General features: G+C 44.4%; 101 protein-coding genes, 2 tRNA genes and 2 pseudogenes (1 of these 105 running past the window's edge). 62 read left to right on the forward strand and 43 right to left on the reverse strand.

Annotated elements, in window-relative coordinates; genetic code table 11:
• The 9 genes and pseudogenes from RWY97_RS09945 to RWY97_RS02295 all read left to right on the forward strand — a co-directional run.
• Positions 1–351 (forward strand): annotated as a pseudogene (locus tag RWY97_RS09945) (transposase); the annotation flags it as partial.
• Positions 352–481: 130 nt separating this feature from the next.
• On the forward strand, positions 482–1909 hold the full coding sequence (locus RWY97_RS02260; RefSeq protein ID WP_315565287.1) for a glycosyltransferase family 2 protein: 1428 nt from the start codon (positions 482–484) through the stop codon (positions 1907–1909).
• Positions 1909–3234 (forward strand): MFS transporter, encoded by a 1326-nt coding sequence (locus tag RWY97_RS02265; protein ID WP_315565437.1) that lies wholly within the window; start codon positions 1909–1911, stop codon positions 3232–3234. The genes RWY97_RS02260 and RWY97_RS02265 overlap by 1 nt, the downstream gene beginning before the upstream one ends.
• A 7-nt stretch (positions 3235–3241) precedes the next feature.
• A complete protein-coding gene (locus RWY97_RS02270) occupies positions 3242–4102 on the forward strand; it encodes an ATPase (RefSeq protein WP_315565289.1) in 861 nt (286 codons plus the stop codon).
• 31 nt (positions 4103–4133) lie between these two features.
• Entirely contained in the window at positions 4134–4946 is an 813-nt protein-coding gene (locus RWY97_RS02275) for an N-acetylmuramic acid 6-phosphate etherase (protein ID WP_315565290.1), read from the forward strand.
• Positions 4947–5424: 478 nt separating this feature from the next.
• The gene (locus RWY97_RS02280; protein WP_021584567.1) at positions 5425–5832 is read left to right on the forward strand and encodes an HU family DNA-binding protein; all 408 of its coding nucleotides are present in this window, start codon (positions 5425–5427) and stop codon (positions 5830–5832) included.
• A 299-nt stretch (positions 5833–6131) separates the two neighbouring features.
• Positions 6132–7685, forward strand: a complete 1554-nt coding sequence (locus RWY97_RS02285) for a thiol-activated cytolysin family protein (protein ID WP_024992032.1) — start codon at positions 6132–6134, stop codon at positions 7683–7685.
• A 448-nt stretch (positions 7686–8133) separates the two neighbouring features.
• The gene (locus RWY97_RS02290) at positions 8134–9291 is read left to right on the forward strand and encodes a hypothetical protein (RefSeq protein ID WP_315565294.1); all 1158 of its coding nucleotides are present in this window, start codon (positions 8134–8136) and stop codon (positions 9289–9291) included.
• A gap of 1 nt (position 9292) precedes the next feature.
• Entirely contained in the window at positions 9293–10372 is a 1080-nt protein-coding gene (locus RWY97_RS02295; protein ID WP_315565296.1) for a DNA adenine methylase, read from the forward strand.
• Between the two features lie 123 nt (positions 10373–10495).
• Here the strand turns inward: RWY97_RS02295 and RWY97_RS02300 are convergent, their stop codons facing one another.
• The 3 genes from RWY97_RS02300 to RWY97_RS02310 form a co-directional block, all read right to left on the reverse strand.
• Positions 10496–12001: a glutamine synthetase family protein gene (locus tag RWY97_RS02300; RefSeq protein ID WP_314079706.1), complete on the reverse strand. Its 1506-nt coding sequence runs from the start codon at positions 11999–12001 to the stop codon at positions 10496–10498.
• A gap of 249 nt (positions 12002–12250) precedes the next feature.
• Positions 12251–13300 carry a DUF4831 family protein gene (locus RWY97_RS02305; protein WP_024992029.1) on the reverse strand — a complete coding sequence of 350 codons (1050 nt, stop codon included), beginning with the start codon at positions 13298–13300 and terminating at the stop codon, positions 12251–12253.
• A 13-nt stretch (positions 13301–13313) separates the two neighbouring features.
• The gene (locus RWY97_RS02310) at positions 13314–14831 is read right to left on the reverse strand and encodes an NAD(P)H-hydrate dehydratase (protein ID WP_315565299.1); all 1518 of its coding nucleotides are present in this window, start codon (positions 14829–14831) and stop codon (positions 13314–13316) included.
• Between the two features lie 91 nt (positions 14832–14922).
• On the opposite strand from RWY97_RS02310, the gene hpt reads away from it, so the two are divergent.
• From hpt to RWY97_RS02335, 5 genes are all read left to right on the forward strand, one after another.
• The gene (gene hpt, locus RWY97_RS02315; RefSeq protein ID WP_021584503.1) at positions 14923–15456 is read left to right on the forward strand and encodes a hypoxanthine phosphoribosyltransferase; all 534 of its coding nucleotides are present in this window, start codon (positions 14923–14925) and stop codon (positions 15454–15456) included.
• 75 nt (positions 15457–15531) lie between these two features.
• Positions 15532–16104, forward strand: coding sequence for an adenylate kinase (locus tag RWY97_RS02320; RefSeq protein WP_024992027.1), 573 nt, complete (start codon positions 15532–15534; stop codon positions 16102–16104).
• A gap of 105 nt (positions 16105–16209) precedes the next feature.
• Positions 16210–17391 (forward strand): GTPase ObgE, encoded by a 1182-nt coding sequence (gene obgE, locus RWY97_RS02325; RefSeq protein WP_315565301.1) that lies wholly within the window; start codon positions 16210–16212, stop codon positions 17389–17391.
• A 15-nt stretch (positions 17392–17406) separates the two neighbouring features.
• A complete protein-coding gene (gene pgeF, locus RWY97_RS02330; protein ID WP_021584574.1) occupies positions 17407–18186 on the forward strand; it encodes a peptidoglycan editing factor PgeF in 780 nt (259 codons plus the stop codon).
• A gap of 26 nt (positions 18187–18212) precedes the next feature.
• Positions 18213–19367, forward strand: coding sequence for a M23 family metallopeptidase (locus tag RWY97_RS02335; protein ID WP_315565303.1), 1155 nt, complete (start codon positions 18213–18215; stop codon positions 19365–19367).
• Between the two features lie 113 nt (positions 19368–19480).
• Here the strand turns inward: RWY97_RS02335 and RWY97_RS02340 are convergent, their stop codons facing one another.
• Both RWY97_RS02340 and RWY97_RS02345 read right to left on the reverse strand, forming a co-directional pair.
• Positions 19481–19678, reverse strand: coding sequence for a hypothetical protein (locus RWY97_RS02340; protein ID WP_021584587.1), 198 nt, complete (start codon positions 19676–19678; stop codon positions 19481–19483).
• Between the two features lie 160 nt (positions 19679–19838).
• Complete coding sequence (locus RWY97_RS02345) at positions 19839–21107, reverse strand: phosphoribosylaminoimidazolecarboxamide formyltransferase (RefSeq protein WP_315565305.1); 1269 nt, start codon at positions 21105–21107, stop codon at positions 19839–19841.
• 298 nt (positions 21108–21405) lie between these two features.
• Between RWY97_RS02345 and RWY97_RS02350 the strand changes: the two genes are divergently transcribed.
• Entirely contained in the window at positions 21406–22269 is an 864-nt protein-coding gene (locus RWY97_RS02350) for a DUF3737 family protein (protein ID WP_021584528.1), read from the forward strand.
• A gap of 32 nt (positions 22270–22301) precedes the next feature.
• A complete protein-coding gene (locus tag RWY97_RS02355; RefSeq protein ID WP_315565307.1) occupies positions 22302–23459 on the forward strand; it encodes a MalY/PatB family protein in 1158 nt (385 codons plus the stop codon).
• Positions 23460–23563: 104 nt separating this feature from the next.
• Here the strand turns inward: RWY97_RS02355 and RWY97_RS02360 are convergent, their stop codons facing one another.
• A complete protein-coding gene (locus RWY97_RS02360; RefSeq protein WP_081691721.1) occupies positions 23564–23731 on the reverse strand; it encodes a 4Fe-4S ferredoxin in 168 nt (55 codons plus the stop codon).
• Positions 23732–23920: 189 nt separating this feature from the next.
• On the opposite strand from RWY97_RS02360, the gene porT reads away from it, so the two are divergent.
• Positions 23921–24667: a type IX secretion/gliding motility protein PorT/SprT gene (gene porT / locus RWY97_RS02365; protein ID WP_315565310.1), complete on the forward strand. Its 747-nt coding sequence runs from the start codon at positions 23921–23923 to the stop codon at positions 24665–24667.
• A 171-nt stretch (positions 24668–24838) separates the two neighbouring features.
• On the opposite strand, the gene RWY97_RS02370 is transcribed toward porT, so the two are convergent.
• Positions 24839–25678 (reverse strand): bifunctional metallophosphatase/5'-nucleotidase, encoded by an 840-nt coding sequence (locus tag RWY97_RS02370; RefSeq protein ID WP_021584556.1) that lies wholly within the window; start codon positions 25676–25678, stop codon positions 24839–24841.
• A gap of 3 nt (positions 25679–25681) precedes the next feature.
• On the reverse strand, positions 25682–26446 hold the full coding sequence (locus RWY97_RS02375) for a 5'-nucleotidase C-terminal domain-containing protein (protein WP_315565313.1): 765 nt from the start codon (positions 26444–26446) through the stop codon (positions 25682–25684).
• Between the two features lie 274 nt (positions 26447–26720).
• Between RWY97_RS02375 and rplS the strand changes: the two genes are divergently transcribed.
• Positions 26721–27083: a 50S ribosomal protein L19 gene (rplS, locus tag RWY97_RS02380; RefSeq protein ID WP_021584559.1), complete on the forward strand. Its 363-nt coding sequence runs from the start codon at positions 26721–26723 to the stop codon at positions 27081–27083.
• 113 nt (positions 27084–27196) lie between these two features.
• Here the strand turns inward: rplS and RWY97_RS02385 are convergent, their stop codons facing one another.
• From RWY97_RS02385 to RWY97_RS02430, 10 genes are all read right to left on the reverse strand, one after another.
• A complete protein-coding gene (locus RWY97_RS02385) occupies positions 27197–27490 on the reverse strand; it encodes a hypothetical protein (protein WP_314079727.1) in 294 nt (97 codons plus the stop codon).
• Between the two features lie 437 nt (positions 27491–27927).
• A complete protein-coding gene (locus RWY97_RS02390) occupies positions 27928–29349 on the reverse strand; it encodes a tetratricopeptide repeat protein (protein ID WP_315565316.1) in 1422 nt (473 codons plus the stop codon).
• Between the two features lie 66 nt (positions 29350–29415).
• Positions 29416–30375 carry a PstS family phosphate ABC transporter substrate-binding protein gene (locus RWY97_RS02395; protein ID WP_315565317.1) on the reverse strand — a complete coding sequence of 320 codons (960 nt, stop codon included), beginning with the start codon at positions 30373–30375 and terminating at the stop codon, positions 29416–29418.
• 1 nt (position 30376) lies between these two features.
• Positions 30377–31210, reverse strand: coding sequence for an energy transducer TonB (locus tag RWY97_RS02400; protein ID WP_315565319.1), 834 nt, complete (start codon positions 31208–31210; stop codon positions 30377–30379).
• A 28-nt stretch (positions 31211–31238) separates the two neighbouring features.
• Complete coding sequence (locus RWY97_RS02405) at positions 31239–31883, reverse strand: ExbD/TolR family protein (protein WP_024992015.1); 645 nt, start codon at positions 31881–31883, stop codon at positions 31239–31241.
• Positions 31884–31886: 3 nt separating this feature from the next.
• Positions 31887–32498, reverse strand: a complete 612-nt coding sequence (locus tag RWY97_RS02410; protein WP_021584514.1) for an ExbD/TolR family protein — start codon at positions 32496–32498, stop codon at positions 31887–31889.
• A gap of 30 nt (positions 32499–32528) precedes the next feature.
• Positions 32529–33368 carry a MotA/TolQ/ExbB proton channel family protein gene (locus RWY97_RS02415; RefSeq protein ID WP_021584580.1) on the reverse strand — a complete coding sequence of 280 codons (840 nt, stop codon included), beginning with the start codon at positions 33366–33368 and terminating at the stop codon, positions 32529–32531.
• A gap of 430 nt (positions 33369–33798) precedes the next feature.
• Positions 33799–35010, reverse strand: coding sequence for a bifunctional 3,4-dihydroxy-2-butanone-4-phosphate synthase/GTP cyclohydrolase II (locus RWY97_RS02420; RefSeq protein WP_315565320.1), 1212 nt, complete (start codon positions 35008–35010; stop codon positions 33799–33801).
• A 31-nt stretch (positions 35011–35041) separates the two neighbouring features.
• Entirely contained in the window at positions 35042–36964 is a 1923-nt protein-coding gene (locus RWY97_RS02425; RefSeq protein WP_315565322.1) for an LptF/LptG family permease, read from the reverse strand.
• Between the two features lie 141 nt (positions 36965–37105).
• Entirely contained in the window at positions 37106–37504 is a 399-nt protein-coding gene (locus tag RWY97_RS02430; RefSeq protein ID WP_021584530.1) for an START-like domain-containing protein, read from the reverse strand.
• A gap of 139 nt (positions 37505–37643) precedes the next feature.
• Here RWY97_RS02430 and RWY97_RS02435 point away from each other — a divergent pair.
• Together RWY97_RS02435 and RWY97_RS02440 are read left to right on the forward strand one after the other, a co-directional pair.
• Positions 37644–37717 (forward strand) — tRNA-Met (locus tag RWY97_RS02435).
• Positions 37718–38292: 575 nt separating this feature from the next.
• A complete protein-coding gene (locus RWY97_RS02440; protein ID WP_315565325.1) occupies positions 38293–38619 on the forward strand; it encodes a cupin domain-containing protein in 327 nt (108 codons plus the stop codon).
• Between the two features lie 200 nt (positions 38620–38819).
• Here RWY97_RS02440 and RWY97_RS02445 read toward each other — a convergent pair whose 3' ends face one another.
• On the reverse strand, positions 38820–39236 hold the full coding sequence (locus RWY97_RS02445) for a Fur family transcriptional regulator (RefSeq protein ID WP_021584497.1): 417 nt from the start codon (positions 39234–39236) through the stop codon (positions 38820–38822).
• Positions 39237–39424: 188 nt separating this feature from the next.
• On the opposite strand from RWY97_RS02445, the gene RWY97_RS02450 reads away from it, so the two are divergent.
• The 5 genes from RWY97_RS02450 to RWY97_RS02470 all read left to right on the forward strand — a co-directional run bounded on the left by RWY97_RS02450 (position 39425) and on the right by RWY97_RS02470 (position 44023).
• Positions 39425–39619, forward strand: coding sequence for a DUF6722 family protein (locus RWY97_RS02450; RefSeq protein ID WP_315565326.1), 195 nt, complete (start codon positions 39425–39427; stop codon positions 39617–39619).
• A 134-nt stretch (positions 39620–39753) separates the two neighbouring features.
• A complete protein-coding gene (locus tag RWY97_RS02455) occupies positions 39754–40542 on the forward strand; it encodes a LytTR family DNA-binding domain-containing protein (RefSeq protein WP_231371350.1) in 789 nt (262 codons plus the stop codon).
• A gap of 136 nt (positions 40543–40678) precedes the next feature.
• On the forward strand, positions 40679–42796 hold the full coding sequence (locus tag RWY97_RS02460) for a TonB-dependent receptor (protein WP_315565328.1): 2118 nt from the start codon (positions 40679–40681) through the stop codon (positions 42794–42796).
• A complete protein-coding gene (locus RWY97_RS02465; RefSeq protein ID WP_315565330.1) occupies positions 42777–43406 on the forward strand; it encodes a hypothetical protein in 630 nt (209 codons plus the stop codon). The genes RWY97_RS02460 and RWY97_RS02465 overlap by 20 nt, the downstream gene beginning before the upstream one ends.
• A gap of 173 nt (positions 43407–43579) precedes the next feature.
• Positions 43580–44023, forward strand: a complete 444-nt coding sequence (locus tag RWY97_RS02470; RefSeq protein ID WP_021584551.1) for a T9SS type A sorting domain-containing protein — start codon at positions 43580–43582, stop codon at positions 44021–44023.
• Positions 44024–44078: 55 nt separating this feature from the next.
• Here the strand turns inward: RWY97_RS02470 and RWY97_RS02475 are convergent, their stop codons facing one another.
• The 3 genes from RWY97_RS02475 to RWY97_RS02485 are packed head-to-tail and all read right to left on the reverse strand — an operon-like array spanning position 44079 to position 45785.
• On the reverse strand, positions 44079–44357 hold the full coding sequence (locus tag RWY97_RS02475; protein WP_315565439.1) for a DUF4834 family protein: 279 nt from the start codon (positions 44355–44357) through the stop codon (positions 44079–44081).
• Positions 44358–44367: 10 nt separating this feature from the next.
• Positions 44368–45096 carry a CDP-diacylglycerol--serine O-phosphatidyltransferase gene (gene pssA / locus RWY97_RS02480; RefSeq protein WP_036931590.1) on the reverse strand — a complete coding sequence of 243 codons (729 nt, stop codon included), beginning with the start codon at positions 45094–45096 and terminating at the stop codon, positions 44368–44370.
• Positions 45093–45785 carry a phosphatidylserine decarboxylase family protein gene (locus RWY97_RS02485; RefSeq protein WP_024992007.1) on the reverse strand — a complete coding sequence of 231 codons (693 nt, stop codon included), beginning with the start codon at positions 45783–45785 and terminating at the stop codon, positions 45093–45095. Before RWY97_RS02485 ends, pssA begins: the two co-directional genes overlap by 4 nt.
• A gap of 136 nt (positions 45786–45921) precedes the next feature.
• On the opposite strand from RWY97_RS02485, the gene dnaE reads away from it, so the two are divergent.
• Both dnaE and trxA read left to right on the forward strand, forming a co-directional pair.
• Positions 45922–49629 (forward strand): DNA polymerase III subunit alpha, encoded by a 3708-nt coding sequence (gene dnaE / locus RWY97_RS02490; protein WP_315565334.1) that lies wholly within the window; start codon positions 45922–45924, stop codon positions 49627–49629.
• A gap of 103 nt (positions 49630–49732) precedes the next feature.
• On the forward strand, positions 49733–50047 hold the full coding sequence (gene trxA, locus RWY97_RS02495) for a thioredoxin (protein WP_039876849.1): 315 nt from the start codon (positions 49733–49735) through the stop codon (positions 50045–50047).
• A gap of 586 nt (positions 50048–50633) precedes the next feature.
• Here the strand turns inward: trxA and RWY97_RS02500 are convergent.
• Both RWY97_RS02500 and RWY97_RS02505 read right to left on the reverse strand, forming a co-directional pair.
• Positions 50634–51764, reverse strand: coding sequence for a sensor histidine kinase (locus RWY97_RS02500; RefSeq protein ID WP_315565336.1), 1131 nt, complete (start codon positions 51762–51764; stop codon positions 50634–50636).
• A gap of 10 nt (positions 51765–51774) precedes the next feature.
• The gene (locus RWY97_RS02505) at positions 51775–53106 is read right to left on the reverse strand and encodes a sigma-54-dependent transcriptional regulator (RefSeq protein WP_315565338.1); all 1332 of its coding nucleotides are present in this window, start codon (positions 53104–53106) and stop codon (positions 51775–51777) included.
• Between the two features lie 444 nt (positions 53107–53550).
• On the opposite strand from RWY97_RS02505, the gene RWY97_RS02510 reads away from it, so the two are divergent.
• The 9 genes from RWY97_RS02510 to RWY97_RS02550 all read left to right on the forward strand — a co-directional run bounded on the left by RWY97_RS02510 (position 53551) and on the right by RWY97_RS02550 (position 69262).
• Positions 53551–54876 carry a TolC family protein gene (locus RWY97_RS02510; RefSeq protein WP_315565339.1) on the forward strand — a complete coding sequence of 442 codons (1326 nt, stop codon included), beginning with the start codon at positions 53551–53553 and terminating at the stop codon, positions 54874–54876.
• Positions 54861–56114: an efflux RND transporter periplasmic adaptor subunit gene (locus tag RWY97_RS02515; RefSeq protein WP_024992005.1), complete on the forward strand. Its 1254-nt coding sequence runs from the start codon at positions 54861–54863 to the stop codon at positions 56112–56114. The genes RWY97_RS02510 and RWY97_RS02515 overlap by 16 nt, the downstream gene beginning before the upstream one ends.
• An 11-nt stretch (positions 56115–56125) precedes the next feature.
• Positions 56126–58477: an ABC transporter permease gene (locus tag RWY97_RS02520; RefSeq protein WP_315565342.1), complete on the forward strand. Its 2352-nt coding sequence runs from the start codon at positions 56126–56128 to the stop codon at positions 58475–58477.
• On the forward strand, positions 58477–60867 hold the full coding sequence (locus RWY97_RS02525) for an ABC transporter permease (protein WP_315565343.1): 2391 nt from the start codon (positions 58477–58479) through the stop codon (positions 60865–60867). Before RWY97_RS02520 ends, RWY97_RS02525 begins: the two co-directional genes overlap by 1 nt.
• A 42-nt stretch (positions 60868–60909) precedes the next feature.
• Positions 60910–63297: an ABC transporter permease gene (locus tag RWY97_RS02530; protein WP_315565344.1), complete on the forward strand. Its 2388-nt coding sequence runs from the start codon at positions 60910–60912 to the stop codon at positions 63295–63297.
• 31 nt (positions 63298–63328) lie between these two features.
• Positions 63329–63991 carry an ABC transporter ATP-binding protein gene (locus tag RWY97_RS02535; protein WP_021584584.1) on the forward strand — a complete coding sequence of 221 codons (663 nt, stop codon included), beginning with the start codon at positions 63329–63331 and terminating at the stop codon, positions 63989–63991.
• Between the two features lie 526 nt (positions 63992–64517).
• On the forward strand, positions 64518–65855 hold the full coding sequence (gene gdhA, locus RWY97_RS02540; RefSeq protein WP_315565347.1) for an NADP-specific glutamate dehydrogenase: 1338 nt from the start codon (positions 64518–64520) through the stop codon (positions 65853–65855).
• A gap of 170 nt (positions 65856–66025) precedes the next feature.
• Positions 66026–66607 (forward strand): septal ring lytic transglycosylase RlpA family protein, encoded by a 582-nt coding sequence (locus RWY97_RS02545; protein WP_390883252.1) that lies wholly within the window; start codon positions 66026–66028, stop codon positions 66605–66607.
• Positions 66608–67285: 678 nt separating this feature from the next.
• A complete protein-coding gene (locus RWY97_RS02550) occupies positions 67286–69262 on the forward strand; it encodes a CotH kinase family protein (protein ID WP_315565349.1) in 1977 nt (658 codons plus the stop codon).
• Positions 69263–69645: 383 nt separating this feature from the next.
• Here RWY97_RS02550 and RWY97_RS02555 read toward each other — a convergent pair.
• The 4 genes from RWY97_RS02555 to RWY97_RS02570 form a co-directional block, all read right to left on the reverse strand.
• Positions 69646–69718: transfer RNA gene (locus RWY97_RS02555), tRNA-Lys, on the reverse strand.
• A gap of 662 nt (positions 69719–70380) precedes the next feature.
• Positions 70381–71091, reverse strand: a complete 711-nt coding sequence (gene pyrH / locus RWY97_RS02560; RefSeq protein WP_315565351.1) for a UMP kinase — start codon at positions 71089–71091, stop codon at positions 70381–70383.
• 11 nt (positions 71092–71102) lie between these two features.
• Positions 71103–71834, reverse strand: coding sequence for a biotin--[acetyl-CoA-carboxylase] ligase (locus RWY97_RS02565; protein WP_315565353.1), 732 nt, complete (start codon positions 71832–71834; stop codon positions 71103–71105).
• Positions 71835–71838: 4 nt separating this feature from the next.
• On the reverse strand, positions 71839–72213 hold the full coding sequence (locus RWY97_RS02570) for a YraN family protein (RefSeq protein ID WP_021584602.1): 375 nt from the start codon (positions 72211–72213) through the stop codon (positions 71839–71841).
• Between the two features lie 88 nt (positions 72214–72301).
• On the opposite strand from RWY97_RS02570, the gene RWY97_RS02575 reads away from it, so the two are divergent.
• Positions 72302–72757, forward strand: coding sequence for a nucleoside deaminase (locus tag RWY97_RS02575; RefSeq protein ID WP_021584535.1), 456 nt, complete (start codon positions 72302–72304; stop codon positions 72755–72757).
• Between the two features lie 84 nt (positions 72758–72841).
• Here RWY97_RS02575 and RWY97_RS02580 read toward each other — a convergent pair whose 3' ends face one another.
• The gene (locus RWY97_RS02580) at positions 72842–73693 is read right to left on the reverse strand and encodes a Cbp1 family collagen-binding glycoprotein adhesin (RefSeq protein WP_021584512.1); all 852 of its coding nucleotides are present in this window, start codon (positions 73691–73693) and stop codon (positions 72842–72844) included.
• A gap of 6 nt (positions 73694–73699) precedes the next feature.
• Entirely contained in the window at positions 73700–74392 is a 693-nt protein-coding gene (gene rsmI / locus RWY97_RS02585) for a 16S rRNA (cytidine(1402)-2'-O)-methyltransferase (RefSeq protein WP_039876844.1), read from the reverse strand.
• 140 nt (positions 74393–74532) lie between these two features.
• Here rsmI and RWY97_RS02590 point away from each other — a divergent pair, with 140 nt between their 5' ends.
• From RWY97_RS02590 to RWY97_RS02620, 7 genes are all read left to right on the forward strand, one after another.
• On the forward strand, positions 74533–75156 hold the full coding sequence (locus tag RWY97_RS02590) for a thymidine kinase (protein ID WP_314080215.1): 624 nt from the start codon (positions 74533–74535) through the stop codon (positions 75154–75156).
• Positions 75156–76238 carry an AI-2E family transporter gene (locus RWY97_RS02595; RefSeq protein WP_024991996.1) on the forward strand — a complete coding sequence of 361 codons (1083 nt, stop codon included), beginning with the start codon at positions 75156–75158 and terminating at the stop codon, positions 76236–76238. Before RWY97_RS02590 ends, RWY97_RS02595 begins: the two co-directional genes overlap by 1 nt.
• A 541-nt stretch (positions 76239–76779) precedes the next feature.
• Complete coding sequence (locus RWY97_RS02600; RefSeq protein ID WP_315565357.1) at positions 76780–77103, forward strand: hypothetical protein; 324 nt, start codon at positions 76780–76782, stop codon at positions 77101–77103.
• Between the two features lie 157 nt (positions 77104–77260).
• The gene (locus RWY97_RS02605; protein WP_315565358.1) at positions 77261–79447 is read left to right on the forward strand and encodes a TonB-dependent receptor; all 2187 of its coding nucleotides are present in this window, start codon (positions 77261–77263) and stop codon (positions 79445–79447) included.
• Positions 79448–79533: 86 nt separating this feature from the next.
• Complete coding sequence (locus RWY97_RS02610; protein WP_315565361.1) at positions 79534–80574, forward strand: hypothetical protein; 1041 nt, start codon at positions 79534–79536, stop codon at positions 80572–80574.
• A gap of 113 nt (positions 80575–80687) precedes the next feature.
• A complete protein-coding gene (locus RWY97_RS02615; RefSeq protein WP_024991993.1) occupies positions 80688–81008 on the forward strand; it encodes a metal-sulfur cluster assembly factor in 321 nt (106 codons plus the stop codon).
• Positions 81005–81769, forward strand: coding sequence for a UDP-2,3-diacylglucosamine diphosphatase (locus RWY97_RS02620; RefSeq protein WP_021584573.1), 765 nt, complete (start codon positions 81005–81007; stop codon positions 81767–81769). Before RWY97_RS02615 ends, RWY97_RS02620 begins: the two co-directional genes overlap by 4 nt.
• Positions 81770–82594: 825 nt before the next feature.
• On the opposite strand, the gene RWY97_RS02625 is transcribed toward RWY97_RS02620, so the two are convergent.
• Complete coding sequence (locus RWY97_RS02625; protein ID WP_314080205.1) at positions 82595–83320, reverse strand: RDD family protein; 726 nt, start codon at positions 83318–83320, stop codon at positions 82595–82597.
• A gap of 79 nt (positions 83321–83399) precedes the next feature.
• On the opposite strand from RWY97_RS02625, the gene RWY97_RS02630 reads away from it, so the two are divergent.
• The 11 genes and pseudogenes from RWY97_RS02630 (at position 83400) to RWY97_RS02680 (ending at position 95443) form a co-directional block, all read left to right on the forward strand.
• The gene (locus RWY97_RS02630; RefSeq protein ID WP_315565363.1) at positions 83400–84398 is read left to right on the forward strand and encodes a stage II sporulation protein M; all 999 of its coding nucleotides are present in this window, start codon (positions 83400–83402) and stop codon (positions 84396–84398) included.
• Positions 84388–85392, forward strand: a complete 1005-nt coding sequence (locus RWY97_RS02635; protein ID WP_021584599.1) for a hypothetical protein — start codon at positions 84388–84390, stop codon at positions 85390–85392. The genes RWY97_RS02630 and RWY97_RS02635 overlap by 11 nt, the downstream gene beginning before the upstream one ends.
• A 9-nt stretch (positions 85393–85401) precedes the next feature.
• Complete coding sequence (locus RWY97_RS02640; RefSeq protein WP_314739245.1) at positions 85402–86016, forward strand: DUF4129 domain-containing protein; 615 nt, start codon at positions 85402–85404, stop codon at positions 86014–86016.
• Positions 86013–87257: a DUF4350 domain-containing protein gene (locus tag RWY97_RS02645; protein ID WP_315565366.1), complete on the forward strand. Its 1245-nt coding sequence runs from the start codon at positions 86013–86015 to the stop codon at positions 87255–87257. The genes RWY97_RS02640 and RWY97_RS02645 overlap by 4 nt, the downstream gene beginning before the upstream one ends.
• Positions 87258–88226 (forward strand): AAA family ATPase, encoded by a 969-nt coding sequence (locus RWY97_RS02650; protein WP_390883246.1) that lies wholly within the window; start codon positions 87258–87260, stop codon positions 88224–88226.
• Positions 88226–89539, forward strand: a complete 1314-nt coding sequence (locus RWY97_RS02655) for a DUF58 domain-containing protein (protein WP_315565445.1) — start codon at positions 88226–88228, stop codon at positions 89537–89539. The genes RWY97_RS02650 and RWY97_RS02655 overlap by 1 nt, the downstream gene beginning before the upstream one ends.
• Before the next feature lie 13 nt (positions 89540–89552).
• Complete coding sequence (locus tag RWY97_RS02660) at positions 89553–91334, forward strand: MutS-related protein (protein ID WP_315565368.1); 1782 nt, start codon at positions 89553–89555, stop codon at positions 91332–91334.
• A gap of 115 nt (positions 91335–91449) precedes the next feature.
• Positions 91450–92103, forward strand: a complete 654-nt coding sequence (locus RWY97_RS02665) for a hypothetical protein (protein WP_021584554.1) — start codon at positions 91450–91452, stop codon at positions 92101–92103.
• A 732-nt stretch (positions 92104–92835) separates the two neighbouring features.
• A pseudogene (locus tag RWY97_RS02670) lies at positions 92836–93036 on the forward strand (aquaporin); the annotation flags it as partial.
• A gap of 27 nt (positions 93037–93063) precedes the next feature.
• Positions 93064–94311 carry a sugar MFS transporter gene (locus tag RWY97_RS02675; RefSeq protein WP_315565447.1) on the forward strand — a complete coding sequence of 416 codons (1248 nt, stop codon included), beginning with the start codon at positions 93064–93066 and terminating at the stop codon, positions 94309–94311.
• Positions 94312–94432: 121 nt separating this feature from the next.
• A complete protein-coding gene (locus RWY97_RS02680) occupies positions 94433–95443 on the forward strand; it encodes a class II fructose-bisphosphate aldolase (RefSeq protein WP_021584607.1) in 1011 nt (336 codons plus the stop codon).
• A 157-nt stretch (positions 95444–95600) separates the two neighbouring features.
• Here the strand turns inward: RWY97_RS02680 and RWY97_RS02685 are convergent, their stop codons facing one another.
• The gene (locus RWY97_RS02685; RefSeq protein WP_315565370.1) at positions 95601–96125 is read right to left on the reverse strand and encodes a ferritin; all 525 of its coding nucleotides are present in this window, start codon (positions 96123–96125) and stop codon (positions 95601–95603) included.
• Positions 96126–96627: 502 nt separating this feature from the next.
• Between RWY97_RS02685 and RWY97_RS02690 the strand changes: the two genes are divergently transcribed.
• Genes RWY97_RS02690 through rodA form a run of 6 tightly spaced genes read left to right on the forward strand, consistent with a single transcriptional unit; the run spans position 96628 to position 102962 of the window.
• Entirely contained in the window at positions 96628–97221 is a 594-nt protein-coding gene (locus RWY97_RS02690; RefSeq protein ID WP_315565371.1) for an IMP cyclohydrolase, read from the forward strand.
• 35 nt (positions 97222–97256) lie between these two features.
• Complete coding sequence (locus RWY97_RS02695; RefSeq protein ID WP_021584601.1) at positions 97257–98279, forward strand: rod shape-determining protein; 1023 nt, start codon at positions 97257–97259, stop codon at positions 98277–98279.
• Positions 98280–98283: 4 nt separating this feature from the next.
• Positions 98284–99147: a rod shape-determining protein MreC gene (mreC, locus tag RWY97_RS02700; protein WP_315565374.1), complete on the forward strand. Its 864-nt coding sequence runs from the start codon at positions 98284–98286 to the stop codon at positions 99145–99147.
• Positions 99148–99158: 11 nt separating this feature from the next.
• The gene (mreD, locus tag RWY97_RS02705) at positions 99159–99662 is read left to right on the forward strand and encodes a rod shape-determining protein MreD (RefSeq protein ID WP_024991980.1); all 504 of its coding nucleotides are present in this window, start codon (positions 99159–99161) and stop codon (positions 99660–99662) included.
• Positions 99662–101512: a penicillin-binding protein 2 gene (gene mrdA, locus RWY97_RS02710; protein ID WP_021584500.1), complete on the forward strand. Its 1851-nt coding sequence runs from the start codon at positions 99662–99664 to the stop codon at positions 101510–101512. The genes mreD and mrdA overlap by 1 nt, the downstream gene beginning before the upstream one ends.
• Complete coding sequence (gene rodA / locus RWY97_RS02715; protein WP_315565378.1) at positions 101493–102962, forward strand: rod shape-determining protein RodA; 1470 nt, start codon at positions 101493–101495, stop codon at positions 102960–102962. Before mrdA ends, rodA begins: the two co-directional genes overlap by 20 nt.
• 96 nt (positions 102963–103058) lie before the next feature.
• Here the strand turns inward: rodA and RWY97_RS02720 are convergent, their stop codons facing one another.
• The 11 genes from RWY97_RS02720 to RWY97_RS02770 all read right to left on the reverse strand — a co-directional run bounded on the left by RWY97_RS02720 (position 103059) and on the right by RWY97_RS02770 (position 113406).
• Positions 103059–103514 (reverse strand): gliding motility lipoprotein GldH, encoded by a 456-nt coding sequence (locus RWY97_RS02720; protein ID WP_315565380.1) that lies wholly within the window; start codon positions 103512–103514, stop codon positions 103059–103061.
• A 4-nt stretch (positions 103515–103518) separates the two neighbouring features.
• Entirely contained in the window at positions 103519–104844 is a 1326-nt protein-coding gene (locus RWY97_RS02725; protein ID WP_315565382.1) for a PSP1 domain-containing protein, read from the reverse strand.
• Between the two features lie 6 nt (positions 104845–104850).
• Positions 104851–105984, reverse strand: a complete 1134-nt coding sequence (locus tag RWY97_RS02730) for a DNA polymerase III subunit (RefSeq protein WP_315565383.1) — start codon at positions 105982–105984, stop codon at positions 104851–104853.
• A gap of 310 nt (positions 105985–106294) precedes the next feature.
• Positions 106295–106849, reverse strand: coding sequence for a hypothetical protein (locus tag RWY97_RS02735; RefSeq protein WP_315565384.1), 555 nt, complete (start codon positions 106847–106849; stop codon positions 106295–106297).
• A gap of 93 nt (positions 106850–106942) precedes the next feature.
• On the reverse strand, positions 106943–108442 hold the full coding sequence (locus RWY97_RS02740) for a hypothetical protein (protein ID WP_315565385.1): 1500 nt from the start codon (positions 108440–108442) through the stop codon (positions 106943–106945).
• A gap of 138 nt (positions 108443–108580) precedes the next feature.
• A complete protein-coding gene (locus RWY97_RS02745; RefSeq protein WP_273177619.1) occupies positions 108581–109000 on the reverse strand; it encodes an HU family DNA-binding protein in 420 nt (139 codons plus the stop codon).
• A gap of 146 nt (positions 109001–109146) precedes the next feature.
• Positions 109147–109638, reverse strand: coding sequence for a lipocalin/fatty acid-binding family protein (locus RWY97_RS02750; RefSeq protein ID WP_315565386.1), 492 nt, complete (start codon positions 109636–109638; stop codon positions 109147–109149).
• Positions 109604–109834, reverse strand: coding sequence for a hypothetical protein (locus RWY97_RS02755; RefSeq protein ID WP_315565387.1), 231 nt, complete (start codon positions 109832–109834; stop codon positions 109604–109606). Before RWY97_RS02755 ends, RWY97_RS02750 begins: the two co-directional genes overlap by 35 nt.
• A gap of 49 nt (positions 109835–109883) precedes the next feature.
• Positions 109884–111479: a hypothetical protein gene (locus tag RWY97_RS02760; protein WP_315565448.1), complete on the reverse strand. Its 1596-nt coding sequence runs from the start codon at positions 111477–111479 to the stop codon at positions 109884–109886.
• A 145-nt stretch (positions 111480–111624) separates the two neighbouring features.
• Entirely contained in the window at positions 111625–113010 is a 1386-nt protein-coding gene (locus tag RWY97_RS02765) for an OmpA family protein (RefSeq protein WP_315565389.1), read from the reverse strand.
• A 147-nt stretch (positions 113011–113157) separates the two neighbouring features.
• Positions 113158–113406 carry a hypothetical protein gene (locus RWY97_RS02770; RefSeq protein WP_273178081.1) on the reverse strand — a complete coding sequence of 83 codons (249 nt, stop codon included), beginning with the start codon at positions 113404–113406 and terminating at the stop codon, positions 113158–113160.
• A gap of 304 nt (positions 113407–113710) precedes the next feature.
• Here RWY97_RS02770 and RWY97_RS02775 point away from each other — a divergent pair, with 304 nt between their 5' ends.
• Positions 113711–115343: the 5' portion of a hybrid sensor histidine kinase/response regulator transcription factor gene (locus RWY97_RS02775; RefSeq protein ID WP_315565391.1), read on the forward strand. Its footprint extends 1259 nt past the window's final position; only the first 1633 of its 2892 coding nucleotides appear in the window; the start codon lies at positions 113711–113713; the stop codon falls past the right edge of the window.

Genomic DNA, 115343 nt, shown 5'->3' on the forward strand with positions numbered 1-115343 from the left:
ATAAGACCAATTGTCGTATCCCTTTATACATCAATACCGTTAGCCAGGAGACATTTCGAGATTCTCTTTGTGGATGATATTCGTCTGATTATCAGAATCAAGAAGAACATGAAGAATTCTCTGATATAATTATGCTCAGAATGCGTTCTATCATTAAGACCGTGAAGGATGAACTCGAGAATATCTGCCAGATTGAATACACAAGATATTGTTCCGTTGAGAATTTTGCTACAAATCTTTTGGTGAGACTGATAGTTTATACTCTACTACCAAAGAGCCATCTTGAACATCGATATCATTGATAAAAGCAGAATCCATTGCATAAGTATTAATCGAATTCATCTTAAATAATAGGAAAATGGATAAAAAACACGGAGTTTTTTATTTTCGATTCTAAAAAAGGCAGTACCTTTGTCACATCTATCGATACGACTCCGTATTGTGATAAACTCAAAAACTCGTAAACTCATCAACTTAAATTATGAAACAAATCAGTTGCTTTATACCTTATGCCAGTAAGGAACAAGCCGATAAAACGATACGAGCGCTCGAGGCGGAAACCGAAGTGCACGATGTGAATAGGGTGGAGACAAGTCTTTTTCGCACGCAGACCATCAAGGAGATTGTCGCCCAAGCCACGGCCGAATATACGTTGATTTATACGAAAGAAACGCCGTTGAGATTGGGATATTTGACTTTGCAGCGACTGATTCGCATTGCCGAAGATACAGGGGCAGGACTTTTGTATGCCGATCATTATCAAGTGAGGGACGGCGAAGAACAGAAAGCTCCTGTTATCGACTATCAGCCGGGGGCATTGCGAGATGATTTCGATTTCGGTTCGGTGCTGTTCTTCAATACGAAAGCACTCAAAGAGAGTGCTGAGAAGTTGACTGCCAACTATCGATTTGCAGGGCTTTATGACCTCAGGTTAGTGCTTAGCCGAAGCTATGAGTTATTGCACGTGGGCGAATTCTTATACAGTGAAGTGGAAGAAGACTGTCGCACGAGCGGTGAAAGGCAGTTTGATTATGTAGACCCGCGCAATCGTGAGCGGCAGATTGAGCTGGAACAAGCCTGCACCGAGCATCTGAAAGCGATCGGGGGATGGCTCGAACCTACTTTTGAAAGCATCGACTTCGGTGCAGATGGTTTCGAAACAGAGGCTTCGGTGATTATTCCTGTTCGTAATCGAGCCACTACCATTGAGGCGGCTATCCGTTCGGTGTTGTGTCAAAAGACCGCATTTAAGTTCAATCTCATCGTTATCGACAATCATTCTACGGATGGAACAACTGAGATGATCGATCGATTCAAAGATGACGAACGGGTGGTTCATCTCATCCCCACACGTAATGATTTGGGTATCGGTGGTTGTTGGAATCTCGGTGTACAGTCGGCGGCGTGCGGAAAGTTTGCCGTTCAGTTGGATAGCGACGATCTTTATAAGGACGAACATACCTTGCAGACGATCGTAGATGCCTTTTACAAGCAGCAGTGTGCAATGGTTATCGGAGCGTATCAGATGACCGACTTCGAGCTGAATCCTCTCCCGCCCGGCATCATCGACCATCGGGAATGGACCGAAGAAAACGGACGCAATAATGCATTGCGCATTAATGGGCTCGGCGCTCCACGTGCTTTCTACACGCCGATACTGAGACGTATCACGCTTCCCAATACAAGTTATGGAGAGGATTATGCAATGGGGCTGAATATTTCACGGCGATTCCGAATCGGGAGAATCTATGATGTACTTTATCTTTGTCGTCGGTGGGGCGGTAATTCGGATGCAGCGCTGAGTATCGAACGGCTGAACGCTAACAACGTCTATAAAGATCGTATTCGTACTTGGGAACTCCAAGCCCGTATCCGGATGAATCGCGAAGTCTTAAAAACCACAGAATGATGAAGCAGCTCATCCGCAACACGAGTTCGTGGCTATGGATTCCCACGCTGTATTTTGCCGAAGGGATTCCCTATTTCATTGTCAACAATATCTCGGTAACGATGTTTACGCGTATGGGGGTACCCAACGGCGAGATGGCACTGTTTACAAGTTTGCTCTACTTGCCGTGGACTATCAAGCCATTATGGAGCCCTTTCGTCGACATTTTGCGTACAAAGCGTTGGTGGATTCTGGCGATGCAGGTGCTGATAAGCATTATTTTCATTCTGCTTACGCTCTCGATTCCCCACCCTTCGGCACATCTGATCGGCTCGATGCAAACGCCTGTGAGTTTGTTTACATTCACGTTGATACTCTTTTTCATTACAGCCTTTGCCTCGGCAACGCACGATATCGCGGCCGACGGCTTTTATATGCTGGCCTTGAATCATCAGCAACAATCGTTCTTTGTCGGTATTCGCAGCACGTTCTATCGTCTTTCGTCTATCTTCGGACAAGGAGTCTTAGTGCTGATAGCGGGTCTTTTAGAGACACATACAGGCAGTATACCGTTAGCTTGGACACTGACGATGGCTTTTGCAGCAGCGATTTTCACCCTCATCAGTATTTATCACGCTTTCTTTATACCTCGACCGGTGGAGGATTCTGTGCGACTTGGTGCAACAAGTGCACACGTCCGGGATATTATCTCAGAGTTCGGGCGCACCTTTGCAACCTATTTTCGGAAGCCTGGTGTGGCTATTGCGGTTGTCTTTATGTTGCTTTATCGACTGCCAGAAGCCTTTCTCTTGAAAATGGTTAATCCTTTTTTGCTGGATGCGAAAGTACACGGCGGACTTGAATTGGCTACCGAAAGCGTGGGGATAGTCTATGGAACGATCGGTGTCTTGGCACTGACTGTTGGTGGAATTATCGGCGGTGTGGCTGCATCTAAGTGGGGATTGAAACGTTCTTTATGGCCGATGGCAGCCTGTATGACACTTCCTTGCCTTACGTTTGTCTATCTCAGTGCGGCAACTCCGAGCAGTTTGGTTGTCATCAGTACGTGCGTCGCAGTAGAACAGTTCGGTTATGGTTTTGGGTTTACGGCCTATATGCTTTATATGATGTACTTTTCAGAGGGCGAATTTAAAACGGCTCACTACGCCATTTGTACTGGATTTATGGCATTGAGTATGATGATCCCGGGAATGTTTGCGGGTTATCTGCAAGAGTGGTTGGGGTATTCGCACTTCTTCTGGTTTGTCATCGTCTGCTGTTTGGCTACTGTTGCTGCGACGTTTGTCATCAAGGTAGATCCCGACTACGGGCGAAAGGAAAAATAAACGACTTATGAATAATCTCCTTTTAATTGCCGATAGCGGTTCGACCAAAACTGATTGGTGTGTCGTGAGAGACGGAATATCGGTCCGACGGATTACCACCAAAGGAATGAATCCGTATCTTCAAACGTCCGAAGAGATGGAGGTCGAGATACGCGAGCACCTTCTTCCTCATCTGCCCGATGGCCAGTGGCGAGCCGTTTACTTTTATGGTGCAGGATGTACAACACAGAAGTGCGCTGTCGTTGCCGATTGTTTGCAGCGCTATTTGCCCGTGACAGGTCCAGTCGAAGTGCATTCCGATTTGTTGGGAGCAGCTCGTTGTCTGTGCGGGCATCGCTCGGGAATTGCCGGAATACTCGGAACAGGTTCCAATTCGTGCTTTTATGATGGGCAGAAAATCATTCAGAATACGCCCGCTTTGGGGTTTATTCTCGGGGATGAAGGCAGCGGAGCTTACCTCGGAAAGTGTTTGGTAAGCGATATTTTGAAGCATCAGTTAGCGCCCGAGTTGGCAAAACGTTTCCTCAAACAGTTCGCTCTAACCCAGGAAAGCATCATCGAACGCGTCTATCGGGCGCCTTTCCCCAATCGGTTTTTAGCCAGCTTGAACGTATTTTTAGAGCAGAATCGTGCCGATCCTGCCGTACATCGCTTGCTCATCGATGCTTTTCAGGCTTTTCTCCGACGCAATATTATGCTCTACGATTATGCCAATCACCCGCTTAATTGCATCGGTACGATTGCCCACATCTATCGACCTGAATTGACAGAGGCTGCTACCGAATTGGGAATTCGCATCGGCACGATTTGCAAGACACCGATGGACGGGCTGCTCGAGTACCACTGTCGTGAACGAGGAGATGAATAAATGAGTTGACGGGGATATTAAAACAAATGTTATGAGTTTCAAGAAGATTACCGAGCAAGCCTCTTTTTACGACGATTTAGAACACAAGTCGGTGCACGAAATATTGGAAGATATCAATCGAGAAGATCAAAAAGTGGCCCTTGCCGTGCACAAAACGATTCCTCAGATTGAGCAACTTGTTGAGCGAATCGTACCGAGAATGAGGCGTGGCGGCCGTATCTTCTATCTCGGGGCAGGCACAAGCGGCCGATTGGGAGTGCTCGATGCCTCAGAACTTCCACCCACTTTCGGGGTTCCTAAGACATTGGTTATCGGACTGATAGCTGGTGGCGATGCGGCGTTGCGCAATGCCGTGGAGCGTGCCGAGGATGATTCGCAGCGCGGATGGGCTGAACTTGTCAAGCATAACATCAATACCAACGATACCGTCATCGGCATTGCAGCCTCCGGAACCACACCTTATGTGGTGGGAGCATTACGCAATGCCCGCGCACATCATATCCTGACGGCGTGCATTACCAGCAATCCCAGTTCGCCGATGGCAGCAGAATCGGATGTGGCTATTGAAATGATCGTAGGCCCGGAGTATGTAACCGGCAGTTCGAGAATGAAATCCGGCACGGGCCAAAAGATGATTCTGAATATGATCAGCACGTCAGTAATGATTCAATTGGGGCGCGTCAAAGGTAGCAAAATGGTGAATATGCAGCTCAGCAATCAGAAACTCGTCGATCGAGGAGCGCGTATGCTCGTCGAGATGTTGGGTTTAGATTACGACAGAGCCAAGTCGCTTCTTCTCCTTTACGGCTCTGTCGAGGGGGCGTTGGAGGCCTATCGGAAGTGAGAAACTCATATCTATCACCGAGGCAAACTGTGCAAACTCATTTCCCGAATAAATGAGTTTTTATAATATTTCCACTCGCTGCTGACACTTTTCTGCAAAGCTGTTGCTTATGCTGAGCTGACCTGCTAAATACGTAAACATTACATTTTATGTGCAAAGAGCATAGAGTTTTTCCTTAAAACTCTTAATCTTTCCGAAGTAAACTTCTAATCTTTTCATAGTAAATTCTTAACTTTTCCTTAGAAAGTTCTTAATATTTTCATAATAAACTCTTGGGTTTTATAAGAAAAACTCTTAAGTTTTTTGAAGAAAGCTCTTAATCTTTTTGGAAAAAGCTTAAGAGTTTTTTTGCTAAAACATTTGCCATTTCGGTTTGTTTTTGCTATCTTTGCCTCCGGATGCTTCGGTACTGCCTTTGCGGGTTTTACGGTTTCCGGCTCGCACAGGACAAACAACAGGAAACTGGCCTTTTGAAGCTATGGCAAATAAACCTTTGCAATTCATTTTGACGGAGCGTAAACTCAATGTGGGCAAACAGGCTGAAAAGATCGTGCTGATTGCCCAGCCTACGGGAAGACACCGCGTGGATTTCCGCAATTTTTGCGAGTGGGTGGCTAGATCTACTACTTTCAGCCCGCAGGAAGTTGCAGCAGTGCTTAATTTGGCAACGGAAACGGCGCGTAATATCGTAGCTAACGGAGATATCGTGGATTTTGGCGATCTCGGCACGCTCAAGCCCTCGTTCAAGAGTCGGGCTGTGGAGAAAGGAAAACCTTTCCGGGTACAGGAGCATATCGAGAAACCGGTTGTCAGACTCGTTCCTTCACGCAAGTATTTCACCCTGACAGATGTCGTCTACGAACAGGTGCCTGTGAAGAAATCGTAAGAGAGGAAACGGGACGGAAAGGAACTGATGAACTCGAAGCCGGTTCGTCGAAAAACTAACGCTGTCAGAGATTGTTATTGACGTATTTTTGAAGTCGCCTCGGCAATAATCCAGGGCGACCTTTTTATGTTCGTATTCTTTGTTGCTATCTCTTGGTATATGTTTGCCGGAATTTTTTTATCGGTGTTAACGAAATGTAATAATTACAACATAGAAGCAAGATTTATCAAAATCCTTAGTTAATAGCTACATACAAATTAAATAATTGGATTAAATTAGTAACTAATCAACAAAATGAAATGAAGAAGTTAGCATTAAGAAAAGAACTAATGGTTATGTTTTCAATCCTTGCGTGTGCATGTGGCAATGATAGAGACGGGGATTTGGGAACAAATGCAGGGGATGGAACTTTCCCAACTGCAATTAACTCGTATGTGAACACGATGCCGTCGGTGAAGCAGATGAATCCTTTTTCGGAGAGAAAGGTGGGCGAAGCCAAACCTGCATCCCTCGGATATGCATTTGCAGAAACCAGGGCAGGTTCGACAAAGGAGTTCTACGAACAAGCGAAAGAGTTTGAAGAGCAACTTCTCTTCTCGGATGATAAGAACGTTTTCTATCCCGGTGCACTGCTTCGGGCGAAGAGTGTGGTTGAAGGAGAGTATGATCCCATTGAGGCAGAGCGCGCTCCAATTGTTCTTTCTACCGATCTTCCTGGTAGTTCTGACCCCACGATCAGGATAGAGAATCCCTCGCTTTCAGGCGTAAGAAAGGGAATTAACGAGTTGCTTAGTCGCGGGTTTAACGCTCCAGCGGCTAATCTTACTTACTCTATCGAAGAGGTTTACGACAAAGCGCACCTTAAAATGGCGATGGGTGGCAACTACAAGGGTGCTGCCAATAACGTGGAGGCAAGTACCGGCTTCAGTTTTGACAAGGAAAAGAACCGTTTTCTTGTGAAAGTGCAGCAGGTATTCTATGAATTGAGCATCGACCTTCCCAAAAAACCGTCAGACCTTTTTGCCAAGGAGTTTGACTACAAGAAGGAGTTTGGAGCTGAAAAGCCACTGTTTGTCTCTTCTGTCAAGTATGGTCGCATCTTGCTTTTGGGCATTGAGACAAATATGACGAAGAAAGAGGCGGAAGCTAAGCTGCAAGCGTCTGTGTTGGGCGGAAAGATTGGCGTAAAAGCAGAAGCTGCTTACCAAGACTTGCTTAAAGAGTCTACCATCAAGGGACGTGTTTTGGGTGGTGATGCCAAGTTAGGTTCGCTGGCAGCCATTAACTTGGAGGATGTGAAGAAGTTTATCGGAGAAGGTGCCCGCTTGAGTACTGAAAACCCCGGCGCGCCCATTGCTTATAAGTTGAAGGAACTTGGGACGAACCGCACGTTCAAAACGGTAATCTATTCCAAGTATACTAAGAATGATCCCTATGCAGGCGAGTTCTCGAAAATCAGCTTCGACCTGATTGTTTTGGATGAACTAAAATCGTTGTCGGGTAAAAAGCTCAATGCAGGCAGAGGCTTTATACAGTTCGGTACCGATCCTAAGCAGCGAACAGAGTTCTTCTTTAACTACTGGAGTCAGCGTACGCGCTACAATATCCCCAATTATAAAAGCGGAGAGAAAATTTTCGTAGTGTTCGATAGGAAAAAGGAGAATGACGGATTTAAGAAAGAGTATATCTTTGAAGTACCTCTGTTCGAAACTTTGGTAAGAGAAGGTAAGAGGTTAGGTCCTGGAGAAGTGAAAAAGCTTTATGATACAGCGAGGAATCCTCTGAACTTGCGTGATACTAAAGAAGAAGTGACATTGAACTTCGGTATAGAGAACCTGAAATTTTACAAGTAACTATTTGAGAAAGAACCTGGCATCGTGCTGGGTTCTTTCCTTTTTTATGCCCTTTTGCCAACCTGCGCAAGAGGGAAATAACGAAGATTTTCACGTGTAAATTAACTGTTAAACACATTGTAGTTAACCATTAAATGCACGCTGTTTAATGGTCTTTCGTAAGGCGAAAAGCCGTTAATGAGAAAATGACTTGACTGTTTATGTTTTCTCATTGGATATCCTTAGTATTCAAATTATTCATTTTCTCAAATATATTCAGCTTTCTTCTCTTGGTTATCAATAAAAAAGTAGTAACTTTGTCAGAAGATATTGTGTTGTGGATGAATATAACGGATAAAAAAGTAACTGTGAGTCGCATTTGTCTTTATCTGCCTTTATGATTCCAGATACACAAATATCAAAGATATTTCTTGAAAAAGGTTCTCATAGTTCGATAATATAGGCTGATATGACAACACACGTTTTCATTGTAGATACAAATACATTTCAATATCATTTGCGCTATCTATTTGCAGGAACAGGCTTTAAGGACAAAAATATAGACTTTAACCAGAATCCCCATTCAGTGTTACATCCAACGTCTGAAAAGGGACTTGTCGGGATGATGGCTGATGGATGTCGGATAAGAAAGAATGATTTGATAATCTTTTATGTACAGGCAACAGATGAATTTGAAGGTAAATTTTATGGAGTTTTCAGGGCGAAGACAAATGGAATTTTCGTAGATGAAAATGATGGGCAGCAATATTTACAGGAAAATTTAGGAAAATCTCTCTTATTTCGGGTGCAAATCGAACCATATGAAGTATATCCCGAAGGAGTGACCGAATGGCAAGCACTTGATGAGATCAGGGCATTAACCAGTCCTAACCAAATGTTATGGAGTCTGATTTACCGAAAGTTGAAAGGAAATAGGGGGAATACGATGATTACGATTTATGAAGCCGATAGACTCATTCATTTGATAAGGCAAAGGAATCATCACTCAGAACCTTTTGCCAAAATTGTAAATGGATTCGATTTTGATGAGATTCGTCGATGTATTGTACAAGGGGATGCTTATGAATATGTAGGGCGGAAAACTCAAATAGATATATTGCCACGGTTAATTTACAAATGGTCTAAGGGACAACAGATAGAAGCGCATTTACAAATGTATATTACACAAAACGTGGGATGCGGAACAAATCGTTCATTAGATGATGCATTGGGAATTACCGAAAGTCTAAAACTTGAATGGATTGGTAATGAAGTCTCTTGCGGTGTAGGCATGCAACGGATGGATATAATGTTGTCATTAGTAGGAAGTGCAACAAAACGTTATGTAATGCCGGTTGAATTAAAGTCTGTTCCGGCCAGTGAAGATAATACTCGGCAATTAATGAGATATATAGATTGGATTGAACAGTATTATATTCCTAACAGAATCAGTATTATTCAACCCGTATTAATTTGTCCAAAATCTTCGATCGGAATCTCAACACAGGTATTACAGAAGTTCGAGGAGTTTAATACAACAGGAAGAAACGGTCGATTCTTATCTTTGATTTATATAGAATTTTCCGTAAAGAATGGGAGTCTAAACTTTCAAAGAGTACGATATTAAGATGAATTATATTGGCTCTAAATTCTCTTTATTAAACTTTTTATACGAAAGTATATCAAAAGTTGTCGGTGATTTGCACGAAGGACTCGTTTTTGCAGATATGTTTGCAGGAGCGGGATCTGTTGGAAAATTCTTTAAAAAGAAAGGATGTAAGATTATTGCAAATGATATACAATATTACAGCTATGTGTTAAATAGACAATATATCGGTAATAATTGTGTCTTACTATTTCGTGGCTTGGAAGACGAAATCCCTGTTCTCAGGAATGTAATGTTCGATGAAGATAGGGCGAAAATCGTGTGTCAGTTTTTAGATGGATTGCCTGCTACTAAGGGTTTTCTCTATGAAAACTATTGTAAAGGAGGTCATTCGGAGAATGAAAATTATAGGCTGTATTTCTCAGATATGAATGGGGGGAGATGCGATAGCATTCGGATAAAAATAGAAGAGTGGTATAGCAAAGGATTAATCTATCAGGATGAGTATTTCTTTTTATTGGCTACATTGATTGAAAACATTGATAAAGTTGCAAATACGGCTTCCGTTTATGGTGCCTTTCTCAAAAAGTTAAAGACTGCTGCAAGGCGACCTTTGGTAATGAGACCTACTGAAACAATTCTTAATCAATATGAGAATAGGGTATATAACTGTGATGCAAATAATCTTATCTGTGATATTACCGCAGATATCCTATATTTAGATCCGCCTTATAATCAGCGACAATACGGAGCTAATTACCATCTATTAGAAACGATTGCACGATATGACAATCCTGAATTGAAGGGAAAAACGGGAATGCGTGATTACCATTTGCAGAAATCTGAGTATTGTTCACGTAGTAAAGTGGCGTCAGCTTTTGAATGGCTGATCGATCAGGCAAAAGCAAAATATATTTTTTTGAGTTATAATAATGAAGGATTGATGTCAATAGATACTATCCGTTCCATTATGTCTAAGCGTGGATTCTATGGATGTTTTGAGCGAAGATACAATCGTTTCAGAGCAGATGTTCCCTCTGAAAAACGACAAATAAAAGCTGATTCTACTGTCGAATTTCTACATTATGTAATTATCGACTGATTTAGAAGATCTTTTTTCAAGCATAATATTTTAAAAGCCGCCTCTCAATACATTTATTGAGAAGGCGGCTTTAATTGTGTATGAGTTTTGAATAGTAAATCTTTTACTATCAATAGACGATCTTTATCCGCAGTGGAAATATTTTTCGACGAGTTTGAGATTCTCTTCGGGGTTTCCTTCTACTTCTTTGCGGAGTGTCGTGTCATTGAAAGACCGGAGCTGGTCAATGATTCCATCGATCATATCTTTACTGAACACACCTTGCTCCTCATAAACTTTGCGCTGCTTTTCGAGGCACGCTGCCGATGCAACACAGCTGTCGGGAAGTTGTGAAAGATGGTTGAGCACGCCCTCGTTCTCTTTGTCGTGGATGTTGACATCAACGTAAGTTTTCTTCGCAATATCAAGTGCGTCGGGCATTTCAAAACCATAACGACAAGCAACACAAAGTCCAGCTAAAAGCTGGTAGAGGTCGGCTGAACCATCGGAAGAACGTATTTCCACGGTCTGTTTAAACGATGCGTTGGGTGTTTCTGCTTTTTCCAAGGGGTTAGCCTTGTTACACATATCCACACCGGCAGTCCATCCCAACGGTACTCGTACGAGAACGGAACGGTTGCGGTCGCCCCAACAAACGTTGGTCGGTGCTTCCTGGTGCGGGACAAGACGGAAATAAGAGGTCGGATTTTTGTTACCGAAAGCCGTGATACTGGGTGCAAGCTCCATCATTCCGGCAATCATACGACGTGCATCATCGCTCAAACGCCCGTCTTTCATCATCATATTCTTGCCGTCTTTTATCATTCTCATATGGATGTGGAGACCTGAACCGGCCTTACCTGCCGTAATCTTTGGTGCGAAAGTTACGTTGAGACCGTTGCGATAAGCCAGATTGCGGATGATCCATTTGGCAATCATCAATTGATCGGCCGTTTCTTGAACTTTTACGGGCAAGAATTCGATTTCATTCTGCTCATAAACGAGACCGTTCAGTGTGAATGTTCCTACTTCGGAATGACCGTATTTGATTTGACCACCTGCACGGGCGATATGCTCCATACACATTGCGCGGAATTCGTTTGTCTTTACATAAGGAGCTGACTCGTGATAAGCGTGCTGGTCAACAGCTGGGAATACGCCTTCGTCGGGCTTGATAACATAGTACTCCAACTCGCCCATAGCTTGGTATTCCATTCCCGTTGTTTTGGTAAAGGCCTTTGCGGCCTTATCAAGTGTGTATTCGGGAGAACTCTCCAAGGGGTTCCCGTCTTTGTCGAAGAAAGAACAAAGCAGGTCAAGTGTCGGTATCTCGGCAAATGGATCTACGAAAGCCGTGCTGAAACGAGGTAAAACATAGAGGTCGCTGCTGCTTGCTTGGATGAAGCTGAACAAACTCGATCCGTCTACTCGTTCACCAAATGTGAGGATGGTTTTAAGATAATCGAGATTAGTCAACACGAAGTTGAGTGTCTTTAACTTGCCGTCGCCGCCCGGATACAGAAAGTTGACCATCTTGATCTCCTTTTCCTGAATGAATTTAATGATGTCGGCCTTGGTAAACTCAGCTGCCGGTTTCTGTAAATACGCCACAATCTCGTTGGCGTTCATTAAAAGTTCGTCGTTGTTCATATACTGGTTAATGATTAAAATTAGGCCTTTCTATCGCTGCAAAGATACAAAATAAAAGTATATGTGCAAAAGATTTTGTGACAATCTGTAAGAAAATCCGCATTAACTTGCGTTAAAATGAAATTTCGTACTTACAAGTTGTCTTTGTCAGGGACAGAAGTTGAGGAGTTAAAAGAGTTGGGGAGTATAGGTGAATACTTGTCTATTGTCTTGCCCCTTTAACTTCTTTAACTCCTTAATTTCTGCCGTTCACTTTACTATTTTGGTCTGGATACTTTCGATACTGCCCGTAGTGGGATTAAGAATGATGCGCGTTGTCTGTTTCTTCCCGAACAATTCGCCGCTTAAATTCTCTACTCTTCCGAATTGAGCTGCATATAATTCAAAGTCGGCTCGCAGCTTCTCTTGCTCGTAGAGGGCAACTTTGATTTTGCCAGGAAGGTTTACGTTCAGGCCGATGTCATCTTTCGACTTCTTCTGTTCGAGAGTATTTTCGTTCGCTCCTGCTATGACATGCTCATCGGTTACACATATATAATAAGGTGTGCCACTGAGATCGTCACTGTCAGTGAGTCCGAATCGTTTGGAGAAACGGAACAACAATTGGTGCTTTACCTCCTTAGTTGGAATGTAAGTAAGTACGTTTTCGATAGTGTCTTTAACGGTTGTACCCTCGAAAACCTGCAATAAACCACGCTCTTGTGTAGTCAGATTGGCGAGCATTAATTTCAATTGCTGTCCGTCTTTGGGCATAGACTCGGCCTTTCCGCGTGATAATTGATCGCGGCTGTCACGTATATCGTAGATCTCTTGGGCACAGAGCTCGGCCATTTTGGCCGTACTTCCCGCCGTCAGAATATCTTCGTTCATAAAGTCTTTGGGGTTAAGCGGTTCGGGTTTGCGAGCCGGAACGAATGCCATCGGTTGCTGAGGTTTCTTACCTTGAGCATTGATCGCCAACAAAATACCGCTTTGGTCGCGGCTCACTTCCGTGATACTGTGCTTTTTGTCCAATGCTAACGTAAACTGTTTGGCAGAATCGGGCACTCCGACGGATGATAAATGTGTGTTGATGATGCGATAGGTGGTACTGGGATTTAACTCTACTCCCGTCTTTTTCATATACCGTTCGGCATACGGCGCAAATTGTCCCGGTGTGTAAGTGGTCTTTTCTATCAAAAAGGTCAGGCGTAAAGCCGTTCGTGGTAAAAAATAAGTGGTTCCCTCAACCGTGCGTTGTGCGTGAACCATTGTCATCGTGCACAAAGCTAAAAGTGCCGTTGTGAATTGTTTTCTCATCATTTATTTTGGTTTAATCGTTCATTCTTCGGAATGCCGAAGGCAGATATTTGATAATGTCTCCGGCAATAAGGCTTTCCTTACCGAGATCTTTTGCAGCCAGATCTCCAGCCAAACCGTGAAGGTACATACCCAAAGTGCAAGCCTCTTCCTGATGGTATCCACGGGCCAAAAGCCCTGTGATGATTCCCGTCAGAACGTCGCCGCTCCCCGCAGTAGCCATTCCCGAGTTACCGGTTGAGTTGAAAATAACATTTCCTTCGGGGGTACACAGAGCCGAGTAATGCCCTTTTAAAATGATGTAAGCCTGCAAATGGTCAGCCAACTCACGCGCCTTGTCCAGCCGTTCATAATCTCCCGTACACGGGGCACCTGCTAATCGCTCTAATTCCTTGGTGTGTGGCGTCAGGATAATGCCTTTTGGTAGTTGCTGCATCCACGCTCTGTGTGTTGAAAGGATGTTCAGTGCGTCGGCATCGGCCACAATTGGACATATGGTTCGGCGTAATTGAGCGATCATTGCAATGGCTGTACTCTCTTGTTGACCTAATCCCGGTCCGATACCAAGTGCATCGAAGCCTTCGGTATCTACCGGTTCGGAGAAACAAGTTTCTTCGTGATCCATCTGCATCACGGCTTCGGGCACGGCAATTTGCATAATATCATAGTTGCGTTTGGGTGTATGAACCGTCACTTTACCTGCACCTGAGCGTAGGCAAGCTTGTGTGGCCAGCACCGCTGCACCCGACATACCATAACTCCCGGCAATGATCAGGGCATTACCCATCGCTCCTTTATGTGCAAAATCATCCCGCCCACGTAACAACGGACGAAGATCATTCTCTTCTATAATAGAAAAATGGGCTTTCGTCTGGGCGATATACTCCTGAGACAGACGAATATCGAGTACGCGCAACTCGCCTAAATAGGGTTGGTTGTCAGCTAACAGCATTGCCAGTTTCTTCTGTTGCAGTGTCAATGTGAGGTCTGCTTTGACAATATTTACACGTACATTTTGCGTGTTGTCTTCTGTCATTAGTCCCGAAGGAATATCGATACTTACCACATTTGACGGCGATTGATTGATATATTTCACCAAAGAAGCGAACCCTCCGGCCAAAGGCTTATTGAGACCGGAACCAAATAGTCCGTCGATCACCAACATATCGTCATCGAGTTGAGGCGGATCGAAGTTGACAGAAATCTCTGTAAAGTTCTTGACACGCTTGCTATCGATAAGTCGTTGTCTATTAATAGCACAGTCATCCGACAGTTTATCGTGGATATTAAACAAATAAACTTCCACTTGATAACCTTTTTCTGCCAGCATCCGAGCTACGGCCAGTGCATCGCCACCGTTGTTTCCCGGACCGGCAAACACGATAATGGGCGTCTGTACAGCCCATCTCTCGGTGATGGCATAAGTGATTGCTTTCGCAGCTCGCTCCATTAGCTCAATGGAACTCACCGGTTCGTGCTCGATGGTATAGGCATCAAGTTCTCGGATTTGCGTGCTATTGAATATTTTCATATCAGTGCAAAAATACGAAATAAATACTAATCGATAGCCAATGTATGCTATATTTTTAGTAATTTTGTCGCAAAAACTTCTTAATTGCACTATGAGTATCATCAAAATCAAGGATAAATCATTCAAGACTTTCATATCAGAAGCTGAGATTCAAACACGTGTCAAAGCGGTGGCCGACAAGATCAACCGAGACTTGGAAGGGAAAAATCCGCTGTTGCTTGCCGTGTTAAACGGTTCGTTTGTGTTTGCTGCTGACTTGATGCGGTATATAACCATTCCCTGTGAGATTTCTTTTGTCAAGTTGGCTTCTTATCAGGGCACTACTTCGACGGGTGAAATTAAGGAGGTAATCGGTCTGAATGAGGATATTTCCGGCCGTACGGTGGTCATCGTAGAAGATATTGTAGACACGGGAGCGACGATGAAACGGATGATCGAAACACTTGGAACACGAAATCCTAAGGCATTGCATATCTGTACGTTGCTGCTGAAACCGGATAAATTGACAGTGCCTTTGGACATCAAGTATGTAGCCATAGAGATTCCGAATGACTTTATCGTGGGTTACGGACTTGACTATGATCAGCAGGGACGTAATCTGCGCGATATATATACATTGGTGTGAGGGACTTCGGGTTGCGTTGTTGTGTAGACAATTCACATACGAAGAAACTTATAAACTTATAAACAAAAAACTAAAATGAGGAATATTGTAATCTTTGGGGCACCGGGCTCCGGCAAGGGAACGCAGAGTGATAAACTAATTGATAAATATGGGTTGAATCATATCTCGACAGGCGACGTGTTGCGAAATGAAATCAAGAATGGAACAGAGTTAGGAAAGACAGCCAAAAACTATATCGATAAAGGACAGCTTATTCCCGATGAACTGATGGTTGACATTCTTGCGAGTGTTTATGATAGCTTCGGCAAGGACCACAAAGGTGTTATCTTCGATGGTTTCCCACGTACAATTGCTCAAGCCGAGGCACTGAAAAAGATGCTGGCCACGCGTGGACATAATGTGGCTGCAATGATAGAGCTCGACGTTCCGGAAGAAGAACTGATGAAACGGTTGATTCTTCGCGGTCAGCAGAGTGGTCGTTCTGACGACAACGAGGAGACAATCAAGAAACGCCTCGATGTTTATCACGGTCAGACTGCACCGTTGATCGATTGGTATAAGCGTGAAGGCATTCACAACCATATACAAGGCTTGGGCGAACTCGACCGCATCTTTGCCGATATTTGTGCCGTTGTAGATAGGTTATGAGTTTTTGAGTTTTTTAATTGATGAGCTTTTTAGTTTTAGTTGGCAGCTTTAGAAGTCTAAAAACTTATCGATTTACAACCCCAAGAACTTAAAAACTAAGAAACTATGTCCGATTCCAACTTTATCGATTACGTTAAAATATATTGCCGCTCGGGCAAAGGTGGCCGGGGATCTATGCATCTGCGGCACGTGAAATATCAACCTAATGGAGGTCCTGACGGCGGAGACGGTGGTAATGGAGGCAGCATTTATCTGCGCGGGAACCATAATTATTGGACGCTCTTACATCTGAAATACGAGCGACATATCTTTGCCGAGCACGGCGGAAACGGCGGACGAGACAAGTGTCACGGTACAAATGGCAAGGATCGGTATATCGACGTGCCGTGCGGAACAGTGGTTTATGATGCCGAAACGGGAAAATTCGTTTGTGATGTGATGTATGACGGGCAAGAGGTTTTGCTCTTGAAAGGCGGTCGCGGAGGTTTGGGTAACTTCCAATTTCGGTCGGCTACCAATCAGGCTCCACGTTTCGCACAACCCGGCGAACCGATGGAGGAGATGACGATTATTCTCGAACTCAAGTTGTTGGCCGATGTCGGACTCGTCGGTTTGCCCAATGCAGGTAAATCGACATTACTTTCGGCTTTGTCGAGTGCACGCCCCAAAATTGCCAATTATCCGTTTACCACGCTCGAACCATCGCTGGGTATTGTGGGGTATCACGACAAACAGTCGTTCGTAATGGCCGATATTCCCGGCATTATTGAAGGAGCGAGCGAGGGAAAGGGCCTCGGCTTGCGTTTTTTACGTCATATTGAGCGTAACTCTTTGCTGCTGTTTATGGTGCCGGGCGACACCGACGATATTAAGCGCGAGTACGAAATTCTGCTCAACGAACTACGAAACTTCAATCCCGAGATGCTCGACAAACATCGCGTATTGGCCGTAACGAAAAGCGATCTGCTCGATGAGGAACTCGTAGAAATGCTTCGTGAGACACTCCCCAATGATCTTCCTTGCCTTTTCATATCGTCGGTTACCGGACAAGGATTGGATGAATTGAAGAATGTTTTGTGGCAGGAACTCAACAGTGAAAGCAATAAGATACAGGATATTATGGCCGAAGAGACGCTCGTTCATCGCGACAAGGATATGCAACGTATTGCCGATGAATTGCGGGAGGAGGGAGAAAACGATAATATTGAGTATCTTGATGAAGACGATATCGAAGATCTTGATGACTTTGAATATGAAGACGACCCTGTATCGAATGCTGAAAAATAACAGGAAATATTTGCATTGAAACTGCCACAGCTCACATATTATACGCTTGGCGAGGGCGTTACGGCTTTCTCATCGACTCGACACGGAGGCGCAAGTGTTGGTAATTACAGTACGTTTAACATCAACCTATTTTGTGGAGATGATGCAGAGGTTGTTCGAGTTAATCGCATTGCGCTCTGTGAAGAGTTGAATATTGCTCCTGAAAGATTGATCGTACCCCACCAAACACACGGTGTGGGACTGCAAAAAGTAGATACTGCCTTTTTGATGAAACCGCAGGCAGACCGCGACCAACTGCTGGAAGGCGTCGACGGTGTAATGACCGATGTCTCGAATGTATGTGTCGGCGTGTCGACAGCTGATTGTATTCCTATTCTTTTGTATGATCCGATACATCAATCTGTGTGTGCTGTGCACGCAGGATGGCGTGGAACTGCGCAACGCATTGTGCAAAGAGCTATTGCGAAAATGCACGTTTACTATGGTACCGAGTCTACACAGCTTCGAGCCTGTATAGGTCCCGGCATTTCTTCGGATCACTTTGAGGTAGGGGATGAAGTTTATTCTGCCTTTGAAAAAGCAGGATTCGAGATGTCTACTATCGCTCGTCGTTACACCAAATGGCATATCGATCTTTGGGAATGCAATCGACTTCAATTAGTAGAAGTCGGTGTTTGTCCTGCGCAAATCTATGTCTCAGGCATCTGTACTTACAAGCGGGCAGCTGATTATTTCTCTGCTCGTCGCTTAGGAACAGCCTCCGGGCGCATCTATTCGGGTATTTTGCTCCGATGAACAACAATTACGAAACGCTTGAAAAAATGAAGACCAATTCACGACAAATTATCACTGTTACACTGTTGGCTATCACTTTATCGGCTCAATCAGCTGCTAAAGATAAGTTTACAACTGCTGAAACGTGGCAGATCAGTATTCCTACACCGGGACTTTTTGCACGTTCCAATGCTTTCAATATTGATCTTGGCCAGCTGCGCAGTCGTGAATACTCGTTTCCTTTGCCTGTGGGTAAGATTGAACAGGCCGGAAACGGCGACTTAGACATTGTTACTTCCAAAGGCGATGCTGTGAAAGCGATGTTTGAAGGCGTTGTCCGACTGAGTCGAAGCACGCTTTCACAGGGCAATGTTATTGTCATTCGTCACGACAACGGACTTGAAACCGTTTATGCACACAATGCTCAAAATCTGGCAACCGTAGGTCAACGGGTTAAAGCCGGACAAACTATCGCCATCGTGGGAGGTGACGGCAAGCGGGTCTTCTGTCGTTTTTCGGTAATGATAAACGGTGGAAAGATCAACCCTGACGTGATCTTCGAACTTAAAAGTCACCGTTTACGCAAGCAGATTTTACTCTGCGAGAAGCGTGGTTCGCGTGTCAATATCACTGTGGAAAAGGGTGATTATTTCGACGACTGGGATGACAGCAAGCCTGTGAAGAAAGAAACTGAACGCGAAATGGCTAAAAGCGACACGCCGAATAAACTCAATTTGTCTGATTTCAGCAAGCGAGAGTGGAGTTATCCGTTGCCCGGCAGTCACGTGATTAGCCCTTACGGTGGCAAACGTCGGCATCCGGGTGTAGACATCAAAACCAAACCTAACGATGAAATCTTGGCCGCTTTCGATGGTGTTGTTACCCGTTCGTGTCCCTATTTCGGCTATGGTAACTGCATTGTTATCAAACATCCTAATGGCTTGGAAACGCTTTATAGCCACCAATCCAAGAATTTTGTCAAGGTAGGCGACTGCGTCAAAGCCGGTCAAGTGATTGGATTAACGGGGCGAACAGGTCGTGCCACGACTGAGCATTTACATTTCGAGGTCTATTTCAAAAGTCGACGCATAGACCCGGCAATGGTCTTCGACCATCTCAATAAGTCGCTCAGACAAGCTACTTTAACTTATTCTAATGGGAAAGTACGGTCTAAGACCAATTATTATGCACGCGGGAAATGAAATGACGAATGGATTGCATTATGCGCAATGATTAATGAATAGATGTAGAATTAATCCCTCCTCTTTCATCATTCATCCTTCATCCGGATTTATTGCGCGTAGCGCAATAAATCCTATTTCCCTTTCCGTCTGTTAGCACGTTGCGTTCGATATTTAGCTTTTTGCATCGCAGATCCGCTTCCGTGTGCACCTGTGATGTATTTTTTCTTTTTTGCTTTGGTCTTTACTTTGCCTTTATCGGCGTTGTTACCTTTTGGGGCTCCTCGAAATACGATTCCGCCGCCTGCGATTATGTCGTCGATGTCTGTCATAAAATAATAAGTATCGGCCCTTTTTGATTCTCCCGAAAGGAGATAGACTTACGGAACTGGTCCTTACTGTTTTGAAGTTTTTTCTTATTTATTTTCCACTTACTTCTTTTTTCATCATTTCCCTCTTTCTCCTTTGGTGTGAAAGAGAGGAGGCTCATCTTTAATGATGAAACAATCTTACCCCTGTGAATGCCATTGCGATACCGTATTTATCGCAGGTCTCAATCACATTGTCGTCTCGAACCGAGCCGCCGGCTTGGGCAATGTATTCTACTCCGCTCTTATGGGCGCGCTCGATGTTGTCGCCAAAAGGAAAGAAAGCATCGCTGCCGAGAGATACTTGGCAATTCTGCGCTATCCAATCGCATTTCTCTTCACGTGTCAATGGGGTAGGACGGGTATCGAAAAACTGCTGCCAAACGCCTTCTGTCAACACGTCATTGTAGTCTTCGCTGATGTAAACGTCAATGGAATTGTCGCGATCGGCCCGTCTGATGTCAGCTTTGAATGGCAGATTCATCACTTTGGGATGTTGGCGGAGCCACCAAATATCGGCTTTGTTACCTGCCAATCGTGTGCAATGGATGCGACTTTGTTGCCCCGCTCCGATGCCGATAGCCTGCCCGTCTTTGACGTAACACACTGAGTTGCTCTGCGTGTATTTCAGAATAATCAGCGAAATGATCAGATCTCGCTTGGCGTCGGGTGTAAATGCTTTGTTTCGTGTGGGTATATTATCGAATAAAGTGGGGGCATCGAGCCGGATTTCGTTGCGTCCCTGTTCGAAAGTGATACCGAAGACCTGTTTGCGTTCAATCGGATTGGGACGATAGTCAGGGTCAATCTTAATGATATTATATGTTCCTTTACGCTTGTCTCGTAATATTTCAAGAGCTTCGGGACTGAAATCGGGTGCAATCACACCGTCGGACACTTCACGTTTGATAAGTGTTGCCGTGGCGGTATCGCACGTATCGCTCAAAGCAACGAAGTCTCCGTAACTGCTCATACGGTCTGCTCCGCGTGCGCGAGCATAGGCACAGGCCAGCGGAGAGAGTTTCATCGGAATGTCATCTACGAAATATATCCGTTTCAAAGTGTCGTTCAGAGGTAGCCCGATAGCTGCTCCTGCGGGTGAGACGTGTTTGAACGATGCAGCAGCAGCAGTCCCTGTGGCAGCTTTCAACTCCTTCACGAGTTGCCAACTGTTGAGAGCGTCGAGAAAATTAATATAGCCCGGTTGGCCATTGAGCACCTCGATGGGGAGTTCTCCTTTATCGATGAAGATGCGCGAGGGCTTTTGATTCGGGTTGCAGCCGTATTTGAGTGCTGACTCTTTCATAATAAGCGTATTGGTTTCTGTGTGCAAAGATAATGTAAAAAAATGATTTTTACCAGATGATGGCTGTCTTTTTGCGATAAGCCTCATCCCCAATTTTTATCCGATAGGAGAGGGGAGAATTACAGGTTTATATATGCTTGGAAATCAGATAGATACAAAAGTACTTGCGATTGACGGTTAAACTGCGTATGATTAGCTGTTAATCACCTTACGTTTAACCGTTAATCACGCGCCGTTTAACGGCTTTTCGCCGGGCGATTAACGGTTAATGGAAAGGTATCGGTTGCTTATTATAGGAATAAAGCATTTTTATCCGTAATTTGTTTATATTCTTTCTGGTACGCTTTTTGTAGCTTTACAAACGTATTACGATAATAAAACGATAATGAAGTTGATTAAAAACGAGACGTTCGGAGGTGAAAGGCCGTTGTTCGGAATCCACGATACGCGTTTGGAAAATATTGAGATCACCGACGGAGAATCGGGTATCAAATGCTGTTCCGATCTCGAAGCCGACAGATGTAGGTTCTATGGTAAATATCCTTGGTGGCACGTCGACGGTTCGGTGATTACTGATTGTTATTTCGCCGAAGGATCGCGCAGCGCCATTTGGTATTCGGATAATATGCGAATGGAAGACTGTGTGATTGACGGACCTAAGTTTTTCCGAGAGATGAAGAATCTGACATTGAAGAATGTCACCATCAATGACGCCGACGAAACATTTTGGAAAGTCGACGGATTGACAGCTAACAATGTCACATTGCACGAAGGTACTTACCCGTTTATGTTCTGTACCAACGTGAAAGTCGAAGGATTGGTGAGCGACTCTAAATATATCTTCCAATATGTAAAGAACGCCGAGATACGGAATGCTAAGATAACGACAAAGGATGCACTGTGGGAGACTGAGAATGTGACTGTCTACGACAGTGAACTTAACGGCGAATTTTTAGGTTGGCATTCAAAAAACTTGCGTTTGGTAAACTGTCGTATCACTGGTGAACAGCCTCTTTGCTATGTCGAAAACCTTGTTTTGGAAAACTGTTCGTTCGGTTCCGACTGTGACAGAATGTTTGAAGACTCTACCGTTCAGGCTGATATTCGCGGTGCGGTTACCAATATTAAGAATCCTATCAGCGGTCGGATTATAGTCGATGCTGTCGGATCGGTGACGATAGATGCGTATATCAAACAGCCTGCCGACTGTGAAATCGTGGTCAGAGGACAGCAAGATGTATGTGCATAAGTGGTTTAAACCGACGAAAAACAGGATGAACAATGTTTAATTTCGATACTTCTCCTATGCGCCGAGGCACCGATAGCTATAAGTGGGATACGCCTTCGGCTGATGATATCATCCCGATGTGGGTGGCTGATATGGATTTTTCGGCGGCTCCTTGCATCACTGAGGCTCTGCGTCGGCGTGTAGATCACGGCATCTTCGGCTATACACGGGTACCCGAAAGTTATTATTCGGCCGTTATCCGATGGTTTAATCGGCGGCACGGTTGGCACATCGAACGCGACTGGATACTGTACACCTCGGGTGTGGTACCCGCTGTTTCGGCTGTCATCAAGGCTTTTTGTCAACCCGGAGACAACGTGTTGGTGCAGACACCGGTATACAATTGCTTCTTCTCTTCTATTCGAAACAATGACTGTGAGATAATGGAGAGTCCGTTGATCTATACAAACGGCACATATAAAATTGATTGGGAAAACTTTGAACGGTGTGCTTCCGATCCTCGAACACGGCTTTTCCTGCTTTGCAACCCACATAATCCGGCAGGACGGGTATGGACACGTGAAGAATTAGAGAGGCTGAACGACATCTGTTTACGCCATAAAGTAAGAGTTGTTTCTGATGAAATACATTGCGAATTGGTGATGCCGGGGCATTCGTTTGTACCGTTTGCAGCCATATCTGTTGCCTGTCGGAATAACAGTATTATCCTGAACTCGCCCTCAAAATCATTCAATACGGCGGGATTGCAGATTGCCAACATTATCAGTAACAATCCTTCGGTGCGCCGAAGAATAGATAGAGCCATTAATATCAATGAAGTTTGCGACGTCAATCCATTCGGCGTGGTGGCTCTCCAAGCTGCTTACAATGAAGGGGAAGCGTGGCTTGACGAGCTCAATGCATATCTTTGGGAGAATTATCTGATGTTGTGCGATTTCTTTCGGAATCGTTTACCGCAGCTGAAAGTGACGAAATTGGAAGGAACTTATTTGGTCTGGGTGGATGTTCGGGCCACAGGCGAAACTTCGAATGAAGTCGCTCGTCGGCTATCGGACGATGGTCGTGTGATGGTTAGCAGTGGAACGATGTATGGGAAAACGGCCGGCGAGGGATTTATTCGTATCAATATTGCTTGTCCACGTCGTCGGATGACGGAAGGATTAGAGCGTATTGCCAAAGTATTAGGTTAACGAACGGGCCGGAAAGGATAACCAGCCGATAGGGTATAGATATAGAAAAAGGGTGAGCCTGTACAAGGCTCACCCTTTTATTCCACTCGAGAAGGAATGTAACTTTACGGCAGACTAATTGCCTCACTCGGACAAACAGAAGCACAAGTGCCGCACTCTGTACACAGATCGGGGTTGATCGAGTACTTTTCTCCCTCTGAAATCGCCTCTACCGGGCATTCATCTATACACGTACCGCAAGCAATGCAGTCGTTACTAATTACGTAAGCCATAATCACTAATATTTAAATGTTCATAATGTTTTGTACAATGCCGGGGTGTAATACCTACTTTTGTACGATGCAAAGGTACAAATTAATTTTGATATACCTATATTTAGGTATGTCTTTTTTGTTAATTAACGTTTCTTCTCACGTGGTTTTGGTACAATAACAACTGTTTTTGCGCGTTATAAAGAGAAGATGAAAAGACTTGATTTCACGTTTTTAGCACTGATTTTCAGTGTGGTCGGGGCTGCCGCTCAGGTGCAGAAAGTGCAGAATAAACCGTATATTGATTTGCGCCCGTTCCATTTCGGTATTCTGGTCGGTACGCATTTGCAAGATATCGAACTGCAAAATGTCTGTTCGCAACTCATTACTGGTGATGACGGAAAGGTTACTGAGATTGTTATCAATACCGATCAAGACCGTTGGGATGCTGGTTTCACCGTGGGAGTGGCGGGAGAGCTGCGGTTGAGCACGCATTTTCAGCTGCGTATTGCACCCGCAATGTATTTCGGATCGCGGCATATCACGTTCAGAAACAGTACCGTGACCGATGCCGAAGGTCGTCCTACGGAGCGCCATCAGGATTTGAAAACGGTCTATTTATCGACGGCTACCGAGTTGATTTTTGCCGCTCCGCGATTCAATAATCATCGTCCCTATCTGTTGGCAGGTTTTAATCCGATGCTCAATCTCAGTGGGAAACATAACGACTATCTGCGCCTGAAACGCTATGATGTCTATTTTGAAGTAGGAATCGGCTGCGATTTGTATCTTCCTTTTTTCAAACTTCGTCCTGAATTGAAATTCCTTTTCAGTCCGCTTAACAGTCTTGATAAGGGCCATGGCAAGCGGATGAAAGATAAAAATATGCTTCCTTACACCTTATCGGTAAAGGAAGCACACACTAAGATGATTGTACTTACATTCTATTTTGAATAAGTCGCAAAGGGAAATAAGCAGTAAAGAGAGTAAGTAATAAGCAGAGATATAGTTGTTTTGAGAGATTTTTGTGCGCCGCTTGTTTTGTTTTTTGCTCTTACGTTTAACCTCTTAAAGCAAGTTTAACGCTTTTAGGTTTTCACTCTTTTAACTTTTCTACTCTGTTAAAAGCTATTTCTTGTCGAAATTCAGAATCAGTCGCCCTACAAAAACAGCATTTTTGCCGTTCTGGTCGACTGGAATTTCTTTACCATCGAGGTTTTTTGCATACTTCAATGTCTCAAAATAAGTATGCGAGTGACCACCGAGTACAAGGTCGATGTTACGCGAACCGGCGATCATTCGTTGGTCATCCATCCCTTTCAAGCCCCAACCTAAATGCGAAATGCAGATCACAACATCGCATTTCAACTTGTTTTTGAGTAGTGAGGCTGTTTTTTCTGCACTTGAAACAGGATCGAGATATTTCACGCCCTCATAATTCTTGTGAATCACCAAGCCGTCCATTTCTGGATCGATACCGAATACGCCGATCTTCACTCCATTTCTTTTGATGATAGTATAAGGCTTGACAATACCTTCCAAAGGGGTTCCTGTAAAGTCGTAGTTGGCACAAAGAATAGGGAATTTGGCTTTTTTGAAGATGCGAGCCATATTCTCCAAACCGAAGTCGAACTCGTGATTGCCCACTGTCGACGCGTCGTAGCCCATCTCATTCATCAACCCTATCTCTACATCTCCTTTGAAAAGGGTGTAGTAAGGAGAGCCTTGTGAGAAATCACCGCTATCGAACAGCAACAGATCGGGATGTTTCTTGCGTTCTTCCTTAATCATTGCTACGCGCCGAAGAAAGCCTCCCCGACCCGCTAACATTGTATCTGTGAGGCTCGTATTGAGTGGCATAATGCAACTATGTGTGTCGTTTGTGTGAAGAATCATCAGTTTTCGCTGTGCCGATACACTCAAAATGCAGACACAGAACACAGTTATCAGGATATAAATTCGTTTCATTCTCTATTCTACTTTTATTCGTTCGTCATTCGGTCCGTCGACACTTCGGCCTTGCGCGGCAGCTTCCCGGAAGTAATCTATAATTATGAAGCGTATGTTGTTCTCATTACTGGTGGGCGAAACAACATCTGTTGCACTTTTAAATGCTTCCATCTTGTCATTTCCTTGCGCTACATAATCGAGTGTGGCAATGCGATATGTCTTGGCCGGATCAATGTTTTGGCCGTTCACTTGGGCGCTTTTCAGTTTTCCGTCGTGCGTAATCACCAATCGCACACTGCTGCTCACGCCTTCTCCTCCGGTAGAAGCGATTTCGCGAAATAGTTGCAACACTTTGGTCCCTGACAGCGTGACGAAGCAGATCTTGTTCTCAAACGGTGCCATATCTACCACATCTCCATAGGTCACCGGTCCTTGAACGAGGGCAGCACGGATGCCACCCATATTGTAAACGGCGAAATCGGGATGCTCATTAAACAGTTTTCCGCCCCAAACCAAGATGTCGGTGAGCAGGTTAGAAAGTGGACTCCACGGGCGATGGGCCGTTATCGTGCGGACTGCTGATCCTACAACGGGGCTCATTATTGAATCGACACGATGCTTATAGGGTGCAATGAAAGCGGCGGCAGCGGCATCCGGCTGTGCGTCATACCGTTTGTCGATGAGGATTCGGCTGCGTTCCACACTCGAAAGTGTGTAATGTGAGCCGCAGGATGTGGCAAGTATGAAAGTCGCCGACAGTCCGAAATATCGTATTGGTCTATGCATTGTTTATGGTGTTTATGTTTGTTTGATTGTGCCTGATGGTCTCTTGCAGAGCGAAAAGGCGTAACAACTGCGTGCAAAGATACGAATTTCTTTCCGAAAATATTGAGCGGGCACGATCGAAAAGAAGGTATTCGGAAAGAAACGAATGAATAAATTTGGAACGTTCAACTAAAAATCGTATCTTTGCAGCGCTTTTCGGCGTAATCGCTGGCAGGAAGATGAGTGGCCTGGTTATGTTGCGTTGGAACGATAACAAATTTAATGATCAAGTAAAATGGATTTAATTAAAGTTGCTGAAGAAGCATTTGCAACCGGCAAACAGCATCCGGAGTTCAAAGCCGGAGATACTGTGACTGTCGCTTACAAAATTATCGAGGGTTCAAAAGAGCGTATTCAGCTTTATCGCGGCGTTGTAATCCGCATCTCTGGGCACGGAGACAAGAAACGTTTTACCGTTCGTAAGATGTCAGGAACAATTGGTGTGGAGCGTATTTTCCCGTTGGAGTCGCCGAATATCGATTCTATTGAGGTGAATAAGCATGGTAAAGTGCGTCGTGCTAAACTGTATTATTTGCGTAAGCTTACCGGTAAGAAGGCTCGAATTAAAGAAAAGAGAGTTGCTGCAGAGAAGGCTTGATAGTCTTAAAAGGAATAAGAGAGGAGAGAAGAGATATGAAGAATCACTCTCTATAATTCTAAGAAAGAAAGTAAAAGAGGTTCAATCATTAATGATTGAACCTCTTTTTTACGTTAGTTTTCTTCTGTTTCATAATTCGTTTGACCGTTGTCTTCTCCGTGAAGAGCACCTTGAAAATCTGCCCAACTCTGATAACCGACAAAGAGAGCAATCTTATCAAGTGTATCTTTGGAAAGTTTTCCGGTACCTCGAAGATGTTCCCAAGCTCGTCTCAGTCCCGTCGCGTTCAGGTGGATATGATCCTTTAAGAAGACCGCAGCCAGTTTTTCAAAGTCGGAAGTCAGTTCGATTGTCTTTCCTACTTTCTTTTCTACTTTTTCAAGAAGCAGTGTTAAATCTCCTTTCATAGCTTACTGACAGTTGTAAAACACGTTGCAAAGATACGCTAAGTTATTTGAATGGCAAAACAAAAAGAATACGATTGAATTTGAAAAGATGAAAAAAGAAAGATGAGACTTATTTTTTCATTTCTCATTTGTCATTGATCGTAAATCACTCATTTGAAAGTTAATAGTCGAATGGTTCTTGTCAAGGGAATCTAGGATGTGTAAAGATAAATCGAGTTACTTACATTATTTAAGTGTTTGATCGTCTGGTATGTATATAATAAGATGTAGGAGTGTAGTAAAAATGGAAGAGAATGTTTTTATATCATAGTGTTGGTGCTGCTGATTCGTCTTTTGTGGGAGTACATTGGGAGCTTAATTTTGTGTGAAACAAGAAAAGGGACAAGGAGAAAATTCCTTTCTCCTGTCCCCTTGTATTGTAGTATAATGATGTATCTTTATTTACCTAAGGCCTGTTTGGCTACTGTATTCTCGGGATCAAGCTCTAACACTTTCTCCCAATAGCCTTTGGCTGTGGCGTTATCATTCTTCAGCATATAGTAATAACCTAAATAACGATAGGCCTCAATGAGACGTTCGTCATCGCGATTCCCTTTTTCCGTATGACCTTTAATAATCTCAATCAACTTCTCATAATGTGGCTTGGCTGCGCCGGTCTTGGTCTCAGGATCGAGGGCAAAGCCGATATGGGCACGCTGATAAGTAGCAAAGTCGGCTGCACTTGGAAATTTCTCAGCCATCTCTGCATATACTCCGTCGGCTTTGTCGTACGCTTCCTTCTGGGCTGTACCTGTCAGTTTCTCGGTTTGTGCCATATACATTGTAGCCAATGTGTTGTAATCAACTGCCGTAATCTGCTTTAAACTTTTGAGATATTTATCATAAGTAGCCGTAGCATTGGTAAAATCGCCTTTCTCATTATAGGCATTTGCAATATTTTTCAAGGCGTCGCTCTTGTCGGCGTCATTGTCTTTGTTTTCTTCCAACGACTTATTGAACATATCGATAGCCTTGTCGTATTCCTTATTCCCAAGGTAAGCATAGCCATAGTAGAGGTAATCGCTTTCAGTGATCTTAGTAGAGTCGCTCTGGTTGAACAGTTTGTCGGCATAGTTCAAAGCCTCGGGATAACGCTTCAAATTGGTGAGATTGAAGAACGAAATACGGTTTAACGCCGGGTTTCTCGGAAATTTTTGGTTACCGAACTGTGCAATTTCGAGACTCTTGTCGAATTCACCTTTGAGGAAGTAATCTAATGCAAAGTTGGTTAATTGGTGCGGTTCCATCTTGTTCCTGTCTACCTTATTATAATATTCCAACGCCTTTGTAAGGTTACCGGCCTTGTCATAAATCTCGGCAGAGATGATATCTACGGGATAGTCCGGGCGCTGTTTGCGGAGCTCTTCGAGCTTGGCTACAGATGCCGACGGGCTTACTTTGCTATAAATCATTGCGTACTTGCGATAACCTTCGGGATTCTTGGGATCGAAATAGATGGCACTTGAATACCAGCTTGATGCTGCCCCGCCATTGTCTTTCACAACTTCAATGTCACCCAACAGAATGTAACCGGGGGCGCAATTCTTGTCTCTCTTGATAGCTTCTTCCGCATATTTTTTAGCGTTTAGGGTGTCTTGAATGTTGAGGTAAGCGCGTCCTAAGCCAACTAAAGCCTCTGTATTCTTTTTGTTTTGCTTGTAGAAAGCTTTTACCTGTTCTGTTGCCGCAGCAGGATTAGACTTATTCGCAGCTATCACTTTGGTGATAGCATCTACCTGATTCTTGACATCTTGTGCCATCATTGTAGTGCTGAATCCTATCATCAGCGCTACTGCTAATAGATATTTTCTTGTTTTCATCGTTTCTTCTGTTTTAATTCCTGAATCTATATGATCTTAGATGTTCCTATGCTATAAATATTTTGTTCATTCGGTGACATTAACGTTTCTTATATTTATATTGCCAGCAACGGGCAAAAGTCCTGTTTTCATCACAATCATTTGGCCTTTGGGTGATCGGATGAAGTTTGCAAAGCCCCACGGAAGACCGTTGATGGGGTCGTTGAGCAGGCAGTAAATAGTCCGGATGAGCGGATAGTTGCCGTTATATATATAATATTGGTAAGGTTTCCAGCTATTGGCCGGCGTTGCTTTTTGCAACTTACTTACCGACATCAGACGGATATTCTTGTTGAATGTAAGATTGGTTGTGTCGCGTTTATCATTCAACCAATTGCTGCCGATGATACCGATCGCACCGGCATTTTTCTCTACATAGTTAATGACATCTGCTGTTTTATTGGTTGCAATGACATTAGGACTGGTAATGGGGTTACCGTGGAGGATGCTGTCTTCGGCAAAATGAACAGTACTCGACTTTTTATTGTCGAAAACGAGAACGATGTCTCCGCGTTTAGAAGAGGGATAAATATCGCTCCATTTCTTGACTTTACCAGTCAGAATACGAGCGATGTCGTTCACCGTAATACACGTATCTGTATTTGTTTTATTTACAATCAAAGCCAAACCGTCATAGGCAATGGCGAATGATTGTGGCATAAACCTGCGGTCTTGTAAATTTTTCTTTTCGTTGGGTTTGAAATCTCGTGCTGCAATCATTAAACATATGCTGTCTTTGAGCAGTAAATTGATTCCGTCGGATTCACTGGTATAGATAGGATTTACTCTTGCTTTTGTATAGATACTCTCGAAGATGTCACGCTCTTCTTCTATAATGGGACTAAAACTTTCGTCAGAGGCGAAGTGAATCACCCCTGACGAATATGTGTCTGTTCGTCCACCCTTATGTTTCTGCGGTTTGCAGGATACGATGAGGGTGGTGAGCAGTGTTAATCCTACAATGATGTAAGATGTTGTTTTATTCATATCAATTATTGAGTCTGAATGTAACAGGTACGTTGAACTTCACACGTACGGTAGAACCATTCTGTCGGCCCGGAGTCCAACGTGGCATACTCTTAACAACACGTACTGCTTCTTTGTCTAACGACGGGTCGGCAGAGCGCGCGACTTGCACATCGGTAATCGAACCATCTTTTTCTACAACGAAAGAAACGGTTACACGGCCTTGCACACCATTCTCTTGTGCTACTGCCGGATAGTGAGTATTGCTTTGGAGGAATTGCATCAAGGCTGCTTGACCACCAGGGAAAGAGGGCATTTCTTCAACCATATCGAAGACTTTGTTCTCTTCTACCTTGGGAGGTTCGGGTTGTGCAATGACTTCCTTAGCTTTTAAGACTTCACCGTTGGCATCATCGTTACCTTTGACATCAAATGAACCGATGGCAGCTTTATTCTGCATCAGCTGGTCTTGCGTCTTGATTTCATCTTCAGGTTTTACCTCGCTGTCCTTCTTAATGACTGGTGCGGTAAATTTGACAGAACTCTTAACGCGTTCAACTACTTTCTCCGGCTCTTGTACCTTAATTTGTTTCTTGACTTCGGCTTTCTTTTGCTTCTGCTCCAAGTTAGACAATTCGGTGACCTGAGTTGAAGCAACCTTCTCTGTATTTGCATCAACAATCTTCTTGATAGCGATTACTGAGAAAGCGAGAAGGGCAACGACAACTACTATAATGATTGAGATGATATTTCTTCTGGAAGTCCCTTTGCGTAGCTTGTAGGCTCCGTAAGCTTGGTTCTTGCCTTCGAAGATCAAGTCAACCCAATCGTTCGAAATCAAATCTATTTTTGACATAGCTTTTTTCTTTTAATAGTTTACACTGTTACTCCTTAATACCAGCCTTCTCAAGAAGGACTTTGTCTTCGGGTTTAACCTTGTCTATCACATATTTACCAATGCTGCAAATCTGCATTTCATCAAGAGCGTCGACCAAGTTATTGTATAGCGAATTATCGGTTGCTTTGATAATGACAGTCATCGTGGAGATATGTTGTCCATTAATCTCACCGGATTTAATCTTAGCAAGCTCCTTATCGTATTTCTCTTGTGGGAATTTGGAATCTTTCAACTTCTTCTCATCAAGTTTAGCTTTTGCTAACATTACCTGCTGGACGGGTTGAGTTCCGTCTTCGGTAACGTGTGTAATGAGTACTTTTCGGATTCCATCTTTTCCCCAAGTGGTCTTTTTCAAACATGAAGGATCGTCGTATTTCGGGATACCGGCAATGTAGTAAATTCCATTGTTACCCGTTACGTAAATCGTAATCGTGTAAGACTCTTTCGTTACAGATTTATTCTCGTCTGTCAGATTCTTATCGTTACTCGGCATACTCAACTCCATCGTCTGTGGCTTAGCCAACGACGTACAGAGCATAAAGAATGTGATCAGAAGCATCATCATGTCTACCATCGGCGTAAAGTCGACGCGGACATCCATCTTCTTTTGTTTGCTTTCTTTCTTTTTCATCCTTTAATCCTCCTGCTTTTTGTATGAAGTGATGAGATAGTAACGGTTCTCACTCATATCTTGAAGTTCAGACATCACCTTCTTTACCACTTTATAAGGAGTGTCTGCATCGGCTTTGATAGCAAGTTTGATATCTGGATTCACATCACGGGCTTGCTCAACCCACAATTGAAACTCACTCTTCTTGCCTTCGATACTGTCAGTGGGGATCCCTTGATTTTTGATTTCGTTTGCCATCTGACTCTCATCGAGATTCAAATAGGCCGAAAGTTTATCCATAGGAACACCCCACATTGGGTCTTTCTGAAACTTCTTGACTTGTGCGTTGTTCAATGACACCCCAAATTGGTTGGTCATATTGGAGAGTACATTAGCCATTTGCATCTGGTTGTCCATACTCATAAATATCTTGCCAGACTTGTCGACAAGGATATTCAGCACGTCTTTTTCTGGAACTTTGATCTCAGAAACCGAACCTGGCGTCACGACTTTCACTGGTTCATTCTTTACAAACGTTGACGTCAACATAAAGAATGTCAGCAAAAGAACCATCACGTCCGACATCGGTGTCATATCGATCCAGACCGATTGTTTCTTAACTTTTACTTTACCCATAGCGATAAAATTTTAGAGGGTTAGCAAAAATTAAGCTTCTTCTGCGTGATTGGCTTCGTATGTCTGAGCAATTGAATAACCAACCTCATCGAGGGCGTAGGTCAACTTATCAATCTTGTTGGTGAAGAAGTTATACGAAATAACTGCAAACCAAGATGTCAAGATACCGAATGCGGTGTTGATCAAGGCCTCAGAAATACCAGTTGATAGAGCGAGAGAGTCGCCACCACCACCGGCTGCCAATGCTGCGAATGACTTGATCATACCGGTTACTGTACCGAGAAGTCCTGTAAGTGTACCCAATGTTACAATAGTTGCAATGATAGGAAGATTCATCTGTAATGTCGGCATTTCAAGCTGGGTAGCTTCTTCGTGAGCTTGTTGAATCTTGGAAACCTTCTGCCCTTTTTTGATACCGGTCGTAGCTTCCATTTCCTTGTAAGCGTTCAGAGAAGCTGAAACAACATTTGCTACAGAACCTTTCTGTTTGTCACAGAGCTGCTGAGCTTTCGCAAAGTCGTTAGCGCTTACTGCTGCCTTGATGTTAGCCACAAACTTGGTCAGAGATCCCGTTCCGAAAGCGGTGCGGAGAGCTAACCAGCGCTCGATGGAAAGGGTGAGCACGCTGAGCAACAAAGTGTGGATGATAGGAACGACCATACCGCCTTTATAAATCGTACCTAACAAGTTCCCGTTCAACACGGCACCAGTTGGGTCGTTGTTAACGAAGTTTGCAGGATTACCCAGCAAGAATTTGAAGATACAAACTGCGACGATAAAGCAGAATACGATAATCCAGAAAGCTGCTCTAACTCCTTGGAAGCCCTGTGATTTCTTAACAGGGCTGGCTGTCTTTTGTGTTGTTGCCATAATTTAAAACTTTAATCTTTTAGTTGTTAATAAATTTAAGTTGTTAATGCCTTACTTGATTTAATGTTATTTTTGTGTCTATATATGTTCGCTATGTGGAATATTGACAGGGCAAAGATAATAATTTCGTGTTTAAGCGAATAGTAATTAAGGAGTTTTAACGGTGTCTTCCTCTATTTTTTATGAATATCCGTTATGCTCCTTGGGCATTCCACGCTGATTATCGTTATGCACCTGTTTTTTTGTTAAGTTCCGATAACGACATCGAATCTTGTTTGTTCGATTCTCATATTTTGTTTTGACTTTTATGAATATTCGTCTTGCAAAAGTAAGCAAATTATCTGTTATAACGAAAGAATCGTGTAATTATTTCACGAAAAACAACTAATTTGTAACAGATTGCGAACTCCATAGCACGTTTTTATCTTAATTATTGTAGGTGAAGACGATGTCCCATACGCTCTTGTTTAGTTTTAAGATATTTATAATCATAGGGATTTGGCTTGATTTCGATAGGTATATTCTCAATGATTTCCAATCCATAAGCCTCTAAACCTACTCGCTTGGTGGGGTTATTCGTAATCAGTCGCATCTTGTGTACATCAAGGTGTCGCAGCATCTGGGCTCCACAGCCATAATCGCGTTCATCAGGTTTGAAGCCAAGATGTACATTTGCTTCTACTGTGTCGTATCCTTCTTCTTGCAGTTTATAGGCAGCAATTTTATTCATCAGGCCGATTCCACGACCTTCCTGCTGCATATAAATCAGTACGCCTTTACCTTCTTTATCGATCATTTGCATCGCCTTATGAAGCTGTTCACCGCAATCGCAACGCATACTACCGAGGATGTCACCCGTAGCACACGATGAATGGACGCGTACCAATATCGGTTCGTCAGGTTTCCATTCGCCTTTCACAAGGGCCATATGCTCTATTCCCGTACTGGTTTGACGGAAAGGAATTAGCTTGAATGTACCATACTTTGTTGGCATATCCACTTTGTTACCCACTTCTATCAATGACTCCGTCTTTAATCTGTATGCTATCATATCTTTAATGGAAATGATTTTCAAGCTATATTGCTCGGCCATCTTTCTGAGTTGGGGTAAACGGGCCATCGTTCCGTCGTCATTCATTATCTCCATCAGAGCTCCGGCGGGATAGAGACCGGCCATCTTACAGAGGTCGATGGCAGCTTCTGTATGTCCGCTACGCCGTAACACGCCGTTGTCTTGTGCGTACAGAGGATTGATATGGCCCGGTCGGCCGAATGTGTGAGGAGTAGATGTTGGGTCGGCTAATGCCTTGATGGTTTCGGCACGGTCGTGAGCCGACACACCAGTGGTACACCCCTCTAATTTATCTACGGTAACAGTGAAAGGTGTTCCCAAGACAGATGTGTTGTCCATCACCTGATGTGGGAGGTCAAGTTCTTTGCAACGCGACAATGTTATGGGTGCACAGAGCACTCCACGGGCGTTTTTCAGCATAAAGTTTACCTTTTCCGGTGTTATCTTTTCAGCTGCAATAATTAGGTCTCCCTCGTTTTCGCGGTCTTCGTCATCGACAACGATGACGAATTTTCCTTCTTTGAAGTCTCTCACAGCTTCTTCTACGCTGTTCAGTTTGGGCTCTTCCATAGTGTTTCAGCTTAATATCCTTAATTATTATTTATTGTTTTTGAGTGACCGTTTGGTCACTGATTTCTTGAATTCTATTAATAATTTCACTGTTGGTCTGCATAATGATGCGGAGATCTCGCAACAGTCGTAGTCGAAAACGCCACATTCTAAGATAGAAAAAGATGCCGGTAGGCAGGAAAACGCCTCCTATGACGTTCATCCATTTACGCTCGAACGGTCGAGTATGGGCTTTGACTGCGAGTACAGGATAGGAGTTCAAGTCTTTGAGGATCTGCTTATCCTTGGTGTTGGAGAGGTCTTCAATCACTGTCTCTAATAACTGATTGATACGTTCTATTTCATGATCCGGTCGGTATTTGAAGAACACTTTGATAACGTTCGGTGCCGTTTTCAGGTTGTGTTCTTTTGAGTATATCCGTATTTTTTGCGTAATCTGTTGCAGTCGGACTGCATCTTCGGGATAAATGGGGTCGTTGATGATAACTTCTTTGCCGAAGAAATGCCGCTTCACACGCAGCCCGAACATTTGTCGGAAGAGGTCGCGGTAAAGGTCAAAATTGAATACCACCGAGTCATTATTGGCTTTGTAAGTTACAAAAATGGCAATAGGAATCAACACGCCCGGTGCCAATCCTTTACCGAACCATACTGCCCACATCCCTCCGCGGGCCATTCTGTATCCCGAGTTGTCCAAGATATAATAGACGATAAACACCAAAACAGAGATGATGACGGGAACGCCCAAGCCGCCTTTTCGGATGATTGCACCTAATGGGGCACCGATAAAGAAAAATATCAAACACGAAAGCGCTACCGTAAATTTATTGATCGTCTCGATCTGATGCTGTCGGATGATATAGTCTCCGTCGTCGGTGATCATACTTTTATATTCAAGATCTTTCACTGCTGCTTGTACTTGAGCAAGTGCCTGATTTACAGTTTCCTGTCGTTTGTCCATAGACTGTTTGTTGAACAGGGAGTCATAATTGAATGTTTGGGCTCCGGCCATCCTGATAGCTCGTACGGAATCGGCTTTGGATATACTGTCTGTACGATAAAGGGAGAGCTTAGCATCTCGATAATACGCCCGTCCGATACTGTCGTATTCGTGATTCAAGGAGTCTATGTCTTGGCGAATCTGTGTCAAGCTCTTGGCTCTAGCATTATTGGAAAGCGATGTGGCGTCCGTCAGATTGAAGTCTCCGTCAAAGTTATCCACGATTTGTTTCGTGATAAACGACTCTCTTCTGTAAGGTACTGAAGCCGTATTGCCCAGTTCGCTGGCTTGCATATTTTCAAACCACTCACCGCTCCAAAGCGTCATAATCAAGTGTTTCTTTTCGGCCGTAGATTGTAACATCCCCGAGTCTGCAAGTATGATGGTTGCATCTTCATAGCTGTCCGACATTTTATAAACCATCACACCGTATAGTTTTCCTGTATTGACGTCTTTCTTCTGCACATAGATATTAGTACCGCTGATGCCGTCATAGAAGATGCCTTCGGGTATTTCTACCTCAGGACTTTTCTGTTTGATGGAGATCAACAGTTGAGCGATCTTCATATTGGCCTCTGGCCCGATGTTGTTTTGGAAATAAAATGACCCGAAACAGATGAAAGTCGATATGAGAATCAGTGATCTGAACGCCTGCATCAGCGATGTGCCAGAGGCTTTGATAGCTGTAAGCTCCGAGCTTTCGCCTAAGTTTCCGAATGTGATCAATGACGAAAGAAGAATTGCTAACGGTAATGCTTGTGGCACGAGCATCAGCCCCATATACCAAAAGAATTGTGCCATAATCTCCATTGACAGCCCTTTACCAATCAGTTTGTCGATATACATCCACAGAAACTGCATCATCAGCACAAACTGACAGATGAAGAAAGTGCCCACGAAGAGGAGTGCGAATTGGCGTGCAATGAATATATCTAACTTCTTTATACGAAACATTACCATTCAGAATTGATGAATCCGTTGCTGGGATCGGTCTGCAAATTTAGTATAAAAAAATCAGAAACATCCCGATTTTTTGTTTTTTATTATTTGATACGGGGCTGACTGTCTGACGGCTGGATACTTTCTCGCTTTCTCTTACAATCCGCAGGTGCGGTGTAAGCGATCTAAATTATCTTCCCAAAGTCCTTCAAGGAAATCTACATCTTCGATTTCGGCGTGGTCCGTAATGATGAGAATGTGGTCATTAGTCAGTTCGCCGCGTTCTATTCGCAGTTCAACAAAAGTGTTCCTATCCTCTTCGCTGTCCCAATGAAACCTGAAATGACTGTTCTTAACAGTTTCGCCGATGGTGGCAGTCTTTGTTTCGTGATGGCTCCACGACTTTCCCCAGGTGAAGATCAGTTTATTTTCGTCTTGGCTCACCTCGTCGGCCAACCATTTGGAAAGCCCTGCTGGTGTACTGATAATATTCCAAATAATCGGCAGAGAATTCGATTTCAACTCTCTTTCAATGCGTATTGTCTGCTTGTTCATAAGTGGTTAGGCAGATATTATATCGAACTACCGGTTACAAAAGTAGTTGTTTTTTTGAAGAACTCGGCAAAAAGCCCATTATTTTTTTTGTTATTTAAAAACTTTGTCTTACCTTTGCACCCGCTAATAAGGCGACAATGGCGGGATAGCTCAGCTGGTTAGAGCGTCGGATTCATAATCCGGAGGTCGTGGGTTCGGGTCCCACCCCCGCTACAAAAATGATAAAGGACTTGCGAAGAGATTCGTAAGTCCTTTCTTTTTGTACTCCAAATAGGAGACTATTTATCGATTGGTCATTGAGAATTGGCCATTGATCATTTTGATTGCATTTCAGACAGGGGTCCGACCTTTTTAAATTCAGGAATAGGGGTACTGTGGACAGGAATGGAATTTACTTCAAACGGAAAATGGAAAAGAATATAAGAAATAAACAAATTGTATTGACCGAATTTTACCTTTCTTTCTCTTAAAACAAGAGAGGGCGGCGAAACACGTTTTAATTAACCGTTAATCGCGTTGCGAAAAGCTGTTAGACAGCGTGCGTTTAACTGTTAATTACACGGTATTTAATGGTTAATTACAATAACTTTTATATATGTCTGATTCTCAACTAAATACAATTATATTTTTCCTCCTTTCTCCTTTTGAAAAAGATCTAAGGTGAAACTTTTCCTCTTTTACTTTTTCTAAGCACAAATGTGACCATTTTCTGCTTAAAGAATGATTTGGTATAGAGTTTGTTTTTAGCATAAACGGAGACATTATTCAATAATTTAAACATAGCAATTATGGACAACAAGATTGAGAAAAAGACCGTTTTGGTACCCAACAATGTGATAGATTATGCCGAGGGCGGTATCGTGAGTAAAGAATTTATACACTCAAATGCAGGTAGTGTGACGCTGTTCGCTTTTGACAAAGGGCAGCGGTTGAGCGAACATACGGCACCTTATGATGCCGTGCTGAACATTATCGACGGTGTGGCGGAGATTATGATAGAAGATGAACTCTATCACCCGAAAACCGGTGAAATGATTATCATCCCTGCCGGTGCACGTCACGCGGTGAATGCCAATGAACGTTTCAAAATGGCGATAACGATGATTCGAGGGTAGGGATGATGATAGTTGAGGATGAATGATTGCGAATTGATAATTGCGAAAGAATCATTCATTTGTTGATTGTTCGCGGGTTGATAAGTGATTGGGTATAAAACTGCTTAAATCTTATCAACTCGTTAGCTGAAAGAACTCACAACCTGTCACTGATCAGTTTCTGTCTGAACTTAAAACTTACCAACTCACTAACCTAAAATTCACTTGCCGCACTCCGGACACAGCCCTTTGACAATGTAATTGATGGTTGTCATCCGATAGCCCGGGGGCAAATCGATGGCAGGAATGGGCGTGTCTTCTAAACAAAATGTACGATGACAGCGTTCACAAAAGAAGTGAACGTGTACGTCTTCATCGTTTTGGCGACTGTGACTGCGACACAATTCATATCTCACTCCATCGCTTCCGTCCTCGATTACGTGTACGAAGTGGTGCTCTTTAAACGTGGTTAGCGCCCGGAATATATTCGATTTATCGATCGTCAGGATACTTTCTTCCAATTCGGTCATCGACATCGGTCGGTCGGCCGAGGCCAGAGCTCGTGCGATAACAATTCTGTTGGCCGTGGGTTTGATACCGTGTTCGATCAACCATTTCGTGCATTTCTCGTTGTTCATACGTCTGTTCTCTTTCGTTTTAACAACAGATGCAAATGTAATCGTTTTTTTTCGATTGAGCAAGTAATGGGTGTTCGAAGACACGAAAATTATTAGTCGTAGGTAGGAGAATACGTTATTGAGACTCCGAAACGATTATTTACAATCCAGTTGCTTGTTTTTCAACGGGAATTTTATATATTTGCGGTATGAAAAAGAAAGTTACATTAAATCAATTCATAGGTGCAAAGACTTACTTGGAGATTCGTAAATACTTGCTGGATTTATCTAAACTGACATTCGGCGGTATTATTCTATCAGGTATAATGGGGGGAATGACAGATACGTTAACGCTTATATTAATGGCATGTAACCGTCCTTGGGATATCGATAATGGTTTTTAGTTTTTTCATCTGGTGTAGTATTTATAAAGATCGGGCACCTTATTTCGACTCGGAATAGTTTTCTCGTTTTTAGACTATACCTTATTTATATGTTCCTCTGAATGTCGTTACTTAACCGAAAATATCCGTTGCCGATGCGAGTACCAGATTTCAGCTGGTATATTACAGCCGGAATTGTCATCTTTTTGATGCTTTACCTGTTGCAACCGTTCGGTTTCAGCCAGTTCAGAGGCAATAAATTCCTTGTCGCGTTGGGTTTCGGCGTCATCACGTCCATTTGCAACGGTGTGTTTTCTTATCTGTTTTTCGGTGTCATTTTGAGGAAAATAACCAAGGTAACGGTGCTGATTTTCGGATTGTTCAGCATTGCGTTGATGCTCCTGATTGCCTTAGCCAACTCCTTTTATGCCGCTTATGTCTTTCACGTGTCACTCAGTTGGCAGCTCGTTTTCATCTTTCTTTATTGGGGACTCATCGTGGGAGTCGTGATGACTGTCATCTCAATGTCCATCCAATACAATCGTTTCCTACGTACAAAATTGAATCTTTTGCTTGAAAAGACAGATGAGTCGCAGCGAGGGATTGCTATTCTTATCCACGATCAGGCTGTTCGCGGTTCTCATATAAGTATTCTCATCAACGACTTTTTATATGCCGAAGCACGCAAAAACAATGTTTCCGTCTGCTATCAAGAGGCCGGGCTGGTGGTGAAACGCGAGATTCGAGCCACGCTCTCGGGGCTTTTGGCCGAACTTCCATATCCGAATATTTTTCAATGTCACCGTTCTTTTGTGGTCAATGTCAACAATATCACATCGGCGAAAGGTAATTCCAACGGTTACCAATTGCGTTTGGGCAATTGCGAAGATGTCATACCCGTTTCGCGAACGTTTGTCAGGGGCTTGAAGAGTTTTATTGGTTAGCTATTCGTCACGAGGTTTAGCGGCCCACATTCATTCTTAGTTCTTCGTCCTGTTTGTTAGTTGTGTGTCCCTGATATTTGGCGAGTTACAGATTGTTTCATACTTTTGCTCTCGAACAAATGAAATAAAACGGCGTATGAAACGATTTTTGCTATATCTTATCTTATTATCGGTTGCCACGCAACTGATGGCCGGGCGTCTTATTTCCGGCATTGTCGTCGACGGTCACCGCGAACCGATCGTAGGTGCAAATGTCTTTGTCTACGGAACAATCGACGGTTGTGCTACCGACAGTTTGGGACGATTTGGTTTTCGGACAGACCGTGACGGCACCGTAATCGTGATGGTAACGTTTCTCGGTTATGAAGATAAGAAGATTTCAGTAACGGCAGAACGATCGACGGGGCTGCGTATCATACTGTATGAAAAGACGGCGACGATTGATGAAGTAGTGGTTTCGGCGAGCAGTTATAACTTCGGAACGGGCGACAATGTGGGTAAGCTGGGTGCATTGGATGTCGTGATGCAGGGCAGTTCCAATGGTGATATTTATGCCGCTTTGCAGTCGCTGCCTGGTACACAGCGGGTCGGAGAGAGTGGAAGACTGTATGTTCGAGGAGGCGAAAGCAGTGAGAGCCAGACGTATATCAATGGTATGCACGTGCTGAATCCGTATGCGACGAACGCCGGCAACTCGCCGGTCCGCGGCCGATTCTCTCCTTTCCTCTTTAAAGGTATCAGTTTCTCGCTCGGCGGTTACGGCGGAGAGTACGGTCAGGCACTGTCATCCGTGCTGCCGATGGAAACTACCGATGTTGCGACGGGCGATAAGTTGGGATTCAGCGTGGCGCCGATCGAACTCAATTTCGGCGGAACCAAAGCCTTCCGGAGTAGTTCCTGGTCTTTCAACAGTCTGTATGACGATATGGGGTTATATAATGCCGTGTTTCCGAGCAGCGTCTCCTGGAAACGGCCTTACCGTCGGTTGTCGGGCGAAACACAGTATAAAGCCGAGCTTTCGCCGTCAAACGTACTCAAAACTTACGTCGGCTACGATCTGACCAACGTGGGACAACATCTCGCGGAGCGCGATCTGAGTCTGCGGGAACATAACATTTATATCAATACCGTTTACAAAGTTGCACTCGGTCGGGGCTGTTCCGTGTTTGCAGGTGCGGCCAATTCGTTGGTCTTCAACCGCATCAACGGTGCCCGGAAAGCCGGGGACATTTATGAACACGACCAAAACGAGGTGCATCTTAAAGCTACATTCAGCAAGACTTTCGGCAATTCATTCAGGCTTTTGACGGGAACAGAGGCCTATATCCGTCGTTTCCGCATTCTGTATCGGGATTCCTTGCAGAACAGTAGCGAACGTATTTCTCATTATCAGATTATTTCTATATTCGCAGAAGGGCAGTTGAGACTTGCCCGGAATTGGTTCGTCAATCTCTCGGAACGGACGGAATATTTCACCTGCGACCGTCGATGGAGATGGATGCCGCGCTTGTCTGTCAATTATATTACCCGCCGCGGACTCCATTTTGCATTGATGTACGGTCGTTATTGTCAGTCGGCCGATGACGAATATATCCTCCGCAGCGGTAAGAAACTGGGGCAGTCCGTGGCCGATCATTTCATTGCAAGTCTGCAATGGCGTACAGATAAGACCATCATTCGTGTTGAACCTTATTATAAAAGGTACAGACATCTGCCCCTGTCGACGGCCGATGGTTATGCTGCCGACGGTCACGGAATGAGTCGCGGCATCGACTTTTTCCTCGAAGATATGTCTGTTCTGCCTCAGCTTCGTACGATGTTGTCTTATTCCTACAATGATTCCCGTCGCCGGTATTTAAATTATCTCACATCGGTTTGTCCTCATTATGCCACCCGACACAATCTCAGTATCTCGGCAACCTATGGAATCGATAGGCTGAAAACCTATATCGGTGTGAGCGAGAACATCACAAGCGGCCGGCTATATACCGATCCGCGACTTCCGGGGGCAATGAATGCCCGCACCAAACCTTATCAGAGCCTGGGCATTAACGCCTCGGTACTGGTCAGTCCGAAGGTCATCGTCTATGCGTCTGTCATTAATTTGCTGAACTACAAGAATGTTTTCGGTTACACTTATTCAGCCGATGGCACTCGTCGCGAGCCCGTAACAATCGCCTATAACAGGATGTTTTTCATCGGAATTTTCGTTTCACTAAAACATACTAAAGCTTATGAAATCGCTAATTTTTAATCTTTTCGTGTTCGCATTCGCCTTAACGGCAAGTCCGGTTAGCGCCCAATCCACAGCAGAGATGAATCGGTTGCTGGGCAGTTCGCTGCAAAAGATTCGGCCGAATGACATTCAATCAGTCACGCAAGGCATCTCCGAGCTGAAGCGTATTGCCACAATCTATCCCGAACAATGGCTTCCTATTTACTATCAGGCCCTATTCGCAATTCAATATGCTATACAGCGGCCCGATGACAAGGCATCTGCGGCCCTGTTGATAGATGCGAAACAGAACATAGACAAGGCAGAACATCTTGCCGGAGCAGACCTCTCGGAAGTCTACACACTGTCAGGCTTTTATGACACGGCACTGATTGTGCAGAATCCGTCTGTTAACGGAATGCGCTATTACAGTGATGCGATCGGCAATTATCAACGAGCCATCCACCAAAATGTAGCCAATCCCCGTCCCCGACTACTGCTTTACCTCTTCAATGAGCAGATGAACAAGTTTACGGGAGGAACGAATTTTAACGCTGAAAAAGATTTGCAGAAAATCAAATCCTTGTTTGACAAGGAACAAAAGACAGATTTTGAGCCATCGTGGGGTAAGGATCTTATTCCCAAATAGAATGTAATGAAAAAATGGGAGACTATTCTTTTGTTTCTCACCAAGCAATAAAAGATGATAGAATCAACTCTTGCCATCTTGTCATAAAAGGCGAATGAAATAAAAGTAATTATTTTATTGGAAGGTAAAGAAATTATTATTATATTTGCAACGTTTAATCTTGGAATTTCAATATGAGAACTTTGATTCTTTTCTTGGCGTTTTGTTGGGGAACGACGATATGCTTAGCCGAAGAGAAAACTGATGAATTACGGATTGACGGTGCTTCTACCGATCGATTTGTAACAGAAATTTCTTATGATGGAGACAAGATTACATTATCCTGGAATGATAAAACCGTTGTGAGCGATTGGATGGCAAGGGCTATCGCGAACTTGATTTCAGGTATAGATTTGGACAAAGTTAAGATTAGGTCGATATGTGGCTTGCACGGTAAGGTGCTTAATGTTGAAGGAACAAGCCCCGGACAATTACTGTGCGTGTATGACATACAAGGTAAGGTTACGCAGAGTATCTTGGTTAACTCTGTATCTTGCCAGTTGGATATCAGTAATCTGAATACGGGAATCTATCTGTTGAAAGCCGGTTATGAGATCATTAAGTTTGTAAAGAAGTAGATCTTATTTTATGAAAGGATGAGATATTACCTGTAAAGAACAGATAATAAAAATGTCAGGAACTTTTTTCTTCTTTAAAGTCGATATATTCTCCTTCGTTTTTTGAGAATATTTTACGGCTGGTTCCGTTTTGTGTACGATTGTCTATGATGATTTCTCCGTTGGCGGTGTGGGTTTGTTTGGGACGCCGTTGGCCCTTGGATGAGCCGCCGAATTGAGCGCGGAAGTTGTGTGCAGCATTCTTCACGCGGGTATAAATGATGTAAATTGCAATACCGACGATGATACCGGCAGTAAGGATCATTATCAAAATGAAATGGAGAAGAGTTACCATCAATTCGGTTTTAATGTTCTTGAGGTGCGTGGTCGACGGTCGGTTGTTTCCGATTTACGTATAGGGAAATTAGCAGATAACAAATGATGATCAAAGCAAAGGCTGTAATGTAAAATAGTATTAATAATAGTACAGACAATAAAATGAAGCTGTAACGCACCTCATTACCTTTCCATCCCCAGTGCTTGAACTTTAATGCGAACATCGGAATCTCTGAAACCATCAGCCAGCTACTGATACACACGAGGATAAGGAGCAAAGGAAGTCCCCAGCGGTTTGCCTCAAACAGATCGGCTTCTCCTACGATTAAAGCCCCCCAAAAGAGTGCATTGGCTGGTGTGGGAAGGCCGATGAATGAGGTGGTTTGCCGTGTGTCGAGATTGAATTTGGCTAAACGCAGTGCCGAGAATGCCGCCATCACAAAAGCAAAAAACGGCAGAATCTTGGACAGTGGTTCTAATAATGCCGGATAATCAAGCACACACAATTCTGAAAAAACAATTGTTGCAGGAGCCACCCCGAATGTAACGACGTCGGCAAGTGAGTCGAGTTCTTTGCCAATGGGTGACGAAACGCCCAGCAGTCGGGCGCTCATTCCGTCGAAAAAGTCGAATATTGCGCCAATGACAATCAGCAAGAGAGCAGTCTTCGGATTGCTTCCAAAAGCGAATGCAGTAGCTACGCAGCCTGAAATTAGGTTGCAGCACGTGAGCGAATTGGGAATATGCCTCTTGATCATTGCAGTTTTGCGATTACGGTTTGGTCGCCGACAGTGCTCTGTCCCATCTTGACACATATCTGGGTTCCAAGTGGAAGGAAGACGTCTACACGCGAACCGAGTTTGATAAAGCCTAAATGCTCGTCAATGAAACATTCTTCGCCTTCCTTGGCATAGGTTACGATGCGGCGTGCTACGGCTCCAGCGATCTGTCGACAGAGAATATCCACACCGTCGGGAGTAGTGATCATTATGTCTGCGTGTTCATTTTCTTCACTGGCTTTGGGTAACCACGCTTTATGATAGTTACCGTTCTGATGGTGAACGAATTTGACTCGACCGTCAACAGGAAACCAGTTGGCGTGTACATTGAAGAGACTCATAAAAATAGATACCATCACCCGTTTGTCGTGGAAGTATGTGTTTTCTTCTACTTCTTCAATAACCACGACCTTACCGTCGGCCGGAGCTACGACGATCTTATCGGTTTCATCTTCACTGAAATATCTGATGGGGCACTGATAAAAGTTTACGACGATGGCATAGGCCGCTCCCAATACCACGAGACATACGCCGAAAGGAATCTTCGAGTCGAAAACGAACCATGAAAGGGCGGCAATGACAGCGACAGCAATGCCTCCGTAAAGGAGTGTTGACGTGCCTTCGCGATGGATTCGTATCTTTTTCAGCTTCTTGATTTTATTGCCCATAGTAGCGTCTATGTGTAAAACTGTCTGCAAAGATAGTTTTTTTTTGTCGATTCTACAAATTTTTGCCTTCTTTCTTTTGGTCATTTCGGCTTTAAGCAGTAACTTTACAGCTCGATTTTAATCAGGATTTAGAGAGATGGAAGACTTTGTACATCTGCACGTTCATACTTATTATTCGATCTTAGACGGCCAATCGAGTATTCCTCGGTTGGTAGACAAGGCCGTGAATAACGGTATGCGAGGTATGGCGATTACAGATCACGGCGATATGTTCGGCATTAAAGAGTTTTTTGACTATTGTAATAAGGTTAATGGCAAACGACGAGAGGAGGGGAAAGAGCTTTTCAAGCCAATCTTCGGATGTGAAATGTATGTGGCTCGTCACCGTAAAATCGACAAGGTGAAAGAGAATGGCGATATGAGCGGTTATCATCTAATCGTGCTTGCCAAGAACTATCAAGGATATAAAAACCTCATTAAACTCGTCTCGCGTTCGTGGGTAGATGGCTATTATATGCGTCCTCGTACCGATCGTGAAGATCTTGAACGATATCACGAAGGACTTATCGTGTGCTCGGCTTGTATTGCGGGAGAGGTGCCGCGAAAGATTATCAAGGATGATATTGAGGGCGCGCGCGAAGCTATAGAGTGGTATCATCGTGTATTCGGAGAGGATTATTATTTAGAACTTCAGCGTCACGAGGTGAAAGATCCGCACCTCATTGCTAATCGAGAAGCCTTTCCGATGCAGCAGAAAGCTAATCGGGTGATGATTGAATTTGCGCAAGAGTATGGTATAAAACTGGTTTGTACTAATGACGCTCACTTCGTAGATAAAGAGAATGCAGAAGCTCATGACCACTTGTTGTGTATCTCTACGGGTAAGGATCTTGATGACCCGAATCGTATGAGATACTCAAAGCAGGAGTGGTTTAAAACTCGTGAGGAAATGAACGAAGTTTTCTCGGATATTCCCGAAGTGATGGCCAATACGTTGGAGATATTAAATAAGGTAGAGGTTTATGACATTGAACACGGGCCGATAATGCCTTTCTTCCCCATTCCGGAAACTTTCGGTACCGAAGAAGAGTGGCGGAAGCGATTCACTCCGCAGCAGCTCTTCGACGAATTTACCAGTGATGAGAACGGTGAGAACCAATTACCTCGTGAGGAAGGAGAGGAGAAAATAGAGAAATTAGGTGGAATCGATAAACTTTATCGTATTAAGTTCGAAGCCGATTACTTGTCTGAGCTGGCTTATCAAGGTGCTCGGAAATGTTACGGAGAGACTCTTACGGATGAAGTTAAGGAACGAATCAACTTTGAATTGCACATTATGAAGACGATGGGATTTCCCGGTTACTTCCTTATTGTGCAAGATTTCATCAACTCAGCACGTGATCATCTTGATGTAATGGTAGGTCCTGGACGTGGTTCTGCGGCTGGATCAGTGGTCGCTTACTGCTTAGGTATTACTAAGATTGACCCGATTAAATATGATCTTCTGTTTGAGCGATTCCTCAATCCGGATCGAATTTCATTGCCGGATATCGATACTGACTTCGATGATGACGGTCGGGGGCGAGTTTTAGAGTGGGTAGAAAACAAGTATGGACACGATAATTGTGCCCACATTATCACTTTCGGAACGATGGCAACGAAGAATTCCATTAAGGATGTAGCTCGTGTTGAGAAGTTGCCTTTGGATGTAGCAAACCATCTTTGCAAGGTAATTCCCGACAAACTCCCCGATGGATTGAAAATGAATTTGCCCAATGCAATCAAAAGTATACCGGAACTTCGAGAGGCGGAAGCCAGCAATGACACCCGACTTCGCAATACAATGACTTATGCCAAGATGTTGGAGGGAACGGTGAGAGGGACGGGAATACACGCCTGTGGATTCATTATCTGTCGTGATCCTATCAGCGACTGGGTACCGGTGTCGGTTGCTGAAGATAAGTCCGATCCCGGACACAAACTTCATTGTACGCAATACGATGGACATGTCATCGAGTCTACGGGGTTGATCAAGATGGACTTTCTCGGTCTGAAAACCTTATCGATCCTGAAAGAAGCTGTTGAGAATGTCAAGATCAGTACCGGAATAGAGGTAGATCTTGATAAAATTCCTATGGACGATCCCCTTACCTACCAATTATATTGTGAAGGTCGTACCATCGGAACATTCCAATTCGAATCTGCCGGAATGCAAAAGTATCTGCGAGAATTGCATCCTACGGTCTTTGAAGATCTCATTGCGATGAATGCACTCTATCGACCGGGGCCTATGGATTATATTCCCGACTTCATTGCTCGTAAGCGAGATCCGGCTAAAATAGCCTATGATATACCGTGTATGGAGAAATATCTTAAAGACACTTACGGTATTACCGTTTATCAGGAGCAAGTGATGCTCCTCTCACGGCAGCTTGCCGGTTTCACGAGAGGTGAGAGCGATGCTCTCCGAAAGGCTATGGGAAAGAAGAAAAAGGCTATAGTCGATGCGATGAAACCTAAATTTATCGAGGGCGGGAAGCGTAACGGACATAGTCCGCAAGTGTTAGAGAAGATTTGGGCAGACTGGGAGAAGTTTGCATCTTATGCTTTCAACAAGAGTCACGCCACGTGTTATTCGTGGGTAGCTTATCAAACCGCCTATCTCAAAGCACATTATCCGGCAGAATATATGGCTGCGGTGATGAGCCGAAATTTGGCTAATATTGCTGAGATCACCAAGCTGATGGACGAGTGCCGGGCAATGGGTATCGAATGTCTCGGCCCTGATGTCAATGAGAGTCGGCAGAAATTCAGTGTCAATTCGCACGGGGCCATCCGTTTTGGGTTAGCTGCTGTTAAAGGAATGGGGGATGCCGCAGCGCAAGCGATCATTGATGAAAGAGAAAAAAATGGGGCTTATAAAAGTGTGTTCGACCTTGCGGAGCGTGTCAATCTCAGTGCGGTCAATCGCAAGGCGTTTGAAAGTTTGGCGCTCAGTGGCGGCTTCGACAGTTTCAAGATAGAACGACAAAATTACTTCGGAACGAATGCGAAAGGTGACATCTTCCTCGATTCGCTCATCCGTTACGGACAGTTGTATCAGCAAGAGCAGGTCCAAGCACAGAACTCTCTGTTCGGGTCGACCGACGCCATAGAGATAGCTACGCCGCAAGTACCGCAAGTCGATCCTTGGAGTACAATCGAAACGCTGAATCGCGAACGTGATCTCGTGGGGATCTATTTGTCGGCCCATCCGTTAGATGAATTCGGTATCGTTCTTAGAGCGATGTGCAACACACATTGCATAGAGTTAGATGACAAAGTGTCATTGTCAAAAAAAGACCAGATTGTTATCGGAGGTATTGTAACCGGTACCAAATCTAAGTTTACTAAGAACGGAAAGCCGTGTGGGTTTGTTACCATTGAAGATTTCGAAGGCTCCGGAGAACTTGCATTCTTTGGTGAAGAATGGGGACGATGGAAGGGTATGCTTGTCGAGGGTAGTACTGTTTTTATCACTGCGAAATGTGTACAAAAATATCGGGACAGCAATTACTATGATCTCAAAATAGCTGATATACAGTATCTCCAAACAATTAAAGACCAGCGAATCGAGAAGTTTACAATCACGATGGATAGTACGTCTATTGATGAAACTGTGGTGAATGATATTTCGACAATGCTTCGCAATAGTCCTGGAAGTACGCAATTGTATTTCCAAATAAACGATGTGACGAGCAATAGTTATGTTCTATTACGCTCGAAAATGGGGCCTATCAGTTTGAAACACAAGTTTATGGCTTATATCGAAGCTAATCCCGAGATGTCTTATTACGTCAACTGATATGTCAGCGTTATAGGATCATATTTAATGGCATAATCCTTGCTGTTATATGGATAATTAGTTACTTTTGCAAAGAATATTAATCATTATAAGGAAAGAAGCAATGGAAGTAAAGATTACAACTGAAAATTTCGAGAGTTACAGGACAGGCGATAAGCCATTAGTAGTGGATTTGTGGGCAACTTGGTGCGGACCGTGCCGTATGGTGGGGCCGATCATCTCTGAATTAGCTAATGATTACGATGGGAAAATCGTTGTCGGTAAGTGCGATGTTGAAGAGAATGATGAAGTTGCAGCACAGTTCGGCGTGCGGAATATTCCTACTATTTTGTTCTTTAAGGGCGGCGAATTGGTTGATAAATTTGTAGGCGCTACCAGCAAGGATGTTCTTGATGAGAAGTTCAAGGCTCTGTTGTAAGTCGATACAGACCAATATAGCAAAAAAGGCACTGATATATCATTGTATATCGGTGCCTTTTAAAATATAATTTATTTTGATAAAAGCGATATAAGTAAAAACATAAATACGCCAATTCGAGATAAGAAAGTAACTGAAAAGCGACTCTATCATTTATCTGCGAATGGAAAGAGAAGATTTTTTTTGTGAGAAAGCGGCGTAATCCATCAGAAAATAAAGAAAAAGAAATATTCTCAAGACGACAAGGAAGCATTAATAAATAAGATATATTCTCTCTTTCTATCGTAAAATGCAAATAAATATAAACGAATTTCTTCTTTCCATTGGGAAGTGTAAATAAACATAGATAAACTTCTTCTTTCCATTTAGGAAGTGTGAATATATTTGAATTTATCTGCTGTTTCCAATGGAATCAGAAGAAAAATAAAGATTTATGAACAATTCCAGATGGGAATAGAGATAAAAAGTATTTTTCGATAGGTTTCCGCAGATTGAGAATCGAAAAACGAAAAAGTTTGTTCCGCCGACAGAAAAACAACTTTCTTATCCCGAACTGGGGTATAAATGTGTTTCTTATACTTGACAATCAATTAAATATCAGCCGAAATGTAGTAAGTCGGGCTGTTTTATCGGAGAGAAGAAGGATAGACCCGTTACTGATGCGCATAATTTGGCGGGAAACGGAAAGGCCGATGCCACTGCCTTGGGGCTTGGTTGTGAAAAACGGGATGAAGATATGTGAGGCAATCTCATCGGGAATCAAAGGTCCGTTATTGGTTATGTCAATGACTACGGATTCTTGAGCATTGCTATAAGCACGAAGGGTGATACGTCCGTTTTCGCCGACAGCTTCTGTTGCATTTTTCAAGATATTGCTTACTACTCGACTGATCAGTCCTTCATCAGCATAGACCAGTAAGTCTTGCGGTTGAACATCGATGCAGATTTTGCAATCGGTTTTCGATAAAGGCCGGATGAGTTCGGTCATACGTTCTAAGAATGTTCTGACATAAAACAGTTTAGGTGTGGGGGTGGGCATACGGGTGAATTTGCGATAATTCTCTACAAATTGGACGAGTTCTTTGCTTGTGCGATTGATTACCTGTAATCTGCTGTGCTGTTCGCCCAAGGAGTTTTTCAGAAGCGTATCACTGAGTGAGATGATCGGTGTGACGGTATTCATAATTTCGTGAGTGAGCACGCGTATAAGTTTCACCCAACTGTCTATTTCTTGGTTAGCTAATTCACCTTTGATGTCACTGAAGCTGATAATGCGTACACGTTTGTTTTTTAATACAGTGTGTGTTTCACGTGTGGAAAACCCTTTCATCTTTTCTTTGATTCGGTTGATATGCGTCACGGATTCCATTTGCAATAAATCGTGGGCGGCTTGATTGCTGCGAAGTACAAGGCCCCGCTCTTCGTCAATAACCAAGATACCCGTATCTACCGAGTTGAGAATCAGTTCGAAATATTTCTCGCGAGCTATTTGTTCATCGCGTGCGTGTTGTAAAATTGTCTTAATGTGATTGAGCGATGTGTTCAGAACGCGCTCGTAACCATGCTGTTCATTTTCGGGAAAACGGAAAGTATAATCTCCGTTGTCTAATGCCTCGAAAATGAATGTCACCTTACGGATGGTACGATGGTATTTCCTGGCGAGCCGTATATAAGCAATGATAAGTGCGATCAACGAAAACAATAATATATAAGTCATATATCGTTTGTTACAGTCCGTATCTTTTAATTTTGTTGTACAGTGTTTGCCGGGAGATTCCTAGTTGGAATGCTACTTGTGAGAGGTTTCCTTCACAGTCGCGTATCGTTTTTTCAATCAGTCGCTGCTCCATCTCGTCCAAAGTCTGTATCTCGCCCAATGGTTTTTCTTTTCGGTTTATAACCTCATCAATATCGTTCTCTTGGATGACCTGTCCATTACTCAGAATAACAGCTTTCTCAATAGCGTGTTGTAATTCTCGGATGTTGCCATACCACGACAGGCTGTGGATTTTATTTTCAGTCATAGGGGCGAATGTCATTTCGCCCTTATTGTACAAATCAGCATAACGCTTGAGAAACATTTCAGCTAAAGGAATGACGTCTTCCCGCCGTTCGCGCAGTGGTGGGAGATGCAGATGAATTGTATTGATGCGATAGAGTAGGTCCTCACGAAATTCACCGTGATCAACCATCTGCTGTAAGTTACGATTGGTTGCACAGAGCAATCGTACGTTGATCGGAATCTGTTCGCTTCCACCTACTCTTACAATACTTCGATGCTGTAAGGCTGTGAGTAGTTTTGCTTGTGAACCATAACTAAGATTACCGATTTCATCTAAAAATAAGGTACTACCCTCTGCCTGTTCAAATTTCCCAATCTTATTTGCCTTGGCATCTGTGAAAGCTCCTTTTACGTGTCCGAACAGTTCACTTTCAAATAATGTCTCCGTGATCGTACCCATATCAATGGGCATCATTTTCTTACCGGCACGATGCGACAGTTGATGAATCTCGTTTGCTAATACCTCCTTACCTGTACCATTCTCGCCCGTAATGAGGATGTTGGCATCGGTGGCTGCTACTTTCTCCACGATTAGCCTGAGACGCCGCATTGCTGTTGATTCGCCCCAAAACATCTCATGCTCGGCGTGCCTTTCGTTTATATGCTCTTTCTTTGTCTTACGATAAGCGTCTGTGAGTGTTTTCGTTAGTTTATCATTGTCAAAAGGTTTTACAATAAAATCGGTTGCACCTTCTTTGATACCTGTTACGGCCAGTTCGATATCAGCGTAGGCTGTGAAAAGTACCACTTGTGTAGCTGGTCTTGTCTGCTTGATTTTGCGTAACCAATAGAGCCCTTCATTGCCGTTGTTGATACTGCTACGGAAATTCATATCAAGCAATACTACATCAGGTTGCTCTTCGTGTAGTTTCGTGAGAATATTGTCAGGATTGGCAATTGTGACGATACGCGCAAACACATTTTCGAGAAGTATCTTCACTGTTGTGAGGATATTCCGATTATCATCTACGATTAGTAGAGTTCCTTGCTTCTTCATAGTGCAAAAGTAATCTTTTTTCTGATATTCTTTTAAATCTGTACCATATTATCATCAGGAAGCATATAAAATTTATCTTTCCGATACCGAGAGGATGAGAAATTATGGTAAAAATATTACCTTATTTAGTGCGAGTTCGGGATAAGCATTTTCTTAGATGACACATCGTCCGTCTTATTCCACGATTGAGGTAAAAGCATCGTCTAAATTTGTCTGTTATGCCCATTCCTCACTCGTAGATACAAGTTTATCCCGAATTGGCGATATCTAAGATTGATTAGAAAAAATATACTGGGAGAATGGAGAACAACAATTGTATATATCTGTCAAAGAATTAGGCAATGATGTCAAATATTTAGGCACATCGTTAAAGACGATTCTCATATAACTGTTTGATAATTAGCCGAATTGATTTCTGGCACCGTTTTAGTATTAAATAATGATATGAAACGAACAATTAATTTACTTATCATTGGTCTGAATAGTTTATCTATCGTTGCTCAAGAGCAATGGACAATGAATCGTTGTATCAGTTATGCGATAGAACACGCGAATAGTGTTCGTAAACAACGCATCGAAATAAGGCAGAGTCGGTACGATATGACGATGGCTGGACTTGATTTTCTTCCCACCATCTCGGCTCAATTGTCGGGACAATATAGCTGGGGACGCAATATCGATCCCGAGACAAATACCTACAATACCATTACTACCTTTAATAATTATTATAGTATTGGGGTGGAGATGCGGCTTTTCGACGGCGGACGAACATTTAATGCTTTTCGTCAGGCCCGGCTTGCTCGACTCAATAGTGAGACGGCCCTGCAAAAGGCGGCTGACGATAAGGCTGTCGTGGTGATGACAAAGTTTATTGAGGCTGTTTATCATCAAAAGAGTATCGGCTTAGCCTCACGTAAATTAGCTGATAGTAAAGCATTGCTTCATAAAACGCGCAGTCTTTTCGAACTTGGTGAGAAGTCACGGCCCGACGTTGTGCAAATAGAAAGTCAGGTTGCAGAAGATGACTATAATTTATTACATCAGCAGAATGCTGCCCAATCAGCATTATTAGCGCTGAAATCCGAAATGAATTTTCCTGTTGAAGATTCGCTTGAGTTAGACACATCGGGTGTTTCTTGTCCCATATCGACTGATGATGCCGGACATATCTATGAAATGTTCGGAAGTGAGTCGCCGGATGTAAAGTTGGCTGTGTTCAAAGCAGAAAATGCTCGTTATACTTATCTTATCCAGCGTGGTCTGCTTCTTCCGTCCCTATCTTTGAGCGGTGGAATTTCCACTAATTATTATCGGAATCTCTCTCAGAAAACCAAGAGAGGTGAGGTGTTCGGCCGGCAGTTTCATAATAATATCGGTGAATATATCTATTTACAACTATCTATTCCTATTTTCGTTCCAAGTCGTTGGCGCACTGTGCATCGTGCTAAAAGCGATTGGCTGGAAGCTCAACTTGTGTTAGAAGATACCAAGCAGAAACTGAATGCTGATATTGTGCAGGCTGTTTCTGATCGTGACGGCTGTGTTCGTGAAATAGTGAAAATGGAAAAGAAAGTGGAATCTGATTCTTTGGCTTATCGTCTGTCTGTACGAAAATATGAAGAAGGAATGCTATCGGCTTTCGACTTGCATACAGCGGCGCAAACATTGCTCGAAAGTCGCATTAAACTCTTGCAGATTCAGCTTACACTTGAGATGAAAATACGATTAGTAAACTATTATAAAGGAAACAGACTATGGACATTGAAATAAAACAGAAGAAATATCTTGTGCCCCGAAAGTATTGGACATGGATTGGAGGTGGTACGGTATTGGCTGCAATCTTGCTTTGGTTGGCATTGGGTAATCTCTCATCCACGCTGAAAGTGGAGCGGCGAGGATTGAGTATCGGCGAGGTGAAGCGGACACAGTTCGACGACTATGTAAGTGTAGACGGTAGTGTCGTACCCATTCAAGTAGTTCAGATTTCTCCCGAAGAAGGTGGTGTTATCCGACAGAAAATAGTTGAAGAAGGTGCACACATCCGAAAAGGCGACATTATCGTCAAACTAAGCAACAGCAACTTAGATCTCGAGATTCTGAATGCAGAGAGCGAACTGGCCGAAAAGCAGAATATGCTACGCAATACGCAGATTACGATGGAACAAGATCAGCTCAATAATCAGACCGAAGCAGCCCAACTGTCAATGGATATGCAGGCTAAGAAGCGCGCCTATCTGCATCAGACGGCTTTACAGAAAGAACAGTTGAACAGCCGGGAGGAATATCTCAAATCAAAAGAAGATTATGAATTGTCATCTCAAAAGCATGCTCTCATCCAACAGCGGTTGAAGAAAGATGCTCAACTTCGCCGCTCGCAGATGGAACAGATGAGTGAGAATTTGTCGTCGATGCTGCGCAATGTGCAGTTGGTGCGTAAGCGCAAAGAGCGATTAGATGTGCGTTCGCAGATTGACGGTGAAGTGGGACAGTTGGATATCGAACTGGGACAGAGCATCGTCCCGGGACAGAAGATCGGCGTAATCAATGATTTGAGCGACTACAAGGTCGAGGCAAAGATTGATGAACATTATATCGATCGTGTGCATTCGGGTCTGACTGCCACATTTGAACAAAATGGCAAACGTTATGAATTGACCGTGCGCAAGGTTTATCCCGAAGTGAAAGATGGGCGTTTTAAAATAGATTTCGTATTCCGAGGTAAACGACCGAATAATATTCGCACAGGACAAACCTATTATGTAGATTTGCAATTGGGTGAATCCAAGCAAGCTGTGCTGATCCCGAAAGGCACCTTTTACAGCGTCACAGGCGGTAACTGGATATTCGTACTTGATAAAAATGGACAGAAAGCCTACCGTCGAAACATTCGTATCGGCAGGCAAAATCCCGCTTATTATGAAGTCATCGAAGGCTTGGAACCTGGTGAACGTGTGATAGTCAGCGGCTACGAGGGATATAAAGATAACGAAATACTGATCTTAAAATAAAGTCATATAATATGAAACAGTTATTCAACCTCAAATCCTATATCATTTTCCTCTCACGGAATAAAGTGTACACAGCTATCAATGTTTTCGGACTGAGCATCTCACTGATGTTCGTGCTGCTTATCGGTATTTACACATGGCAAGAATATTCGGTTAATAAGCAATTCCCCAAAGCCGACCGCATCTTTGTATACGCAGTGGAAGCACATGGCAACAAATTCAGTGGCGGACACTGGAAGCTGCAAGAACACTTCCGCAGCAGGTATCCGGAGATAGAGAGTTCCTGTGCATTAGGCGGTACAGGTGAAGTGGGCTATATTATGAAAGACGGTGATCGTAAACAATATAAAACAACTTTTACAGACAGTACTTTCTTCGACATATTCGATATTCCTTTCGTTTGCGGCAGTAAACGGCAGGCGTTGGCAGACAGATTATCTGCTGTGGTGAGTGAAGAGTTTGCCAATTCGCTGTTCGGGTCACCGGAAAAGGCCTTGGGGCAGCAGCTCAATATGGAAGATACGCTTCGTTTCCGCATATCGGGCGTGATTCCTAAGATCATGAATTCCAGTCTCCCCTCTTCGGATATTTATATAAGGTATGAAAATGTGGGGTTATTCAATCCTGCCCTAACATCAGACGGTCTGAATAATGCTACTGGTGCAGAGGTTATCTTTCTCGCTAAACCCAATACCGATCTATTGAGCAAAGTGAAAGATATGAATGCTTTTCAGAAACAGTTCTTTTGGTTCTTCCAATTGAAAGACACTAATATAAAATCATTTTTTATACCATTTAACAAGTATTATTTCGCAGGTATCAGTTCCAGTTCCGGCACTTTGAAGACCGGCGACGGAAAATTGGTCAAGATATTGTTTGTCGTGGGATTAGTGATACTCTTATTCGCCATCTTCAATTACATCAATCTCACGACGGCTCAGTCCAACCGACGAGCGCGTGAGATGGCCACACGGCGTCTGATGGGAGCGCAAAGGAAAGGTGTTATCGGCAAACTGATTATCGAAAGTTGTGTGCTCTGTTTGATTTCAATGCTTGTAGCGATACTGCTTGTCTATGTTGTCACACCTTATGTCGGCAAGTTGCTCAATACGGAATTGCAACTTGCCTGGCTTATTCATCCCGTAAGCATTCTGCTGAACATAGTATTTATTCTTATTGTGGCTTTGCTTGCTGGTCTTATTCCCGCCACGATCATTTCCCGTGCGCGCCCGATCGATATTGTTAGAGGAACATTCCGTTTGGCCCATAAATATACATTCAGCAAAATGTTTATCATTGTACAGAATACGATCACGATTGTACTCATTGCCGCTACTTTCACAATGTCGCACCAAATTCATCATATGATAACGCTGTCTCGGGGCTTTAACACGACAGGATTGATAGAAGTTCCCGTGAGTATGTCCGACAAAACACTGATGGAGAGGTGGTTCAATCAGTTGCAACACCTCACGTCAGTCAAGAATGTAACAGCATGTGTAGGCACACCTTACAGCGGAGGCAATAATGAGACTTTTGATTTGAATAACAAGACTATCTCCAAACAGGAATTGATCGGGGATAAGGAATATATGAAGATATTCGGCTTAGGATTGGAACGGGCCGATGCAACCGATAAGAAGGAGAAAGTCTATGTCAACAAGCAGATGCTGGCAGAAGAAGGGCTACCTGCCAACAGCAGATACTATTACAGTGGAAAAGAGCGTATACCTATCGACGGTATCTTAAAGGATTTCCACATTCGCGGTCTTGAATCCTTGCAACACCCTCTGTGTTTGAGAATTTTGGACCGTAAGGATTTCAGGTCTTGGTCTACGGTGATCCAAATCCAAGGTAATCCCGTGATCGCTTATCAAGATGTGCAAAGAGTCTTTGAAGAAGTATTCAAGACTCCGTTAGAACTTGACAATCCGTATATCGACCAGCAAATAGCAGCAGAATACCAATCGGAAACGCGTATAGCTACGATCGTTCAACTGTTCTCCTTCATTGCCATACTGATCTCTCTGCTCGGTCTCATTGCTATGTCCACTTATTTTATTCAACAGAGGAGCAAAGAAATTGCCGTGCGCAAAGTATTCGGATCTACGAGCAATCAGATCCGCCGCAGTCTGATTCGCACATTCCTTCATTATGTGCTTATCGCCTTTGCAATCAGTGTGCCCACCATCTGGTATTTTATGAGCAGTTGGATCAGCCAATATACCTATCGTATCACATGGTGGCCGTGGATTATCGTAGCTGGCATCATTGTGTTGATTATTTCATTTTCTGCTGTGGCCGTTCAGAGTTATATGGCGAGCAATGAAAATCCTGTGAAGCATATTAAAGATAATCAATAATGAGACAGCTATTCAATCTTACGTCTTATATCACCTTTCTTTCACGAAACAAGGTGTATACGGCCATCAATGTTTTCGGTTTGAGCATTTCATTGATGTTCGTGCTGCTCATCGGTGTTTATACGTGGCAGGAGAAGAGTATCGATCGCCAGCACAGCAAGTCTTCACGTATCTATCTTGTAGGAACAGATTTCTATAAAGACAGAGGTAGGGTGTTGGGGTCTCACCACGCCGTACTGAAATATCTGCGTAACAGATACCCCGAAATAGAGAATACTTGCGGATTCATTAAAGGAAGTATGCGACTGAAAGGTAGGGGAGGTTTCTTTTATCGGGCAATTATATTGGAGACAGACTCTACGTTTTTCAGCATGTTTGATTTTCCTCTGTTGCAAGGAGACAGACAAACTTGTTTGAAGGATAAGAACAACGCTGTCGTGACACAACGGTTTGCCCGCCGATATTTCGGTACAGATCAGGTAATGGGGCGTGAAATTGTGTGGAATGACAGCACGAGATTCCGTGTGACTGGTGTAGTGCAGAATTTCGATAATACAATCATCAATGACGATGTAGATATAATTACAGACTTCTCTTGGGGCAAATATGATAATGTCGCCAATATGGATGAGTATTTCCCAAAATGGGTGAATATGACGGGAGCGAGCGTGTTTGTCCAAGTGCGGCAAGGAACTGAAATGCAGGGGCGTGAAGAAGAGTTGACTAAGTTTTTCCACTCTTTTTGGCCTTTCTTTAATGATAAGACTTTCCCGTGTAAGGTTATCCTGATACCACTGAATGAACTTTATTTCTCAGGACTGGAAAGTATTAATGAGAATTTGCGTACCGGTAATGAGAAGTTAGTGAATATCCTCTTTACCGTGGGGTTGGTGATTTTGCTTTTCTCTATAATGAATTATATCAATCTTACTGTGGCACAATCGAGTTATCGCTCCCGTGAAGTGGCTACACGCAGACTCTTCGGAGCCACCCGCGGCAATGTCATCTTGCGGCTGGTGATAGAAAGCACGGTGCTTTGTCTGCTCTCTCTGCTTATTGCCATTGCGCTTACCTTAGCTTTTGCACCGACAGTGGGACAGTTACTCGGTGTGTCGATGAAGATGGAAGTACTCAGTCATCCTGCCACTATCCTCCTTCTGATATTCTCTACGTTGCTCGTCGGTTTCCTTTCGGGCATCATTCCCGCTGTGATATTGTCGAAAGCAAGGCCTATTGAAGTGGTAAGAGGTACGTTCCGCAGGCAAACTAAGATGATTTTGAGCAAGACTTTCATCACGTTTCAAAACTTTATTACCATCGTGATGCTAGCCTCTGCCATTATTATGTCTTTGCAAATGCAGCATTTGATCAAGGCTCCGTTGGGATTCAACACCAAGCATCTTATCTGTATCAGTCAGGGCGAGGCTTTTGCCAGCCCGAAATTCCCTGTATTTCTTGACCGATTGCGGCAGCTCCCCGCTGTCTCTATGGTCATCCCTTCGATGGGCACACCACAGGATGGCGGCAATAATAATACCGTAATAGAGAAAAATAAGAAAGCTTCATTTCAGATGTTGATCGGTGAACCGGGCTTTATGGAAATTTATGGTCTTACGTTGGCAGACAATCGTCGCGTGCCGCATTGTCCTGTTGTCTATCTCAACCGTCAGGCTCTATACGATTTGGAGATGAAGCCGACCGATGTGCGTATGAGCGAATATTATAAGGAAAAGAAATTCTATTGTTTCCCTCCGGATGCAGCTTTCGGTGGTATTGTCAATGGCTTTCGACTCCGCAATATTATGGAAATGGACAATCTACCGATCTTGGTGTGTATAAAGGATAAGATAGAAAATCCCTGGGATCTTACCATCCAAGTGAAAGGTGATTTGGTCAATACTTACCGTGAGATTCAGTGCATTTACAAGGAAATATATCGAGAAGACTTAGTGGAATCTCATCCTTATGTAGACAAGCAAATAGAACAAGCCTTTGAACAGGATTTGAAGATCTCCCGTATCGTGTCCGTCTTTGCATTCATTGCCATACTGATCTCTCTGCTCGGTCTCGTTGCTATGTCTACTTACTTTATCCAACAACGGAGCAAGGAGATTGCCGTGCGCAAGGTATTCGGATCTACGAGCAATCAGATCCGCCGCAGTCTGATTCGCACATTCCTTCATTATGTGCTTATCGCCTTTGCAATCAGTGTGCCCACCATCTGGTATTTTATGAGCAGTTGGATCAGCCAATATACCTATCGTATCACATGGTGGCCGTGGATTATCGTAGCTGGCATCATTGTGTTGATTATTTCATTTTCTGCTGTGGCCGTTCAGAGTTATATGGCGAGTAATGAAAATCCTGTGAAGCATATCAAACAAGAATAGAAGCGGAAGTGAACGAGTAAGTGACTTAAAAATAGAATAACGATGAAAATCTTTCAGTACCTTAACTTCGCATGGCGCAATCTTCCACGACGTGGCCAACACAACGTGGTGAAGATTCTTTGTCTGGCACTCGGTCTGAGCATGAGTGCTGTGATCATCGCCGAGGTGTATTACGAGCAAACGTATAACCAATGCTTCTCTGATCATCTGCGAATTTGCCGCGTTACCGAAGCATTCAAGACTAAGAATCAAGAGCTTGGAGAACACGCCAAGACATCGGGCGGTGTGGCTCCGCTTATGAAGAAGACCATCGCCAAGGTGGAACTTGCCACTCGGATCAATCCTATCTCATCTGCCGAAGTAGAACTCGATAACAAAACACGCATTAAAGCCGACATCTATCTGGCTGACAGTTGTTTCTTCGATATGTTCCCTGCCAAGATATTAGAGGGCAATGCACGCAAAGGACTCACTGATCCGTTCTGCTGCGTGGTCAGCCATACCACGGCTGAACGGCTGGGTGGCAACGTTGTGGGGAAACGTCTCACCGATAAATCGATACCCGAAATAAAACTCACCATCATGGCCGTATACGAGGATTTCCCGCATAACAGCTCGTTCCATCATTACGATGTGATCGGAGCTATGAACACACAGAAGGCCTTTAACTATGACGGACAAGACAATCTGCTGGGTAACGACCGCTATAGCAGTTTCGTTCGATTGGCTGAGGGGACAGATCCCGACGAGCTTAAGCCGTACATCCATCGTATGATTCAGACCAATTATCCTGTCAAGGATTTACAACAGGCTGGCGTAGAGATGTCTTATCGGCTCACGCCTATCTCTGAGTTCTTCACCAATCAGCCCGACGTAAAGAAAATGTTTTGGATACTTTCCTTGCTGGCTTTCGTGCTATTGGCAGCATCCGTGCTCAATTACGTGCTTATCGTGGTGGGCAACTTAGTGGGTAGGGCACGCGAGATGGCTGTCAGAAAATGTTATGGGGCAGGTCGATTATCTATATTCGGTATCACATTCGGTGAAACTACAGTACACCTCGTCTTGTCGCTTGTGTTAGGCGGGACTTTGATTTGGAGCTGTCAGGGAACCATCGAGCAGCTGCTTTCGGCACCGCTTTCCGTCCTGATATTCAACCGCGGCGCATGGATTCTATGCCTTATTATTCTCTTGGTACTCGTTGTAGGCGGCTTAGTTCCCGCCATATTCTACAACAGAATGCCCGTGGCCATTGCTTTTCGAGGTTTTATCGAAGCGCGCCACCGGTGGAAAGTCGCCCTATTGGGACTGGAGTTTGCCATGGTTAGCTTCCTCTTGGGATTGCTGGTGGTCGTATCTCTACAATATTGCCATATCATCGGATTCGATATGGGTTATTGTTGCGAAGACATTGCCGTGGTTAACATCAGTACATTGGCGCAGAAAGACAAGCAGACCGCTGCCGACGAAGTGCGCAAGATGCCTGGTGTGAAGCGGGTTGCAGCCTGTAATACGCTACCATTCTACAACTCCAGCGGCAACAATGTGAGGCTACCCGGCGAGAAAGAGGAACTGTTTAACATCGCCGATCTTTATACCGTGAACGATAATTATTTTGCAATGATGCACATCCCTGTGACAGCTGGTCGCACATTCAAGCATAAAGGTGACAGTCTGCAAGAAGTGATGGTGAGCCAGAGCTTTGCCAAAATGATGAAGAAAACTTGCGGATGGGATGATGTCATTGGCCGAAAAGTTGTTATTACTGAGCACGCTAATACCGAACATCCACTGACAATCATCGGCGTTTATAGAGATATCTACATTGGCAGCGCCACAAACGGCAGCAGTAGTTACCCCTCGGCATTATTCTACGGCAGCTATACCTCGCCGATGCAAAATAATCTGATGATTCAGCTTGCTGATCCAACGACTGAGCAACTGGCCGCTATTCAGGAACAGTTGCAGCGGTTCTTCCCTACCAATACAGTGTTGGTGGAAAGTATGGAGAATCTGAAGAATCTGCAATACACGCCACAGAAGAATTTCCGCGACGGTGTGATGACGGCAGGTATCATTGTACTCTTCATTGCTTTGATAGGCTTGGTGGGCTACGTCAACGACGAAATCAATCGTCGCCATAAAGAAATTGCCATTCGTAAGGTCAACGGAGCACGTGTACGCGATATTCTCAACATCTTTCAACGAGACATTATGAAGACGGCTATTCCTGCTGTAATAGTGGGTGCCGTAGCTGCCTACGCGGTAGCTGCCCAGTGGCTGGTGCTCTACGACAACCGCATCACGCTTACGCCCTGGCTCTTTGTCGGCACCGTTGCAGCAGTGTTGACCATCGTTTCGGCAGTGACCGTGCTCAATTGTTATAAAGCGGCGAATGGAAATCCTGTTGATTTCCTGAAACAAGAATGAGTATTAAATATAACTATAAATTTTAATTCAAATGATTCAAACTGAAAATCTAAGCAAATCGTTTCGCACGGAAGAAGTGGAAACAATTGCACTCAACAATGTAAGTTTTAACGTGGAAGACGGGGAGTTTGTAGCCATCATGGGGCCATCTGGTTGCGGAAAGTCTACTCTGCTCAATATCCTTGGTTTGTTAGATAATGCCACAAGCGGAAAATATGTTTTGGGCGATAAGGATGTGTCGGAATTGAAAGAGAAGGAACGCACTGATGTGCGCAAAGGCGAAATAGGCTTCGTTTTCCAAAGTTTTAACCTAATAGACGAACTCAACGTGGAGGAAAATATCGAACTGCCGCTCACGTATCTGGATTATTCCAAGTCTGAACGCAAAGAGAAAGTAAGAGAAATGATGAAACGTATGAATATCAGTCATCGTGCCAAGCATTTTCCGCATCAGCTTAGCGGTGGTCAGCAACAGCGTGTGGCCATCGCCCGTGCTGTAGTGTTCGGTCCGAAACTCATTCTTGCTGATGAACCTACGGGTAATTTGGATTCTAAGAACGGCGCCGAAGTGATGCGCCTGCTGACGGAACTCAATCAAGATGGCACTACTATTGTGATGGTAACCCACAACGAACACGATGCTTCCATTGCCCATCGCACAATCCATTTGTTTGACGGGCAGATCGTGAAGTAAATGAATGATAATAACAGACGGTCATAGAAATGTGACTGTCTGTTATTCTCGTACTAAGACTTCTCTATATTGCCTGAGTTTCTCTATTTTCAATGCGCTTGATATTTTGAACTTTTCTTGACGAATTTATCACATACTGGGGAATATATCGTTAAATCAAAAAAAGTGCTTTTTATAATGTTTTTTATCGTTTGGTTGAAGTTTTTTCTTGTTAAAAATCTATTTCTCTATTCTTTGAATCAAAGATGTTTTGCGATAGTCACTTTTCTGCCATTTTTCCCATTATCCTCTCACAGATAAATCTTTTTTTACGGTTTTACTTGCAAATATCAAATATTTTATGTTAATTTGTAGCATTACAGTAATTGAAAGATTATCAAACGACAGATGAATTTTGACAAAATGGAAGATAATAAAATGAAATTCCTTTCCTTTTATTTGGTGGTTATCTGGAAAAGAACTACATTTGCGGTGTCACAATAACAATATGACACCTGTTACCTAAACTTAAATATATTACCTAACAATGGAAGTCGAAAAAATTATGCAAGACCTGGAGCGTAAGCATCCGGGTGAAGTGGAGTTCTTACAAGCAGTAAGAGAAGTGTTAATTTCAATCGAGGATGTCTACAATCAGCATCCGGAGTTTGAGAAAGCAAAGCTTATTGAGCGTATGGTTGAGCCGGAGCGCATCGTTACGTTCCGTGTGCCTTGGACTGACGACAAGGGCGAAGTGCACGTGAACATCGGTTACCGTGTGCAGTTCAACGGTGCCATTGGCCCGTACAAGGGTGGTCTGCGTTTCCATCCGTCGGTTAATTTGTCTATCTTGAAGTTCTTGGGCTTCGAGCAGACATTTAAGAATGCACTCACTACTTTGCCTATGGGTGGTGGTAAGGGAGGTTCTGACTTTGCACCTCGTGGCCGTAGTGATGCAGAAATTATGCGTTTCTGTCAAGCATTTATGACTGAACTATATCGTCATATTGGCCCGAATGAAGATGTTCCCGCAGGTGATATCGGTGTAGGTGGCCGTGAAATCGGCTATCTCTTCGGTATGTACCGCAAGTTGACACATCAGTTTGAGGGTGTGCTCACGGGCAAAGGTCTCGAATGGGGAGGCTCTATTTTCCGTCCTGAGGCTACCGGTTATGGCGCTCTTTACTTTGTAAATCAAATGTTGCAGACCAAAGGTATCGACATCAAGGGCAAGACCGTTGCATTGAGCGGATTCGGAAATGTGGCTTGGGGTGCTACCAAGAAAGCAACCGAACTGGGTGCGAAAGTTATCACGTTGAGTGGCCCCGACGGTTATATCCTCGATCCCGATGGTATCAGCGGCGAGAAAATCGATTATATGTTAGAGCTTCGTAACAGCGGAAACGATATTTGTGCACCTTATGCAGATAAGTTCTCTTCGGCAACATTCTTCGCAGGCAAGAAACCTTGGGAGGCAAAGGCAGACATTTACTTGCCCTGTGCAACGCAGAACGAACTCAATGGCGCAGATGCTGACAAGATTCTGGCTTCGAAACCGGTATGCGTGGCCGAAGTTTCTAATATGGGCTGCACGGCAGAGGCTTCCGAGAAGTTTGTTGCTTCGAAGACACTCTTTGCTCCGGGTAAGGCTGTTAATGCTGGCGGTGTAGCAACATCGGGCTTGGAAATGACGCAGAATTCTCTGCGTTTGGGCTGGACTGGTAAGGAAGTAGACGAACGTCTGTATCATATTATGCACTCGATTCACGAACAGTGTGTGAAATACGGTACCGAGTCTGACGGTTATATCGACTATGTAAAGGGTGCTAATATTGCCGGCTTTATGAAAGTGGCAAATGCAATGATGGCACAAGGGATTGTGTGAAGGAGTTAACGAATATACGAGTGAACGAGTGGACAAGGAGACGAGGGAATAATCGTATGAGTGGACAAGGAGGAATTTGTTCACGTGTCAACTTGTTTACTCGTCAATTTGTCAACACCTTTACTAAAAAGACGATCTTGGTCGTAGTAATACTTTTAGGCTTTACTCCTATGTTAGCTCAACAAAGGGGTAAAGCCTCTTTTTATTCTAAACGTGCCACCGGAGCACGAACGAGTAGCGGTGAAAGAGTTCACCACGACAGTCTTACTTGTGCTCATCGCACTTATCCTTTCGGTACGCTGCTCAGGGTGCGGAATCTTTCCAACGGTAAGGAGGTTGTCGTGAAAGTTATTGATCGCGGTCCTTTTGGTCGCGGCCGTATCATTGATCTCTCGTGGGGAGCAGCCCAACAGTTAGGGATGTGGGCTCAGGGTGGTACAACGGTAGAAATCAGTCCTGTGACGAATGTATCTATTCCGTATCGTAACGACAGCCCCATCAAGCTCCCGGAAATAGATTTTGAAGTGTCGACAGCCGGTTATAGTTTCATTGATGCGTGGAGGCAAAAGAGTCAGGAAAAGAAAGAACCGGCAGATAGATTAAGTAAGAAACTTCCGAAAAGCTATTCTGAGAAACATATCAAGTCGGTCTTAACTCCTGAGAGCGATTCTAAGCAACAGGCTAAGCAGGTTCCTCTCAAGAAAGATGAGACCAACAAGTGGTTAAAGATATTCGAGAAGTCTAAACATTGAAAATGCATCGGCCTTTATTATTATTCAAATGAAGCGATAATCAATTTGATACTGAAATATCGCTAATATATGGTCGTTAAAAAAATTCTTCTGTATTGGTCGGCAGTATCTCCTATATTGTAATGTGACAAGTCCTATACTTGTGGAGCTGTACTAAGGGACTTCTGCCTCACTCCTATACGAGTTCTTATTTAATATAATTATATTTGATAATGTGTGAAAATGAAATGTGGCGTATAATTTTCGGCAATGAGACTCGTACGTTTTTTCTTACTTTTCTATCAGATTTCGGTTCGTCTTTTATGTTAGGAGAGGAAGACCTCATTTAGTAAAAGATATTAATGATATAGGTTGCTATATTATAAGTTTTATAATTGTTTCTATGGAAAAGGTAATGGAGTCCTGTTTTATCTCTTAAATTTAATAATCTTTTCTTTAAATCTTTCTTGTATATTTAAAATTTATTGGCTAATTTTGCAGCGCGTAATAAGATAGGAGCGTCTTTTGAAGAAGATAATATTGAAAATGTAAGTTTTCTTTTGATAGTATATTATAATATAGAAATGGAAGTGTGTGTCCGATTTCTTCGGCCCTCTGTCAGGAATATCAGTTTTGGAGTATATGGAAAAAAGGTAAGAGTAAATGTTAAGAAGGATACACACAAAATGGACAATGATAATGAAAATAAATGTTTTGTCACTTGCTGCTGTGTCTGTGTTGATGACGGTTATTGCAAGTTGCTCAATTGATGATATTACCCAAGATATAATAGAGAAATCAATTGTAAAGAAAGAGAATACTCGTTTAACTACTTTCATTGCAGACAGGAGTCTCAATAAAACGGACACGCGTACATCTTTGGATCATGGAAGCGGATATTTTTTTTGGGAGAATGGCGACAAGGTTTATGTGAAGGATGATGATAACATCTTCCAAAAGAGTAACAAGGTTGTTATTGACAAGACAGCTCAGTTTAATTTTATGATGCCCGGAACCTACACAGCCGATGAATATATGGTCTATTATCCCGGTAAAGGAGGTTACGGAAATCGAGTGACAATCGCTGCCGAGCAAATACAGGAGACTCCCTATAACAGCAAACATTTCGGGGAATCAGGTGACTGTTCTGTGGGACTCGCAACAAAGACTCGGAGCGGACAATTCATTTTCCAGCTGGAACACAAAGCAGCTTATCTTTGTTTCTTGCCTTATGCGAAACAAAAACGTGTCAATACTTATATCACAGCAATCGAGGTAATTTCCGATGACAATATTGCCGGAACCTATATGCTCAGTCCCACTGATGAAAAGCTGGTCGGATCGGGGAGTGGAAAGACAATTACGCTCATTATGAAAGGGATTAGTGATGATGAAAAAGGATTTCCTCTGAAAAACACTTCCCCGGCAATCCGAGAGAATGGGGCCTTTATGGTAATTGCTCCGGGAAGGCATAAACTTACGGTGAAATATCACGTGAAAGACAGGCTGACTAATGTAGAAGGAGTTATTGTCAAAATACTTAAAGCATTTGATTATAAAGCGAACAATTATTATGATATCAAATCACAATTAGATGTTTCGGCCAACGATGCCAAGGCACGTGTTCCTCGTATTGATATCGATATTGACGGTGGCGCATTCGTTACGGATAAGAAAACATATCGCAATGCGCGGTTTAAAATAAGCGGAATGGGGATTTATCCCGATATAACCGAAACTGTTCAGATTAAAGGAAGAGGTAATAGCAGTTGGAATGATAAGAATCCTTATGATAAGAATCCTTATCGATTGAAGTTCAAAAAGGCAGTAACGCCATTTGGATTAGCCAAAGGTAAAAACTGGGTTTTACTTTCCAATAAGCGGCGACGCTCAATGTTGTCGAATGCTATCGGAATGAAGCTCGCTGCTTTGGTGCAAACAACTGCTGTAAACCATATCATTCCTGTGGAGCTGTACATCAACGGAAATTATCGAGGGAGTTATAATTTCACAGAGAAAGTGGGGATATCGGACAACAGTGTGAAAGTAAAAGACAAATCGAAAGCCGCTCTTTTAGAACTCGATACATATTATGATGAACAGTACAAATTTCACTCTACTTTCTACAATTTGCCTGTCAATGTCAAGGATTTCCATTTTGCAAAAGATGAAATACCTAATATGCTCGACATTATTCGAAGCGATTTCGATCGCTTCTGTCTCACATTGAAAGTAGATGGTCATATCTCTCATCTCGTGGATGTAGATCAGCTTGCTCGTTATTTGATGGTAAACGAACTTCTTTGTAATTATGAGATTATGCACCCTAAAAGTACATTCTTGTACAAGGAAGATTTTACTTTGGCGAACAGTAAGTACATCTTTGGTCCGGTCTGGGATCTCGACTGGACTTTTGGTTATGAGACTAATCGTGACTATGGAACTGCCAATCCTGAGACAGACTTTTGGAATGTTCCGTCAAGTCTTTATAAGGGACAGCAGTTCATTCGAGATCTCCGGTTTAAGGATAAAGCAGTTGATAAGGCTTATTATCGGGTTTGGACAAACTTTATGAGAAATCAGTTACAGGAATTACTCAGCTTTTGCGATGAGTATTATCGGTATGTACGTCCCTCTTTTCTGAACAATGATAAAAAAATGGAACAACAAGGATGACTATCAACTCGTGGTTCAAAATATGAAAACCTGGCTGCAACGACGAGCTAACTATATCTATGCTCGGCTTACTCCATATGAACTTGAAGAATAAGACTTGATCATATTATATCAGAAATATCCTATATTTGTTTTGATAATTCTGATAAAAGAAAAGCGTGTTGTTATAGTTCTGTCTTACCAGTATGGTAGAGGATTTTAGGTCATATTATTTTCAATAAGCAGTGGGGGAAGTAGCTGACGTATCTGCATTAGGAACGGGTTTTTAATAAAGTCTGTATTCAAGAAACTATTTCATACCAATGGTTGTATTAAATACCAGATAAACCAAATGGAAAATAAAAAAGATTAACTCTGATAAGTTAATCCTCTCTCTATTCTTGTGATCCGTTTGGGGCTCGAACCCAAGACCCCAACATTAAAAGTGTTGTGCTCTACCAGCTGAGCTAACGGATCTCCAATAATACTTTCTATTCTTAAAAGCGAGTGCAAAGATACAACATTTTCCATAAACGGCAAAATATTCTGTGCCTTTTTTCGCTAATTTTTTCTTTCGGAAGAGAAATGGTTGGGGGCAGGAGTAAATCCAAAATATTAAGTTCGGAATTTTTAACTGCTGTATTTATCGGTTGGGGGAATGCTTTCTAATTAAAAAGCACGGATGAATAGATTATATGATATCCTATTATTTTCTGAGAACAGTTTCCCCTATTTTAATTACACCATAGCATTTCCCTTTATATCTTATTGGTTATCAATGTCTTTTAAAGTGTAGTATGTCTTCATTGATATACATTTAGATTACACGAACTTGAAGATTTATAGAGTAGATTCTTTGTACTCTGAAAAGGGAAAAACGGTTCTACCTTGTATTCATTTGGGTATTAGATATATGAGGTGTTATGACTAATAGTTAAATGCACTGTAATTAATTGCTAAACGTACACTGTTTCTCAGTTTCTTGCAGTGCATTTAACGGTATCTTACACGCAAATCGGATTTGTAGTCAAATACGATTTGCCCAGTTTACGATTTAGGTAAAAATAAAAAAGAGAAAGTAGGCAAGTAAATACACTGGGGTGAATCGGTCGCCTGTTTCTCGACAAATTATGGAATACTCAATTGTGAACAAGTGTTCCGATACGTTCTCCGTTCATTACGCGTTTCAGATTACCGAAAATGTCCATATTGAAGACATAAATCGGTAGATTATTTTCCTTACACATTGTGGTTGCGGTAAGGTCCATCACTTTTAGATTACTGGTGTAAATCTCATCAAAAGTAATTTCATCAAACTTTGTTGCATTTGGGTCTTTTTCGGGATCAGCCGTATATATGCCATCCACTCGTGTGCCTTTGAGCATTATATCAGCCTCGATCTCGATACCACGAAGCGAGCTTCCTGTATCCGTTGTGAAGTAGGGAGAGCCTGTCCCAGCCGAGAAGATACAGACATAACCTGCTGCCATTGCCTCAATAGCTTTCCATTTAGAGTAAAACTCACCGATGGGCTCCATACGAATGGCTGTTAATACTTTTGTTTTGATTCCATTCGCATCTAATGCACTGCTTAAAGCGAGAGAGTTGATTACCGTTGCGCACATTCCCATTTGATCGCCTTTCACGCGATCGAATCCTTCGGAAGCTCCGTTTAAACCTCGGAAAATATTGCCACCACCGATTACTATACCGATCTGAACACCCATTTCGTGCACTTCTTTGATTTGACGCGCGTAATCAGCGAGACGGTCAGGATCAATTCCAAAACTTTGTTTACCCATCAAACTTTCGCCGCTAAGTTTAAGGAGAATTCTTTTATACTTTGCCATATATTGTAAATTTAAATGATAAATGTCAGTTCTTTAAAAGCATATTGGCGTAATTTGCCAGTAGAATCACGCAAAATAAGGTGTCCGTTATCTTCTACGCGAAGGATAGTAGCCTGGAAATCACCGGTTTTATCGCTGTATTTATAAAGTCCTTTTGTACGGTATAAGGCAGTGTGATATTGTGTCGAAATCTGCGAATAGTATCCTTGGATAACTAAGTGGTAATACTTTTCGAATCTTGTAATAATTTTATTGAGTAGTAGGTCAGGATCTATCTCGTACCCTAAGATTTGAAAAAGTGACACGGGATTGGGAGCATCGCTGTGGAACTCGCGTTGATTGACATTAAGACCGGTACCTAAAACGAAGTTTTTGATGCCTTGCGAAGATATCGAAGTGTCTATTCTTGTGCCACTAATCTTCCTGTTTTGCCAATAGATATCATTGGGCCACTTCACGGTAATACCGTCAGTGTATTCGTCGAGTACTTCTTTTAGAGCGATGGCTTGTGCCATTGACAGTTGAAATTGACGTGTAATAGGGAGCGTTCGGGGATGAACGAGGATACTGAAAAGCAGATTCTGTCCCGCTTCACTTTCCCAAGTGTTAGTACCCATACCACGTCCTGCTGTCTGAAAATCGGCCACGGCTACGGTCATTTCTTCGCTTTCGTTAGCTTGATAGTTGCAAAGAAAACGATTAGTGGAATCTATTTCCTTGAATCTGAGTGTCTTGATTCTCATCGTTTCACGTCAAAAGGGGATTAAAAGCATCGATGATGTGCTCAATTTTAGCGTTTGAATCGCTTGTGCCTGTCACTGAAACAATATCGAAACGCACATCATATTCCACATTAAATTGTTTGAGATAGAGGTTAGCGGCATTGCCAATGTTTCGAATTTTCTTTTTATTCACAGCCTCTTCGGGCTCGTTCAACTCGGCAGATGTCCGTGTTTTCACTTCCACAATGACTAATATTGTTTGATCTTCATTGAGTGCAATGATATCGAGATCACGATGTCCGGCCCGCCAATCGCGGTCGCAAATGGTATAACCTTTCCTTTCCAGGAATGTGGCTGCTTGTTCTTCTCCCCATTTACCCAAATCATTGTGTTGTGCCATAATGCTTACTCTTTATGTGCAAAAATACGACTTTAATTCCACACATCAAAAGGATTGTTGTATTTTTGTAGGCAAAAACAATAAACCTATGGATAAGACAGAAGAACAGAAAGTAAAAGACGAGCAGTATATGCGTAAGGCACTTGTTGAGGCAGAGGCTGCTCGTGCTGTGGGAGAAGTACCGGTAGGAGCGGTCGTGGTGTGTAAAGATCGCATTATTGCACGTGCCCACAATCTGACAGAGACTTTATGCGACGTAACGGCACATGCAGAAATGCAGGTGATAACGGCTGCTGCTAATACGTTGGGCGGCAAATATCTGAGCGATTGTACCCTCTACGTTACTGTTGAACCGTGTGTGATGTGTGCGGGAGCCTTGGGGTGGGCGCAACTAAAACGCATTGTTTATGGTGCAAGTGACGGGAAGCGTGGTTTTCAACATTTTGCGCCACAAGCATTGCATCCTAAGTCCACAGTGACTGCGGGTGTCCTGGAAGATGAATGTCGAACTTTGATGCAACAATTCTTTCAGAAACGGCGATAAAAAACGAAAACTCCGCTCTGATATTGTGTCAAAGCGGAGTTATTTTATGATTCCTTTTCCTTGGGAAGGTAAGGAGTCTTTTCTTTACCTGACTAAAATTACCAAGTATTTGCTTGTACTCCAGAATATCTGAGGATTCGTAATAGTGAGAACATATTTCTTTGTAGCATCCTTTGCCAAGGTATAACTGCTTGCCGGATGCATTGTCAGGAGTTTAGCAGAGTTAGAATAGAGCTTGATTTCCTTGTTTTGCCGGATGTCGATTTTTGTGAAATAGCTCTTGTTGAAGTTGGATTGCAATACCTTTCCGTTTACAAGAATCTGCTGTTCTTTCAATTCTTTCTTTGTTCCGAAGACAAACCAAGCTGTATTCAACTGTCTGTCTTGGCTGTTGATAACATCAGTCTTTTGGCTGCTTTCCGTTTTTAAATTCGAGATATTTGTATTCTGATTGTTGATAGTTTCGTCGAGCTCAGATATGTGAATGTCTTTTGCATCCAACTCAGCGCGTAATTGCTGAAGCTGTTGTTCTTTTTCATCCAATTGCTTCATCAAATTCTCAACGGTCTTTTTCAGCTGATCGCCTTTAATCGTGCTCGCTTTCAACTGTTGTTGCAGCTTGGCTAACAATTCACGGTTGTGTTTCATTGTGGTGGAAATGAACCGTATATTCTCCTTGATTTGCTTGGTTTTATTGGTTCCTTCTCCGTCTTTCACGACATCTACACGATTTTCAGCTTCGTTGATTTCACGAAAACCCTCCTGAATCTCATTCAAAGTGCCCATCATATCGTTGATCTCGTTATCTCTTTGAGCAATGATTCTTTGCAAAGAGTCGGTCAGCGCCATATTAGACAAATCAGAGCCGTTCTTCTTGTCGTTACAGCCTGTTAACGCCATCAGCGCTAAGCAGGTAAAAAACAGTAGCTTTTTCATAACTATTCACTTTTTAGGTTTGTTCTTTGTTGTTATTCCCGCTAAGACGATTACAATCTCACCGCGGGGTTCTTGTTTTGTAAAGTGTGCAATAACTTCTGCCAATGAGCCGCGTACACTTTCTTCGTGTATTTTGGAGATCTCACGACAAACACTTACTTGTCGATCAATTCCAAAGACTGCGGCAAACTGTTGCAAAGTTTTGAGCAGTCGGTAGGGTGACTCATAAAACACCATCGTACGCGTTTCTGCCGTCAACGATTCTAAGAGTGTCTGTCTTCCTTTTTTCTGCGGAAGGAATCCCTCGAAGCAAAATTTGTCACATGGCAGTCCTGATGAGACTAAAGCCGGAATGCAAGCCGTTGCACCGGGGAGACACTGTACCGTGATTCCGGCCTTGATAGCTTCACGAGCCAAGAGAAAACCGGGGTCGCTGATACCCGGAGTACCTGCATCGCTGATGAGTGCAATCGTCTGTCCCGCTTTTAGTCGCTCGACAATTCCGGCTGAGGTGCCGTGTTCATTGAACTTATGATGGGACATTAGATGTCTGTCTATCTTGAAATGCTTCAATAGAATGCCCGAAGTACGCGTATCTTCTGCCAAAATCAGATCGGCCTCTTGCAGTATTCGGATGGCTCGCATCGTCATATCCTCCATATTTCCAACCGGAGTCGGCACGATGTATAACATTCCCATTACTGTCAAATTTACGGGCAAATATAATGAAATAATCAACAACGACAAAAAAAGTACTTGTTTCTTTGCGATTTTTTAAAACATCTTCGTATTTTTGCACCATATTTATAGATATTGATTCGGGGCAAACACCACTGATTATGATGGAGTATTTAACAGGAGAAAAGCATCGTTTCGGCAGAATAGAGGTGGTCTGCGGCTCGATGTTTTCGGGTAAGACAGAGGAATTGATACGGCGGATGAAACGGGCAGAGTTTGCCCGGCAGAAGGTGGAAATATTCAAGCCTTCGATTGACACGCGGTATTCAGAGATGGATGTAGTGAGTCACGACCGTAACACAATCCCATCGACACCTGTCGAATCATCATCGACCATTCTGCTACTCGCATCGGATATTGATGTGGTGGGTATTGACGAGGCTCAATTTTTGGATGATGGACTCATTGATGTGTGCAACGAACTGGCCAATCGAGGTGTGCGCGTCATCGTGGCGGGGCTTGATATGGACTTCCGGGGCCGTCCTTTCGGTCCGATGCCGTCCTTATGCGCCATTGCCGACGAGGTGACCAAGGTGCACGCCATATGTGTGAAGTGTGGTGCCTTAGCCTATGTCAGTCACCGGCTCGTGCAAAATGAGCGGCGCGTACTTCTTGGCGAGCAGACTGAATATGAGCCGCTCTGCCGAGAATGTTATCGGAAAGTTTTGGCCGAAGAAGTCTGTACGAAAGTAACCGATTCACTCCCGATAAACCACGAGCTATGATTAACCAGAAAATCACTTTCGATAAGTTCATCCGTTGGATGCTCGGCGCCTTATTGGTAATCACTGTTTTTCTCATTCTCAATTATCTGAGTGCCGTACTCTTACCCTTTTTCGTGGCGTGGCTTTTGGCTTATCTACTTTATCCCATTGTGAAATTCGTACAGTATAAGCTGCACGTGCGGGTTCGGGCCTTGGCTATTATCATCACGATGCTTTTCGTTATCGGGATTATCTGCGGTATCGTCTATCTCATCATTCCGCCGATGATCGATCAATTTCAACGTTTGGAAGCCGTGGCCACGCACTATCTCAACCAAACGGCACATACCAATCACATTGCTACTGTCATTCAGCAATGGCTGCACGAAAACCAAGCTGAAATCGAGCGCTTCTTCCGTAGTCGTGATTTTAGCAATATACTCAGAGAGGCAATGCCACGCCTGTTCTCTATTATCGGGCAGACTGCCAGTGTGGTTATCAGCATCATTGCTTCGTGCATCACCTTATTATATATGTTTTTTATTCTTTTGGATTACGAATATCTCACTAATAGTTGGATCAAAATTTTCCCCAAGAAGAATCGTCCATTCTGGCAGGAGTTGGCCAAGGATGTGGAGCGCGAACTCAATAACTATATTCGTGGGCAGGGAATCGTTGCTCTTTGTATGGGCATAATGTTCTGTATCGGCTTCACTATCATTGACTTCCCGATGGCCATTGGTCTTGGCATTCTCATCGGCATTCTCGACCTCGTGCCTTATCTGCATACTTTTGCCCTCATCCCTACGGCATTCTTGGCCTTGCTTAAGGCTGCCGATACCGGACAGAACTTTTGGATGATTTTCGGTTTGGCTGTATTGGTGTTTATCATCGTGCAGATTATTAGCGATATGGTTGTCACTCCCAAGGTGATGGGTAAGGCAATGGGGCTTAATCCTGCCATTCTGCTGCTCTCTCTCTCCGTGTGGGGTGCCCTGCTCGGTTTCATCGGACTGATTATCGCACTTCCGCTCACAACGCTTATCATTGCTTATTGGCAACGATATGTAACCAAGGAGTTTGAAAAGGAATGCGATTCATAAGTAGATTCTGGCTTCACTGCGTATAGTTTACCCGGTTTTTCCGTCTGCGAATAAGGACGAGAGACGATACGCTATGGGTATTAATGCGATTCCGACTATAAACTCAATGGCGTTGGTGGCTTTCGTAGAAAGGTATATGACAGGTCGTATACTTGTGGGGCAGAAGTATACGAGTAGTGGGGGAGTGGTCGTATACTTCTCAAATATTCTTAAACCGAGGATTTTCAGTATTGAGATATGGAAGCTTTTTGTTATACTCTCATCAATTAATTTAGAATAGGAACAATCTATGAAATCGAAAACATCGGTCTCCATTTTTCATCTCATTTTAATACTGTTATTTAGATTATCCTTTGATGTTACACAAAAAGTCTGTGAGGCACTTTGATTGCAAAGAATGTTAATGTCTTGTAATTCTATCTAAGAAAAAACAGTATTATTCAATAAAAAACTTATCTTTGTAACATATTTATTAGCTGAGTGGATTCGTCTTTTGATGACGATGAAGCAAAGTGGAAGTCATTGTTTAATAAGCAGAAAGATGCGTATCGACAGACATAGAAGAGTGTTTTTAGCGTGGATGTTGCTGGCAATATTCGCGCTGATGCATATTGTCAAAGACGCACACTTGCACCACTCGATGGAAGAAGCGGGTGTTGAGGCTTCGGCAAACGATGACGGGACAACGATGAAAAGTAGTTGTGTGATTTGTGATTTCACGCTGCACGAAGCCGCGCAGGTGTCTATTGCCGACTTTCATCCGTTATTGTGCTTTACCGTTGTCACCCCTTATGTCATTACTTCGCAGACCGTTTACCGCCATATTGATGCTGTAAACAGTCACTCGCCGCCTTTGGTGGTTTAACCCTTAAAATCCAGATATTTTTTCGTTGATTTTTACGGGCTTCCTAAAAAGTCGTTAAATGCAATGTAACTAACGGTTATTCATCGTGTGAAATGCCGTTGCTTACAAGGCGAATAACGGTGAGTCAGAGCCGTAATTCATTCAGATTCATAAACAGATGAAACACAGTGCATTGCAGTTTTGCAAATGTGTGTCGTGCGTCTTGTTACTGTCTGTTCCCGTTGTGTCATTACGTGCACAACAGGTAACAGGAAATGGCAGTACTGATAAGGTATCGGTAGCAAACGCGGACACGATAAAGACTGCACAGAAAAGGAAAAAACAGAAGTCTGTTCTCGGAAAAGAACAGCAGATTAAAGAAATCGTTGTTACAGGAGAACGCCGGCAGGCGAGTGTAAACAGTGTGAGCGAGAAAATCACATCGAATATGATTGACCGATCGATGGGCAAATCTCTCGCGTCGCTTTTGGAACACGTAAGTGGCGTGAGTTCGATACAGACGGGTACGACGGTGGCTAAACCTGTCATCAACGGTATGTATGGCAATCGGATTTTGATTGTGAACAACGGTGCACGACAGACCGGACAGCAGTGGGGAGCCGATCACGCACCGGAGATTGACCAAAACAGCAGTGGCTCGATAGAGGTAGTCAAGGGTGCAGAATCGGTGAGGTATGGTTCGGAAGCACTCGGTGGCATCATCGTGATGGAGCAAAAGTATCTGCCTTACGGGCAGGAACAAACGACGGGGCACGTCCGGGCGCTTTATGGGAGCAACGGGTTGCGCTATTCGGCAGTAGCTCAGGCCGAGGGGACGATGCCTTTCAATCGAGATATTGCATGGCGATTGCAGGGCACTTATGCCAATTCGGGCGACCAAAAGACAGCCCATTATTTGCTCAATAACACGGGTTATCGTGAGCACGACATCTCAGCTACACTCGGTTATAAGTATCAACGGTTGCGATTGGAGGGATTTTACAGTATGTATAATCTGAAATTGGGCGTAATGCTCAGTGCTCAGCTGGGTAGTGAAGACCTTTTGAAAGAGCGCATTGCATTGGGGCGACCGGTCGAGATTGAGCCTTATACCCGGCACATCACCTATCCTTTCCAGCATGTTGTTCATCACACGGCTATCGGCAAGGTATATTATGATGCGGGAAAATATGGTAATTTCTTTTGGCAGACTGCTTTCCAAGCCGATGATCGGAAAGAAAACCGCGTGCGACGGATGAATCATTCGAATATTCCAGCAGTGAGTATGGATCTCACTTCGTTTCAGAACCAATTGAAATGGACGCTCGGTTACGGCCGGTGGAACACCGAGGCAGGGTCATCTTACCTGCATATTCGCAATAAGAATCAGGCCGGTACGGGAGTGGTGCCGCTTATTCCTAACTACACCGAGTATGATCTCGGCATTTATGCCATACAGAAATATCGCTATAAGATGTGGGATGCCGAGGCCGGTATTCGTTTCGATAATCAGGAAACACGTGCTGCGGGTTATGATTATACGGGTAAACGCTATGGTGGGCACCATATTTTTAGTAATTTCTCATATAACTTGGGTGCTAACTATCGGCCTGATGAGCATTGGAAAATCACGTCTAGCCTTGGATTGGCGTGGCGTGCCCCTCACGTTTACGAACTTTACAGTAACGGAAATGAGTTGGGTTCGGGGATGTTTGTTATAGGAGACTCCACGATGCACTCTGAGCAGAGTACTAAATGGATTACATCCGTTACTTATCGGAGCACTTTTGCCGATGTGCGTCTTGACGGTTACTTGCAATGGATCAACGGATACATCTATGATGAACCGTCTCATCAGTATATCACTATTATCTCCGGGTCTTATCCATTGTTCCAATACAAGCAGACGGATGCTTTCTTCCGCGGTATCGATTTGGATGTAAAGGTGCGTCCGACGGCACATCTTGAATATCATTTGTTGTCGGGACTTATTTGGGCTAATGAACAGAAGACGCACAATTATCTGCCTTATATCCCGTCGGCACGTATCGATCACGATCTTACTTGGTCGGGGATACGACTCGGTGGTATTGATGCGTGGGCACAGTTGAAGCATAGATTCGTGTTCAAGCAGAGACGCTTCAATCCGGACAGCGACCTGATTGCTTTCACACCGGCATCGTACGGTCTTTGGGGATTTGAACTCGGGGCCGACTGGAAGGTGTCGGCAACGAATAAACTTCGTGTATTGGTTGCCGCGGATAACCTTCTAAATAAGGAATATAAAGAGTATACCAATCGCTCGCGATATTATGCTCACGATATGGGGCGTGATATTCGATGCTCGATAGGGTGGTTTTTCTGACGAAATTTACAAGGAAATGAGTAGACAAGTTAACAGGTAAGATTTAGTAAATAACAGTAAATAATTATTTTAAACAACAGAACAATATGAAAAAGAACGTATTAACATCAGTGTTGGTGCTGCTGGGTGCAGCTCTGTTTGCCGTGTCGTTCACTGCTTGCAGCAATGAGCCTGACAAACCGAATAATGAGCCTGAAAACAAACTCCACGAAGACCCTACTAAGGTTACAATCCAGTTGGTGGAGTGCCATATGCACGGCGCGTGGAATAAGATTGAAAGCAATGGCGGACCTCATCAGAATCCCGAGAGCAAAGCCAAGTATCTGAAACGTATACAAGAGATTACCTATGAGGTGAAACCCGGGAAAGGATGGGGCCTTGCAGAGGGTAGTCAGAGTAAGTTTTACGTGATTAAAGCTAACGAATATCCTCTAAAAGACGATCCGAATCCTGCTCCTATTTATCTGATGTTTATTAAGTATTATAACGTGAAAGGCGAGTTGATGAACCAGCAGTTCGTTCAGAACGGGCAGGACGCTATTCATCAGCACTTCTTCACCGTTGAAAACGTTAAGAATCTGATGACTGATGCGGCTATTGGTGATGGTGTGAAAACGACCGATTACATCGAATATAAGTATGTGGATACGACACCTTGGGATAAGACTCACCATAGTGGCGCCGCAACATTGACAGGTAAGAGCAATCCGATTGGGCTGAAAGGCGCTGTCAGATTCCTTAAAGATCGTGTCACAATGAATCTCCGTATTCGTCTGTTGCATGACAACCGTGGTAAGAAAGATCCCAAGACCGGTAGCTTCAGCCCGTTCGATAGTCCTTCGTCTCGTCAGGTTCAAATCGGTTCTTGGGATATTAACATTACTGTTCCGGTAGTGGTTTATGCAGAGAATGAGGATTATATCGAAGGTTATCCTACGACAATGACGCTCAAAGAAGTGCCTGACTATGTAAAGAAACATCCCAATGGTAGTTTAGATAAAGTAGGTAACAACTTGATTCACTCCATTATGAAGGCTTTCAATATCTCGTGGGATGAGGCATTGACAGACTATTGCACGAAATATATCACTTCGGGCGATGCTGAGTCGGGGACCATCTGGCTATAAGCCATTTCAAGTCTGAAATCGACACCTATCCTGCGAAAGGGTAAAAAACATAAAGTTTGTTTTGCATTATCTGACATTTTCAGTATATTTGCAAAACAAACTTTTATGATTTTATGACACAAGAAGAAAAGATAAAGATAGAAGAGCGTATCGTGGATGTGCTCAAGACAGTCTATGACCCTGAGATTCCCGTCAATATTTGGGATTTGGGAATGATTTATAAGGTAGATGTTAAGGACGATTTCTCTGTGGATCTTGATATGACTTTCACTTCTCCCGCTTGTCCTGCTGCCGATTTCATCCTTGATGATGTGCGTACCAAGATTGAGAGTCTTGACGGAATCAAAGGTGTCAATGTCAATCTGGTGTTTGAACCGGAATGGGATCAGAGTATGATGAGCGAAGAAGCAAGGGTAGAGCTGGGATTTGAATGAAGCAGGTTTATTTTCTTTCGGACGCACATTTGGGCTCGTTGGCTATTGAGCACGGACGGATGCAAGAGCGTAGATTGGTGAGATTCCTCGACAGCATCAAGTATAAGGCTGCCGCAATCTACCTTTTGGGCGATATGTTCGACTTTTGGAATGAATATCGTTATGTTGTTCCGAAAGGATATACACGTTTTCTCGGCAAGCTCTCCGAATTGACTGATATGGGTATCGAAGTGCATTTTTTTACGGGTAATCACGATATTTGGACTTACGGTTACTTGGAAGAAGAATGCGGGTTGATAGTCCATACACGTCCCCTTACCACAGAAATCTATGACAAGGTATTTTTCTTGGCACACGGTGATGGCTTGGGCGATCCTGATAATCGTTTTAAACTGTTGCGACGAGTCTTTCATAACCGTACCTGTCAGCGTCTGTTCAATGCAGTACATCCCCGTTGGGGAATGTGGCTGGGACTGACGTGGGCCAAGCACAGCCGGTTGAAGCGTGCCGAGGGAAAAGAGTTGCCTTATCTCGGCGAAGACAAAGAATATTTGGTTCAGTTCACCAAAAACTATATGAAGACACATAGTAATGTAGACTTTTATCTCTACGGGCACCGCCATATTGAGCTTGACCTGATGCTGTCTCGTAAAACCCGGATGATCATTCTCGGCGACTGGATCTGGCAGTTCACCTATGCCGTGTTCGATGGCGAACATATGTTCCTTGAACAATATGTCGAAGGTGAGAGTCAACCTTGAAACTTATCAGATTCGGATATGGAAAATCCTTTCAAGCGGTTTTATACCATTTGAAAGGATTTTATCATTAGCATTTATTGATAATTGTCCTGGTTCTAATCAGAATGTGTATTGCAAACCTATTTGGCAGCGGCGTCAGCAACCGTCCAATATCCAATGACCGTTGCCCAATACGGCAGTTCTGGTATTCGTATAAAACGTGTCGCTGTATTCGAGGAAGAGGTAATGCAGACGTAGATTGAAATCTTGGAAGACGTGGCCATGATTATAGAATTAGTGTTTGTGCTGAAACCTATGTTTCTGGGGTATCCTGACAAGTATACGACCAGTGCCCCACTACTCGTATAGGAGTGTCCCACAAGTATACGACTTGTCATCGTGCTTTCCTACTCTGTCCTTTCAATGGAATATTGATAAATATAACGTGAGCTCATTATAAGCCCACATCATCTGGAAGATATAATTGTTCTTGCTGCTTCTGTTGACAATCGTAGCCTTGTATGTGATGTTACGGTGTCTTGGATAAAAGCGAAAGATAATAAGTGTTTCCGTATAATACTGCTAACGAATCCTTGATTTAAGTCAAGAAAAGTATGAAAGAGAAATATTTATAGCTGAAATACTTGCAATATGTCGGAAATGCTTGTATCTTTGCATCGTGTTTTTCATGGTATTAGATTTAAGGTTAATAAGGTTGGGACTCAGCGGAGCCCCTTTTTTTATATCCGTAAGTTAACGAACCGCACTCTTGATGATAAATATTTGCTTATTCGAAAACCATTCTTTATTTTGCAATTGTAATTTTTGCAGCCGCTGGTTAATCTTTCATACTAGCTCCAAGGCATAATATTGATAGTCGTGAAGTAGGGTGGTGAGAAAGGTTAAACTGTCTTGGTCTTGCTGCTCTATCTCTAAAAAACACCGCACTTTATCCGCAAGCGTGTCGATTTGCCGTTGATTGCTTTGCGAGTAACTGTCAATCGTCTTACGGATGATATCTACTTGGCCGACGGAAAGCCGTTGGGCGGAAACGTAGACGGGGTGGTAGTTTCGGCGGGCATAATCGAACTCATCCAACGTAATGTGCAAATGCTTGTAATCAAGTAGTTGGACAACCATCGTTCCGGCAGCAAGATCGCCCAAACGTTGGTGCTTTCTGGTACAGGCAATGAACAACAGCCCTATACAATAGAAGTAAATATCGATCAGATTGAGCATCCATCGCAACAAGAGGGCCCCCATCGTAGGCGTCGATCCATCGACTTTCACAGTGCGAATATGGCGGATGTGCTTGCCGATTGTCTGCCCGTGGAAAAACATTTCGCAAAGAAACGTGTAACTCATTGCAGGTAATAAGATGAGGAGCGGTATCAACCATTCGGCTGTTCTATTGGCAGATACGCCGTAAAAGTTGTAAAACTCGATGGCGGAGAAGAGGTAACAGAACAGAACTAACATATCGATGAGTCGTGCTACGACACGGTCGCCGATACTGGCCGGTGTCTGACTGATGCGTACGAATTGACCTGTAATAATGTCAGTTGTTGCCATTTTATGTCTGTTACTGTTGCAAAAGTAGAATATTTTTCTTATATTTGCGGTGTCATTTGCGTAAAATCTCATTATCACCTTGAAAGAACTGACGTTTATACGTACACATATCGAGAAATGGCAACAGATGGAAGCTGTGGCCGATGATGCTGCGGAAGAGTCGCCCGACAGGTTGGCTGAAGTCTATATGGATATAACGGCCGATTTGGCTTTTGCCCAGACACATTATCCCTCGTCGCGCATCACGATCTATCTTAATAATTTATCTGCAACATTACACCACGCAATCTACCGCAATAAACGTGAAAAATGGGGGCGCATCATTACTTTTTGGACGCGCGAAGTGCCGCAGACAATGTTTGAGGAGCGCCGCTTGCTGCTTATATCTTTTGTCATTTTTAGTGTATCTGTGCTTATCGGTGTTATCTCTCAACTTGCAGATATCGACTTCGTGCGCCTTATTTTAGGTGACCGTTATGTGGATATGACGCTCGATAATATTGCGCACGGACGGCCGATGGATGTTTATGCCGGTGCACCCGAGATGGGAATGTTCCTGCAAATCACGCTCAACAATATCACGGTAGCTGTCTTTGTATTTGCGATGGGATTGCTGACAAGCATCGGAACGGGCTGGCAACTGTTCCGGAACGGCGTGATGCTCGGTTGTTTCGGGTCGCTTTTCTATCAGCACGGCTTGCTGGGCGAGTCGCTGCTGACCATTTTCCAGCACGGCACATTGGAAATTTCGGCCATCATTGTGGCCGGAGCGGCAGGTCTGGCATTGGGTAATGGTTTCCTGTTCCCGGGCACTTACTCGCGTTTGGAGTCGTTTCAGAGGGGTGCGAAGCGTGGCTTGAAGATAGTCGTCGGCACTGTTCCGCTGTTCGTTGTAGCCGGTTTTATCGAGGGCTTTATTACCCGTCACACCGAGGTTGACGACAGAATCCGTTTTGCGGTGATCTTAGTGTCGCTGGCATTCGTTATTTTTTACTTCATTATTTTACCTTATTATATAGGATATCATACCTCGGCAAATTATCAACAAAGAATTAATTATAATAAAAATGGAAATTAATACACCTAAGATCGAACTCTATCGGGTTCGCACTTTCAGCGAGAAGTTCTCGGCAACATTCGACTTCGTATCTGAGAATTGGCGCGTTTTGCTCAAGTATCTCGCTTATTTCATATTGCCGTTTTGCTTGATTCAGTCTATCGCTTTCAATTCGTGGCTCGGCAATATGTTCAAGATGATGCGTCAGGCTTACACAAGACAGATTGCAGACGATATGATGCAGACCTATATAATGGGCTATGTGGCAGTTCTCTTGACATTTGTCGTCGCGTCGTTTCTGATGAATATTGTTGTATATAGCTTGCTTAAACTCTATTTCGGACGTGAGAACCGTTTGCAAGGACTTACTTTTCGTGAACTATTACCCACGTTGAAGCAAAGCGCATTGCGTATAGTTGTGGCCGTAGTTGTGGGTTGCGGCTTGGGGATTGTGGTTTCTGTGGCGATGGTTATATTGACACTTATCACACCGTTAACGCTCATTGTCACTTATCCGGGGCTTATTATCTGCGTCATTCCATTGGCTTTGCTCACACCGATATTTATTTTTGAAGAGATAGATGTGATTGGGAATGTCAAGAAAACTTTCCGATTGGGCTTCAATACGTGGGGCGGTATCTTCGCATTAGGTTTCGTTGTGAGTATCATCGCTTATCTGTTGATTGGTGTTTTGTCTTTGCCGTGGGGTATTGCTGTTATGAGTGAAGGTCTATTTGATATGTCTACCGCTGCAAGTAACGGTGTCTCTGAGAATGTTTTCGTCAGCTTCTTTGCCTATTTGGCAGGTATCGTACAATCGTTCGGTATGTATCTCGGTGCCGCGTTGATTTTGATTGCAATGACTTTTCAATATGGTCACGCAGCCGAAAAGTTAGATTCGGTGTCCGTGAAAAAGGAAATAGACCATTTTGAGACATTGGCTGATAAGAATACAGATGATTTTGAAGAGTTTGAGGGTCCTAAAAGGGATATCGATGACTTTGAAAATCTGTAACAGGGAGCGATGACCGGTACTGCCATTGACACGCTGACTGTCGACACTACTGCGCTGAATGCGTGGCGGGCAGATGAGCACTATAACTATGCACGTGAATTGGTGCAGGCGGACTCAGACCTTTCGGATCGTGCGGCATCCTGGTTTTCACAGCTCATCAGGTCGGTATTTCACAACGATTTTTACCAAATCAACGGTAGGTGGATATGGTTTGTCCTCGGTATAGCGTGTATCGGTCTGCTCATTTATTTCTTTTGGCGCATTATACCACGCCAGTTCGGTCGCAATCAGCGGTCGGCAATAGCTTATTCAGTGGAAGAAGACTCCATTTACGGTATCAACTTTTCGGCGCAAATCCGTCAAGCGATGGAGCGAAAAGCCTATCGTGAGGCCGTGCGACTTATTTATTTACAGACGTTGAAGATGCTCAGCGACGGCGGACAGATTGATTGGCAACCTTATAAGACACCTACACAATACACGTTGGAAGTCAATACATCGCTCTTCCGGGTATTTACAACCCATTTCCTACGCATTCGTTATGGCGGATTCGAAGCCACGCCATCTCTTTGTGAAGAAATGATGCGTTTGCAAGCAGTCATTAGAGAGGAGGTGCCAGAATGAGAGGTAGTCGTATTTTCTTTATTGTCATCGCCGTGATGGCGATCTTGCTTTTCATTGTTCAGATGCAGATGCCGAAGCCGTTCGACTGGACTCCCACATTCGGTCACCGCGATTCGAATCCTTTCGGATGTCTTGTCTTCGACAGCGTAATGGCTCAAACGATGCCGCACGGCTACCGGGTAGAGCGTAAGACACTTTATCAGATGAGTAAGGAAAGGGGAAAACAGGCAGTATTGCTCGTCTCCGATCAGTTAGATTTGAATAGAACCGACATCCGGGAAATTAAGAAACTCCTGGCAGAGGGCAGTAAAGTGATGCTCGTTGCGTGTCGTCGTTACGGTGAAGATACTGATAGTCTGCTGTTCAAAAACTTCGGGATTGATGTCAAATCGAATGGAGATTATTTTGATTTTACCGCACTGAGAAAGCAATTCGTCGGCAAAGAGATGGCACTCTATACGCCAGTCTATTGGCGAGGAACTTCTGCGCCCTATCCGCAAGCCGTTTATTCTGTTTATGCACAATTGTTGAGTGATAAGTTGATTGCCGACTCTGCGGTCGCAATTGACAGTCTTTCGAATGGTCGATTAAGGCAGGATCTCTTGGCTGCAAAGCGTAAAGTGGGGCATGGCGAACTGATTTTGGTGAGTCATCCGTTGCTCTTTACCAACTTCGGATTGCTCAACGGACATGCCGAAAATTATATAATGAGACTGATGAATGAGGTCGCTGACCGATCTGTTGTGCGTCTCGACACCAGTCCATTGGCCTTGCAAACAGGGCGAAACGAGATCTCTCCGTTCCGATATTTCCTGCAACAACCACCGCTTCGATGGGCTTTGTATCTGTCGTTGATAACCGTTCTCCTGATGATGGGTTTCACGGCGCGTCGTCGCCAGCGTGTAATTCCGGTAGTAAAAACACCGGACAATAAATCATTGGAGTTTGTTCAGCTCATCGGAACACTCTATTATCAGCAGCACGATAATACTGATTTGGTGCGTAAAAAGTTTATTTATTTTGCCGAAACACTGCGTGAGCGATTGATGGTGGATGTGGAAGATACAGCCGATAACAACCGCACAGTCTCCGTCTTGTCACAGAAGACGGGTATTGCACGGGAAGAAATCGACGCGATTATCAAAGACTTGCGACTGGCTTACCATTACGAAGCCAACATTTCACAACAGGAAATGCAGCAATATATCGATAAAATGAATAAAATAATCAATGAAATATAGATGATGGAAGAACAAAGAATAGATCTTACAGGCTTTGCCGAGAAGATGCAACAGCTGAAACAGCAGATTGCTCAAGTGATTGTGGGGCAAGACGAGGCCGTGAGTCTCGTGCTCACGTGCATTCTTTCGGGCGGTCATATCTTGTTAGAAGGTGTGCCGGGAACAGCAAAGACATTGCTGGCAAGGCTTATTGCAAGACTGATTGATGCCCGTTTCAGCCGCGTGCAATTTACACCCGATTTGATGCCGAGTGATGTTCTCGGTACGACTGTATTCAATTTGAAGACCTCTGAATTTGATTTTCACGAGGGACCGATATTTGCCGATCTCGTGTTGGTAGATGAAATCAACCGCGCTCCGGCCAAAACGCAGGCAGCTTTGTTTGAGGTGATGGAAGAAAAGCAGGTGACGATTGACGGAACGACACACAAGATGGGTGATCTTTACACCATTCTTGCTACGCAAAACCCTGTGGAGCAGGAGGGAACTTACAAATTGCCGGAGGCCCAGTTAGATCGATTTCTGATGAAAATAGACATCGGTTATCCTTCGGCCGACGAAGAGGTGCACATCTTGGAGCGGCATCAGAATAATGCTCAGTTGGTGAAACTCGCCGGTATTTCCCCCATTCTTACAGGTGATGAATTATTACAGATGCGTGCATTGACAGACAGTGTGGTCGTAGATCACACGCTCCTGCGATACATCGCACAGTTAGTGCAGCAGACGCGAAGCAGTAAAGCGGTGTATTTGGGCGCTTCTCCTCGTGCTTCCGTAGCCATTTTGCAGACTGCCAAAGCATCGGCACTGTTGCAAGGACGCGATTTCGTGACACCGGACGACATCAAATTTGTAACGCCGGCAGTGCTTCAGCACCGTCTGATACTGACAGCCGAAGCGGAAATGGAAGGTTATAGCCTTTCGAAAGTAGCCCGCAAGTTGATCGATAAGGTTGAAGTACCAAAGTGATGTATCTTTCCCGCAGGTTTTATATTGCATCGGTCATCCTTATTTTGCTCATTGCCGGAGGATATTTTTACGGTCCGTTGTTTGATATCGGACGGTGGATGCTTGCGGCGTTTATCGTTCTTGTGTTAACAGAAGCAGTGTTTCTGTATGCCCGAGATGGCCTGACAGCCGAGCGAACGTGTGCCCGACGCTTTTCAAATGGTGATGACAATGAGGTGAAGATACGTGTAGAGAGCAGCTATCCGATGTTTGTTCGTTTGACAGTAATCGATGAAATACCTGCCGTTTTCCAGCGTCGCGATGTCTGTTTCCGGCTGAATCTGAGTCCCGGTAAGGGCAAGACCATTCGTTATCGGCTGCATCCTGTTAAGCGAGGTGTGTATGGATTTGGTAGGATTCGTATATTTGCGTCTACACGTCTCAGTTTGATCGAGCGCCGTTTCACCTGTGGAACTCCCGTGGATATTAAAGTTTATCCGGCTTATTTGATGCTACGGCAATATGAATTGATGGCTGTTAGCAATCGATTAACAGAGCTTGGGATTAAGAAAATACGACGAGTGGGGCATCATACGGAGTTTGAACAGATTAAGGATTATGTCAAAGGCGATGACTATCGCACGATTAATTGGAAAGCAAGTGCCCGTCGGCATCAATTGATGGTGAATGTTTACCAGGATGAGCGGTCGCAACAAATCTTCAATCTTATCGATAAAGGGCGCGTGATGCAGCAGGCTTTCCTGGGTATGACGTTGTTAGATTATGCCATCAATGCTGCACTTGTACTCTCGTTTGTTGCAATGAACCGCGATGATAAGGCGGGCCTCGTTACGTTTAATGAGTGTTTCGATACCTTTGTTCCGGCCTCGAAACGTCACGGACAGCTACAAAACATCTTAGAAACTCTATATGCACAAGAGACGACTTTCGGCGAAACAGACTTCTCAGCGCTTTCGGCCAATCTCAACCTGCACGTCAACAAACGTTCGTTGCTTGTTCTTTATACCAATTTTAGCGGCATATCAAGTTTGAAAAGGCAGTTGCCTTATCTCAGACAACTCAATCGCCACCATCGGTTATTGGTCGTTTTTTTTGAGGATGAGCAGCTGAAAGCCTACATTCGTACACCGGCTACGAATACGGAAGAATATTATCGGCATGTGATTGCCGAGAAATTTGCCTACGAGCAGAGGCTTGTCGTCTCTACATTGCAGCAGAACGGCATCTCATCTCTGCTTACTACGCCGGCCAATCTGTCCGTGGCCGTTATCAATAAATATTTAGAAATGAAAGCTCGGCAGGCTATTAATTAAAATTTGAATAGGTATGACAAGAATATCTTATTATAATAACAGGATCGATGACCTTACACGCGAGATTGCCTTGTTACGAAATCGTAGCCGCTTTTTTGTGGGCGGCGAAATCGTTTCATTCTTGGCGATGATCGGTTTTGTCGTACTTTACACGGTGCTTGCCGACAGTACGTGGACATTGGCACTGTCGGTGTTGTCGTTAGCGGCATATATTGTGATTCGTCGGATGGATGTTCAGACGAGTGAGAAAATGCAGCAGTTGGAAGATTTGCGTACAGTTTATACGGACGAGGTGGCTGGTGCCAGGGGCGATTTTACGTGTTTCGATGCCGGTGAACGATATGTAGACCCACATCACGCGTTCACTTTCGACCTTGATATATTCGGACGCGATTCACTTTTCAACCGAATCAATCGTACAATAACTTCGGGTGGCAGCGATCGTCTGGCCCGATACCTGTCGCTTTCGGATGTAAACGACCGGTCGGAAATCATCGATGCCTTTGCCGAAGACGAACCGTGGCGGGCCGTGTTTATGTCGCTTGGTAAGCGAATGAAGATCGATACTGCCGAGATGAAACGTATTCTGAGACTCGTAAGCCGCGTGAAGATTGTTCCAAAAGCTCGTTCTAAGGCATTTTTGATTGCAGCCTATGCGTTGATAACAGGGCTTTTCGTATCTCTCTTATTGGCAATAATGGGCCGGGTAAGTGCCGATATCCCGATTTGGTGGGCCTTGTTACAGTTCTTTTTTGTATTTATACTGACTAAACGAGCACTCGGCGACATCTCCAAAAACGTAAATACGCTGCACGCGCAACTGAAAAAGTACATCGATATGATACGTCATTGTGCTATCAAAAAAGATGTTCCGCGAGGGGCAGCAGTTCATTTTGCGTCTCTTTCGGAAGCAATGGCATCGTTTGAACAGCTGGATCGTGTACTCGACGGACTCGACCGACGTAGCAATATACTTGGTTTGTTCTTTGCAGACGCATTCTTTCTGAGTGACTTTTTCCTCATTCGTCGTTTCTTGCAATGGCAGGCCGCCTATCTCAATCGGATTGATAACTGGATTGACAGCGTGAGTACGATAGATGCTTGGGTGTCGATGGGTACATTCCGATATAATCATCCCGAGGCAGGGTGGGGTGAAATCGTAGAATCGGATGAAATCGTTTATGAGACGGAAGGGCTGTATCATCCCTTCCTCGGGCCACAAGCCGTACGCAATAATTTCGTTATACGTAATGGAAACTATTATATGATAACGGGTGCGAATATGGCGGGCAAAAGCACATTCCTACGCTCTGTCGGGGTGAATTACGTGCTTGCCCGGAACGGAATGCCGGTTTTTGCCGACCGTTTGCGGGTTTCTTGTTTCTCATTGTTCAGCAGTATGCGAACCACCGACGATCTTACGCACGGCATTTCTTACTTCAATGCCGAGCTGTTGCGGCTCAAACAGCTCATCGACAGTTGTCAACGGCAGTCTCGCACATTGATTATTCTCGACGAAATACTGAAAGGCACCAATTCGTTGGATAAACTCAACGGCTCGCGTCTGTTTCTTCAAGCTGTTGCTAAGTTGCCCGTGAGCGGCATTATTGCCACACACGACCTCGAATTATCCAAAATGAGCGATGCGTTTCCGGCTCGTTTCCACAACTACTGTTTTGAGATCGAACTCGGAACGGCCGTCACTTACACTTACAAAATCACTCCCGGCGTGGCCCGTAATCAGAATGCCACGTTCTTGTTAGAGCAGATGCTGCAAGAGATAGATCACGTATGATCGTATCGGCAGAAATGAAATTCTCAGAGATTTATTCTGTTTTATTCGTATAAATGATTAGCTTTGTGACGATTTATTACCTGAATGGCGAGAAGTTTAACTAAAAGTCTTTTATATGTTCAATAGATTTGTAATGATAGTCGGAGTCTTTTTGCTCTGCTCGTCACCCGTAATCGCCCAACACAAGATTTGGGTCGAGGCTGATGGAAGTATTTATATACAACGAGGTGATAATGGTATCTTCGGTGCTTCCATATTAGGGAAAAAGGAAATCAAGAAGAATCTCTTCATCGGTGTAGGTGTAACTTGGCTGATGTCGCGGTTGGATGCAAGTGGAACAAAGGTAGAAGACGGAGTTCGTTACTCTATGGATGCTTCTACGGTGTATCGATTTGCGGGCAAACTTACCGCTACTTGGAACATTCCCGTGGCGTTTCAGTCGGGCTTTTATGTCGATGGAACATTGATGGCGGATATTTTGCCGTTTGACTATGCGAAACTTCATCGTGATGTCGGTGACTCAAAGAATCACAATCGGGGCAAACTCTTGTTCACGGGATTCTCTCCCGGCGCCTTTATCGGCGGTGGAATCTATCACGATTTTAAGCGAAAGAAACATCCGTTGCGTGTCTCTTTGGGATTGGAATACGGTTACTTTGATTTCTTTTATGCCTATCGACACGGCCGAATTTATGGTCAGAGGCTTTCATCTTTTGTCGATACAGGCCGGACGTGGTATGGGGCTACGATTCGATTCAGTAGCTTTTGAAAACAGCAGATTATCTGTGTATATATATTAAAATAAAGAACTTTATTGTAAATAAAATGTAAAAATAGGACGTTTGTTGCTTATATATTTGGAGTTATTATAAAAGTTACCTATATTTGCAACGTGTTTTTCATAGTATTAGATTTAAGGTTAACAAGGTCGGGCCCAGCGGGGCCCATTTTTTTACACGTATTTGAAAGACCGAATTAAATGAATACAGATAAATTTTGCTTCTTTTGAAGCGGAGAACGGTGATAATTTGTTATTGCATTTGTATTGTTCTGTATATCAATTCATTATAGTATTTGTTCTCATTAGTTCTTTGTCGCGTTGCGTTTAACTGTTAAACGTGTTGCGAAAAGTCGTTATTTACACGCCAATAGACGGCTTTTCGCAATGCAAGTAACTGTTACTTGTAAAACCGTTTTTATGTTATTGATAATCAGGTAAGTAGAGACTGTATCTGATTTTTGTTTTCCGCTCTTTCAAGTTCAATTATTTTAAATGTTACTTTTTGTGACCTAAAAGATGATGAAGTGAAAGCAAAGGATAGATTCTTTATGAAATAAATTTGGATCATCAAAAAACTTAAACTACCTTTGCGGTGAAATAGACGATATCTCGAGAAGTGGGGCATCGGCATTGTATTCTGTTTATGTTATTTCGGATGAGATTCTGTGGATGAATGAATCATCCTCGGTAACACGTTTGTTTAAGTGATGATAAGATAGTATGAATAAATATTTAGCAGAAATAGTCGGTACGATGGTGCTGGTGTTGATAGGTTGCAGCGTAGCTGTCAGTCTGAATTGTTCTTCTGACTGTACAGATGTGGCCAATGTAAGCACGGTTATCGGCACGGCAATGGTTTTCAGCCTTTCAGTAGTAGCTATGGTTTATACGATTGGCGGTATTTCAGGATGTCATATGTCGTTGTAAATTAACCGCTTTTACTTGATGATGCATACTTCTAAGTCCGCTTTGACCGATAAACGATATGTAGTGCCATTTGTGTTGGTAACGATATTGTTTTTCTTATGGGGCTTCGCACGGGCCATTCTCGATGTGCTGAATAAGCATTTGCAGAACGAGATCCATATCACGATTACCCAATCGGCATTGATCCAAGTTACAACCTATTGGGGATATTTTGTGATGGCTATTCCGGCAGGACTATTTATCAATCGATTCGGCTATCGACGAGGTGTCGTTTTCGGGCTGTTGCTGTTCGGAATGGGGGCTCTACTCTTTATTCCCGGTGCTTATATTGGTACCTTTTATGCCTTTCTGGGGGCCCTGTTCATCATCGGTTGCGGCCTCACTTTTCTTGAAACGGCTGCCAATCCCTATGTAACGGAGTTGGGAGACAGAGCTACAGCCACAAGCAGACTCAATCTCTCGCAGTCGTTCAACGGTTTGGGAAGCCTCTTTGCAACGTTTGTTGTGGGGCAATTTTTCTTTCGGCAGACGGGGACCGGTGGTGATGTGACAGTTCCTTACACGATTTTAGGGGTGTTGGTACTGATCATTGCCTTTGTGTTTTCACGCGTGAATCTGCCCGAAATACCTCATCCTGTAATAGAAGAAAAGGAGAATGAAATGAGCGGAAACTTCGCTCGGCTGTGGCGGCACAAGTTATTTGTTTTTGGATTGATAGCTTTGCTTGCTTATGAAGTGGCCGAAATATCTATCAACAGTTATTTTATCAACTTTGTAACAGCCCAGGGATGGATGAATGATAACACGGCTTCGGTGGTATTGACGATAGCTTTGGCTTTCTTTATGGTGGGTAGATTTGCAGGTAGTTGGATGATGCGGCAGATCGATGCACGGCTTGTACTGCTCTGCTGTGCGGTTGGCTGCGTGGTGTGTATCGGTTTAGTGTTGAATGATTTTGGCCCGATTTCGATGGTGGCATTGATCGGTAACTATTTGTTTGAGGCCATAATGTTTCCTACAATCTTCTCTTTGGCTTTGTCGGGATTGGGAAATCTCACCAAGAGTGCGTCTTCGTTGCTGATGATGACACCTATCGGAGGCTGCGGTTTCTTGTTGATGGGTTATGTGGCAGACCACGTCGGACCAGTGGTTCCGTTCCTCCTGCCATTCTTCGGATATATGATAGTTTTGGCTTATGCCGTCTGTTTGTATAAAATAAAGCGGTACTTGAAAAGCGCTAAAATGCAAAGCCCGGTTGACAAATATTGAATTGTTAATAGATTTAACCTCATCGGCATATTAAAAACTCTGCTATTACTTTGCATTGACAAATTAATGTGTTAATTTTGCACGCGATTAGATTCAGGCTTTTCAAATAAATTAATAAATTATGGTAGATTACAAATCATTAGGCTTGGTAAATACTCGTGAGATGTTTAAGCGAGCCATCAACGGCGGTTATGCTATTCCGGCATTCAACTTCAATAATATGGAGCAGTTGCAGGCCATTATCAAGGCTTCTTCTGACCTGAAATCGCCAGTTATTTTGCAAGTTTCCAAGGGCGCTCGGAATTATGCTAACCAGACACTTTTGCGCTATATGGCTCAGGGAGCCGTTGAGTACGCAAAAGAGTTGGGGTGCAAACATCCTGAGATTGTTCTGCATTTGGATCATGGAGATACGTTCGAGACTTGTAAGAGTTGTATCGATTACGGTTTCTCTTCGGTGATGATCGATGGTTCTTCGCTGCCTTATGATGAGAATGTAGCCCTGACCAAGAAAGTGGTTGACTATGCGCACCAATTCGATGTGACCGTAGAAGGCGAGTTAGGTGTGCTTGCAGGCGTAGAAGATGAGGTTGTTGCGGAAGTATCTCATTACACAAAGCCGGAAGAAGTGATCGACTTCACCAGCAAGACAGGCGTTGATTCGTTGGCTATTTCCATCGGAACATCCCACGGTGCTTATAAGTTTACCCCGGAACAGTGCACCCGCGACCCGAAGACTGGTCTGCTGATTCCGCCTCCATTGGCATTCGACGTGCTTGATGAGATTATGAAGAAGTTGCCTGGATTCCCTATCGTGCTCCACGGTTCTTCATCCGTTCCACAGGAATATGTGAAGATTATCAATGAGAATGGCGGTAAGTTGCCCGATGCAGTAGGTATTCCCGAAGAACAACTCCGCAAGGCTTCCAAGAGTGCTGTATGCAAAATTAATATCGACTCAGATTCTCGTCTGGCCTTTACGGCAGCTGTCCGCAAGGTGTTCAACGAGAAACCGGGCGAGTTCGACCCGCGTAAATACTGCGGTCCAGCACGCGATCTGATGACAGAACTATACAAACATAAGATCATTGATGTGCTTGGCTCTGACAATAAACTGGCTCAATTAGACTAAGAGATACATTTTAGTTTGACATATTATGAAAAAGCAGAGGATTCATAACAATGATCCTCTGCTTTTTTTATTGTTAGCTATTATGTATCTGTATATAAAAGTCGCTCAGATCGGCAGCGAATAATGATCGGGGCGACTCTTGTTTCTCTAACGAGAATTAGGCGTCGGCCTCTGATAATTGTGCAGCCTGCGAATATTTGCGAGCTCCTAATTCTTTGTCAAGCATATAAATGCCGTAGCCGTTATCTTTAATCATCTTCAAATTATCGATAATCGTCTTGGCATTTTCTTCTTCTTCGACTTGCTCATCGATAAACCACTGCAACATACTCTGCGTTGCATAGTCTTTTTCTGCACTCGTAAGAGCGAACAAGTCATTGATCATATCAGTCACTTTCTGCTCGTGATGTAATGTGCTTTCAAATAGATTGAGTAGCGAGTTCCATTCTGTCGGAACAGCATTAATAGGTTTCAGTTCTACCTTTCCATTGCGGGAGATAATGTAGTTAAATAAAATCTTGGCATGATCCTGCTCTTCTTTGAACTGGACTTCAAACCAACGGCCCATTCCCGGTTGACCTTGTGCGTGGCAATAAGCGGCCATCGATAAGTAGAGATATGCCGACCACATCTCTGCATTGATTTGTACGTTGAGTGCATCTTCAATTTTTTTCTTTAGCATAATGTTTTTGTTTTTAAGTGTTTGTTTCTGTTTTGATTTGTACAAAGGTACGAAAAAACTTCTGATAGTGTATCTTCGTTATTAGAGAAAATATCTTGATTTTTCTGCGAATACAGTAATTAAAAATATAATTAACCATTATTCGTTATTTGAAGAAATTGAATTAACGAAATCAAATATTCATTTCCAATGAAGATATATGCTTCAATAAATATCGGATAAATTATAAATTTTGAGTACGAATGATATATATATTAATAATTTAAGTATTTGTTCGCAATACTGACTATAATTGATGAAGATACCTTGAAGTTGTAAAAGGGTAGGAGAGGGTGTGCTATCAATAGGATGGAAGTGAAGACTTATAAAGGGAATCTATACGTTTTTTGAGGAGTCAAACTGATTTCAAGGCTGCAATTATGTTTTTTTACATTCGAAGATCGTGTGAAGTCAACAGATTTTCTTAACTTTGCAATCTCATTATATATAAGTACGAAAACGTATGTCTGGGATCAAACAAATCAAAACGGCCCTTATTTCCGTTTATCATAAGGATGGCTTGGAGGAATTACTTGCCAAATTGAGTGCCGAAGGTGTGCACTTTTTGTCAACCGGTGGTACGCAGAAGTTCATTGAATCATTGGGATATTCGTGTCAAGCGGTTGAGAGTTTGACTTCTTATCCATCGATTTTAGGTGGTCGAGTGAAAACTTTGCACCCGAAGATTTTCGGTGGAATATTAGCTCGGCGGGACGATGACGGTGATCAGGAGCAGATGAAACAGTATGAGATTCCGGCCATTGATCTGGTTATTGTAGACCTGTATCCGTTTGAGCAGACTGTGGCTGAAGACGCATCAGAGACCGAAATTATTGAGAAAATAGACATTGGCGGTATCTCACTGATACGTGCTGGTGCTAAGAATTTCAATGATGTGGTTATCGTTCCGAGTAAAGCCGACTATCGCGTATTGCTCGATCTGCTGAACGAAAAAGGTGCACAGACCGATATTGAAGATCGGAAAATGCTGGCAGCGCGTGCATTTGGTGTGAGCAGTCGTTATGATATGGCTATTCACACGTGGTTTGCCGAATAAGAAATATTTATCGCTATAATTCAAAAGACTAAGAAATGGGATTTTTTTCGTTTGTTCAGGAAATTGCAATGGACCTCGGAACGGCTAATACCATCATCATCAGCGATGATAAAATCGTGGTGGATGAGCCGTCGGTCGTAGCCCTTGATCGCCGTACGGACAAGATGATAGCTGTCGGGGAGAAGGCAAAGATGATGTATGAGAAGACTCACGACAACATCCGAACGATCCGTCCGCTGCGTGACGGAGTGATAGCTGACTTTACGGCGTGCGAACAAATGATGCGCGGATTGATCAGAATGGTACACACTGGGAGTCGTTTGTTTTCTCCGTCGCTGCGAATGGTCATCGGAGTGCCATCGGGAAGTACTGAAGTAGAGCTTCGTGCCGTGCGTGATTCGGCCGAACACGCCGACGGTCGCGACGTTTATCTGATTTTTGAACCAATGGCTGCAGCTATTGGTATCGGCATAGATGTTGAGGCTCCGGAGGGTAATATGATAGTCGATATCGGCGGTGGAAGTACCGAGATTGCTGTAATCTCTTTGGGCGGAATCGTTTCCAACAATTCGATTCGTGTTGCCGGCGATGATCTTACAGCTGATATTCAGGAGTATATGAGTCGTCAGCATAATGTGAAGGTGAGTGAGCGAATGGCCGAACGTATCAAGATACATGTGGGATCGGCACTGACTGATCTTGGAGAAGAAGCTCCCGAGGATTACATCGTGCATGGACCGAACCGTATTACGGCTCTTCCGATGGAGGTTCCGGTTTGTTATCAAGAGATTGCACATTGTCTTGACAAGACGGTTGCTAAGATAGAGAATGCCGTTTTGTCTGCTTTGGAGAATACGCCGCCCGAACTTTATGCTGATATTGTGAAGAACGGCATCTATCTTAGTGGTGGCGGAGCATTGCTTCGAGGTTTGGACCGTCGCTTGCAGGATAAGATCAATATCCCGTTCCATATTGCCGAAGATCCGTTGCACAGTGTGGCGAAAGGTGCCGGCATAGCTTTAAAAAACGTAGATCGTTTCTCGTTCCTGATGAGATAGGGCTATGCGGAATCTCTTGGAGTTTCTTGCAAAATACAATCATTGGTTCGTTTTCATCATCCTCGAAGTGATTGGTCTGGTATTGTTGTTCCAATACAACAACTATCAGGGCAGTGTATGGTTTTCTTCAGCTAATGTCGTGAGCGGCAAATTGTATGGATGGAGTTCCGAAGCAGCAGCTTTTTTTTCACTGCGCGGAGTAAATGAAGAACTGACGCGGCGCAATTTGTATCTTGAACAGCAAGTACGAATTCTTTCAGATTCCCTTGTAAAGACGGGAAGAGATAGTGTGGCATTGTCTCAAAGTCAGCTGTCTGTGCTCAAACAATACCGACTGATACCTGCTAAGGTAGTGAGCAACACCGTTAATAAGGCCGATAACTTTATCACCATAGACAAAGGAGCGGCCGACGGAGTTCATAAAGATATGGGAGTAGCTTGCGGAAGTGGTGTCGTGGGCATTGTCTATATGGTATCGACGCATTATTCTGTAGTGATTCCTGTGCTTAGTTTGCAGTCGAATATCGGTTGTGCCATTCAGGGCCGGGACTATTTCGGAGTTTTGCATTGGGCCGGCGGTGCTGTCGATATGGCTTATGTTGATGACATTCCCCGGCACGCGCACTTCAAACTGTATGAAAAGGTGGTTACCAGTGGTTATTCTTCGATTTTTCCGCCGGGCATCTTAGTGGGTACGATCAAGCACGTTTATAATTCCGCCGATGGTCTATCTTATCGATTAAAAGTACAGTTGTCTACCGATTTCGGGAAACTTCGTGATGTGTGTGTTATTGACAATGCACCGATGGAAGAACGTTTGCAATTATTGAGAGCTGCTCAAGATTCGTTAACTTCTAAGCAACAGTAAAGGAGACAGCTATGAATTTGAATTTAATCAAAAGGTTATTAGGGTTTATTCTCCTCTTGTTGGTACAAGTGTTGGTATTAAATCACATCCATCTTTTCAATTGTGCGACTCCGCTCCTTTATGTTTACATCGTATTGTTGTTTCGCCGTGATTATCCTCGGACTGGTATTTTGATGTGGTGTTTTCTAACGGGACTCTTTGTGGATATATTTTCCAATACGCCTGGTGTGGCAACTTTGTCAATGACTTTTATGGGACTCATTCAGCCTTATTTGCTGATGCTGTTCGTTTCCCGCGATAATTCGGACGATTTCAAGCCCACGATGAAATCGCTGGGAGTAGCAAAGTTTGTTTATTATACCATCCTTTCAGTCATGATTTACTGTTTGTTATTCTTCACGTTTGAGACATTCAGCTTTTTCAATTGGCAGCAATGGATAGCGTGTGTAGGCGGAAGTACGGTTCTTACCGTTATCTTGATTTTGGTGATTGAGAATATGAGGGAACGCAATTAATGAAGGATTTTAATCTTGAAAATCGTCGTTTGGTAATCGGTGGAGTGGCTGTGGCAATCGTGGTCATTTATATTGTGCGACTCTTTACGCTGCAACTGATGAGCGACGACTACAAGAAGAATGCGGACAGTAATGCCTTTCAAAAGAAAATAGAATATCCCTCACGTGGCATTATTACTGATCGCAGCGGTAAATTGCTGGTTTACAATCAACCTGCTTACGACATAATGGTGGTGATGAATGAAGAGAATGGTCGGCTTGATACTGCTGAGTTTTGTGATGCTTTGGGCATAACCAAGGAATTCTTTATCAAAAGAATGAATGATATCAAGGACAGATCAAAAAATCCCGGATACTCTCGTTTCACCCAACAGCAGTTTATGAGTCAGCTCCCCGACAAGGTTTTCAGTATTTTCCGAGAGAAGATGTTTCGTTTTCCGGGCTTTTATATACAGAAGCGCAGTGTGCGTCAGTATCAATATCCCTATGCTGCGCACGTTTTAGGAGATGTAGCGGAGGTCTCGGAAGGTGATATTGAAGAGGATGATTATTATCAATCGGGCGATTATATCGGTAAACAGGGTGTCGAGCGATCTTATGAAAAGCTGCTCCGCGGAGAAAAAGGTGTGCAGATACTTTTGCGTGATGCTCACGGAAGAATACAAGGGAGCTATCAGAACGGGCGCTTCGATCACCGACCAGTTGCAGGGAAAGACCTCACGTTAAGTCTTGACATTAAGTTACAGGCACTTGGAGAGCGATTGATGGAAGGAAAAATCGGTAGTATCGTCGCTATTGAACCATCCACCGGTGAAGTGCTGTGTATGGTTTCGTCACCCACTTACGATCCGCGAGTTATGGTGGGGCGCCAACGTGGAAAGAATCATCTTACCTTGTCGCGCAATATTCGGAAACCTTTGCTGAATCGCTCGATAATGGGGCAATATCCGCCCGGATCGACCTTTAAAACTTCTCAAGGTTTGACATATATGTCCGAAGGAATCATTACGCCATATACGATGTTCCCCTGTCATCGCGGCTTTTTCTATCGCGGTCTGCACGTGGGATGCCACGGACACGCTTCGCCGATTAATTTGGTTGAAGCCATCAGTACCTCCTGCAATGCTTATTTTTGTTGGGGATTGTATTATATGATGTCCAACCGACGTAAATATAGGAATGTGGAGAGGGCGATGAATACGTGGCGTGATTATATGGTTAGTATGGGATTCGGTTACAAGCTCGGCATCGATTTACCCGGAGAGAAACGCGGATTGATACCCAATGCCACATTTTATGATAAGGCTTATCACGGGTCTTGGAACGGACTGACTGTTATTAGTATTGCTATCGGACAGGGTGAAGTCAATCTTACGCCGTTGCAGATAGCCAATCTCGGAGCTACTATCGCCAATCGCGGCTATTATTATGTGCCTCACGTGGTGCGGAAAGTGCAAGACGAGCCCTTGGATACTGTGTTCACGCGTAGGCATTACACCCGAGCAAGTCGACGTGCTTACGACTATATCGTAGCCGGAATGCGTTCATCAGTAATTAAGGGAACGTGTAAAGAGGCTAATCGTGCTGATTATCTCGTCTGTGGAAAGACAGGAACAGCGCAAAACCGTGGACAGGACCATTCTGTTTTTATGGGATTTGCCCCGATGGAGAAGCCTCGGATCGCTATCGCTGTATATGTGGAGAATGGTGGTTTCGGTGCTGACTATGGTGTTCCTATCGGCTCTTTGATGATGGAACAATATATAAAAGGTAAACTCTCTGCCGCTTCTGAAAAGCGTGCGGCAGACTTTCAACGACGAAGAATTGCGTATGGAGCGAGGAATAGATAAACCGCACAGTGTGCTTGCATCGCTCGACTGGTGGACGATAGCCATCTATCTGTTGTTGCTCATCTTCGGATGGGTCAGTGTTTGCGGAGCAAGTTATACATACGGCGACACCGATATTTTCAGTCTCGGCACGCGTTCGGGAATGCAGATCGTGTGGATTGGCACGTCCGTCTGTTTGGGATTCGTTTTACTGATGCTCGATGACAGATTTTACGACACCTTTTCTTATGTCATTTATGTCTTGCTGCTGCTGTTGCTTTTTGCCACTATCTTCAACCCGCACGAAATCAAAGGCTCGCGTTCCTGGCTCGTGTTGGGCTCGCTCCGATTGCAACCGGCCGAGTTTGCCAAGTTTGCTACGGCCTTAGCCGTAGCAAAGCTGATGAGCACCTATGGTTTCAACATCCATCGATGGAAACATTTCGCCGCAGCGTGCGGTGTCGTGTTGCTGCCGATGCTCTTCATTGTGGCGCAACGAGAGACTGGTTCAGCACTTGTTTATCTGGCTTTTTTCCTGATGTTTTATCGTGAAGGAATGCCGGGAAGTATCCTCTTTACAGGTGTTGCAATGGTCATCTATTTCGTGGCAGGTATCAAATACGAGCAAGTTTTCCTTGGCGATACTCCCACTTCGATCGGAAAGTTCGTCGTCTTGCTTTTGGTGCAACTCTTTTTAGCAGCGATGGTCTATGTCTATTGTAACAATAAGAAGCGGGCGTTTCGTTTAGTAGCTTTCTCAATAGGTATTACGCTGATTGCTCTGTTGTTTTCCGAGTATGTTATTCCGTTCGACATTGTGTGGGTACAGTTCGGTGTAAGTGCTGTGCTGATTGGTTACCTTGTTTATCAGAGTATCAGTTCGCGTTTGACCAATTATTTCTATATTGCGTTGTTTGCTATTGGCTCGATAGCTTTTTTCTATTCCGCAGATTATGTCTTGAATGATGTGATGGAGCCTCACCAGCGTGTCCGCATCAATGTCTTGCTCGGCTTAGATGAAGATCTTTCCGGTGCCGGCTATAATGTGCATCAGAGCGAAATTGCCATTGGTTCGGGAGGACTGCGGGGAAAAGGATTCCTGAATGGTACACAGACCAAACTCAAATTCGTACCCGAGCAAGATACCGACTTCATCTTTTGTACTGTGGGCGAGGAGGAAGGCTTTGTCGGTTCGGCAGGTGTACTGCTGTTGTTCCTTGCTTTGATCTTACGGCTCATCTATTTAGCTGAACGGCAGCCTTTCAAGTTCGGTCGTGTGTATGGCTATTGCGTATTGAGCATATTCCTGTTTCACGTTTTTATTAATGTGGGGATGGTGCTCGGACTCACTCCTGTTATTGGTATTCCCTTGCCCTTTTTCAGTTATGGTGGATCCTCATTGTGGGGATTCACTCTGTTGTTGTTCATCTTCCTGCGTATTGATGCGGGAAGAGGAATGATCAGGAAATAGAAAAACGATATTTCCTAATAATATTGGGAAAGCTTCAAATCGACGAAACGGATTCGGCGTAGGGGTACGATAAGTTCAAATCAGTAAAAATCACTCTCAGTTTTCAATTATCACCCCGATATCGCTGATGCCGGGTAAGACTTCGCGTTTCATATCGTGTCGGACAGTGATGAAGAGACTGTCGCCAGGAGAGAGATGCAGATTGCTGGCGTGGAATCGGTATTGATAGTAGCTGATGCCTTGCCCTTTTGCCTTGCCGTCTCGATCGGTGAGCACACAGTTTATCGTATCTGTTTTCATACGCTTTGCCGGCAGGATATGCTGTTCGACGATAAGTGTCAGCGCTTGAAAAGGGTAAGCACCGTTCGTGCGCAACGCCACATTGATACCGTAAACGCCTGCAATAGCGACTCGGGGAACGGCGAACGAGAGTGTGTCGTTTTTCTCCCAACCGGCAACTGGCGTATGGGCATATCGATCATACACCTTGTTGCCGCATGCAGCAGTGAGTATCGCCAGTATTGCGAATGATGTAAGAATCCCCTTTCTCATTGGCTTACTCTGCATTTCTCGGTTGCGTATCGGTTTTTTGATCTCTATTTGCATTATTGTTACGCCGATTGGGATTACCATTATTGCGTGTTTGTCTGCCCGAATCCGGCCGCCTGTTCCCTGTTGCTGACTCGCTGTTTTCCCGAGGACGGTTGTTAGGTTTACGATTGCCATCCTTTTGTTCTCCGCCTGTCAGTTTCTCGCCTTCTGCTTTACGCTTATTCCGTCGTGTATTGTCTTTTTTCCTGTTTTGTTTAGACTTGTCGAAGCGACTGATGTCGGCATTGGCCAGCAGATCGACAGACTTTTTCTGAACCTTTTGTTTGCCATCCGCCAAAAGCGTGAGTGGCTTTTCGCCTTGCCGATTGAGTCCGATAATCTCGTTGGCACGTACTGCTGTGATCGTTTCGAGGTTGGCTGCGAGGTTCTTATCGGTAGAATAGGTTACCTGTCCCGATAACACGTCTGCCTTGAAATAATAATAATCGCTGTCTTGTGTCTGTAAGATAATCTCCTTGCCGGGCAGTTTCCTACTCGCTTCCACATAACTGTCAACTTCGTAGTTAAGGCAGCACTTGAGCTTGGCACACATACCCGCCAATTTCTGAGGATTGAGAGAGATGTCCTGAAAGCGGGCGGCATTGGTGCTGACACTGGAAAAATTCTTCATCCAAGTGGCACAACAGAGTTCGCGGCCGCACGGACCTGTACCGCCAATACGGCCAGCCTCCTGTCGTGCTCCGATCTGTTTCATTTCGATACGGATATGAAACGTCTCGGCCAAGATCTTGATCAGTTGCCGGAAGTCTACGCGATCGTCGGCAATGTAATAAAAGATGGCCTTGTTGCCGTCGCCTTGATATTCCACGTCTCCGATCTTCATTTGCAGTCCGAGTTCCTTAGCTATTTGCCTACTCTGAATCATTGTGCCATGTTCTCTGCTTTTGGCCTCGGTGTATTTATCGATGTCCACCTGCTTGGCAATACGATATATACGTCGTATCTCATCCGACGATTTCAGGTTTGCTTTCTTTATCTGTAACTTCACGAGGCGCCCCGTGAGTGTCACCACACCGATGTCGTGACCCGGATTAGCTTCGACAGCTACGGTGTCACCTTTGTGCAGGTCAAGGTTATTCACATTGTGATAGTATCCTTTACGGGTGTTCTTGAACTGAACTTCCACCAAATCGGTGCTGTAAGGATTACCTGGAACGTCTGCCAGCCAGTCGTATGTATTGAGTTGGCGATCTTGTCGTCCACAGGCACAATGGCACAGTCCGCGGTCGCAATCGCTGCATATCTTGTAATTCAAATCTTCATATTTCATAGGTCATTATTTTCTCATAATTAATACGATCATTTTCAGCGCCAAATCGAAGAACACGATCTTGGCATTTGCATTCTGCCCGATGTCGCGCTGAGTCTTCGTCAACAGTTCGGAAATCTCTATTACGTTGGCCTCGTTGATGAAACGGGCGAAGCGTTTAGAGAAATTCTCTTCGTCGGCAGTCATATAATTCAGGTCGAAAAGGCCGAAATTATAAATGAAGTTTTCGCGAATCATCCGTGCAAAATACGACAGCATACGCCGCTGTTTCTCTCTTCCGAAGCCTGCAACCGTTTCGCTCCACGTTTTCAACTCGTGTACATTACGCTGATAAGAGAGGCGCATCAGCGAGATGAATATATCAAGAAACCGGCGGTTCTCGTTGTCGGCGTCTAACGTTTCGAGGGCTTTCAGCCAGCTGCCGTTAGCCACTCGTGCGATGCAACGGGCTGGTTCGGCGTCGATGCCGCGCCGTGTGACAAGGGCTTCTTCTATGTCAGCTTCGGCAATTCGGTGTATATCGATGCGCTGGGTGCGGCTGCGAATGGTGTCGAGGAGCAGTTCCGGCGCTTCGCAAATCAGCAGAAACACCGTCTGATGTGGTGGTTCTTCCAACAGTTTGAGTAGCTTGTTGGCACACTCTGCGTTCATTCGTTCGGGTAACCAGATGATACTGACTTTAAATCCGCCCTGACTCGACTTCAAACTCAGTTTACGCATCAGTTCATCGCTCTCTCCCGCACCGATCTGTGCTTGCTGATTGGCAGCTTTCATACAGTCGAGCCATTGGTCCATTGTGAAATATGGCCCTTTCATCAGTATCTCGCGCCATTCCCGGGCGAAGTCTCCGCTCACCATTTTATGCTCGCTCGAAGTGCCGGCCGGTCTGATCACGGGATAGGTGAAGTGCAGATCGGGATGCTCCCAGTTGCGAAGCATTGCTTCTACATTGCGTTTTTGTGGTGTCGGCTCGCTATCGTTTTCACCCAAGAGGTATGAGGCGAAAGCCAGGGCAAGCGCCATTTTCCCGCAGCCCGACGGTCCGCAGAGCAATATCGCGTGTGGAATACGTTGCTCGTCGACCATTTGCAACAGTCGGTTTTGTGCCTCTTTCTGTCCGATTACTTCGTTGAATCTCATCCTGTTGTTCTGAAAGGCTACCTCTCTCTTTCCTATTCGGGGCCATTTCGTTGCAAAGTTACGAAAAAGCACTGTAAAATGCGAATAAAATACTTGGGATGATACAATAAATGTGCAATCCAAGCCCCCGATGATCGTCGATGACTCCTCCTATACTTTTTCCCCAGCCCTATACGACTTCTGCCTCGGTAGTCGTATACTTCTCATATACCCCCCCAAAAAAGTTCCCTCACCTGTCTTAGCGCTTTGCAGAAGCCAGGTGAGGGATTTTTATGCTATCAATCTTGTCTATCGAGTACAGCGCGGGCGTTTACAACCCCGTTATCTTGCCGCTGTAGCTGATGGTGAGGGTGTGTTCCTTGCCGTCTTTGCCCTTCACGCGGCCGTTTTCGAGTTTGATGTTGATGGTGCCGTCGAACGAGCCGCTCACGGTAAGCGTTCCTGTGGTGAAGACGGGGTAGTCATCCTCGCCGGGGGCGCCGTAAGAATCGATGAGCTGAGTGCCGTCGGACTTATAGTACTCTACCATCCAATAGCATTCGAAGCCTTGCCCCTTTCCCCTTTTGGTCAGGTCTACGGGGCTGCCGCTCATGTGCAGGTCTTTGTTCAGTTCAAACCTCACCCTTTCTTTACCGTCGGCCGAGAGGTAAAGATAGAGAGCGTAGTTGCCGTTGAGCTTGTCTTCGTATTCGGCCTTGACGATGGGCTTCTCCACGCCGTCGATGGTTACGGTGTTGGTGAACTTTGGCTCGGGCTTGTCGTCATTGTCTTTCGAGCACGAGGTAAACGCGGTGCTCATCATCATCGCTGCTGCAAGGGCGAAAGCTGTTTTCGCTGCGCTTGCAAAAAACTTTTTTGTTCTCATAAATTCTTGTGCCCCCCTGATGACCCGCGTGATTTGTGTTTGTGCGAGAACGCCGTGTCGGGGGCTGTGGGCGTTTGGGGTTATGAAATGTTCTTACTTTTTCACCACTTTTTTACCATCGACAATGTACACGCCCTTGGGCAGATCTTTCAGTTCACCCGACAGGCGCACACCGCCGAGGGTATAGATGCCGCGCTTTTTCTGCGGCACGTCGGCTTTCACGCCCTCGATGCTGGTAGCATCCTTGGTGATCACCACCCAGTCAGTTACTATCTTATCGTCTGTGCCGAAGAGGGAGTAGGCTACATTGGTATCGTACTTTTTCCAGTATGTTCCCGCGGGACTTGTGATTGTGCAGCCGGTGAACTCGGGGGTATCATACATATTGCAGAGGCTTCCGGCACCGCTGCCTTTGGCGCGGATGTTGCAGTGGTCGAACTTCCAATGGCCTTCCGAGAGTCCGTCCGTTCCTCCGACGACTTCCAGGGCGCAATTGCTCACGGTAACTGTGCCATAGTTGATAAAGCCGAAACGGTAGTATTCATTGCTTGCCGTCGTTGATCCATTCACTGTGAGTTTGCCCTCGCCTGTGATGTTGAACGCCGCAGCCTGGCCATTTCGTATACTCCCGCTGTTTTGGGCAGTAATGGTGTTCTTGCCGATGAGGCGGAGCGTCAGGCCACTGATGTCGTTCTCAATCCCGATACCGCCATTGCCCCCTGCGGTCGTATTGATGGTGGCATTGTTAAGGGTGAGTGTCTTGGTCTCGGAGTTGTAGCTTGCCTTACCCGATATGCCGGGGATGGTGCTGAGGTCGGCGCAGTTGCCCGAGCTTATCTGCGTGCCGGCAATCCAGAGGTTGTAAGTGGTTGCGGGTTTGATGGTTACTTCGCCATAGTAGGTGTCGCCGTCTGTGCCGACGAACTCGTAGTAGTTGTGTTCGTATGTCTTGCCGAACTTCACACCGGGCGTGCTGACATAGCAGTTTTTCAGATAGTAGTGTTTGAGATAGCCTATGCCTGAGCACTTCCAGCCCCAGCCGCCGGTGGCGCCTTTCACCTTGACCGTGGCGTTGTCCACCACAAGGGTCAGGATCTCCGTATTTTCTCCATTGTGATATCCGATGATACTATAATCCTTTCCCTGCACATCGAGCGTGCAGTCTTTGATGGTTAGCGTGCAGGGCTTGCTTCCATTTGTTATGGCAGCATTGGCTTCGCTGCGTGCCGTGAGCGAGCCTGTGCCCGAAATCTCTACGTTGCCATTCTCCCAATAGAGTGTCTGCCACTTCGTGCTCACGGTGTTTTTGCCCACGAGTACGATCTTGAGTTTGGGAATATTGTTGCAATGGAGGAAACTGTCGTCCTGGTTTTTCACCTTGACGTTGTTGAGGGTGAGCGTGGTGGTGGCTTGGTTCCACTTTGCCGTACCGCCGCCGAGGGGGATGGTGGCGTCAGCGTAGTACACCTTTCCGCAAAGCCTCATTGACATTTCCGACTTCTGCGCCTGCACCTGCTGCGGCAGTGCAAACATAGCGATGAAGAGTGCGGCTATCGTGGTGTAGATGTTTCTGAGTAATGGTTTGTTCATCATAAAGGTGCCCCCCTGATGACCCTCCCCCTGGGGGAGGGAACGCCGTGTGGGGGCTTGGGCGTTTAGGTTTAACTTGTAAACGAGTGGACGAGTAAACAAGTTAACGAGAAAAAACTCGTCAACTCTTTCTCATCCTCCTCACGGTTTGGGCATCGTTTCTTTCTTCTTGCGCTTGGGGTTGTCCACGCTCAGCTCCACGGCCTTGGCGGCTGCGCGCATCTGCATCTTAGGCGTGAAGACGATTTTGGGCGACTTGAGCGTCTCGGCGGTAACGTCGATTTCCTTATCTATCATCTTCGGCGGGACGACGACACGGAATGAACCGAGGTCAGCCAGATCGACGCTTGAGCCCAGTAGCAGAGCGTCGCGCACGATGGCGCCGAGCGAGATGAGCGCGTTGGACACGTCGCCGGCTGAGAGCGAGGTCTCGCGCACGATGCGGTCTACCACCATCTTATTGGTCAGGTGTTGGTTCGACTTGGGCGAAGCGAAATAAACCGTCTGTCCCTTGCGCTTGCCGATGTTGAGTTTCCTTGATTTTACTTCAAATTCTATCATAGCTGTTTTCTATTAATTGGTTTATGATTTTTGTTCTGTAATCGTGCCTTTTGCACCCCACTCGTGGGGTATCTCGATAGGTCACTCGTGGGGTATCATCGTACCCCACTCGTGGGATACCGAAGGCGTTGTTTTGTTGCTCTGTTTTATTCCGTTGCAGTGCCTTTATAGCTGATGGCGAAGGTGTGCTCCTTACCGTCGCTACCCTTTACGCGCCCGTTTTCGAGCTTGATGTTGACGGTGCCGTCGGGCGAGCCGCTCATGGTGAGGGTGCCGGTGTCGAAGATGGGACTAGGACTGCCGAAGGCACCCCAAGTATCAAACAGACTTTTGCCGTAGTCAGAGTAAATTACCCCCCAATACCACTTTCCGTCGTGTTGCTCTTCCTTTTCGGTCAGTTTGATGGGGCTGCCGGTTATGTGCAGGTTCTTGTTAAGTTGGATCGTCACCCTTTCCTTACCATCGGCCGAGAGGTTGAGGTAGAGGAAGTAGTTGCCTTTGCCCCTGTCGTCGTATTTGGCTTTGAGGATGGGCTTTTCCACGCCGTCTAAGGTCACGGTGTTGCTGAACATCTCGGGCTTCGGCTTCGGCTCGTCGTTGTTATCACTCGAGCAGGCGGTGAAGGCCATACTCATCATCACTGTTGCTGCAAGGGCAAGAGCCTTGCTTGCCGCGTTCGCAAAGAATTGTTTTATTCTCATTGTTGTTGAATGTTTTGAAATGTTTGTCGCTTTTATCTTGCTTTCTTGTCGCAGACGGTTCGAAAGGCTTATATTCTCCTCCCGCCGCCGTGGGCGGGAGGGTGAGAAACTTGATGGGATTGCTATTCATCATCAGCTGATATCCTTGACCCTACGAGATCTCGGCTACGAGAAGTATATAGTCAGTCATATTTGAGATAAGTCATAAATCTGGCACCATTCTTGGAGGTGAACTTTTCGCTCTCAATTACACGATAAAAGGGATCGGAGAATTCCTTTACATTCAATGTTATGTGGCAATCAGTGCCGATACCGCTCCCAACGCTACCAGAGTCAAAATCAACACTCCTGCTGGATCCCAGCTTAGCATTAAAGAGCCAGTAATTTTTCCGATAAAGGGTCCCGTCTGGGTTATAAAGCACATACGCAAGTTCGAATAGGAGTCTATTCTTCTTATTTATGTCATACATTTCCGGATAGATCTTCACTTCCGCTTTCCCTAATCGTCCCTCATTGGTTTTGAATAGGAAGATACCTTTATGTAGTTTAAAGCTCTTTTTGCTCATCTTGTTAGCTAACTGGATGATTTGCACAAATGTGATCCTATTAAAGTCTGGGTTACTGCCGTATTCATCATCTTTATTTCCGCCACCAGAGCCGCCGCCGGAACCTCCGCCGTTGCCTATTTTCTTTTTCAACTCTTCAAGCTTCTTGACAATATCGGCAAGGGCTGCAGCTGCAGCGGTGTTTCCACTGTTCACGGCTGCAATAAGGGCGTTGATGGCGGCAGTAGTGTTGCCAATTTCCGTAACGATGCCGGCCTGTGCTGTGCCGAGTGCTTCAACCTGCGCCTTCATTTCGCCTAGAGCAGTAACCACGGCGTCGAACTTGTCGCTATAGTCCGGTATGGCCTTGATGGCCGTGGCGATGGCATCGAGCTTGTCGCCGTAGTCGGGCAGGTTCTTGATGGCGGTCTCGATGGCTGCGAGCTGCGAGCTGTAGTCGGGCAACGCCTTGATGGCAGCTTCCAAGAGGCCTAACTTCTCTTCAAGCGAGAGGGTCTGGGCCTGGATGGCTCCCTGAATGGCCGCGAGCTTCTCGGCTTGTATCTTGGCTGTACTTTCGATGATGTCGTAAATAGCCGCAAGTTTCTTGGCGAGTTCGTCACGTGATTTGTCAATGGCCGTGGCAATGAGCGTGCCCATCTCGTCAATCTTCAAAGTCTGATTCTTGATGGCTGTTTCCAAGAGACCGAGCTTTGCTGCGAGCGAGAGGGTCTGGGCCTCGATGGCTCCCTGGATGGCCGCGAGCTTCTCGGCTTGCGTCTTGGCTGTGCTCTCGATGATGTCGTAAATAGCCGCAAGTTTCTTGGCGAGTTCGTCACGTGATTTGTCGATGGCCGTGGCGATTAGTGTGCCCATCTCGTCAATCTTGATGGTCTGGTTGTTCACGGCCTTCTCCAAGAGGTCGAGCTTTGCTTCGAGCATGAGCGTCTGCGCCTGCATCGCTGCCTCGATGGCTGCGAGCTTGGTCTCGAGCGTGGCGTTCACGGAGTTGAGTACGTCGATGATGGCCTGCAACTTGGTCTGCTGGTCGGCGTTCATCTTGTCGATGGATTCGGTGAGCTTCTTGATGGCTTCCTCGTTTTTCAGGAAGCCGTTGTTGATAGCTTCCACCACCTTGGTGAAGTCGTTGATTACTGACACGTTCATCGTGTAATTGATCTCGGGTGCGTCTTCCTGACACGAGGTGAAGAACGCGGGTGCTGCCAACAGCATCGCGATGGCGAACAGGATAGATTGAATTCGTTTCATAATTATTTAAATTTAGGAGTTTAATTGATGGAGTTGAAGGAGCTAAGACAATGGTCTGTCCTACTCTTCCTTTTTTCTTTTTACTCAATTCTTTCTTTACTCACGTTTGTTAGTCTTTTACATTTATGGTCACTCTTCGTCCCTCGGCGGTTGCAATGCCGTTTCGTGCGCCGATGGCGGTCTGTGGTTCAATGTCGGCCGGAGCAATGCCCTCTGCCCGCAGCACGTTGACCACGCTTTGCAGACGGCGCTCGCTGAGCCTCAGGTTGTGTTCGTCGGTGCCGGGTGTGCTGGCTTCGGCTACGATGGAGAACTTGTTCCCCATCATCACCTGTGCAAAGAGTTTCAGGCGGTTGGCTTCCTTGTGCGTCAGTACGTGGCTGTCGTTGTTGAACCGCACAACGTACGAGGGCTTCTGTGTTCTCGTGGCCTTGCTGTTTTGGCAGTCGTCCAAGCAGCGTTGCAGGTCTTCGGACTCCTGTCGGAGCTTTGCCTTATCAGCCTCAGCCCGGTTAGCCCGTGTCTGCTCGGCTTCAGTCTCCCGCTGCAATGTGTTGATGCGGTCGTTCAGAGCGTCTATCTCGCTGGTGTAATACTTTGTCAGTACTCTGGCGCGACTCGCCACGAAGTTGTAGCGCAGAGTGGCCAGACCGAAGAGGAGACTCTTGGGCATCGTCGTCTTGCGGTTGAGCAGCCAATCCATCTCGCCTTTGAGTCCGATGGTGAAGCGTCGGCTCACATCGGCCTCAATATGTAGCGAGGCAGGGATGTAGAGCTTGTTGAAGCGCTCGTGCCGGTTCGTGGTGCGCACATTGCCCGTGACGGTCACTTCTGAGTCGTTGCCGATGTTCTCGCCTTCGTCGATAGGCGTGGTCTTACCGCCTTGCGTCTTGGTGTTGCTGAAAGTAATGGTGTACTCATTGCCTCGTGCGAAGGTGCAGCCTATGCCCGTACTCAACCAGATGTTCAGCCACTGTGCGCGTCGGTGAGGCCATAGCTCCATCAGATTGAAGCCTATACCCAGTTTGGCGTTGTGGTAGTTCATCAGGTAGTTGCCGTAGATCTTGACGGGCATCGTCTTGGTGTTGAGTGTAGAGAAGCGTTGCTCACGGCGGTAGCGCGACCAGAGATACTCGGCGCCCACACGCACCCAGGGGCGGATGGTGAAGTCGATGCCGCCACCAACGGCGGGCGATTGTTTGTAACTGCGTTTGGCATCGAGGTTCTGATACCACACATCGGTAGCCCACGACAGTCCGCCCTCGGTGTAGATACTCCAAGTACGGGTGCGCAGCTCGCTGTTCCGGTCTCGTGGTGGCTGTGTTCCTTTCCCGTCAGCAGTCTGCGCTTGTGCGCTGACGGCTACGGTTGCGGAGAACAGGACGCTGAGACCCACTCGTGCCCATCGGCCGCTGAGCGGCGGGATGAGCGGTTTTGTCCGTCTTTTGTTCATATTGTTTAAGATACCTCCCTGTTGCAACTCCTTTCGGAGCAACGCCGTATCGGAGGCTCGGGCGTTAGGGTGATTGTTGAAGATTAGAATATGTTTGTATATGAGGAAGAAATGCGCAATGTTTATAACATCAGTTAAATGAAAACGAAATGAATATGACTACACGGGCCGGATATCATTCATCTGTCGTTAGAATAACAGTTCGTAAATGAAATCTCGGATGCCCTGCCACGATAGGGAATGCTCCCTTGGCCTTCGTGGCGGCGGTTTTTCGGGATGGGGATTATTCCCTTCTTCGGTGCAGGGCTTCTCGCTGATGCGTTTGTCCACTTCCGTCTTGACCATCTCTTTGATGGTATCGAGAAGTTGGATGCGGTCGTCTGCGGTAGTCAGGCTTTTATCCTGTCGAGGCGGCGTGTCGTTTTTCTTTTGTTCCATACCTTATATTATATAGGGGTTCGACTGTTGTCGACATCGGGGATTATTTTTTGCAAATATAGGGGCAGAACGAGGGAAGAGGCATTGCAAAATCAATCAAAATTCTTGCAAAATCGTGCAATCTTCACTTCCGCCATTCTTGCAAAATCGTGCATAAAACGCTTGGAGTTCCTTTATATAGAGGAAAGTGGGCGTGGAAAATGCAAGAATGTGATTTTATGGTGTTTCTTGTGTAAAGATTTGGTCGGAATCGAAAGATTTTGTATCTTTGGCGAGAAGTTTACTTTATCTTAATATACGCCCAATGATCAGACGAGAAACAATTGTCCGATACTATACGGAAAATACAATTGCCAAGCTGCCTTACAGCCTTTTTGTGCCTTTATCTTTCCGACGGAAAGAGAGACCACGCTTGATAGTAAGCGTCTTAATCATCTTGTTTCTGTTTGTTTCCTGTGGAAAGAAATCTGTCGGCTTTACACCCGAAGAGCGGCGTGCAGCCGACAGTATTGTAAGTACAGTACACTCGGTAGACTCGCTTGCTCTGCTGCAAAAACGCTTGGAAGCTGAGGGCAATCGCCTCGGCAGTATCGCCGCTCTTCGGGAATGGGGTAAAGCTTTGCGCAATGAGAGTAGATTCGATGAGTCGTTGCGTGTACATGGAGAAGGATTGAAACAAGCCGAATCATTAGGCGATACGCTCGAATGGGTGCAGGCACTCAATTATATCGGTACAGACTATCGTAGGCTCGGTGTACTCGACGCTGCACAAGAATATCACTACCGTGCGTTGAAACTCTGCGAAGCGTGTACAGACACCTCTTTCACGGCAAAGAAAAACCGGGTGAAGTCTCTCAACGGATTGGGCAATATCTATCTGACATTAGGTAATTACGAGCGTGCCGACAGTGCGTTCCGTCTGGCTCTTGCAGGGGAAAGAGCATTGGGTAGTGCTGTAGGGCAGGCCATCAATTACGCCAACCTTGGTTCGATTTTCAAGCATCGCCGGCAGAACGATTCGGCCTGGGTGTATTACCGTCGTTCGATGGAACTTAATCAAAAGGCCGGCAATGATATAGGTATTGCGCTCTGCCATACATATTATGGTTTGCTCTATGAGGAGGCGCAGCAATACGACAAGGCTTATGCCGAATATCGAACGGCTTATGGGTTGATGGAAGTCTCGAAAGATGAGTGGCACGCTTTGGAGTCGCTGATTGCATTAGCCCATATCGATTATGTAACAGGCAATGAGACGCGTGCGCTTGACAATCTGCATCAGGCAGAAGCTACGGCAAGGAAAATCAAGTCGAAGGAGCACCTTGCCGATATTTATGCCCTTTATTATCGCATTTATGAGAAGCAGGGCGATTATCGTCGTGCTTTGGCGAATCATGTACAGGCATCGGCATTGCAAGACAGTGTGGCGGGTGCAGAAAAGATGAACCGGATACAGAACGTGAGTCTGAATATTGAGCACTGGCAGCAGGCAGAGCGGATGAGTCAGGCACGGCAAGAATTAGAATCGGAACGCACGGCGAAACTCGGCATTCTCTATACGGGAATTCTGTTGGTTCTATTGTTGCTGCTCACCGTGGCTTTCCTGTTTTATTCGGGTCGGATGAAACGACGAAATCACTTGCTGTTGAAAAAGATGAGTACCCTACGTGAAAACTTCTTCACCAATATCACCCACGAGTTTCGTACACCGATTAGTGTGATACTTGGTCTGAGTCGTGATATCGCCCAAGATACCGAAACACCTGAATCGGTACGTAAGCGGGCGTTTACCATCGAGCGGCAGGGCAACAGTCTGCTCACACTCATCAATCAGCTTTTGGATATATCAAAGGTGAAGTCGGCCGTAGGGAATCCCGATTTGCGTTGCGGTGACATTGCCGTACAGGTAGGAATGATAGTGGAGAGTTATCGCGATT

The sequence above is a fragment of the Hoylesella pleuritidis genome (assembly GCF_963541955.1).
GTDB lineage: Bacteria > Bacteroidota > Bacteroidia > Bacteroidales > Bacteroidaceae > Prevotella > Prevotella pleuritidis.

What these genes read in the sequence shown, in the direction of transcription:
- RWY97_RS02260 (WP_315565287.1), top strand. Translation starts at nt 482, where the DNA reads ATGAAACAAATCAGTTGCTTTATACCTTATGCCAGTAAGGAACAAGCC.
- RWY97_RS02265 (WP_315565437.1), top strand. Translation starts at nt 1,909, where the DNA reads ATGAAGCAGCTCATCCGCAACACGAGTTCGTGGCTATGGATTCCCACG.
- RWY97_RS02270 (WP_315565289.1), top strand. Translation starts at nt 3,242, where the DNA reads ATGAATAATCTCCTTTTAATTGCCGATAGCGGTTCGACCAAAACTGAT.
- RWY97_RS02275 (WP_315565290.1), top strand. Translation starts at nt 4,134, where the DNA reads ATGAGTTTCAAGAAGATTACCGAGCAAGCCTCTTTTTACGACGATTTA.
- RWY97_RS02280 (WP_021584567.1), top strand. Translation starts at nt 5,425, where the DNA reads ATGGCAAATAAACCTTTGCAATTCATTTTGACGGAGCGTAAACTCAAT.
- RWY97_RS02285 (WP_024992032.1), top strand. Translation starts at nt 6,132, where the DNA reads ATGAAGAAGTTAGCATTAAGAAAAGAACTAATGGTTATGTTTTCAATC.
- RWY97_RS02290 (WP_315565294.1), top strand. Translation starts at nt 8,134, where the DNA reads ATGACAACACACGTTTTCATTGTAGATACAAATACATTTCAATATCAT.
- RWY97_RS02295 (WP_315565296.1), top strand. Translation starts at nt 9,293, where the DNA reads ATGAATTATATTGGCTCTAAATTCTCTTTATTAAACTTTTTATACGAA.
- RWY97_RS02300 (WP_314079706.1), bottom strand. Translation starts at nt 12,001, where the DNA reads ATGAACAACGACGAACTTTTAATGAACGCCAACGAGATTGTGGCGTAT.
- RWY97_RS02305 (WP_024992029.1), bottom strand. Translation starts at nt 13,300, where the DNA reads ATGAGAAAACAATTCACAACGGCACTTTTAGCTTTGTGCACGATGACA.
- RWY97_RS02310 (WP_315565299.1), bottom strand. Translation starts at nt 14,831, where the DNA reads ATGAAAATATTCAATAGCACGCAAATCCGAGAACTTGATGCCTATACC.
- hpt (WP_021584503.1), top strand. Translation starts at nt 14,923, where the DNA reads ATGAGTATCATCAAAATCAAGGATAAATCATTCAAGACTTTCATATCA.
- RWY97_RS02320 (WP_024992027.1), top strand. Translation starts at nt 15,532, where the DNA reads ATGAGGAATATTGTAATCTTTGGGGCACCGGGCTCCGGCAAGGGAACG.
- obgE (WP_315565301.1), top strand. Translation starts at nt 16,210, where the DNA reads ATGTCCGATTCCAACTTTATCGATTACGTTAAAATATATTGCCGCTCG.
- RWY97_RS02335 (WP_315565303.1), top strand. Translation starts at nt 18,213, where the DNA reads ATGAAGACCAATTCACGACAAATTATCACTGTTACACTGTTGGCTATC.
- RWY97_RS02340 (WP_021584587.1), bottom strand. Translation starts at nt 19,678, where the DNA reads ATGACAGACATCGACGACATAATCGCAGGCGGCGGAATCGTATTTCGA.
- RWY97_RS02345 (WP_315565305.1), bottom strand. Translation starts at nt 21,107, where the DNA reads ATGAGGCTTATCGCAAAAAGACAGCCATCATCTGGTAAAAATCATTTT.
- RWY97_RS02350 (WP_021584528.1), top strand. Translation starts at nt 21,406, where the DNA reads ATGAAGTTGATTAAAAACGAGACGTTCGGAGGTGAAAGGCCGTTGTTC.
- RWY97_RS02355 (WP_315565307.1), top strand. Translation starts at nt 22,302, where the DNA reads ATGTTTAATTTCGATACTTCTCCTATGCGCCGAGGCACCGATAGCTAT.
- RWY97_RS02360 (WP_081691721.1), bottom strand. Translation starts at nt 23,731, where the DNA reads ATGGCTTACGTAATTAGTAACGACTGCATTGCTTGCGGTACGTGTATA.
- porT (WP_315565310.1), top strand. Translation starts at nt 23,921, where the DNA reads ATGAAAAGACTTGATTTCACGTTTTTAGCACTGATTTTCAGTGTGGTC.
- RWY97_RS02370 (WP_021584556.1), bottom strand. Translation starts at nt 25,678, where the DNA reads ATGAAACGAATTTATATCCTGATAACTGTGTTCTGTGTCTGCATTTTG.
- RWY97_RS02375 (WP_315565313.1), bottom strand. Translation starts at nt 26,446, where the DNA reads ATGCATAGACCAATACGATATTTCGGACTGTCGGCGACTTTCATACTT.
- rplS (WP_021584559.1), top strand. Translation starts at nt 26,721, where the DNA reads ATGGATTTAATTAAAGTTGCTGAAGAAGCATTTGCAACCGGCAAACAG.
- RWY97_RS02385 (WP_314079727.1), bottom strand. Translation starts at nt 27,490, where the DNA reads ATGAAAGGAGATTTAACACTGCTTCTTGAAAAAGTAGAAAAGAAAGTA.
- RWY97_RS02390 (WP_315565316.1), bottom strand. Translation starts at nt 29,349, where the DNA reads ATGAAAACAAGAAAATATCTATTAGCAGTAGCGCTGATGATAGGATTC.
- RWY97_RS02395 (WP_315565317.1), bottom strand. Translation starts at nt 30,375, where the DNA reads ATGAATAAAACAACATCTTACATCATTGTAGGATTAACACTGCTCACC.
- RWY97_RS02400 (WP_315565319.1), bottom strand. Translation starts at nt 31,210, where the DNA reads ATGTCAAAAATAGATTTGATTTCGAACGATTGGGTTGACTTGATCTTC.
- RWY97_RS02405 (WP_024992015.1), bottom strand. Translation starts at nt 31,883, where the DNA reads ATGAAAAAGAAAGAAAGCAAACAAAAGAAGATGGATGTCCGCGTCGAC.
- RWY97_RS02410 (WP_021584514.1), bottom strand. Translation starts at nt 32,498, where the DNA reads ATGGGTAAAGTAAAAGTTAAGAAACAATCGGTCTGGATCGATATGACA.
- RWY97_RS02415 (WP_021584580.1), bottom strand. Translation starts at nt 33,368, where the DNA reads ATGGCAACAACACAAAAGACAGCCAGCCCTGTTAAGAAATCACAGGGC.
- RWY97_RS02420 (WP_315565320.1), bottom strand. Translation starts at nt 35,010, where the DNA reads ATGGAAGAGCCCAAACTGAACAGCGTAGAAGAAGCTGTGAGAGACTTC.
- RWY97_RS02425 (WP_315565322.1), bottom strand. Translation starts at nt 36,964, where the DNA reads ATGTTTCGTATAAAGAAGTTAGATATATTCATTGCACGCCAATTCGCA.
- RWY97_RS02430 (WP_021584530.1), bottom strand. Translation starts at nt 37,504, where the DNA reads ATGAACAAGCAGACAATACGCATTGAAAGAGAGTTGAAATCGAATTCT.
- RWY97_RS02440 (WP_315565325.1), top strand. Translation starts at nt 38,293, where the DNA reads ATGGACAACAAGATTGAGAAAAAGACCGTTTTGGTACCCAACAATGTG.
- RWY97_RS02445 (WP_021584497.1), bottom strand. Translation starts at nt 39,236, where the DNA reads ATGAACAACGAGAAATGCACGAAATGGTTGATCGAACACGGTATCAAA.
- RWY97_RS02450 (WP_315565326.1), top strand. Translation starts at nt 39,425, where the DNA reads ATGAAAAAGAAAGTTACATTAAATCAATTCATAGGTGCAAAGACTTAC.
- RWY97_RS02455 (WP_231371350.1), top strand. Translation starts at nt 39,754, where the DNA reads ATGCGAGTACCAGATTTCAGCTGGTATATTACAGCCGGAATTGTCATC.
- RWY97_RS02460 (WP_315565328.1), top strand. Translation starts at nt 40,679, where the DNA reads ATGAAACGATTTTTGCTATATCTTATCTTATTATCGGTTGCCACGCAA.
- RWY97_RS02465 (WP_315565330.1), top strand. Translation starts at nt 42,777, where the DNA reads ATGAAATCGCTAATTTTTAATCTTTTCGTGTTCGCATTCGCCTTAACG.
- RWY97_RS02470 (WP_021584551.1), top strand. Translation starts at nt 43,580, where the DNA reads ATGAGAACTTTGATTCTTTTCTTGGCGTTTTGTTGGGGAACGACGATA.
- RWY97_RS02475 (WP_315565439.1), bottom strand. Translation starts at nt 44,357, where the DNA reads ATGGTAACTCTTCTCCATTTCATTTTGATAATGATCCTTACTGCCGGT.
- pssA (WP_036931590.1), bottom strand. Translation starts at nt 45,096, where the DNA reads ATGATCAAGAGGCATATTCCCAATTCGCTCACGTGCTGCAACCTAATT.
- RWY97_RS02485 (WP_024992007.1), bottom strand. Translation starts at nt 45,785, where the DNA reads ATGGGCAATAAAATCAAGAAGCTGAAAAAGATACGAATCCATCGCGAA.
- dnaE (WP_315565334.1), top strand. Translation starts at nt 45,922, where the DNA reads ATGGAAGACTTTGTACATCTGCACGTTCATACTTATTATTCGATCTTA.
- trxA (WP_039876849.1), top strand. Translation starts at nt 49,733, where the DNA reads ATGGAAGTAAAGATTACAACTGAAAATTTCGAGAGTTACAGGACAGGC.
- RWY97_RS02500 (WP_315565336.1), bottom strand. Translation starts at nt 51,764, where the DNA reads ATGACTTATATATTATTGTTTTCGTTGATCGCACTTATCATTGCTTAT.
- RWY97_RS02505 (WP_315565338.1), bottom strand. Translation starts at nt 53,106, where the DNA reads ATGAAGAAGCAAGGAACTCTACTAATCGTAGATGATAATCGGAATATC.
- RWY97_RS02510 (WP_315565339.1), top strand. Translation starts at nt 53,551, where the DNA reads ATGAAACGAACAATTAATTTACTTATCATTGGTCTGAATAGTTTATCT.
- RWY97_RS02515 (WP_024992005.1), top strand. Translation starts at nt 54,861, where the DNA reads ATGGACATTGAAATAAAACAGAAGAAATATCTTGTGCCCCGAAAGTAT.
- RWY97_RS02520 (WP_315565342.1), top strand. Translation starts at nt 56,126, where the DNA reads ATGAAACAGTTATTCAACCTCAAATCCTATATCATTTTCCTCTCACGG.
- RWY97_RS02525 (WP_315565343.1), top strand. Translation starts at nt 58,477, where the DNA reads ATGAGACAGCTATTCAATCTTACGTCTTATATCACCTTTCTTTCACGA.
- RWY97_RS02530 (WP_315565344.1), top strand. Translation starts at nt 60,910, where the DNA reads ATGAAAATCTTTCAGTACCTTAACTTCGCATGGCGCAATCTTCCACGA.
- RWY97_RS02535 (WP_021584584.1), top strand. Translation starts at nt 63,329, where the DNA reads ATGATTCAAACTGAAAATCTAAGCAAATCGTTTCGCACGGAAGAAGTG.
- gdhA (WP_315565347.1), top strand. Translation starts at nt 64,518, where the DNA reads ATGGAAGTCGAAAAAATTATGCAAGACCTGGAGCGTAAGCATCCGGGT.
- RWY97_RS02545 (WP_390883252.1), top strand. Translation starts at nt 66,026, where the DNA reads ATGTTAGCTCAACAAAGGGGTAAAGCCTCTTTTTATTCTAAACGTGCC.
- RWY97_RS02550 (WP_315565349.1), top strand. Translation starts at nt 67,286, where the DNA reads ATGAAAATAAATGTTTTGTCACTTGCTGCTGTGTCTGTGTTGATGACG.
- pyrH (WP_315565351.1), bottom strand. Translation starts at nt 71,091, where the DNA reads ATGGCAAAGTATAAAAGAATTCTCCTTAAACTTAGCGGCGAAAGTTTG.
- RWY97_RS02565 (WP_315565353.1), bottom strand. Translation starts at nt 71,834, where the DNA reads ATGAGAATCAAGACACTCAGATTCAAGGAAATAGATTCCACTAATCGT.
- RWY97_RS02570 (WP_021584602.1), bottom strand. Translation starts at nt 72,213, where the DNA reads ATGGCACAACACAATGATTTGGGTAAATGGGGAGAAGAACAAGCAGCC.
- RWY97_RS02575 (WP_021584535.1), top strand. Translation starts at nt 72,302, where the DNA reads ATGGATAAGACAGAAGAACAGAAAGTAAAAGACGAGCAGTATATGCGT.
- RWY97_RS02580 (WP_021584512.1), bottom strand. Translation starts at nt 73,693, where the DNA reads ATGAAAAAGCTACTGTTTTTTACCTGCTTAGCGCTGATGGCGTTAACA.
- rsmI (WP_039876844.1), bottom strand. Translation starts at nt 74,392, where the DNA reads ATGGGAATGTTATACATCGTGCCGACTCCGGTTGGAAATATGGAGGAT.
- RWY97_RS02590 (WP_314080215.1), top strand. Translation starts at nt 74,533, where the DNA reads ATGATGGAGTATTTAACAGGAGAAAAGCATCGTTTCGGCAGAATAGAG.
- RWY97_RS02600 (WP_315565357.1), top strand. Translation starts at nt 76,780, where the DNA reads ATGCGTATCGACAGACATAGAAGAGTGTTTTTAGCGTGGATGTTGCTG.
- RWY97_RS02605 (WP_315565358.1), top strand. Translation starts at nt 77,261, where the DNA reads ATGAAACACAGTGCATTGCAGTTTTGCAAATGTGTGTCGTGCGTCTTG.
- RWY97_RS02610 (WP_315565361.1), top strand. Translation starts at nt 79,534, where the DNA reads ATGAAAAAGAACGTATTAACATCAGTGTTGGTGCTGCTGGGTGCAGCT.
- RWY97_RS02615 (WP_024991993.1), top strand. Translation starts at nt 80,688, where the DNA reads ATGACACAAGAAGAAAAGATAAAGATAGAAGAGCGTATCGTGGATGTG.
- RWY97_RS02620 (WP_021584573.1), top strand. Translation starts at nt 81,005, where the DNA reads ATGAAGCAGGTTTATTTTCTTTCGGACGCACATTTGGGCTCGTTGGCT.
- RWY97_RS02625 (WP_314080205.1), bottom strand. Translation starts at nt 83,320, where the DNA reads ATGGCAACAACTGACATTATTACAGGTCAATTCGTACGCATCAGTCAG.
- RWY97_RS02635 (WP_021584599.1), top strand. Translation starts at nt 84,388, where the DNA reads ATGGAAATTAATACACCTAAGATCGAACTCTATCGGGTTCGCACTTTC.
- RWY97_RS02640 (WP_314739245.1), top strand. Translation starts at nt 85,402, where the DNA reads ATGACCGGTACTGCCATTGACACGCTGACTGTCGACACTACTGCGCTG.
- RWY97_RS02645 (WP_315565366.1), top strand. Translation starts at nt 86,013, where the DNA reads ATGAGAGGTAGTCGTATTTTCTTTATTGTCATCGCCGTGATGGCGATC.
- RWY97_RS02650 (WP_390883246.1), top strand. Translation starts at nt 87,258, where the DNA reads ATGATGGAAGAACAAAGAATAGATCTTACAGGCTTTGCCGAGAAGATG.
- RWY97_RS02655 (WP_315565445.1), top strand. Translation starts at nt 88,226, where the DNA reads ATGTATCTTTCCCGCAGGTTTTATATTGCATCGGTCATCCTTATTTTG.
- RWY97_RS02660 (WP_315565368.1), top strand. Translation starts at nt 89,553, where the DNA reads ATGACAAGAATATCTTATTATAATAACAGGATCGATGACCTTACACGC.
- RWY97_RS02665 (WP_021584554.1), top strand. Translation starts at nt 91,450, where the DNA reads ATGTTCAATAGATTTGTAATGATAGTCGGAGTCTTTTTGCTCTGCTCG.
- RWY97_RS02675 (WP_315565447.1), top strand. Translation starts at nt 93,064, where the DNA reads ATGCATACTTCTAAGTCCGCTTTGACCGATAAACGATATGTAGTGCCA.
- RWY97_RS02680 (WP_021584607.1), top strand. Translation starts at nt 94,433, where the DNA reads ATGGTAGATTACAAATCATTAGGCTTGGTAAATACTCGTGAGATGTTT.
- RWY97_RS02685 (WP_315565370.1), bottom strand. Translation starts at nt 96,125, where the DNA reads ATGCTAAAGAAAAAAATTGAAGATGCACTCAACGTACAAATCAATGCA.
- RWY97_RS02690 (WP_315565371.1), top strand. Translation starts at nt 96,628, where the DNA reads ATGTCTGGGATCAAACAAATCAAAACGGCCCTTATTTCCGTTTATCAT.
- RWY97_RS02695 (WP_021584601.1), top strand. Translation starts at nt 97,257, where the DNA reads ATGGGATTTTTTTCGTTTGTTCAGGAAATTGCAATGGACCTCGGAACG.
- mreC (WP_315565374.1), top strand. Translation starts at nt 98,284, where the DNA reads ATGCGGAATCTCTTGGAGTTTCTTGCAAAATACAATCATTGGTTCGTT.
- mreD (WP_024991980.1), top strand. Translation starts at nt 99,159, where the DNA reads ATGAATTTGAATTTAATCAAAAGGTTATTAGGGTTTATTCTCCTCTTG.
- mrdA (WP_021584500.1), top strand. Translation starts at nt 99,662, where the DNA reads ATGAAGGATTTTAATCTTGAAAATCGTCGTTTGGTAATCGGTGGAGTG.
- rodA (WP_315565378.1), top strand. Translation starts at nt 101,493, where the DNA reads ATGGAGCGAGGAATAGATAAACCGCACAGTGTGCTTGCATCGCTCGAC.
- RWY97_RS02720 (WP_315565380.1), bottom strand. Translation starts at nt 103,514, where the DNA reads ATGAGAAAGGGGATTCTTACATCATTCGCAATACTGGCGATACTCACT.
- RWY97_RS02725 (WP_315565382.1), bottom strand. Translation starts at nt 104,844, where the DNA reads ATGAAATATGAAGATTTGAATTACAAGATATGCAGCGATTGCGACCGC.
- RWY97_RS02730 (WP_315565383.1), bottom strand. Translation starts at nt 105,984, where the DNA reads ATGAGATTCAACGAAGTAATCGGACAGAAAGAGGCACAAAACCGACTG.
- RWY97_RS02735 (WP_315565384.1), bottom strand. Translation starts at nt 106,849, where the DNA reads ATGAGAACAAAAAAGTTTTTTGCAAGCGCAGCGAAAACAGCTTTCGCC.
- RWY97_RS02740 (WP_315565385.1), bottom strand. Translation starts at nt 108,442, where the DNA reads ATGATGAACAAACCATTACTCAGAAACATCTACACCACGATAGCCGCA.
- RWY97_RS02745 (WP_273177619.1), bottom strand. Translation starts at nt 109,000, where the DNA reads ATGATAGAATTTGAAGTAAAATCAAGGAAACTCAACATCGGCAAGCGC.
- RWY97_RS02750 (WP_315565386.1), bottom strand. Translation starts at nt 109,638, where the DNA reads ATGATGAGTATGGCCTTCACCGCCTGCTCGAGTGATAACAACGACGAG.
- RWY97_RS02755 (WP_315565387.1), bottom strand. Translation starts at nt 109,834, where the DNA reads ATGATGAATAGCAATCCCATCAAGTTTCTCACCCTCCCGCCCACGGCG.
- RWY97_RS02760 (WP_315565448.1), bottom strand. Translation starts at nt 111,479, where the DNA reads ATGCTGTTGGCAGCACCCGCGTTCTTCACCTCGTGTCAGGAAGACGCA.
- RWY97_RS02770 (WP_273178081.1), bottom strand. Translation starts at nt 113,406, where the DNA reads ATGGAACAAAAGAAAAACGACACGCCGCCTCGACAGGATAAAAGCCTG.